Below are 115,343 nucleotides of genomic sequence, written 5' to 3' on the forward strand. Positions count from 1 at the left end.
GCCAGTAATAAACGATACTAAGCGAACCAGGATACCATCCAGTCCCCACAAAATCAGTGACATCACGGCAGTAACCGCGGCAACGATTAACGTGGTGTGTAGCGTTTCCTGGCGAGTAGGCCAAATCACTTTACGCACTTCCGTGCGTGCTTCGCGAGCAAACGCTACTGTGGCTTTGCCTTTAACCGTCATCAGCGCAACAGCACCGGCAACAGCGATAATTACAACAACTGCCAGCGCGCGCAGTGGAAGACTGAAATCTCGGTAATAATAATTGCCAACAATTGCCGCAACCAATAAGACGGCAACAACTAGCCATTTAACCGCTTCCAGGCCGCGCCCGCTCCCTTGAGCCTCGGTATTCGCACTCATAAACCAACCTGTCACTATGATTCAGAACAAACAACTTTGCCTCGCGTAGCGAAGCAAACCAAACCGAAAGATGCTCTAGATTTCCGGCACCATTCAGCACTATCCGCCGTACTGACAGAGCCCATCTCACCAATAATTATGAGTCTAAAACCACTGATGAGATAGGTTCTGGTGTCACAACGTAGAAAAAGGGCATCAAATGATGCCCTTTTACCGCATGTCGCGTCAAATCTTATTCAATAACTTTAGCGACAACGCCAGCACCTACAGTACGACCACCTTCACGGATTGCGAAACGCAGGCCGTCGTCCATAGCGATTGGCGCAATCAGGTTTACAATCATTTGAATGTTATCACCTGGCATTACCATTTCCACGCCTTCTGGCAGTTCAATGGTACCGGTCACGTCAGTAGTACGGAAGTAGAACTGAGGACGGTAACCTTTGAAGAATGGCGTATGACGCCCACCTTCATCTTTGCTCAGAATATAAACTTCTGATTCAAACTTGGTGTGTGGCTTGATAGAACCTGGCTTAGCCAGAACCTGCCCACGCTGTACGTCATCACGTTTAGTACCACGCAGCAGAACGCCAACGTTTTCACCGGCACGGCCTTCGTCCAGCAGCTTGCGGAACATTTCAACGCCGGTGCACGTGGTTTTGATGGTATCGATGATACCAACGATCTCAACTTCTTCACCCACTCTGACGATACCGCGCTCAACACGACCGGTAACAACGGTACCACGGCCAGAAATAGAGAACACATCTTCAATTGGCAGCAGGAACGGCTTATCAATTGCACGCTCAGGCTGTGGAATGTAGCTGTCCAGTGCTTCAGCCAGTTCAATAATTTTGGCTTCCCACTCTGGTTCGCCTTCCAACGCTCTCAGCGCGGAACCACGAATAACCGGAGTGTCATCGCCTGGGAAATCGTATTGAGACAGAAGCTCACGCACTTCCATCTCAACCAATTCCAGCAATTCTTCATCATCAACCATGTCACATTTGTTCAGGAAGACGAGAATGTAAGGAACGCCCACCTGACGACCCAGCAGGATGTGCTCGCGAGTTTGTGGCATTGGGCCATCGGTCGCAGCAACAACCAGAATCGCACCGTCCATCTGAGCAGCACCGGTGATCATGTTTTTCACATAGTCAGCATGGCCTGGGCAATCAACGTGCGCATAATGGCGAGACGGGGTGTCATATTCAACGTGCGAAGTATTGATGGTGATGCCACGCGCCTTTTCTTCTGGCGCGTTATCGATCTGGTCAAACGCACGGGCATTACCACCGTAAGTTTTGGCCAGTACGCTGGTGATTGCAGCAGTCAGGGTAGTTTTACCGTGGTCAACGTGGCCGATAGTACCCACGTTTACGTGCGGTTTTGTACGTTCAAACTTTTCTTTAGACATCGATTGTCCCTCTAAGACACGGAATCGGTGGTTTCACCACATCAACCAAGCAAAATGCTTGCTGAATCCATAGCGCAGAAAGAAGATCAAGGGAGCGAGAGAAAGAAGAAGTGGTGCTGATAGGCAGATTCGAACTGCCGACCTCACCCTTACCAAGGGTGCGCTCTACCAACTGAGCTATATCAGCACATCTTGGAGCGGGCAGCGGGAATCGAACCCGCATCATCAGCTTGGAAGGCTGAGGTAATAGCCATTATACGATGCCCGCATCCTGGAACTCGGCTACCTGACTTATCTGCAGAATCTAAAAGGAAGGGCGTGGCCTCTTCACTCTTGGAAGGTTTTCACCTTCCCTTTACTTGCCAGGCAGGTTTTCATTTTCCTGAATCACCTTGGCACATAAAGTTGAATATGGTGGTGGAATAAGGATTATTCATCACTTCGTTCCTCACCCTTCGGGCCGCCGCTTTGCGTTGTTGTCTTGCTTCGCTCGGCTCGAACTTTGTCGAAGGTTTTCACCTTCCCCTCAAGCGCTTATCTCGATTCATTACTTCGAATCACCTAAGGCTCAAGGTTAAATATGGTGGTGGGGGAAGGATTCGAACCTTCGAAGTCGATGACGGCAGATTTACAGTCTGCTCCCTTTGGCCGCTCGGGAACCCCACCTAATTGTAAGTACTTGAATGGTGCCGGCACCAAGAGTCGAACTCGGGACCTACTGATTACAAGTCAGTTGCTCTACCAACTGAGCTATGCCGGCATCAAGTGCAGCGCATTCTAGGTAGACCAGACTTGCGATGCAACAAAAAAATCGCTTAATTCGCTCTATCGCTCATAAAATAAACAGATTTGCGCGCTGTGACGTATTATCCAGCAATGTACGTTCAAATATTATTCGTAACGGCTTAACTTGTCACCCTTGAATTGCCGATTTTAAAAACAGATCACAACGGACCATTCGCACCAATTTGTGTCACGCAGCCTCATTCAAGTGCATACAAAGTATCAGATTAAAATAAATACCCATAAGCCGCGGTAAGTTCGCATTGGCGTAATTCTTGCTTTCTCAGCATCAATACATTGGTTTTTTCTGTTTATCGTCCAATGCTTACTTACCAATGAGGTATACCCAATGAAAATCGTTTTGTTAAACGCAGCGACTCTACCTATTTATCGCAATGAATTGGCGCTTCTATTGATTGATGCGGTCACCCATGGCGCATCTATTGGTTATAGCTCTCAACATTTACCAGCTGAAGAAGCAGAACAGTATTTTCATAGCTTGCGTCCTGCCATTGCCACCAGAGAGTTAATGCTGTGGATTGCCCGTGATGAATCAGGCGTTATTGGCACTGTCCAACTAAGTTTATGCCAGAAGGACAACGGTCTTAATCGAGCAGAAGTGCAGAAGCTTTTGGTACACAGTCGCTGCCGGCGAGTGGGCATTGGACAAAAATTGATGCATGAGGTTGAAGAAACGGCATACCAACTTCACCGCGGTTTGCTTTATCTAGATACGCAAACAGGTTCATCTGCTGAATCATTTTATAAAGCGCAGGGATACCGTTGCATAGGTGAAATCCCTGACTATGCCTGTACACCAAGCGGTAGCTACCACCCAACGTCGATTTATTACAAGCGGCTATTTGCGGCAAATCAGTCATATAGTTCAATTGTCGGCCAAATTGCGCATCCCAGTGGGGTGAAAAATATCCACGGTGCCATAAACAGTCTTAATTGATCGGAATACCAACATACGTCAAAGAAATCGCTCGCCACGAACAAAAAACTCTACGCCAAAAACCAAGCTGCCTATAATATGCAGCTTGTTTCTTATCTGGAGTTGGCGTCCAGCGCCTTTCCCAACCTGCGTTTACAGGCAGAATTTGGCTTATGACAAAAAGAGAGCAATCTTTAGCGACGCCTTACCTACAGTTCGATCGCACACAGTGGGCGGCCCTACGCGACTCAGTGCCTTTGACGCTGACAGAAGAAGAAATCGTTAATCTTAAAGGGATAAACGAAGACCTCTCATTGGAAGAAGTGGCACAGATCTACCTACCCTTGTCCCGTCTCCTCAATTTCTATATCAGTTCTAATTTGCGTCGTCAGGCGGTATTAGAGCAGTTTTTAGGAACCGATGGGCAACGTATTCCTTATATTATTGGTATCGCAGGTAGCGTTGCCGTCGGCAAAAGCACAACGGCGCGTCTGTTGCAGGCATTGCTAAGCCGTTGGCCAGAGCATCGCAGCGTTGAACTGATCACCACTGATGGTTTCCTTCACCCAAATAAAGTATTAAATGAACGCGGGTTAATGAAGAAGAAAGGTTTCCCGCAATCTTATGATATGCATAATTTGGTGAAATTCGTTTCCGAGGTTAAGTCTGGAGCCAGCGAGGTTACAGCTCCCGTCTATTCTCATCTGATTTATGATGTTGTCCCTGATGGAAATAAAACTATTAAGCAACCTGACATTCTTATTTTAGAAGGTCTGAATGTGTTGCAGAGCGGCATGGATTATCCACACGATCCTCATCATGTATTTGTTTCTGACTTCGTCGATTTCTCAATATATGTCGATGCGCCAGAGGAATTACTGCAAAACTGGTATATAAACCGTTTTCTTAAATTCCGACAAGGTGCATTCTCTAACCCTAATTCTTATTTCCATAACTATGCACAGTTGCCTGAAACCGAGGCTATCAAGATTGCCACTCAGCTTTGGAAAGAGATTAACGGACTGAATTTAAAGCAAAATATACTACCAACGCGTGAGCGCGCCAGTTTAATAATGACTAAAAGCGCTAACCACGCAGTAGAAAGCGTCCGGTTGAGAAAATAAATTTAATAGGGAGGCTAAGTCTCCCTATTTATTATGGATTAACTCCGCGAAGAGATATTTCTCCACCGATGTAAGGCTTCACATCACCGTCTTGTTCCAGCAATAAACCGCCTTGCTGATCTATTCCTCTGGCAATGCCGAATATCTCTTGGTTACCGATAATCAATTTAACTGGCCGGTCTAAATAATTATCCAACTCTCGCCAACGAGAAATAAATGCCCCTAAACCTTCATTTTCGAACTTAATAACCGCGCGACGTAATTCACTCAATAACTCAGCGGTGAGTTTATTGCGATCGATAGAAACGCCGGCCTCTTGTAAATTAATCCAATCCTGGCTAATAACGTTATTCGATGATTCTCGCATCGATAAATTAATTCCGGCGCCAATAACTAACTGGGCAGCGTCCCCGGTTTTTCCTGTTAACTCAACTAATATACCGGCTAATTTTTTATCGTTTAAGTATAAGTCGTTGGGCCATTTGACCTTCACATCCGCCGCACCTAGCTTTCTCAATACTTCGGCCATCACAATGCCGACTACCAGACTTAACCCCATTGCGGCAGCGGGTCCCTGCTCTAGGCGCCAAAACATGGAGAGATAAAGGTTAGCCCCAAATGGTGAAACCCAATGACGCCCACGTCGCCCTCTTCCGGCCTGCTGATATTCGGCCACACAGGCATCGCCTGACTGGAGTTCATTAATTCGATCAAGAAGATATTGGTTTGTCGAATCAACGACCGGCAAAACACTGACTTTCCCTTCGGGTAAATAAGTGGCTATCGCATCTGCATTCAGCAACTGAATAGGTTCAGGCAGGCTGTAACCTTTCCCCGGAACGGTAAATACATCCAAACCCCATTCGCGAATGGTCTGAACATGTTTATTAATTGCGGCGCGGCTCATGCCCAGAGTTTCCCCCAGTTGCTCACCCGAATGGAATGCGCCATCAGCTAACATGCCAATCAGTCTTAAAGGAACGGTAGTATCTTTCACGACAAGCTCTCCACGGCATTAACTTCGCCCGAAGCCGCAATAAAACGCACTTCAGGTTCGAGCCAAACGGCAAATTTAAGCGCAACCTGTTGGCGTACATGGCTGGCGAGATCGACGATATCCTGGCTTGATGCATCATCCAGGTTAATAAGAACCAGAGCTTGCTGCTGATGCACCGCAGCGCCGCCAATTCGGTGTCCTTTCAATGAACATTGGTCAATCAACCAACCGGCAGCAAGTTTTACCGAGTTATCAGCCTGAGGATAATGTGGAGCAGTAGGATAGGTTCGGAGTATTTCCGCGGCCTTTTCTGCGCTGACTATAGGATTTTTGAAGAAACTACCTGCATTACCCGTCACATTAGGATCTGGCAGTTTACTCCGCCGCATTGCGCATACCGAGTCAAAAATCTCACGAGCAGTGACCGTCGACGGATTTAAACGAGTTAAATCACCGTAACCTAGGGTAGGCTTCCAGTCCTTATTCAGCTTGATGCCGACAGCAACAATGGCAAAGCCTTCACCATAGCGATGCTTGAAAATGCTATCTCTATAGCCAAAAGCACAGTCTTCAGCCAAAAGGCGTCGAACTTCGCCAGTATTCAAATCGAGCAAATCGACGTATTCACAGACTTTTTGTAGCTCGACACCGTAAGCACCAATATTTTGAATCGGTGCGGAGCCAACGCATCCCGGAATTAACGCCAGATTTTCTAACCCTGCCATTTGCTGCTGTAATGAATAGCACACAAGTTGATGCCAGTTTTCACCCGCGCCAACGTGCAGATACCATGCGGTATCATCTTCTCTACACTGAATGCCCTTAATCCTATTTAACAGTACCGTACCGGAGAAGTCTTCAATAAACAGTACGTTACTTCCTTTCCCTAATAGCAACACTGGCTGATTTGACGCTTTAGCTTCATTCCAGGCAGCAGTTAGCGCAGAAACAGACTCTACGCTCACCACCTGGGTTGCATATGCGGAAAGAGCAAAGGTATTAAGGTTTTTCAGGGGCGCGGCAGGGGTCAACATAGCTTGTAATACTCACTCTAACTAAACTGTATCTAGTCTAACCGATCGGAATACTCAGGTTGTAACTTGTTTACATCAGAGGGTGAAAAATATATTTATTTAATTAATAGCCTAATAGATAGAGCTGAAAAATGGATGCTTTTCGCCCAATTTGAGTTCTGCGATCTGGTAGCTTTGCTGATTTTACATCCGAAAATACCCATTAATGAGGATGAGTTTCCGATAAAACCGACCTGGTTCGTTGGTTACATGGCTTTTTAATAAAATATAAGCCCGGTGAGTGACTGTATCTGCCTGAAAATGCTGCGAATTTACTGCCTGAAAACGTCAACGGCGGCGCAATTTACCGGATAAGCCGCCCCTTATGGAATGAAAATCGCCATATACGCCTTCAACGCCCGACATTCCCGGGGGTTCCCATGCCCTTAAACGCAAAAAGCCCCCCGCAATCGCAGGAGGCTCGGTTCGAGGGCGGCAATGACTTTTATCCGCCTCGCGTCTGTCTTTTTTCCATAGCAAAAACCCCACGCTTTTGGCATGGGGTCTTGGCTTGATTTGATGCCTGGCAGTGTCCTACTCTCGCATGGGGAGACCCCACACTACCATCGGCGCTACGGCGTTTCACTTCTGAGTTCGGCATGGGATCAGGTGGGACCACCGCGCTATTGCCGCCAGGCAAATTCTGTTTCAATCAACCCGCCACGTGATTTACACCACACAGCCAGTCAATCCAATCTGTTAACAATGCTGAAAATCAAAACGCTCTCTAAAACACCTTCGGTGTTGTAAGGTTAAGCCTCACGGATCATTAGTACTGGTTAGCTCAATGCATCGCTGCACTTACACACCCAGCCTATCAACGTCATAGTCTTTAACGTTCCTTCAGGGGGCATGAAGCCCCAGGGAAGACTCATCTTGAGGCAAGTTTCGCGCTTAGATGCTTTCAGCGCTTATCTTTTCCGCATTTAGCTACCGGGCAATGCCATTGGCATGACAACCCGAACACCAGTGATGCGTCCACTCCGGTCCTCTCGTACTAGGAGCAGCCCCTCTCAATCTTCCAACGCCCACGGCAGATAGGGACCGAACTGTCTCACGACGTTCTAAACCCAGCTCGCGTACCACTTTAAATGGCGAACAGCCATACCCTTGGGACCTACTTCAGCCCCAGGATGTGATGAGCCGACATCGAGGTGCCAAACACCGCCGTCGATATGAACTCTTGGGCGGTATCAGCCTGTTATCCCCGGAGTACCTTTTATCCGTTGAGCGATGGCCCTTCCATTCAGAACCACCGGATCACTAAGACCTACTTTCGTACCTGCTCGAGCCGTCACTCTCGCAGTCAAGCTAGCTTATGCCTTTGCACTAACCTCACGATGTCCGACCGTGATTAGCTAACCTTCGTGCTCCTCCGTTACTCTTTGGGAGGAGACCGCCCCAGTCAAACTACCCACCAGACACTGTCCTCACCCCAGATTATGGGGCCGAGTTAGAACATCAAACATTAAAGGGTGGTATTTCAAGGTTGGCTCCACGCAGACTGGCGTCCACGCTTCGATGCCTCCCACCTATCCTACACATCAAGGCTCAATGTTCAGTGTCAAGCTATAGTAAAGGTTCACGGGGTCTTTCCGTCTTGCCGCGGGTACACTGCATCTTCACAGCGAGTTCAATTTCACTGAGTCTCGGGTGGAGACAGCCTGGCCATCATTACGCCATTCGTGCAGGTCGGAACTTACCCGACAAGGAATTTCGCTACCTTAGGACCGTTATAGTTACGGCCGCCGTTTACTGGGGCTTCGATCAAGAGCTTCGCCTTGCGGCTGACCCCATCAATTAACCTTCCAGCACCGGGCAGGCGTCACACCGTATACGTCCACTTTCGTGTTTGCACAGTGCTGTGTTTTTATTAAACAGTTGCAGCCAGCTGGTATCTGCGACTGGCTTCAGCTCCGAGAGCAAGTCTCTTCACCTAGCGCCAGCGTGCCTTCTCCCGAAGTTACGGCACCATTTTGCCTAGTTCCTTCACCCGAGTTCTCTCAAGCGCCTGAGTATTCTCTACCTGACCACCTGTGTCGGTTTGGGGTACGATTCAATGTTACCTGATGCTTAGAGGCTTTTCCTGGAAGCTTGGCATCAACTACTTCTGCACCGTGGTGCATCGTCATCACGCCTCAGGGTTGATGGTTTTCCGGATTTACCAGGAACACCCCCCTACACGCTTAAACCGGGACAACCGTCGCCCGGCTAGCCTAGCCTTCTCCGTCCCCCCTTCGCAGTAACACCAAGTACAGGAATATTAACCTGTTTCCCATCGACTACGCTTTTCAGCCTCGCCTTAGGGGTCGACTCACCCTGCCCCGATTAACGTTGGACAGGAACCCTTGGTCTTCCGGCGTGCGGGTTTTTCACCCGCATTATCGTTACTTATGTCAGCATTCGCACTTCTGATACCTCCAGCAGTCCTCACAGACTACCTTCAACGGCTTACAGAACGCTCCCCTACCCAACAACACCTAAGTGTCGTTGCCGCAGCTTCGGTGCATGGTTTAGCCCCGTTACATCTTCCGCGCAGGCCGACTCGACCAGTGAGCTATTACGCTTTCTTTAAATGATGGCTGCTTCTAAGCCAACATCCTGGCTGTCTATGCCTTCCCACATCGTTTCCCACTTAACCATGACTTTGGGACCTTAGCTGGCGGTCTGGGTTGTTTCCCTCTTCACGACGGACGTTAGCACCCGCCGTGTGTCTCCCGTGATAACATTCTTCGGTATTCGGAGTTTGCATCGGTTTGGTAATCCGGGATGGACCCCTAGCCGAAACAGTGCTCTACCCCCGAAGATGAGTTCACGAGGCGCTACCTAAATAGCTTTCGGGGAGAACCAGCTATCTCCCGGTTTGATTGGCCTTTCACCCCCAGCCACAAGTCATCCGCTAATTTTTCAACATTAGTCGGTTCGGTCCTCCAGTTAGTGTTACCCAACCTTCAACCTGCCCATGGCTAGATCACCGGGTTTCGGGTCTATACCTTGCAACTAGACGCCCAGTTAAGACTCGGTTTCCCTACGGCTCCCCTATACGGTTAACCTTGCTACAAAATATAAGTCGCTGACCCATTATACAAAAGGTACGCAGTCACACCACGAAGGTGCTCCCACTGCTTGTACGTACACGGTTTCAGGTTCTATTTCACTCCCCTCGCCGGGGTTCTTTTCGCCTTTCCCTCACGGTACTGGTTCACTATCGGTCAGTCAGGAGTATTTAGCCTTGGAGGATGGTCCCCCCATATTCAGACAGGATGTCACGTGTCCCGCCCTACTCATCGAGTTCACAGCATGTGCATTTTTGTGTACGGGACTATCACCCTGTACCGTGCGACTTTCCAGACGCTTCCACTAACACACAAACTGATTCAGACTCTGGGCTCCTCCCCGTTCGCTCGCCGCTACTAGGGGAATCTCGGTTGATTTCTTTTCCTCGGGGTACTTAGATGTTTCAGTTCCCCCGGTTCGCCTCGTTAGACTATGTATTCATCTAACGATAGTGCAACGAATTGCACTGGGTTTCCCCATTCGGGTATCGTCGGTTGTAACGCTTCATATCAGCTTACCGACGCTTTTCGCAGATTAGCACGCCCTTCATCGCCTCTGACTGCCTAGGCATCCACCGTGTACGCTTAGTCGCTTAACCTCACAACCCGAAGGTGTCTTTCGACATCATCGTGCTGCGATTATTGAGAGACTCTACCTGCAGATGACTCCTTGTCTCGGTAAATCTACGGAGAGACAAGTTTTAGCTGCAGTGTTTCAATTTTCAGCTTGTTCCAGATTGTTAAAGAGCAATATCTTAAACACGACTCGTTAAAGTCATCTTTAAGATATTCAGTTGATAATGTCTTTCACTCATTATCGGATGGCGTCCCCAAGGGGATTCGAACCCCTGTTACCGCCGTGAAAGGGCGGTGTCCTAGGCCTCTAGACGATGGGGACACAGGAAATTCCGACTAAATCAAAAACTTAATCGTTTCTCGTGTCATCATGAGTCGAAACTCACGACATCAACAGGTGCTCTTGCTCATTACTATTATCAGACAATCTGTGTGGACACGGCGCAATGCGTATCATTAGGTAAGGAGGTGATCCAACCGCAGGTTCCCCCACGGTTACCTTGTTACGACTTCACCCCAGTCATGAATCACAAAGTGGTAAGCGCCCTCCCGAAGGTTAAGCTACCTACTTCTTTTGCAACCCACTCCCCATGGTGTGACGGGCGGTGTGTACAAGGCCCGGGAACGTATTCACCGTAGCATTCTGATCTACGATTACTAGCGATTCCGACTTCATGGAGTCGAGTTGCAGACTCCAATCCGGACTACGACAGACTTTATGTGGTCCGCTTGCTCTCGCGAGTTCGCTTCACTTTGTATCTGCCATTGTAGCACGTGTGTAGCCCTACTCGTAAGGGCCATGATGACTTGACGTCATCCCCACCTTCCTCCGGTTTATCACCGGCAGTCTCCCTTGAGTTCCCACCATGACGTGCTGGCAACAAAGGATAAGGGTTGCGCTCGTTGCGGGACTTAACCCAACATTTCACAACACGAGCTGACGACAGCCATGCAGCACCTGTCTCACAGTTCCCGAAGGCACCGAAGCATCTCTGCTACGTTCTGTGGATGTCAAGAGTAGGTAAGGTTCTTCGCGTTGCATCGAATTAAACCACATGCTCCACCGCTTGTGCGGGCCCCCGTCAATTCATTTGAGTTTTAACCTTGCGGCCGTACTCCCCAGGCGGTCGACTTAACGCGTTAGCTCCGGAAGCCACGCCTCAAGGGCACAACCTCCAAGTCGACATCGTTTACAGCGTGGACTACCAGGGTATCTAATCCTGTTTGCTCCCCACGCTTTCGCACCTGAGCGTCAGTCTTTGTCCAGGGGGCCGCCTTCGCCACCGGTATTCCTCCAGATCTCTACGCATTTCACCGCTACACCTGGAATTCTACCCCCCTCTACAAGACTCTAGCTTGCCAGTTTCAAATGCAGTTCCCAAGTTAAGCTCGGGGATTTCACATCTGACTTAACAAACCGCCTGCGTGCGCTTTACGCCCAGTAATTCCGATTAACGCTTGCACCCTCCGTATTACCGCGGCTGCTGGCACGGAGTTAGCCGGTGCTTCTTCTGCGAGTAACGTCAATCACTTCACGTATTAGGTGAAATGCCTTCCTCCTCGCTGAAAGTGCTTTACAACCTGAAGGCCTTCTTCACACACGCGGTATGGCTGCATCAGGCTTGCGCCCATTGTGCAATATTCCCCACTGCTGCCTCCCGTAGGAGTCTGGACCGTGTCTCAGTTCCAGTGTGGCTGGTCATCCTCTCAGACCAGCTAGGGATCGTCGCCTAGGTGAGCCATTACCTCACCTACTAGCTAATCCCATCTGGGCACATCCGATGGCGTGAGGCCCTAAGGTCCCCCACTTTGCTCTTGCGAGGTTATGCGGTATTAGCTACCGTTTCCAGTAGTTATCCCCCTCCATCAGGCAGTTTCCCAGACATTACTCACCCGTCCGCCGCTCGCCGGCAAAGTAGCAAGCTACTTTCCGCTGCCGCTCGACTTGCATGTGTTAGGCCTGCCGCCAGCGTTCAATCTGAGCCATGATCAAACTCTTCAATTTAAGATTTGTTTGATTTGCTACCGAAGTAGCGATGCTCAAAGATTACTTTCTGCAAATATGCATTCGAACCGAAGTTCAAATGTTTACTGCTTTGGTCACTCTTCAAGACTTGATATTTCTTCTGCCTGCCGAAACAGGCTTTGATATCGTCTTGCGAGTGCCCACACAGATTGTCTGATAAATTGTTAAAGAGCGTTCGTTACCCGTTCGCTTGTGGCGAATCTTACGGTAACGCGGGAGGCAGATAATACGCTTTCCCGCTGAAGTGTCAAGCTTTTCTTTTCAACTTTCGTTTTAAGAACCGGCGTTTCCGCCTGCTTAACACTTCCTGACCCGGCGAAGTTTGTTTCGTTGTTCCCGGTCAGTGGAGGCGCATTATAGGGAGTTCCTGACAGGCTGCAACCCCTAATTTCAAATAATTTTCCAACCGGCTTTTTTTTCAACGAATTGCGGCGAGAATCATCATTTTTGCTATTTTTTATACTGCATTTGCGAGAATTCACGGGCGAAACTGCTTACCTGCTGCCAATCGGTGTATTCCACTTCTTTACTGGTATCTGTTTCTCCGCCGGTCATGCGCATAATAAGTTGAATCATGACCCGATCAAACCAGCGATAGCGTGGATAACGCAGCGCTCCAGCGAAGACGCCGCAGAGTGTCGGCTGCCAAGGCGAGCTTGCCAGGAACTTACGCACATAAGAATTGGTTTGGGGCGTGCGCTTCTCCGGTTTGCGCGCCGTCAGGTTCACGGCAAAGAAAGCGCTCGGCATAGTATTCAATTGTTCCAGGTGTTGGGTGATGAACTTCGTCAGCACTTTATCGAAGTGCCCATAACGAATAGAAGCTCCGATCATGACCTGTTGGTACTGCCCGAGATCGATATTCCCTACTAATGCCAGATCCTGTACGTCACAATTGACCATCGCGGATAATTCATTAGCCATATAAGAAGAAATAGCCTGAGTTTGCCCATCACGGCTGGAGTAAAGTATCAATGCCTTCATAACTACTTTTTCCTAATTCAAAGTTACTCGCGCCAGAATGTTGGCGTAAACAGTACCAGTAGGGTGAATACTTCCAATCGACCAAACAACATGGTTATCACCAGTATCCATTTAGCTGCGGCATTCATTGAGGTGAAGTTATCTGCTACCACCCCCAAGCCCGGCCCAAGGTTATTCAGCGTCGCAGTGACGGCAGCAAAAGCAGAAAACTCATCCACACCGGTAGCAATGATCGCCAACATACTAATGATGAACACCAGTGCGTAAGCAGAGAAGAATCCCCAGACCGCTTCCAGAATACGTTCCGGTAGCGCACGACGCCCCAGTTTGATGGTGTAAACCGCGTTCGGGTGAACCAACCGCTTTAATTCTCGCGAACCCTGCAGATACAGTAAAAGGATACGAATCACTTTAAGGCCACCGCCGGTTGAACCTGCACAACCGCCGATAAAAGCGGAACATAATAGAAGGATAGGAAGGAATAGCGGCCATTTGGCAATGCTATCGGTAGTAAAGCCCGCGGTCGTGGCCATAGATACCACTTGGAAAAACGCCTGATTCAGAGTTTCCAGACCGGATTTGTACACGCTGTGCTGCCACAAAACCAAAGTACAAACGACTACCAGCGTCAGTTGTACAAAGATAAACATCCGGAATTCGGGATCGCGCCAATACACTTTCAGGCTGCGCCCGCTCAGTACGGCAAAGTGCAGGCCGAAGTTACACCCCGAGATCAGCAAGAAGATGGCAATGATAGTGTTAATCGTTGGGCTGGCGAAATAACCGATACTGGCGTCATGAGTTGAGAAACCGCCAATAGCTATAGTTGAGAAACTATGCGAAATCGCATCGAACACCGACATCCCCGCCCCCCACAGGGAAAGCGCGCAGGCAATGGTGAGGAGCACATAAATAAGCCACAGGGTTTTTGCCGTTTCCGCAATTCGCGGTCGCATTTTATTATCTTTCAACGGCCCCGGCATTTCTGCCCGATACAGCTGCATTCCCCCGACGCCCAATATGGGCAAAATCGCTACGGCCAACACGATGATTCCCATTCCCCCCAGCCATTGCAGCATTTGCCGATAGAACAGAATGGCCTTGGGTAAAGAATCCAACCCGACCAGCGTAGTAGCGCCGGTCGTTGTCAGGCCGGAAAACGATTCGAAAAAGGCATCGGTAACCGAAAGGTTGGGTCGCTCAGAAAAAAGAAACGGCAAAGCCCCGACGCTGCCCAGCACCGTCCAGAACAGAACCACAATCAAAAAGCCCTCGCGAGGCTTCAGTTCATGTTTCTGTTTACGGTTGGGAAGCCAGAGAAACAGGCCAATCACCAGGGCAACAAAGAAGGTTTGACTGAAGGCACGACCGGCACCATCACGATAGATCAACGCCACCAGTCCGGGAATAAACATAGTTCCGGAGAATAAGATGACCAGCAGACCAACAATACGGGTTATGGCACGAAAATGCATTCCGGCACGTTCCTTAGCAATTCATTGGATGGGGATTATTGCGAAATGGGCGTCAATTGCAACGAACCACGACTCAGATCGCGTAATTTCTCCCCGACCTGACTGGCCTGAGTCGCCGGTAAAGAGAGACGGAGATTGACCTGCGCGCCATAATTACCCTGTAAAATCTGACCATCAACCTGTTGTAGCAGTGATTCCACCATCGCCAACTGCGCGTAATCACATAACAAAGTATATTCCACCTGCGGCACTTTATACTTTACTTCGATTTGTTTCAGCGCTTGCTGCACTCCGCTGCCGTAGGCTTTGACCAGCCCGCCGGTGCCCAGTTTTATGCCGCCGTAGTAGCGAACGACCACTGCGGTTATTTCACCGATATGACTCCCCATCAGCTGTGCCAGTATGGGTTTACCCGCGGTTCCCGATGGCTCGCCGTCGTCCGAAAACCCTAGCTGCTGAGAATCTGTCGGTGCGCCAGCGACAAAAGCCCAGCAATGATGCCGGGCCGTTGGGTGCTCTTCTTTTATCTGCTGAATAAATGCTTTGGCTTCATTCACTCCGTTGGTATGTGCCAGCAGAGTGATAAAACGACTTTTCTTGATTTCTTCAGTGACGCTGACGGAAGCCGCCGGAATAAGAAAAGGCTGCATTAAGCCAGATTCAGATCGCGCGTCATATTCTCAACCCGCTTTTCATGGATAACGATATTGTCTTCAATACGGATGCCGCCATAAGGTTTCATCGCATCAATACGTTCCCAATTAAAATGCTTGCTGAACTCGCCGCTACGCCAAGGTGCCAATAGTGACTCAATGAAGTAGATACCCGGCTCGATGGTTAATACCATGCGCGGTTCGAGAATTCGGGTGCAACGCAGATACGGATACTTCGACGGTGCAGCCAGATGGCTACCTGTATCATCCTGCATAAAACCAGCCGAATCATGTACCTGTAGACCTAACGGATGACCCAAGCCGTGTGGCAGGAATGGGCAGGTCAAACCTTGTTCGACCATCGCTTCTTCACTGATATCCACCACTAATTTATGGGTGCGTAACAGTTTGGCCAAACGTTGATGCATTTGCAGATGGTAATCGGTATAGCGCACGCCGCTTTTAATGGTGCCAATCAGCGCCAGTTGTTCGGCATTCAGATCTTTGATTAACGCCGCAAAATCGCTTTTGCCGTTCGCCGCATAGGTTCGGGTCAAATCTGCCGCATAGCCGTTGTATTCCGCGCCAGCATCCATCAAAAAACTGCGCATTTCGGCCGGTGGTTGATGCTGCAATTTGGTGTAATGCAGCACCGCAGCATGCTCGTTCAGCGCAACGATGTTGTCATAAGGGACATCGGTATCGCGATGACCGGTAGCCATCAGATAGGCCAGATTGATATCAAACTCGCTCATGCCAGACAGAAAAGCTTCGTGAGCGGCGCGATGCCCAACTACCGCAGTTTTTTGCGCTTCACGCATACAAGCAAGTTCATAGTCGGTTTTATACGAACGATGATAGTGGAGGTAATCCAACACCGGCTTCGGATTGATATTTTCCATCGAGATACCCAAGCCACGAGCACGCTCCTGCGCATAGCCAATATAGGCAACTCGTTGACGCTGTTGTGGTAATAAACCAGCGATATCATCCGCTTTAGTTAACGGGAATATTTCGATGGATTTGGTCCAGAAGCTATCAGGCAAAGGTTCCACGCAGTGCCAGTAATCCACCGGTGAATAGAACCATAATTTTGGCGTATTAACACCATCGACCCATAACCAGCAGTTCGGTACTTCAGTCACCGGCACCCAAGCTTTAAACTGCGCGTTTGCCTTAAACGGATAATCGCGGTCATCAAGGAAAATGCGCTGCAACTCCCCGGAATGAATCAGTAAAGCATCAAGCTGATTGCGCTCTAATACTTCACGCGTGCGTTGCTGTAGCGTGGATAAATGTTCGTTATATAAAGAAGCCAGCGTTTCCATCAAAGTACCCTTTGCCATTAGAACTTCAGGTTTTTTATCTTATCACAGTCATCGGAGCCGTGTTTTATCTACGCTTAACCGTGGGATTGCCCACTAAATCCTTAATAATCATTACTTATAGCTAGATTCGCGGGGAAAAATCTCGTGGAAATTACGTCATTATATTATCGATGACAGCAGGATATCGTTCAAACTTAGCTGCCAATGAAATAATTAACCAGCATATAAAACAACAATAAATATTATATATATCAATGTATTCACCAAACCTTTGTGATCCTTGCTGCAAAAAAACAAACTCTTATTTGCATTTATTTAACAAAAAAACCACACTTCCTGAATATCTGGTCATACCAGATCACATGCGCTTATTCAGGAGATAGATATGCTCTACCAAAGCGAAACGCTACAGCTGCACTGGCTTGAAAACGGTATTGCCGAGTTGGTGTTCGATGCACCTGGCTCTGTCAATAAACTAGATACCAAAACCGTGGCCAGTTTAGGGGAAGCCCTAGGCGTGCTGGAAAAACAAACTGAACTCAAAGGGTTGCTGCTACGTTCCAATAAAGCAGCCTTTATTGTCGGTGCGGATATCACCGAATTTCTCTCTCTGTTTAATGCCCCGCCGGAAAAACTGCATGAATGGCTGGTTTTTGCCAACAACACCTTTAACCGACTGGAAGACTTGCCGGTTCCGACGCTGTCCGCGATCACAGGCTATGCGTTAGGCGGTGGCTGCGAGTGCGTGTTAGCCACTGATTTTCGTATCGCTTCCCCAGAGGCTCGCATCGGTTTGCCTGAAACCAAACTGGGCATCATGCCTGGCTTTGGAGGCTCCGTGCGTTTACCGCGCCTGTTGGGAGCCGATGGCGCATTAGAAATTATTGCAGCAGGTAAAGATGTTAACGCAGCCGAAGCGTTGAAAATTGGGCTGGTTGATGCCGTAGTCACTCAGGAAAAACTGATTCCGGCCGCATTGAGCATGTTGAATCAGGCAATTGCAGGCAAGTTAGACTGGCAGGCCGCTCGTCGTCCTAAGCTGGAACCGCTGAAACTGAATTCAACCGAAGCCGCCATGTGCTTCACCATCGCCAAAGGCATGGTAATGAAAGTGGCAGGCAAACATTATCCGGCGCCAATTACCGCAGTAAAGACCATTGAAGCCGCAGCCAAATTTGGTCGTGAAGAAGCGCTGAAGCTGGAAACCAACAGCTTTGTGCCACTGGCTGGTTCGGATGTAGCCCGCGCATTGGTGAGTATCTTCCTCAATGACCAATACGTAAAAGGCAAAGCGAAAAAGCTGACTAAAGGCATTACTGCGCCAAAACAGGCTGCGGTATTGGGTGCAGGAATTATGGGCGGCGGCATCGCTTATCAATCTGCGCTAAAAGGCGTGCCGGTCATCATGAAAGATATCAGCGAAAAATCGCTGGATCTGGGAATGAACGAAGCAGCCAAGTTGCTGAATAAACAACTGGAACGCGGCAAGCTAGATGGTTTAAAAATGGCGAAGACGCTCGCAACCATTCACCCAACGCTGGATTATGCCGGTATTGAACGCGCGCAGATTATCGTTGAGGCAGTAGTCGAGAATCCTAAAGTTAAGGCCGCCGTTTTAAGTGAAGTGGAAGGACTTATCGGAGAAGAGACTGTCCTCGCTTCGAATACCTCGACCATTCCTATTAATGAACTGGCTAAATCACTTAAGCGGCCGGAAAACTTCTGCGGTATGCATTTCTTCAACCCGGTTCACCGGATGCCGTTGGTAGAAATTATCCGTGGCGAGAAGACTTCGGAAAAAACTATTGCGACCGTAGTGGCCTATGCCACCCAAATGGGGAAAACCCCGATTGTCGTCAATGATTGCCCAGGTTTCTTCGTTAACCGCGTATTGTTCCCGTATTTATACGGTTTCGGCATGCTGGTACGCGACGGCGTAGATTTCCGTCAGATTGATAAAGTCATGGAGAAACAGTTCGGCTGGCCGATGGGCCCTGCTTATCTTCTTGATGTGGTAGGGATTGATACTGCTCATCATGCTCAAGCCGTTATGGCGCTCGGTTTCCCTGAACGCATGGGCAAAGATTACCGCGATGCCATCGATGTACTGTTTGAAAACCAGCGTTACGGTCAGAAAAACGGTATTGGTTTCTATCGCTACACGCAGGATGCCAAAGGCAAACCGCGTAAAGAAAACGATGATGCTATCGACGGGTTGCTGGCTCCGGTCAGCCAGCCACGCCACACTCTCAGCGACGAAGAGATCATCGCCCGAGCGATGATCCCAATGATTAACGAAGTGGTGCGTTGCCTGGAAGAAGGCATTATTGCCAGCCCGGCCGAAGGGGATATGGCGCTGGTGTACGGCCTTGGTTTCCCTCCGTTCCACGGCGGCGTGTTCCGCTATCTGGACACTCTGGGCACCACTAAATATGTGGAAATGGCGCAGCGTTATGCCGATTTGGGTGCGCTTTACCACGTACCCGCCGGGCTGAGAGCCAAAGCCGAGCGTAACGAAACCTATTATCCCGTAGCGGCAACGCTGCCTGATATCTCCACTGACCAACCGGCATGAGGTCTGAAAAAATGGAAAACGTAGTCATTATTGACGCCGTCCGTACTCCGATGGGTCGCTCCAAGGGCGGCGCATTCCGTAACGTACGCGCCGAAGATCTTTCTGCCCATTTGATGCGCGCAGTGTTAAGCCGCAACCCAGCGCTGAATGCCGGTGAAATCGACGACATTTATTGGGGATGTGTGCAACAAACGCTGGAGCAAGGCTTCAACATCGCTCGTAACGCTTCTTTACTGGCAGAAATTCCACACAATGTGGCCGCAGTTACCGTTAACCGTCTGTGTGGTTCATCCATGCAGGCTCTCCATGACGGCGCGCGCGCTATTATGGTCGGTGATGCGCAAATCTGTCTGATTGGCGGCGTGGAACATATGGGTCACGTTCCAATGAATCACGGCGTTGATTTCCATCCAGGAATGGGTCGTTCAGTGGCTAAAGCAGCCGGAATGATGGGCTTAACCGCTGAAATGCTGGCAAAAATTCACCAGATTAGCCGTGAAGATCAGGATCAATTCGCCGTGCGCTCTCACCAGCGCGCTGAGGCAGCGACGCGCTCTGGCGCATTCGCCAAAGAGATTGTTCCAACCAATGGCCACGATGCCGACGGCGTATTAAAACGTTTTGATTACGATGAAGTGATTCGTCCAGAAACCAATCTCGCCAGTCTGGCTGGCCTACGTCCGGCGTTCGATCCGGTCAATGGTACGGTGACAGCGGGTTCTTCGTCAGCATTATCAGACGGCGCTTCAGCCATGCTGATTATGAGCGAATCACGCGCCAAATCGCTGGGATTAAAGCCACGCGCTCGTATTCGCTCCATGGCCGTTGTCGGCTGCGATCCGTCCATTATGGGTTACGGCCCGGTGCCAGCCAGTCAACTGGCATTGAAACGCGCAGGTTTACGCATTCAGGATATCGATTTGTTTGAACTGAACGAAGCTTTCGCCGCTCAGGCACTGTCCTGCGTGAAGGGGCTGGGTCTACGGGAAAGTATGGATGACAAAGTGAACCTGAACGGTGGCGCAATCGCTCTGGGCCATCCATTGGGCTGCTCGGGTGCAAGAATTTCCACAACCTTACTGAATTTGATGGAACGTCGCGACGCCCAGTTTGGCCTAGCGACTATGTGCATTGGTTTAGGCCAAGGCATTGCGACCGTGATTGAACGCGTTTGATTAAAACAAACTGTAGGACCCGTTAATTCGGGTCCGTACCACCGCTGTACCTGGAGTTTAGTTGCCGTATTTTCCCGCCTGTCAGGGGCGGGCTTTTTTTGTTCCGGCAAAACGGTAACCGGAACACAGCGATAAAACCGTCAGATAAAGGCGAACGCATCGCCGTAAATATGCGCTTCCTGCGCACCGCGCTCTGCACAGAAACGTTCGCGAGCTATTTTGGCCATTTCAAAACGGCCAGCAATGTAAATATCCTGCTCCGCCAATGAACCATAATCCTGCAACACTGCACTTAATACCGTGCCCGTTCTGCCACGCCATTCGTCTTCTGGCTGTTCCACCACGGGAATGACCTTCAACTGAGGGTATTTGATCGAGAGCGCTTCCAGCTCGCTTAAATCATAAAGATGCTTGGATTCACGTCCGCCCCAATAAATCGATACTTCCCGATTTGGTTTTTCAGCCAGCGCCGCCAGCAGAATGGAACGGGCATAAGAGAAACCGGTGCCGCCCGCAATCAGGATCATTGGACGCTCGCTGCCTTCGCGGAACCAAGCTTCGCCGTGTGGAATATCCACATCCAACGTTTTCTCTTTCAGAATGCGATCCATCACCGCCATCGCATACAGATTTAACTCAGATGCGCCAATATGCAGCTCGATATAAGCCTGCTCTAATGGCGTTGACGCCATAGAGAATGGGCGCTTATCACGCTCATCCATCACCACCATCAGGTATTGACCAGCGCGGAAAGAAAACGCCGATTCTGGTACCAGTTGCACTCGGTATACCGTATCGGTAATGGCCTCTACGGAGGTTACTTTACAGCTCAATGTCGTCATGCGTTCCCTCTGTCGGGTCATCAAATGCAAAACTATGGACAAAAATCACGCAATCAGCGCTCAGGCTCTTTGTCACTGAATATGGCAAGCTCATCCCAGATCGCATCTACACGCGTGCGAACCTGCTCATCCATCTTGATAGGACGGCCCCATTCACGAGGGGTTTCTGCTGGCCATTTGTTAGTGGCATCCAGCCCCATTTTCGATCCAAGACCGGAAACCGGCGAGGCGAAATCCAAATAATCTATTGGGGTATTTTCAATTAATACCGTATCGCGCGCTGGGTCCATTCGGGTGGTAATCGCCCAAATCACGTCATTCCAGTCTCTGGCATTAATATCATCATCACAAACAATAACAAATTTGGTGTACATAAACTGTCGTAAAAATGACCACACGCCCATCATTACGCGCTTAGCATGACCCGCGTATTGTTTTTTGATTGTGACAACCGCTAAGCGGTAGGAACAGCCTTCCGGTGGCAAATAGAAATCAACGATTTCCGGAAACTGTTTTTGTAAAATAGGCACAAAAACTTCATTCAGCGCCACGCCCATCACCGCTGGCTCATCCGGCGGACGGCCGGTATAAGTGGAGTGATAAATCGCGTCTCTACGCTGAGTGATATGCGTCACGGTAAACACCGGGAAGCTGTCTATTTCGTTGTAATAACCGGTATGGTCGCCATAAGGACCTTCTGGCGCAATATGACCCTGCTCAATATATCCTTCCAAAACGATTTCTGCACTTGCAGGAACTTCAAGATCGTTGGAAATACATTTAACCACTTCGGTTTTATGCCCGCGTAATAAACCGGCAAAAGCGTATTCGGATAAGGTATCGGGAACGGGAGTTACGGCAGCCAGAATAGTTGCGGGATCGGCACCCAGCGCAACCGAAACCGGGAAACGTTCACCGGGGTGCGCCTCGCACCATTCCTGATAATCCAGCGCACCGCCACGGTGGGATAACCAACGCATAATTAGCTGATTTTTACCTAACACCTGTTGGCGATAAATACCGAGATTTTGCCGTTCTTTATGTGGCCCACGAGTGATCGTTAACCCCCAGGAAACCAAAGGCGCGGCGTCTTCAGGCCAGCAATGCATCACCGGAATGCGGCTGAGATCCACATCATCACCCTGCCAGATTTGCTCCTGACAAGGGGCTGAACTCAGACGCTTGGTCGGCATATTCAGCACTTGTTTGAATTTGGGTAACTTATCGAATAAATCGCGGAATCCCTTCGGCGGATCCGGTTCTTTCAGGAAGGCTAACAGTTTACCAACATCGCGCAATGCGCTGACATCTTCTTGCCCCATGCCCATCGCAACCCGTTTGGCTGTACCAAACAAATTACAAAGCACCGGCATCTCATAGCCTTTAGGGTTCTCGAACAACAACGCGGGGCCGCCAGCACGTAAAGTACGATCGGCGATTTCTGTCATTTCCAGATAAGGGTCAATCGGCTGGGTTATGCGTTTAAGCTCCCCCCTCTGTTCCAGCAACGAGAGGAAGTCGCGTAAGTCACGGTATTTCATGATGATCATTATGGCGGCCACAGGATGGGCCATTATAGGCTGTCTTTATAGCAGTTGCTGTCTTTTTGTTAAAAATGTATACCTGCTCGCTGTAAATGTAGAATCGCCATCCTCCAATAGTATTTTTACACTAGAAATCATGGTTTGCGAGTGGGCAAAGCCATGATTCTAGTCAGGTCTTTATCTGTCACTGACGGCGACTTGTAGATATCAGGTACGCCTCAGCGCGAACAGCCAATGTGGGATCATCACTGACACGAATCCCCTGCGGCAGCACTGTTGGAATAAATACTTTTTTATCGCATTGCTGATCGGTAACTGTCTCGATAAATAACCGCCCCATATTTACCTCACGCCGTTCAGCCGGCCAGGACTGCGTCGGGTCAATCAAATTATCACCTTTCTGCGCTACGATGGCGTACAGGTCGTATTCTATAGGCCCCTTGGCTAGGCGTTGCCGCAATTCCTCTTGCAAGAAATCCGGCGACTTTGCCTTCGCCTGCTCATCGCTTAACCCCTGCCGTCCTTCCACCGGCTCCATACGCCAGCGAACCGCATACTGGGACTGATCTTTATAAGTGATAAAGGTACTCCCGCCCCAATAGGGAATTGTAGCGTAGCTGGCAGGGACGGGCTGTGATGCAACATACTGAGCTTGGCGCAAAGTATGAGGATGGGATTGGTTAAATGTGTTCAATCGCTCTGGATTGGGCTTTCCTGTTTCGGGATCTGGCGTCCTGACCTTTAAAAACTCGATAAATTCCTGCGGGGTTCGAGCAAAAAAGAAAGGGGATGAGATCATAACTAACTGCCAGCGAGAGTGCTTCGTATTAACCAGCTCAAACGCCAGTCCACGCAAGTTTTTGGCGTTATCGGCGGCCTTAGGATTCCCCCCTCCGATTGAAAATCGACCGACAACATCAGACTGCTCGTTTTTACGCAATAAATCAGCCTGTGAAAGTTCAGTCCCTTCACCGCTGGCGATAAACTTACCTGAAAAACAAAAGCCTTTAGCATGGGACGCCCGCTGTTTACTGTGTCGGCCGAATACATCATTTAGAGCGTTAACCATCTGCTCAGCGGTGATTTCTTGGGGAACTGCGCCGGAAACGCTTGGCAAGCAACCAAAAGTAATTAGACATGAGAGCAAGGAAAAACTAACTTTTCGCATCGATTTTCTCCAACCATTTCTATCTTAGCTGTAATGAATCGCGACCATCATTACTGCATATAATTTAGAAAATTCTCTCATTTCAAGCGGGCTATGTTATTTAACTAATCATTAAAAATATTAGTAAAACTTACATCCATTGGTGCTTTCAGATGCGCGATACAAACTTTCCTATTATCCAAACAGGAGCAAACCAATCCGCAGCAAGACATTGCATTCAATTGGAACTGCTCCTGGCTGAAAAAAAATTATTGGCAATAGAATGGAACCCAATCCGCTAGCGGCCGAGTATCGTGATATTCCTGCGGCTCCTCGCCGTGATGGAATACTTTAAAACCCTTATCTAGCACGCTGAAATAGCTTAGCTCGTTGCCGCTAACGTGCAGCAGACTGCCCTCGCGTAAAGCCACGACTCTCTCGCCTGGATTAACCGCGCAAAACTCAGCTAATCGCTCATCTCGCGTTTCTCCCATATGGCCACTGATATGCGCATCAATATAATGTGGATTAATTTGCAGCGGGAATAGCCCCAGCGACGGTAAAACAACGCTATTACGAACCGGCATATCATTAGTGGTGCGAATACTCGGCGTAGCCACGTTACATCCTGCGCTCCAACCGACATAAGGCACATTGCGCTCGCGAACCACTCTCTGGATAGGAACGATCAGCCCTTTCTCATGCAGCATCTGATTTAGCATCCAGGTATTGCCGCCGCTGATTAAAATGCATTCCGCTTCGCCAATAGCCGCTACAGGGTCGGCGGCATGGTGAATACTGGTTACAGTTATGCCTAAGGTTTTTTCCAGTTCCTGAGCGCGTTGATCAAAATCGCTGCGGATCAATGCATAAGGGATAAGAACTGCTGAGGTAATTTTCCGGCTAGTGAGCATCACCCGAATACGATCTTTGGCATAACCAAGCAGTTCTGCGTCACCCGATACCTTGCCGTTACTCAGCAAAAACAACTCCATGACTCTCTCCTTTTACTATTCAACAGGACATATCTACATTAACTCGAGGCGACAATTCAGTTACACCGAGGATTAATAGGTTAGCCTTACTTATATCTGATTTCATATTTCAGGGTTGTGATACCTGCTGGGAAATCTGGTGTGCATGAATTAATTCACCATCACTACAAGGTATTCAATACTATTTTCAGCGGCTATATATCTGTTATCGCATTTGATATGCTGATGGATAGGATCTCGAGGCATATGAAATCATGGAATCTTGGTATTTATTATATTGTAAACGCGGACAAATCTTGCGAGCCAAAGAGCATTTAGAGCGTCAGCAAGTGGTGTGCCAAACGCCTATCGCTGCGGTCGAGAAGATTATTCGGGGCAAGCGTAAAGTGGTAGACGAGCCTTTGTTTCCCAATTATCTGTTCGTAAAATTTGATCCTGAGTGCATCCATACCACGACGATCAGCTCAACGCGGGGAGTCAGTAATTTTGTGCGTTTTGGCGCAGGGCCGGTTGTTGTCTCAGATTCGATTATTCAAGCTCTGCTCAACTATTCTCAGGAAGTGATTATCGATCCTGACACGCCTGCTTCTGGGGACAAAGTCCAGATTACTGAAGGGATTTTCGAAGGGTTACAGGCCATTTACGCAGAGCCAGACGGCGAAACGCGCTCAATGTTGCTTCTCAAAATCCTGAACAAAGAAGTTAGTCAAAGCCTGAGCAACAACCAGTTTGAGAAAATCTGATATCAATCTGAAAACATGACGAGGCAAGCGTGCTATAGCGCCTGCCTCGATATTAATGTCTAGCGCTGCATATGCTCATCATGCAGCCACTGAGCAACCTGCTTAGCGAAATAGGTTAATACCCCATCCGCGCCCGCACGTTTAAAGCATAGCAATGATTCCATTACCGCTGGTTTTTCCTGTAGCCAGCCGTTTTGAATCGCCGCCATATGCATCGCATACTCGCCAGAAACCTGATAAGCAAAGGTCGGAACGCCGAAAGTATCTTTAACACGGCGCACCACGTCCAGATACGGCATACCCGGTTTCACCATCACCATATCTGCGCCTTCCTGCAAGTCCTGCGCAATCTCTTGCAAAGCTTCGTCGCTATTGGCTGGGTCCATTTGATAGGTCTTTTTATTGCCACCTTTCAAATTGCCGCTCGAGCCAATCGCATCGCGGAATGGACCGTAGTAGCAGGAAGCATATTTTGCCGAATACGCCATGATTTGCGTATTAATCAACCCTTGAGCTTCCAGACAATCGCGAATCGCGCCAATCCGGCCATCCATCATATCGCTCGGCGCAACAATTTCAGCCCCCGCTTCCGCATGAGATAGCGCCTGACGCACCAGAATATCTTTGGTTATATCATTGATAACATAGCCATCTTCATCAATGATGCCGTCCTGACCGTGGGTGGTATAAGGGTCTAATGCCACATCGGTCAACAACCCTAGCTCCGGCACTGCGTCTTTTAACGCACGTACCGCTCGCTGCACCAAACCGTCAGGATTATAAGCTTCCTCTGCGTGTAAAGATTTGAAGCTCGACTCAATGACAGGGAACAGAGAAAGCACGGGAACACCAAGTTTCGCGACAGCTTCAGCTTCCTTCACCAGCAGATCGATAGTCATCCGCGAGACGCCCGGCATAGAAGGCACGGCCTCTTGTCGGTTAGTACCTTCCATCACAAACACGGGATAAATCAGGTCATTAACCGTCAGTTGATTCTCGGCAACCAGGCGGCGACTGAAATCGTGGCGACGAACGCGGCGCATACGACGACCTGGAAAAGTACCCGGAAATGCATAGCTCATTTTTCTCTCCTAACTCAAACCAACCGGAAAACCCGGCGAGCGTTTTCAGCAGTTTTCTGTCCTAGCCATTCAGGGTCTTCTTCTCGCCAGGCAGCAACCTGCCGGACGATGTGAGGCAGAAAACAGGGTTCATTGCGACGAGATGCAGGTTTAGGATGAAGATCCCGGGGCAATAAATAAGGGGCATCAGTTTCCAACAATAAACGTTCGGCAGGAATACGTGGCAATAAGGCTCGCAGCTCAAGACCACGGCGTTCATCACATACCCAACCGGTCATACCCACTGACAAACCCAGCGACAGACAATCATCCAACTCCGAAGCCGAGCCGGTAAAGCAGTGCACGACAGCCGCGGGGAGCTTTTCCAGCCAGGGAGACAACAGATGGACAAAGCGATGATGAGCATCGCGGCAATGTAAAAATACTGGCAGTGACAGTTCGGCTGCAAGAGCCAGTTGCGCAGTAAATGCCGTCTCTTGCTCTACAGGTGTAGAAAAGTTGCGGTTAAAATCCAACCCGCACTCCCCTACAGCGACGACAGAAGGTGAAGCCGCTAGAGCATGAATTTGCTGCTCAACCGACGCGTTCCAACTACTGGCATGATGGGGATGAACGCCTGCCGTTGACCAACAGTAATCAGGGTACTGGGCCGCCAATAGTGCAGCTTCATGGCTTTCTTCTGCGCTGGTGCCGGTAATCAATAGACCAGCGACTCCTGCTTCTTTTGCTCTTTCAACCACCTGATGTCTATCTTTAGCAAACTGTGTACTGGTTAAGTTGACGCCAATATCAAACATGGTTATCCCAAAACAGAAGCCGCCCAAAGGGGCGGCTTGACTTGTAAAACTGAAGCTTAAGGTGCTTTAGGTTGGTCTTCCTCGTCCTCATCCTCTTCTTCTGTCACCGGACGACGCTGCTTACCGACATAAAAACGGGCAAAAAAGACGCCAACCTCAAACAGAAGATACATTGGAATCGCGAGTAACGTTTGTGAGAAGACATCGGGCGGGGTCAACAACATCCCCACGACAAAAGCGCCCACGAGTACATAAGGACGTTTTTTCTTCAAATCTTCGGGGCTGGTTACGCCACTCCAACACAATAAGATAATCGCGATTGGCACTTCAAAGGAAATCCCGAAGGCCATAAACAAAGCCATAACAAAGCTGAGGTAATTATTGATGTCTGTCGCAATCATCACGCCTTCCGGCGCCGTTTTCGCAAAGAAACCAAAAGCCAACGGGAAAACGATAAAGTAGGCAAATGCCATTCCCAGATAGAACAGCAGGCTGCTGGAAACCAGCAACGGTGCCATCAAGCGTCGCTCATGCTTATACAGCGCCGGTGCGATAAATGCCCACACCTGATAAAGAATCATTGGCGCGGCAACAAAAACCGACACCATCATGGTGAGTTTTATCGGCGTAAAGAATGGCGATGCGACATCGGTCGCAATCATGCTGGCACCTTGCGGTAGCTGCTTTATCAACGGCGCTGAAACTAACTGGTAGATATCATTGGAAAAATAAACCAATGCTAAAAAAACCACCAATACGGTGATTATGCAATTCAATAACCGCTTACGCAGTTCTATCAGATGACTGATAAGAGGTTGGGTATCATCAACAGCCATGTTTACCGATCGCCGCCTGGTTGGTTAAGACTAGGTTGTTTAGAAGCTGGCTCTGCATGGGATACCGGCGCGGAGTTAACCGAATTCGCCACTACCACATCAGTTTGATCCGCCGCCGCAGCGGGCGCTTTATCTTCCGAATGGCTTTCTACGTGGTGCTTTTCGAGATTAACTGGCGCTTCCGGCGCTTTCACCGGCGCAGAAGCAACTGTCGCTGACTCCGCAGGAGTCACGCCATCATGAATAGCTTCCGGATCGGTCACTAGCGGGTTATGAATGGTATGCTGCTCCAGCGCCGAATCCGGCCGGTAGGAACGCTTCAGCGATTCCGCCGCATCCTTTAACTCATCCATGGAAGCCTTTAGCTCAGGAGTCAGATTTTGCAGGCCCGCCTGTTCGGCTTTTTTCAGGCTATCCTGAAGTTCCTGCAATTTGAGTTCCTGAGACAGCTCATTTTGGACCGTAGCAGCAAGCGAACGCAATGCGCGGATCCAGCCAGCCACGGTTCTTACTGCTACCGGCAGACGTTCAGGGCCAAGTACAACCAGGCCAATGACCATTACCAGCAGCAGTTCACTAAACCCGATGTCAAACACGGTTTATACCTGCTCTTTGTTCTGACTCTTAGACTCTTCAGCTTTTACTTCTGGCTGCTTATCGGTAATAGTCTTCGTTGTAAAATCAGCGTCGTTACTGGTCTTTTCAACGTTTGTCGGAGTCTGGGTATCGTCACCAATCGCTTTTTTAAAGCCTTTGATGGAAGCACCCAAGTCAGAACCTAAAGTCCGCAGCTTGTTAGTACCAAACAGCAGAACAACAATTACGGCAATGATTAACAGTTGCCAAATACTGATACCACCCATTTCAATCACCTCTATTAACAGGGGTTATTCCAAAGATAACCGCATTATACGGCATAGTTTGTCTCTGGATACTGATCTAACTTACTACGTCTTACCTAATCTTTATACGGCAGACATTATTTGTAACGACGAGCTTTTCGAAACTGACCGCTACGAACTTGTTCGTCTCCAGCCGATAACCCACGCCAATGCTCCCGCCACCAGTAACCCGATAGAAATCTCGGTTGCACCAGACAGCTGGAAAATCGTTCCACTCACTAATAGTGTAGCGCCAACGCCGAACAAATACCGTGATTGCCCCTGACGTTGTTGCTGCCCTTGCATCTGCGTTGTGAGCTTATCTACGCTTTGCTGCAATAGTTTATGCTGCTGAAGGCTGTCGTAAACCAGTTCAGGCAACTCAGGGAATTTCTCTGCCCAGAAAGGTGCTTTTTCCTTCAATGCTCGAATAACCGCCGGAATCCCAACCTGATCTCGCAGCCAGCTTTCAAGGAAAGGTTTGGCCGTGGTCCACAGATCTAACTGCGGATAAAGCTGACGGCCTAACCCCTCAACATAGAGCAATGTTTTTTGCAGTAAAACCAACTGTGGCTGCACTTCCATATTGAAGCGGCGAGCAGTATTAAACAGATTGAGTAATACGTGCCCAAACGAGATTTCAGCCAACGGTTTTTCAAAAATGGGTTCGCAAACGGTGCGAATGGCAAATTCAAAGTCTTCGACGTTGGTATCGCGAGGAACCCAACCTGAATCAACGTGTAATTCAGCAACTCTGCGATAATCCCTATTGAAGAAAGCAATGAAATTCTCGGCCAGATAGCGCTTGTCCGCTTTATTCAATGAACCAACAATACCGCAGTCAATACCGATATAACGTGGGTTCTCAGGGTGTTCATAGCTGACAAAAATATTCCCCGGATGCATATCCGCATGGAAAAAACTGTCGCGAAACACTTGAGTGAAGAAGACCTGCACGCCGCGTTCAGCCAGTAATTTCATATTGGTGCCCTGACTTTCAAGAGCCGCAATATCAGAAACGGGAATACCATAGATACGTTCCATCACTAGCACGCTTTCCCGACAATAATCGGAGAAAATCTCTGGAACGTACAGCATCGGGCTATCTTCGAAATTACGGCGCAGCTGGATAGCATTGGCCGCTTCACGTAACAGATTCAGCTCATCCAACAGCGTTTTTTCGTACTCGCGCACCACTTCTCTCGGGCGCAGACGGCGGCCATCAGGCAACAATTTAGGTACCCAACCGGCAAGTCGATACATCAAACGGACATCAGCTTTGATAATCGGCCGTATATCTGGGCGGATCACCTTCAGCACCACTTCCTGACCATTCTCTTTTAAACGAGCCGTATGTACCTGAGCAATAGAGGCCGATGCCAGAGCTTCCTGTTCAAAATCATCAAACCAGGTTTCCAGCGGCCCGCCCATCGCCAACTCAATGTGCTTACGCGCCAGCGCGCCATCAAATGGGGCCACGCGATCCTGTAACAAGGCCAACTGATCGGCAATAACCGGAGGAAACAGATCGCGGCGGGTCGACATCATCTGGCCAAACTTAATCCAGACGGGGCCTAGTTCCTGCAACGCTAAACGCAGACGCTCGCCCAGAGGCTTATCTTTGTGACGATTAGGAATCCAGAAGAACAGATAGCGGCCAATGCGTAATGGCAGCGTTAAACGAATCTTCGGGATTAACTCATCCAGTCCGTAACTCAAAAATACCCGAATAATCAAATACAGGCGCCGAAGTTCTCCTGGCGTCATCGTTTTGCCTCCATCTTGGCCAACCGGGCATCAAAAGCATCCACATCACGCTTAATTGCATCAACTTCTTCGTTAAACCAGACAATCTCCAACGGAGCCGGTGCCAATTTCCACTCTTCAGTTAATACTTCAGCCAGATAAGCCTGCTGCTGCTGAAAACGGCTGACTAAAAACTTACCGCCTTTACGCAATGTCTGCCCTATTGTTTCTGCTGCGATATCACCAATATAGGGCGCTAGCCATTCGGCAGGTTCCCACTCAGCGAGATCTAATAAAGCCACCAATTGTTGAACGACCTGAATGTCACCATCGACGATCAGCTCACCGCTGCGCATTAAAGGTGACAGCTGCTGGCGATCCCGAAGCTTCGATAACACTGCAATTCCGGTTTTTACCGTACAGTCCGCATTGCCTTCCCACGCGCTCACAACGTCAACCTGGGCATCGCTGAACACCAGAACCAGAGGTTGGTTCAGCTCATGCAGCTCAACACGTAATACTTTGGAAGACAAACGAGAGCGAGCCGCTTTCATACCGCGATCGCGGAATAGCAGACTATTGAGTGCAGTTTCCAGAGCCGCCGTTATCAGCGGCGTTAATAAAATCGGCTTCAGCAACATTGGTTTTAACAACATTGGTTTTAACAACATTGGTTTTAACAACATTGGTTTCAACAACATGGGCACATCCATATCAGAACTTAAACCCACGGTGTAATGCGACAATACCGCCGGTCAAGTTTGTATAGGTTACATTTTCAAAGCCGGCATCAACCATCATATCTTTTAGCGTTTCCTGATCCGGATGCATCCGAATGGATTCGGTAAGGTAGCGATAGCTGTCAGCATCATTAACAACCATTCCACCAATTTTTGGCAGAATGTGGAATGAATAGGCATCGTAGACTTTAGTCAGCGGCTCCAGCAGCGGTTTGGAGAACTCCAGAACCAACAGGCGACCACCCGGCTTAAGAACACGGAACATGGATCGCAGCGCTTTTTCTTTTTCGGTGACATTTCTCAAACCGAATGAAATCGTGATGCAATCAAAATAGTTATCAGGGAAAGGTAAAGCTTCAGCATTTGCCTGCACGTAGCTAACGTTGCCAAGAATTCCGCTATCGCGCAGTTTTTCTCGCCCCATTCGCAGCATGGATTCATTGATATCGGCCAGAACGACCAGGCCTTGCTCACCTACCAGTCGAGAGAATTTGGCCGTCAGATCGCCCGTACCACCAGCGAGATCCAGTACTCGCTGACCACGGCGAACGCCGCTACAATCAATGGTAAAACGCTTCCAGATACGATGAATACCGAATGACATCAGATCATTCATCAAATCGTATTTCGCCGCTACGGAATGAAAAACTTCTGCCACCATGCCTTCTTTTTCTTCTTTGGCTATGGTGCGAAAACCGAAATGAGTGGTTTCCTTATCCTGATCTACCATTTTCTCTGCCTGCTTTTCAGTCAATCTTTCGGAGGAGTGTACCAGAACCGAGGTGAAAGCCCCACTTCGCCCAGCGTTAGCCGGTTAGCCTGTCCGCTGATTTTCAGCGCGAACATAGCGAGTGAGACACTGCTAATTCTGATATTTCAGTGAAGTCGAATCATCTTGTAACGACGATTCAGCCTCATCGTTTGAGAGGGCTAAATCCCCCTCTGGATCGTGCTCTGCAATGGCGCGTGCAGCCAATGACGGGCTAATAGGTTTTTTCACTTCAACACCTAAGGCACGAAAACTTTCAACTTGCCCTATCAGGTTACCACGGCCTTGAGCCAGTTTGTTCATTGCCTGACGATAACTTATATGTGCCTTATCGAGGCTTTGGCCTATGGATTCCATGTCATCCACAAACAAACGCAGCTTATCGTAGAGCTTGCCAGCTCGTTCGGCGATATGTTGGGCATTCTGACTCTGGTGCTCGTAACGCCATAAATTCGTAATAGTTCGTAACGCGACCAGTAACGTTGTCGGGCTTACCAGCATGATGTTGTGCTGTAGCGCTTCGGTGATCAACTCCGGCTGCCTATCTATGGCAACCAAAAAAGCAGGCTCTACCGGGATAAACATCAGTACGTAGTCGAGCGTACGTAAACCCGGCAACTGCTGATAATCTTTACGACCCAACTGTTTGATATGGTTACGCAATGATGAAATATGCTCGTTCAAAGCCTGAGTTCGCTCGGTGTCATTATCGCTATTGAAATAGCGCTCATAAGCCACCAGCGACATTTTGGCATCAATCACCACGTCCTTACCCTGCGGTAAACGAACAATCACATCCGGCTGCATCCGGCTATTGCCTTCAAGATTGACGCTAACCTGAGTTTGGTATTCGTAACCGTCCCGAAGTCCCGAGGCTTCCAACACTCTGCCAAGCACAACCTCACCCCAGTTCCCCTGAGTTTTATTATCACCTTTGAGCGCTTTGGTCAGATTGAGGGCTTCCCGTGCCATCTGGGCATTAAGTTGCTGTAGGCTCCGGATTTCGTGAGTCAGCGTATGACGCTCACGGGCTTCCTGACCGAAACTATCCTGAACCTGACGACGGAAACCGTCCAATTGCTCGCGCAAAGGCAGGAGCAACTTATCCAGACTCTGCTTATTCTGTTCATCAGCCCTACGGCCAGTTTGTTCAAAGATGCGATTTGCCAGATTCTCGAACTGAGTGGTCAGGCGTTGTTCACTATTCATCAATAATCGCTGCTTTTCTTCAGCAGCCAGGCGCGTTTCCTCCAGACGAATGGTGACTTCACGCAGTTCGGCCTCCTGCGCACTGTTCACTTCTCTCTGGGCGCGCAGTTCCTGATTAAGTTGCTCACATTCATTACGCCAATGATTAAGCTGCTGTAGCTTCTCACTGCCAGCAGCCAGCTGGCTATGCAGGCTGCGTAATTCCAACGCATTCTCCTGCAATTGTTGCTCTTTACGCCGTTGGGTCTCCTCCTGCTGGACTAAGTCCTGTTGCGACTGTTGCAATGATTGTTCCAACAGCCGTAGTTCAGTTTCTCGCTGTGTATTACGCTGCTGGAAACGCAAACTGGCAATTAACCAGCCCAGCAGGCCCCCCATAACACAGCCACTCAAGCCCCAAAATATACTGGTATCCACGCTGCCTCCGCCTCATTAACCCTCTGCCCGTCAAGGTAAGGGGATACTGTATGGATGTCCAGAGGGTTTTCGCCTTACATCCAAGGATGCGAAACAGTACGCAAAACTATAACTCCATGCAAAATTCGGTATTCTCGCCACCGGTAAATCGGCTAAAACAAAGTGGAACCGAATACAACCTGTAGGGAGGTCAACCCATCCAATGAGTAAGCCATTTAATTCCGAAAGCACCGGGCGCGAGGATGCCAAAGGCCCAAATCAACGCCGAAGTAATATTGGCAAACTGGAAATAACGTTGAGGCATGGCGCATATGCCAGCAACCAAAGGAACGATGGCGCGCAGCGGGCCGAAGAAGCGCCCGATAAAGGCACCAAATACGCCCCAGCGCTCAAAAAACGCGTGACCACGTACCAGTAATTGAGGATTTCGCGAAAGTGGCCACATGGTTGCCACGCGATCCTGATAATGGAAACCAATCCAATAGGAGAGCCAGTCACCGAAGAAAGCACCGGCCGCAGCCGCAGCCCAGATCGGCCAGAAGGGAATTCCGCTTTCACCGATGAGCGCCCCTAGCCCCAATAAGATAACGGTCGCAGGCAATAACAATGACAAAAAAGCCAGCGACTCACCAAAGGCAAGGAAAAAGACGATAGGTGCAGCCCAGATTTCATGTTCACGGACAAAATCCGTTATGTAGGTTATGACGTCATTGAGGGTCACATGCATCTTCCTGTTATTGATGAGATTACGAGCCAACAGCATAACCAATTCACGGCAGCTCTAACTCAACAAAAAATAAACGGCCGGTAAATGCCAGCCGTTTAAACAGGTTAACGTACAGAATTAAATATGTCAGGCATTTGCCGTGACGGAGCGCTTAGACATCTCGGCGGAACGACGAGTCCAAAGCTCACGCCATTTTCTCAAAGCGGCGATGAGGATGATTACGCCTAGCGTCATCATAATGATGGATATGATGCCGTTAAACAGGTTGTAGCCCGAAGCCGCAGAGTTAAAGTACACATGTCTGATCATCCAATAACCGGCATAATTTACGGTAACAAACAGGTAAGCCAGCGGGATAATACAGGTCAGCATATAGATACGTTTGGTAGCCAAACGCAGGATAATGGTTGCACCAATAATCAAGCCAACGGATGCCATTAACTGGTTTGATACGCCGAACAGCGCCCAAACGGAGTTGATATCACCAGAGTTCAGTAAATAGCCCCACAGCGCACAGGCGATAACGCTACAAGCCAGAGTACCCGGTAGCCAATCCGTACGTTTCAGTGGTGCCCAGATATCGCCGAGGAAATCTTGCAGCAGATAGCGTGCAACGCGGGTACCGGAGTCTACGGCGGTCAGGATAAATACGGCTTCAAACATGACAACAAACTGGAAGAAGTAGGCCGCCAGACTGCTGAACCATGGCACGCGGATAAAGATATCTGTCATACCTACGGCAAGAGTAACTGCGCCACCGGTACGACCGTAGAGATCCAGACCGATCTCCTGGCTTAGCGTTGGTAGGTTAACCACATCCATGCCCAACGCGCCCCAAGCTTCCGCAGAGGAGTTAATTGCAAAATAATCAGCGGGATGCAATGAAGTTGCAGCGATCAGCGCCATGACGCCAACCATACACTCGGCCAGCATAGCGCCAAAACCTACCGGTAAAATATCGCTCCACTTATCAATCTGTTTCGGCGTGGTGCCAGAACCGATAAATGCGTGGAAACCAGAGATTGCGCCACAGGCAATGGTAATAGAAATAAACGGCCAGACCGGGCCAGCCAGAACCGGGCCACCGCCGTGGATAAACTGAGTAACGGCAGGGAACTGAATTTCCGGGTTAATGAAAACAACGCCGATTATCAACGCGCCAAATACACCAATCTTCATAAAGCTAGACAGATAACCGCGCGGAGTTAACAGCATCCACACCGGCAAAGCGGTCGCGAAGAAGGCATACAAAGGCAGAATGATACTGACGGTATTGGCTTTCAACGTCAGCCATTCACCCAGCCAGGTTCCTTCGATATAAGGGCCCACGAAAACACAGACCATAATCGCGGCAATACCCACGTAGGAAGCGCCTCTCATGCTGCCGGTCATTCGCTCCCACAAACCTACGCAAATGGCGATAGGAATGGTCATGAATACCGCGAAAGCCCCCCAAGGGTTGCGCTCCAACGCATGCACCACAACCATAGATAAACCGGCCATAGTGATTGTGATGATGAACAACATAGCCAAACCGGTACACCAGCCGGCAATCGGCCCCAGTTCGGATTTTGCGACTTCAGAAAGAGATTTACCCTGATGTTTCATCGAGGCAAACAGCACGACGGTATCGTGGACAGCGCCACCGATGACACAGCCGATTAACAGCCACAGGAAACCCGGTAAGTAACCGTATTGCGCCGCCAGCACGGGGCCAACCAAGGGCCCCGCTGCTGCGATAGCCGCAAAGTGGCTGCCAAAGTTGACCCATTTTTTAGTAGGAACGTAATCTTTACCATCTTCGAAGGTGTGGGAAGGTGTAATTTCAGTATCATCGACCTGCAGTACTTTCCGAACAAAAAAGATACCGTATAAGCGGTAGCAGATCGTCAGAATACATACTGTGGCGATAACAAAGGTAATCGCATGTTGCATGATTATTCTCTCCAGGGAATTTATCAGGCGTTAACATACGCCTGGCCTATAAGAGAAGCGCTGAGGATCTGATTAAGCGGTCGCCAGCATGATTAAGCGGTCACAAAACGCCGCTAAGTGGCGATCGGAAAATTGAAGATATACGAAAGAAGCAAAAAGCTGACGACGGTACCGCCGCCAACAATATGATATTAATCACAAAAAATGAGTTTTATATTTAAGAGTTACTCAAGATAATACGACTGAAGTTGCTCTCTTTCAGCACGACCCAGACCGAACTCCTGCAGTAACCAGTTATCACGATTACCATAGCGGTCATTAATGCTGGTTAATGCGGTATGAAGGAATTCTTCTCTGGCTGAAAGCACGTAAGCGAACTGATTCAACGCATTATCGTGAAGCTTTTTAGCCAGTTCGCTCAACATTAATTCGCGGAACGGCGCGAGCGTCGTTTCAGTTAGCAAGTAATCCTCCAGAACCGTTGCTTCATCGGCTCCCAGCGCAAACAATACCAACCCGGAACCAACGCCAGTGCGGTCTTTTCCTACGGCACAGTGCTGCACTACGCCAGTACCTTCAGAATTACGCAATAAATGAACTAACTGTCGGTAAGCCGAGTTGTTAAAAGGCAAGCGGCGATAAAGCTCCAGCATAAATGAACGAGCATCAAACTCGGCTAGCGTTTCGTTACTGAGCTTATCCAGATTGGCGTTGACGTCGGTACTGAGAGGGTTCGCGGGGAAATGATGGTATGTGGCTCCTTGCCAAAGGATATCGGGTTTAGCCTGAACTTCATCGGCATCACGGTAATCCAGTATATGGCCAACGGCACGCTTATGCAGAAAAGTACGGTCTTTTTCACTCAACCGATCTAATGAACCGGAGCGAAACAGTAATCCTCGCTTAACTCTGCGGCCATCGGCTGCCAGGTAACCGCCAAAATCACGGAAGTTAATACCGCCATCAAGCGGAACCAGTGAGGGATGCTGTGTAAAAGGGGTAGTCATAATATCCTCTTATTATATCGTCCATTATAAGAGGTAAAACCTTACCAGATTATCAGTGGAAGGAAAGAACGGGCCACCAGAGGCAGCCCGACACGCGATTACAACAAGCGACGAGCTGCTTCAACCACGATTTTTACCGCATGACTTTCGGTTTTTTGCATAGTCTCTGCGTTAGGAATTTCTTGCTGGGTACGGTTTACGATAACACCGGCAACCATACCGGCGCGCAGGCCTTGGCTGGCGCACATAGTCAACAGCGTAGCGGATTCCATCTCATAGTTCATCACGCCCATAGCCTGCCATTCTTCCATCGAGCCACGGAAACGGCTCACTACGCGACCAGAGAAAGTATCGTAACGTTCCTGACCCGGATAGAAAGTATCGGACGAGGCGGTGACACCAATATGCGTGGTCGCGCCAATGGATTTAGCCGCTTCAACCAAGGCGGTAGTACAAGCGAAATCAGCAACCGCAGGGAACTCCATCGGTGCGAAATGCAGACTGGCACCGTCCAAACGCACTGCGCCTGTGGTTACCAGAACGTCACCGACGTTGATGTTAGGCTGAATAGCACCGGTAGTGCCGATGCGCAGGAAGGTACGTACGCCCAACTGAGCCAATTCTTCCACGGCGATAGAGGTTGACGGGCCGCCGATACCGGTTGAACAAACGATAACTGCCTTACCGTCCAATTCTGCACGCCATGAGGTAAATTCACGATGAGAAGCCAGATGTACTGGGTTATCCATTAATTTTGCAATTTTCTCAACACGTTGTGGATCACCCGGAACGATGGCCAAAGTAGCCCCTTTCAGATCGTCCTTCGTGAGGCCAAGGTGGAAAACATCGGATTTAGACATGTGAGACTCCTCTTTCATGAGAAATATTGTAGGGAGGAACAAAGAACTACTTTACTCAATATCACCGAATTATTTCGTGATAGCAGTCACTTTGATAGAAGAAATAGAATGTATAAGAACAAATAAAGTGTGACAAAAATCACAAAATAACACCGTTCAGGTTATTTTTTGTGCTTTAAAAGCCCTAAATAAGAGTAACAGCATCCAGATTCACTCAACGGCCGAAAACAGAGTGTGTGTCAGCTCACCTTTTCACCGTTCGAGCACACATTTAATCCGTTACGACATCGCCTTTCCGCCATTAATTGCAAATATTACCTATAGTTAAATCCGGAAAACTCATTCGCTAACTTCAGGGAGACCATTATGAAGACTGACCCACTCATTACTCTCAGGCAAACAGCCGGAAAGTTCACGCCGGCCGTTAATCCGTTGGCCTCCTCCGTTATTCATACCGATAAAAAAGGCATTCAGGCCGGTGATACTACAATCCCGTCGCAGGGTGATTTGCTGCCAGCTTATCTCGCTAAACCGGCACAACATAATGGCCCTTGCCCGGTGGTGATTGTAGTGCATGAAATCTTCGGCGTGCATGAACACATTCGGGATATTTGCCGCCGCTTAGCGAAACAGGGCTATTTGGCCATCGCTCCCGAGCTGTATTTCCGCCAAGGTGATGCCAGCGAATACAATGATATGAGGCCGTTAGTCAGCCAGTTGGTCAATAAGATCCCCGACCGACAAGTATTAGTGGATTTGGATCATACGGTTAACTGGGCCTCCCGCCACGGTGGGGATATCAGTAAGTTAGCGATAACCGGTTTTTGCTGGGGAGGGCGTATCGCCTGGCTTTATGCGGCGCATAATCCTCAGTTGAAAACGGCAGTAGCCTGGTATGGGAAACTTATTGGGGATAAAAGCCTTAATAGCCCGAAACATCCCGTTGATATTGCGATCAACCTTTCCGCTCCAGTACTGGGCCTGTACGGCGGGCAGGATTCAGGAATTTCACAAGATCAGATAGAAACCATGCGTCATGCACTACGTGCCGCCAATGCCGACGCTGAAATTATTGTTTACCCGGAAGCGGGCCACGCCTTTAACGCCGATTATCGGCCTAACTACAATGCGGAAGCCGCTCAGGATGCCTGGCAGCGAATGTTGGACTGGTTTGCTCGCCACGGCGTCAATGCCCATAAACCGGTCGATGATGCCTCTTAAACGTTTCAATCCATATCTTTCACCAACATTCCCACTTCGGCATAAACCTCCCCCAGCAGCAAGATAGGGGGAGGTTTTTATCTATCAGTCGCACAAAATTCTGCACGCATCAATTTGATACTTCTATTCTCCAATAGCGGTTTCACCGTCAGTACCTATCAGCTATAAAAAAGGGCGCTAACAAAGTTGAGAAGCGGAGACATGTGCCGAATGGGTCGGAACAGCGTGAGCCGTCGGCCCCCCTCTCGGTGCAGTCGCCCCACCAGCTTCGGGGTAACTGCATAGGCTTGCCATCAACAGCAAGGCCGCCACTGCGCCTTTGATTCAGTGATAAATAATCAGGCTTGCTCTTCACGCAGCCGCTGGGCCGCCAAGACCATGTTGGCCAGTGACTGACGGGTTTCTGGCCAACCACGAGTTTTCAGGCCACAATCCGGGTTAACCCACAGGCGTTCAGCCGGGATTCGCTGGGCCGCTTTACGTAGCAAGGCTTCAATCCATTCCACGCTAGGCACGTTCGGCGAGTGAATATCATAAACGCCGGGTCCAATCTCATTTGGATAGTCAAAGTCTTCAAATGACTCAAGCAGTTCCATATCTGAGCGGGAGGTTTCGATGGTAATCACATCCGCATCCAACGCAGCGATAGAATCCATGATGTCGTTGAACTCGCAGTAACACATATGGGTATGGATTTGAGTATCATCCTGCGCCACGGCGGCATTCAGCTTGAATGCATCCACTGCCCAGTCCAGATAGGCCTGCCATTCAGCCCGACGCAGGGGTAAACCTTCACGCAGCGCGGGTTCATCAATCTGGATAATACCGATACCGGCTTTTTCCAAATCTTCCACTTCATCACGCAGCGCCAACGCAATTTGCTTGGCGATGGTTTCACGGCTCACATCCTCCCGCGGGAATGACCAGCATAGGATAGTGACCGGCCCGGTTAACATGCCTTTCACCGGCTTGTCAGTCAGGGATTGCGCATATTGGGCCCATTCAACGGTAATCGCTTCTGGGCGGCTGATATCACCGATAATGACCGGCGGTTTTACACAGCGGGAACCGTAGCTCTGTACCCAACCGTTTTGCGTAAAGACGAAGCCATCCAAATGTTCACCAAAGTATTCAACCATGTCGTTGCGTTCAGCTTCACCGTGAACCAACACATCCAGCCCCAGCCGCTCCTGCTCGGCAATCGCCTGTTTGATATGCTCGCTGATACCGGTGCGATAATTTTTGCCATCCAGGCGACCTTGTTTGAAGTCCAGACGCAAGCCACGAATTTCAGTGGTTTGCGGGAAAGACCCTATGGTGGTGGTCGGCCAGGCCGGTAAATTAAAGCGTTTACGCTGCGCTTCGGCACGCTGTGGGTACGGGTTTTGGCGCTCGCTGTCTTTCGGCGTTATAGCCGCCAGACGTTGTTCCACGTGTGGATTATGAACCCGACGAGAGGACTGACGAGCGCGAATTGGAGCGCTGTAATTCGCTAATTTTACTAGTTTTTCTTCGTCTGGCGCATTCAGCGCTTTGGTTAACAGAGACAATTCTGCACATTTTTGCAGCGCAAAAGCAAACCAGTTTTTCACTTCTGCATCCAAACGGGTTTCTTCACTGAGATCGATTGGGCTATGTAATAACGAACAAGAAGTCCCCAGCCATAGTTGACGACTGCCGACCAACGGCTGCAAACGTTCGAACCATGTGCTCAGATCGGCACGCCACACATTACGACCATTAATCACACCGAGCGACAGCAGCCAATCTTTGGGTAGTTTCTCATTCAGCGTAGCGATATCGTCTTTACCAGCCACTACGTCTACATGCAGCCCCTGAACCGGCAGAGCGCGAATAGTATCCAGATTGTGGCCGATGCTATCGAAATAGGTGGTTAGTAATAGTTTAACCTGCCCTTGTAGCGACTGGTAAGCCGGTTGGTAAGCATCCCGCCATTCTTTAGGCAGCTCCAGTACCAGCGCCGGCTCGTCGATTTGTACCCACTCGATGCCACGTTTAGCCAGCTCGGCCAAAACTTGCTGATACACCGGTAAGATATCTTTCAGTAAGGTTAAACGGTCAAATTGCTCACCTTTGACTTTACCCAGCCACAGATAGGTTATCGGGCCAAGCAGTACCGGCTTGATTTTGTGTCCGAGCGCCAGCGCTTCGTCGACTTCATCCAGCAATTGCGTCCAACCAAGCTTGAATTCCTGCCCTTGCTGGAACTCGGGCACCATGTAGTGGTAGTTGGTATTGAACCATTTGGTCATTTCTGCCGCCGCTGCCGGTTTACCGGTTGGCGCACGACCACGACCAATGCGGAATAATGTATCCAGATCGATACTCCCATCAGCATTCTGGTGGCGTGCCGGAACGTTACCCAGCAACAAACTCGTGGTTAACACATGGTCGTACCAGGCGAAATCGCCCACCGGAACCAGATCCACGCCGGCTTGCTGCTGTTGCTGCCAATGACGAGCCCGCAATTCGCGCCCCACATTGAGCAATTCTTCCTGCGTGATGTTGCCTGCCCAGTAACTTTCTTGTGCTTTTTTTAGTTCACGTTTCAGACCAACGCGTGGAAAACCCAGTGTGTGATTTAAAATTGCCATCGTCATACTCTCCATTTAGCCATCCAGATGTTTACACATCCATAATCAGCAGGTACTGTATTAACCACAAGCGCAATTTTTTCACTGTCACTGTGAAGGACTCTCATGATCGAACTGAAACACTTACGCACACTGCAAGCCCTGCGTAATACCGGATCGCTGGCTGCGGCAGCTACACAACTTCATCAAACCCAATCTGCCCTGTCACATCAGTTCAGTGATTTGGAGCAGCGTCTGGGGTTCCGTTTGTTTGTACGTAAAAGCCAGCCTCTGCGTTTCACTACTCAGGGAGAAATTCTCTTGCAGTTGGCCGAGCAAGTCTTGCCGCAAATCAAACAGGCACTGCAAACCTGCAAAGAACCCCATCAAACGGCCCTGCGGATCGCTATTGAATGCCATAGTTGTATTCAGTGGCTAACTCCAGCTTTGGACAATTTTCACCAGAACTGGCCGCAGGTCGCGATGGATTTCAAATCAGGGGTCACTTTTGATCCGCAGCCCGCGCTACAACAAGGTGAACTTGATCTGGTACTGACGTCTGACATTCTGCCCCGCAGCGGTTTGCATTACTCGCCAATGTTTGATTTTGAAGTCCGTCTGGTGCTGTCGCCGGATCATCCGCTGGCAGCGAAAGCACGCATTGAACCAGAAGATTTAACCGATGAAACTCTGATGATTTATCCGGTTCAGCGCCAACGCCTGGATATTTGGCGTCATTTCCTACAGCCAGCAGGCGTTAGCCCCGCGCTAAAAAATGTCGATAACACCTTGTTATTGATCCAAATGGTGTCCGCACGTATGGGTATTGCCGCTTTGCCGCATTGGGTGGTGGAGAGTTTTGAACGTCAGGGTTTAGTCGTAACGAAAACACTGGGGGAAGGTCTATGGAGCCGACTGTACGCCGCTGTCCGTGACGGAGAGCAGCGCCAGCCGGTAACGGAAGCATTTATTCGTTCGGCGCGTCAGCACGCTTGCGCTCATCTACCTTTTGTAAAGAATGCGGAGCGACCCAACGCCGGTGTACCCACAGAGAGGCCATTATCACCGTCCCACCAATAATAAAGCTCGGCCAATGCGGTTTTTCCTGCCAGATAGCCAGGTTGACCAATAGGCCAGCAGGAACATGGACATTATTCATAATGCCGAGGGTGCCCGCATCAACCTGCGTGGCACCGTAGTTCCACATAAAATAACCCAGTGCGGAAGCTCCAACGCCCAGCCAAATCAAAACGCCCCACTGCAACTCGGTGGTTGGGAGTTTATTTGCGTTACCAAAGGCGAACCAAGCGACGACTGCGACCAACAAGGCTCCCAGATAAAACCAGGAAAAAGCGGTGTGCTGCGGAATCGGATGCACTTCCATCAGGCGTTTGTAGCCAACCTGTCCAATAGCAAAACAAACATTCGCCGCCTGAACTAAAGCCAATCCCAGCCAGAAATGCTCGCTCAGATGGTCATAACGAATGATAGCCGCGCCCACTACCGCTAATAAAGCACTGAGTGCATAACCCCAGCGTAGCCGCTGACCGCGGAGAAGATCATAAATCAGAGTGACATACAGCGGCGTCATCACGGTAAACAGCAGGAACTCCGGCACGCTGAGATACAAATAAGCACGGAAGCTGAACAGGTACATAATACCTAACTGAATAGCGCCAACGGCCATATACAGCGCAATCACTCTGCCCTGAATATTCTTCCAGCGAATAAACGGCAGGAAAACCACGGCGGCTAAACCAACGCGCATCAGCACGGAGAACCAGCTATCGACCTGACCCGCCAGATATTCGCCGATTAAGCTGAAAGAAAATGCCCACAAGATAGTGGTAATAACCAATAACAACACGATAGGTTAAGCTCATCGAAGAAATAAAAACCAATTGTATCGGAAGCGAGAGCTGAATTTTGCACCAACATGGTTGACGTATGCATAATTATTGTTCGATTGATTGTCTTTCGCAGATTCTGGCAACCAGAAATAAGGAATTTAAGATGAGACAAATACATTTTCTGCTGGGCGCTCTACTTCTGCCCACCGTAGTATTGGCACAAAACAGCCTGACGCCAACGCCTTTGGAGCAGCAACAGCGCGTATTAAATCAACAAAGTGAACTGCACCAACAGCAGCGAACTTTGATAAATCAACAGCAAGAACAGCGCCGCTTGCAGCAGCAATATCAATATTCGCAGGATCAGCGCCGTTTGTTACAGCCAACACCGGTGGCTCCGATTGCTCCCCCCGCCGATCCTTTCAAGCGAACGACGCCAACGGTACCGAGTATTCAGCCGGTAAAACCTGCCCAATAACGCTCAGATTCTCACGCCCATTAGTGTTAAAATCAGCGGCGTAGTTATTGCAGCCAACGCGGTAGACATCACTAAACTGGCAGCGGCCGGGCCGGTCAATGCGTTAAATTGTCGCGACATCAGATACACGTTGACTCCGGTCGCCATCGAGCCAAGCAATACCACCACCTGAGTTTCCAGCGGTGGTAAGCCCATGGCCCATGCTAGAACCCACACCGCCAATGGCTGAACGATCAGCTTCAGAAAACACATCGCACTGCTGATACGCCAGCCATCGCTGACACGGTATTCCGCCAATCCCATACCCAGTACCACCAATGACAGCGGCGGCGCAACCTGCCCCAACATACTGACCGGCTGATCGATCATCGGCGGCAATTTCCATCCTGTCAGACTGAATAAAGTGCCGGAGATAATGCCAATAATCAGCGGGTTGGTTAAAACACTGCGCGCGGTCTTGGCAAAGCCTTGCACCGTCAGCGAACCGTTACGCGCCCATTCCACCGACACCGTGACTAACGTCCATAAAATCAGACCGTTAAACACTAAAACCAACGCCACCGCTGGAATAGATTCTTCCCCCAGCATCAAAGTGGCTATGGGTAAACCCAGCATCACGTTATTGGAAAATATGCCGCCCAAAGCGAATACCGAGCCGGAAACACCGTCCAACTTGAATACCCGCCGGCCAATGATTCGCCCAAGAATAAACACCAACAGACAACTGCCGAAAAAGGCGATTAGCAGGCGCGCGTCTACCGCAGGCCGATCGGCAAAATTACTCATCATCCGGAATAGCATGGCCGGTAAAGCGAGGGAAAAAACGAAGCGCGTCAGGCCATCGGTAATGTTTGACGTCCATTTTCCGATTCTGACCAACCCATATCCCAGAACCAACAATACAAATAACGGCATAGACAACAAGATCTGATGCCAGAGGGAAAAGATAAAGGCGGGCATGAATAATATTCCTGTCGCGGGTTAGGGTCAGCCCGCCTGATAACGGAGGCTGACCTAATACCAACAGGAGTCTGACGGGTCAGCGTTCGGCAAAATCCACTGCGATCAAATCTATACGGTCGGTGCAGATACAGTCAACGCCCCAATCTAACAATACCCGCGCCCGCTCCGGCTTATTCACCGTATACACCAAAATATGCAATCCGGCGGCTTTCAATAGCGCCACGCGCTCCGCCGTCAGCTGTTTATGATTAATATGCAAAGATACGCAGTTCAGACGCCGCGTCAGCTCAAACCAGTTTTCATCCCATTCGTCCAGTAACAGCCCGCGTGGCAGTTCTGGGGCCGCTTCCTGCGCCGCTTCCTGCGCGGTAACAGAAAAAGAGGAAAGCAACGGAGGAATAGCCTGACCTTCCCACAACAACCGAGCCGCCAGCGCAACGACGCGGCCAGTGTAAGCTTCTACGCCGGTGGTGGGTTTTATTTCGATATTCGCCGCCATACCGTGCTCAGCGCAGCGCGCCGCCACTTCAGACAGCAAAGGCAGCCGCTCATCCTTAAACGCTGAGCTAAACCAATTACCGGCATCGAGTTGAACCAATTTATCCCAGGGCAAATCCCCCGCAACGCCCCAGCCGTTGCTGGTGCGCTCCAGCGTATCGTCATGGAGTAAAAATATCTGGCCGTCCTGAGAAAGTTTGGCGTCAAACTCAATCATTTTGTGGCCATGGCGCGCGCCGACGTCAATGGCCGCCAGCGTATTCTCTGGAGCCAGTGAACCACCGCCGCGATGAGCAACAATGGGAGGATAAGGCCAGTTTATATTCATCATTCCATCCGTAATCCGCTTTCGGTATCAAAAAAATGCAGCGCTTGCGCGGGCAGCGTGACATATAAGGTACTGCCCACATCTGGCATATTCTCATGGGAAAGACGAGCAATCACACCCTGTCCATCCCAGCGTCCATGAGCCAGATTATCCGCCCCTAGCAATTCCAGCGTTAGCAAGTTTAGCGCTACTCCGCCCTGCTCTAACGTACTGAGTTGAATATGCTCTGGTCGGATACCCAAGGTCAACCGCCGATCCGCCCATTCCGGTTTAGCATGCTCAAGCGGGATACAAGTTCCGTCGTTCAGTAAAAACTGCTCGCCGTTGGCGCTAACGCTGCCCGCTAACAAATTCATCGCCGGAGAACCAATAAAACTGGCGACAAACAGGCTGGCCGGCCGCTTATACACTTCGCTCGGCGTACCGATTTGTTCCGCTACGCCTTTATTCATCACAATGACCCGCTCGGCCAACGTCATAGCCTCTACCTGATCGTGAGTGACATATAAACTGGTGGTTTTTAATCGACGATGCAATTGCTGTAGCTCCAGACGCATTTGTACCCGCAGCTTGGCATCCAGATTCGACAATGGCTCATCGAAAAGAAAAACCGCAGGTTCCCGCACGATAGCTCGCCCCATCGCCACGCGCTGGCGCTGTCCGCCGGATAATTCGCGGGGTTTGCGTTGCAACAGCGGTTCCAACTCCAGGATTCGCGCCGCTTCGTCTACCCGCTGGCGTATTTGCTCTTTGCCAAATCCGCGGATTTTCAGGCCGTAAGCCATATTGTCGTAGACGCTCATATGGGGATAAAGAGCATAGTTTTGGAATACCATAGCGATACCGCGATCTTTGGGTTCCAGATTAGTCACCCGACGATTATCAATATAAATATCGCCGCTGGTGGTCGCCTCCAGCCCGGCAACCATTCGTAGCAAAGTGGATTTTCCGCAGCCGGAAGGGCCAACCATCACGATAAATTCGCCGTCGGCGACGTCTAGATCGATGGTTTTGATCACCGGCGTCACACCGTCATAGGATTTACTTACTGCCTGAAGCTTTAAACATGCCATATCAGATCACTTCTCACTGTCTACCAGACCGCGCACAAACCAGCGCTGCATCAGAAGAACCACCGCAACCGGTGGAATTAACGTCAGAATCATGGCCGCCATCACCTGATTCCATTGGGTCGGCGCGCCCGAACTGGAGATCATGCTGCGGATACCGGCTACGGCAGTGCCCATCGAGGCATCGCTGGTAATCAATATCGGCCACAGATACTGATTCCAGCCGTAGATAAAGGTAATAACGAACAGCGCCGCCAGATTGGTTTTTGACAGCGGCAATACGATGTCCCAGAAAAATCGCATCGCACCGGCGCCATCAATGCGCGCCGCTTCCAGCAGTTCATCCGGCAAAGTCATAAAGAATTGGCGAAACAGGAAGGTGGCCGTCGCGGAAGCCATTAGCGGCAGCGTTAATCCGGTGTAACTGTCCAACATATTCAGGTTGGCGATCACCTGAATAGTCGGAAAGATTCGCACTTCCACCGGCAGCATTAGGGTGAGAAAAATCAGCCAGAAAAACAGATTGCGCAGCGGGAAACGGAAATAAACGATGGCGTAGGCGGAGAGAATCGACACCGTAATTTTCCCAACGGTAATGGCAAATGCCATCACAAAACTGTTAAACAGCATCAGCCCAAAGGGAGTGCCGTTGCTGCCCACGCCCCCGTGCCAGATATTGCTGATGTTTTGCCACAAATGAGAGCCAGGAACCAGCGTTATCGGCACCTGAAACACCTGTTGGTCATCCAGAGAAGCGGCAACAAAAGCGACATACAGCGGGAATAAAATCAGCAGCACGCCAATAATCAGCATCACATGGCAGAAAATATCCAGCCCTCGGCGGTTCTCAATCATTGGTAACGCACCTTACGTTCAACAAAGCGGAACTGAATCACCGTTAAACCTATCACCAATAGCATTAACACTACGGATTGAGCGGCGGAGCTGGAGAGATCCAACCCGGCGAAACCTTCGCGATAGATTTTATAAATCAATGTAGTCGTGGACTGCACTGGGCCACCGCCGGTAGCGGCATCAATAACGGGGAATGTATCGAAAAAGGCATATACCAGATTGACCACCAGCAGGAAAAAACTCACAGGGGAAATCAACGGCAGCACAATATTAAAGAAGCGCCTAACCGGCCCTGCGCCATCAATCGCCGCGGCCTCAACCAGTGAACGAGGAATGGACTGTAATGCCGCAAGGAAAAACAAAAAGTTATAGCTGATTTGCTTCCAAACTGAGGCCAGTACCACTAAAAACATCGCCTGACCGCTATTTTGGGCATGATTCCAGCTGTAGCCCAACAGCCCAAGAAAGTGAGTAATCAACCCAAGTCCGGGGCTAAACAGGAAAATCCACAGCACCGCAGCGACCGCAGGAGCAACCGCGTAAGGCAAAATAAGCAGCGTTTGATAAATACGGCTGCCGCGCAGGACGTAATCCACCAAAGCGGCAAAAAACAGCGAAACGGCCAGACCGATTCCAGCCACTAATCCACTGAAAATCAGAGTGGTATAGAAAGAGGCCAGATAGTATTCGTCCTGAAATAGCTGGCTAAAATTGCTTAGCCCGACAAACTCACTGGAAAGTCCGAAAGGATCGAGAGACTGAACCGAATACCACAGCGCTTCTACCGCGGGCCACAGGAAGAAAATGGCGGTAATCAATAACTGCGGCAGTACCAACAAATAAGGTAGCCAACTACAGGAAAAACCGGGGCGGGACGTACTCATAACCGATTAACTCTTTGCAATGTTGAACTCTTCACACCACGCTCGCGGATAACCCTATGCAGCTATCCGCGAGGCGGTGTTCTCCGGTTTATCACCGAAGAATTAAATTACTTATTGGCTTGTTCGAAGCGGCGTAGCAGCACGTCACCGCGTTTTACCGCGTTGTCTAACGCTTCCTGCGGCGTCTTCTTACCTGTCCATACGCTTTCCAGTTCCTCATCAACCAGGGTACGGATTTGCGGCATGTTGCCCAGACGCAGACCTTTGGTATAAGGCAACGGCGGCTTGTTCAACATTTGGCGTGTGGCAACGTCTGCCCCCGAATTCTTATCGTAGAAGCCCTGTTGTCTGGTCAGTTCGTAGGCGGCGGTGGTAATCGGCAGATAGCCGGTTTTCTGATGCCATTCTGCGGCAATTTCCGGCTGTACCAGGAATTGCAGGAATTCGGCTACGCCTTTGTAAGTTTCTGGATTTTTGCCATTCATGACCCACAAACTGGCTCCGCCGATAATGGCGTTCTGCGGCGCATTTTTAGCATCGGCGTCGTAAGGCATCATGCCCACACCGTAATTGAATTTTGCGTAGTGACGAATATCCGCCAGCGAACCGGAGGAGGCAGTAGTCATAGCGCAGTCGCCGTTATAGAACTTGGCGGTAGATTCATCTTTACGGCCAAAATAGGTGAAATCACCTTTCTTATTCATATCAGACAGCAGCTGGATATGTTTGACCTGTAGGGATTTGTTGAACTCAAGAACCGCATCCATGCCGTCAAAACCGTTATTTTTGCTGGCGATCGGCTGACCGTGCCAAGCGCTGAAGTTTTCAATCTGGATCCAGCCTTGCCAGCCGCTGGCGTAACCGCAGGTCATACCGGCTGCGCGTAATTTCTCAGTATCTGCCGCCAGTTCCTGCCAGGTTTTTGGCGGCTGATCCGGGTTCAGACCGGCTTTTTTAAACGCATCTTTGTTGTAATACAGCACCGGCGTTGAGCTGTTAAACGGCTGGGATAATAAGTGGCCGGTTTTAGCGTCAGTGTAATAACCCGCGACCGTAGGAACGAACACCGACTCATCAAAATTCACACCGGACTCTTTAAATACTTCAAAGACCGGTTTTATCGCTTTACTGGCCATCATGGTAGCGGTGCCGACTTCATAAACCTGCAAAATTGCTGGCGCCTTACCCGAACGGTATGCGGCAATCCCCGCGGCAAGATTCTGCTCGTAATTACCTTTATACACAGGGACAATTTTATAGTCGGGATGAGCCTGATTAAAACGCTGGGCTAGAGAATCAACCTCTTTACCTAGCTCCCCTTCCATAGAGTGCCAAAAAGGTATTTCTGTCGCTGCGAGCGCATTGGCACTCAATGCCAAAGTGAGCGCAGCGCCAATAGCGGTTTTACGGAGAGTCTGATAGAACATGTCTAGCCCCTGAATCAATAAGTATGGCCCGCGCGTATAATGAATAAAGGGTCACGCGTGAGCGAAATAAATCAGTTTTTGTTCGAAAGCAAACATGACATCGATTAGTGACAGAAAAATAATATTTTTATGACAATGAAGCGACAAAGAAATGACAAAATAAAAACAATTATCGACAAATAAACAAATTAGCCAACAGTAATATATTTAAATGAAAGTAACGGCACGTCATTAATTGAAAATAATTAAATAATAAAAATCTATGTATAATAAATTCGAAATCAAATCAAAAAATGAAAATAAAAAATAAGATAAAGAAACAATATGTCGCCTTGAGGAAAAGATATTAATTATGCTAGTGTTTGTCCCGCACAGAGTTAACGGCTTTCATTTAAATCATCAATAAAACACCGTTATAAACTCTGCATAAGGAAATTCAATGTTATATTATAATACAAGGAATTAATAATGAAAAAATTAACCCTATCCGCCTTAATGTTTGCTGCTTTAACCAGTTTCACTGCCTATGCCGATTACACTCAACAGAATATAGATATAGATGCAGAAATCACCGATTTCGTGTCTTTAGTTGATTCACGCAATGCAAAGCTGAGTAGCATAACGTTAACTCGCAATCTAAACGACTATAACAACCCCGTTTATTCATCAACTCAAACTGTTCAGCTTAGAAGTGCAAACCCAGCCGATACCGGGGTTAGCATTTATCTGGAAAGCGAGCCAACGTTAATAGCTAACGAGGGTGCCCAAAATGAAAAAAGATTTACAGATCTCAGGGTAAACCTCGATGGTCTTGAATTAGAAGTAGGTGTGGGGCAGGCAACTATATTTAATAAGGATGTCGATCTTGACCTGATCGTTAACGCAACGGTTCCTCAGAATGCTGCAACAGGTGAAAGATATACCGGCGTTATCCCGCTAATGCTGGAATCTGCTGCTTAACCGACGGTTAATTAGTCTCTAGTGTTAATATTAAATAGCGGAGATTTCTTCTCCGCTATTTAAAAATGAAATGGAAATTATCACCATGAATAATGGAATGGAATCCAATGGTATTAATCGCCAGTCGGATATTCAGTGGGATTATTTTATTTAATCTTATGACGATGCCTTTTTATGCTTGTAGCAAAGTGCTGATCGAACATTTACCGCCGCCGGGATTTACAGCTATAGATGAAGATTCATCGAAAAGTTTATTGGGCTTGGTGAATGGGAAACATCTACCTGCGCCGCTTCATTACTCATCTCAATCAAAAGAGATTTCTTTCGATAAAGAAATTTTCTTAAATAACGGTATCAGCCATGAAACCATTTCAGTATTAGATAAATTGCTCCCACAGATTGCCTATAATGAATGTAAATCAGGGTGCGATTATTTATTATCCGGTTATCGGGTTACATTGGATAAAGTAAACAATCTATTAATAATTAGAGATAAATCCCTTGATTATTTGATGCCCTCAACCACTTGGGGAATGGTTCATAACCAATCACTGAATTTACGTGTGGCAGACAATCATTATCGCGCCATATCGGCCAATGGTCAGGGTTATATCGGCCTTCCCTTTCAATCCTTTGGATACCTGAGCTGGTTTTATAATAAAACCGCCAATGTACAACAAATGTGGCATCAGGGTGAAACACACAAAGGGATCGGGCAAAGCTGGTATTTGCAAAAGAATTTCTCTTCGCTGTATTTACGCGCTGGCCGAAAGAATCATCTGGATAACGGTGCGGCCAGAGTCCAAACCCTGATCTCGCCTGGACTCGATCGGTTTGTCACTTTCGGAAGCCAAAGTTATATGGCGGAGAAAACCACTTCCGCAGGAACATTGATTTTGTACGCCGCTCAGCCGGGAGATTTCGATATTTACCGTGACGATCAGTTTATCCGCCGCTTCCCCGCTCAGTTAGGGCGTAATGAAATCAGCTACAACCAATTACCGTCAGGCTATTACAACGCCGATATTCGTTTAATCGATCGTTCTGGCCGCGAAATTAGCCGGGAAACTATGCCGATCGCCAATATCAGTTTTGGTGGTAATAGCGGTTGGTTTGCCACTTTCGGTCAATCTCAACCCACAAAATTTAAAGAAAAAAATCCCCCAACGGCTTATCTGTTACAGCTGGGGCGCAGCTTTCTCACTCCGTGGTTTAATTCTAATCTCAGCTTGTTGATGGATAACGATAAACACTGGGCTGTAGACGGCAATATCTCGCGGCCAATGTTTCTGTGGAGTATGGATATCGCTCCGACGCTAGGCCTGATGAGCGGCGAGCAGGGTTTTGGTGGCTACCTACGGCTGAGCGGTGGTAATAAAACGCTGGGACGCTGGTCAATTTCCCGCTATCAAACACCGGATGTTTCCCGCTATACCTCAATGGGAAGCAGCAGCGCATTTTCTTATGGTCGCCATTTTGGCCCAACGGCTCTGAGCTACAATTTTAATCAATCGGCGAATCGCTCTCAGCATCGCCTGCAAAGTGATTGGCACTGGCAACGACCTCAGTATCGTATTAATTTTTCGATAGGCGCCAAGAAAGAGTGGCGAAATAACCGCGCCAATGACTACGGCCTGTTTTTCAACGCCAGATTAATGCTCCAGCAACATAATATTCGCCTGACCAGTATTTATGCCAATAAGCAGTTAACCAACGGTATTGATTATGATCATTACCGCCAAAATGATGACGGCGGCTCCGGTTTAAGCCTCAATAGTACCCTGAGTGGCAAAAACCATAGTATGAGCAGCACAGTATCCCGGCAGGGCTCCCGAGGTAATTTGTCCATCGATGTGGGAGCGAACAATCAAACCATGTTCGGCGGCCTTCGTTACAGCGGTATGTTCGCGGCCAATACTCAGGGGATTGCTTTGGGGCCAGCCGGCTCCGGTGGCGGAGCCATGCTGGTCACCACGCCGGAAATTGGCGCGCCTTATAGCTTTAGAGTTCAAGGTCAACCGGTCACCGGCGGCAGTACGACCGCTATACCCGTGCCGCTTTATAACCACCAGAGCTTTGCCGACATTCAAACCAGCCGCAGTGATATGGATATGCATATTAATCTGCCGGTCAACATAATGCATGCTCATCCGGGGCAGGTTTTCTCGGCCAAAGCCGATATTCAACTCACTCTGCTATACAACGGTTTCTTTAGAACCCAGGAAAACCAGCCGGTCTCCGGCACCATTGTCGAAACCGGCGATGAGGTTCATCCCAACGGCCTGTTCTCTATTTCTTCTGGAAAAGTATTGAAATACATCAAGGTGAAAAATGAAACCGGCAGTTTTCTGTGTGATTTAAGCCAACAACGTAACCATTACTATCTTTGCCACCCAAACTAGCCATTGGTTTCATAATTATGGCCGGCTTCATGAATAAGGAAATAACGATGCCTCGATATTTATCACTCTCCCTACTCTTGCTTTTATCTGCTAGCAATAATCTGGCCTTTGCTAATCTCATCGCAGACCCAACGCGCGTGACTGTTGAAGGAATACAGAAATCACAGAAGATCCGGGTCTTTAACAGTGGTGATAATCCACTGTTCTTGGAGGTTTCTTTGGTCAAAGTGGAGAACCCCGGCGAGGCTAAAGAAATAAAAACGCCGATTGGGGAAATTAAACATCCAGAGATGATTTTTAATCCAACCCGCGTCACCCTGGCTCCCAATCAGGAACGCGAGGTTTCCATTATCCCGCTCAAGAGCCCTCAGCAGGAAACGCTTTATCGGCTGTATCTCAAACCGGTACACAACCTGAAAGCTGCCAGCCATTCGACAGAGCCAGCAAAAGATATCAGTGCTCCAATGGTTATCAGCGTGGGTTATGGCGTATTGATACACCACGTACCGGAAAAAGCGGCACAGTTGAAGGGGGAGGAGCCTTACATATGCGTTAAGGGTAACGTCCAACTCATAGCAAAAGGCAATATTCACCGCAAATTCACCGACCTAAACGATGCGTCGGCACCAAATGACAGGGGGGCTAAAAAAGAAATCATAAGCAGTAAGAATATCTATCCTGGTGTTCCTTATCTTACTCCAGTGAGAAAACTATCAGGAAAGGTGGATGGCGAGACAATTAACTATGACTGCGAATGACAGCATTCTGACCTTACTATTATCGTCAATATTAATAGCCTTACCGTTCGAAACGATCAGCGCCATTGATTTACGCCCGCACATTGTAAAAGTAGAGGCTGAGGAGACTCACATTGAGGTAATCAATACCGGGGAAAGCACCCAATACGTAGCCATTGAATTATATCGCCTGAATAACCCCGGTGTTCCGCCAGAGCAAGAGTCTTTAACTCCGCTAGGCATGATCGCCCAACCATTATTATTCGCCGCGCCAATGAAATTAACGCTGGGAGCCAATCAGAGCGGAAAAATTACGCTAAAAGCGCTCGGAAAACCGACTAAAGAGCAGGTTTATCGATTGAGCGTCATACCTAAGCAGAATCTGAAAACGCAGGGTGAATCTGGCTCAGTGATTGGCGTGCAAATCGCGTATATGGGGCTGATTCGACACCTGCCCCAAAAGCCAGAATCGCGCTGGCATCACCGCTGCGACGCAGAAGGCGTGACATTGTATAACCGGGGAAATATCCGCCAGCGCTGGCAAAATTTATCGCCCAATACCGATTTTAATCTCTATCCCAACCAACAGCGGCAGCTCAAGGGACGTGAAGTAACGGCAACAGTCGATGGGCAATCCGTTACGCTTCCCTGCAAACGTAGCGGAGAATAGGAGGTTTTATGAAGATTCACCCTGTTCAATTCGCATTATTATTTTTTACAATGTCATTTCCGGCGATAGCTGCCAATTCTATTCCCATTGGGGATATTGATGTCAGCGTGGAAATAACCGAACAACCAAAAATCATTATTGAGAAATGCAACGGGGAGCGGCTCAACAATATAAGTTTAAAGCGCTCTCTGAAGCCGGAAAAAAGAATCTATCACGCGCAAACCTGTGTTGCTGTAAAAGTCCGGCGTGTGAAAGGAGGGGGAGGATTCAGAGTCTGGCAACAGCAGCCACTTATTTTACAGAAATCCCAAAATAAGGACGGTGCAAATAAAGCATTCTCACCGGCAGAAGTTCGCTGGGGCGATTACTCAGCATCCTTACAAATCATTCCCGATGAAAAATCCCCCCCACTTATCTTTTACCCGACCAATAGGTTCGGGGGATGGAATACCGATACTTATACCTTAGATATTTCGGCCAAACCGCCCGTCGGAAGTCATACCGCAGGATTATATCAAGGGGTTTTAAGTTTGATTTTTGAGACGGAATCATAATATTCCTACTAAATATGCATACATCAGACAGGGAAGAATGATGAAAAAAACTGCGAATTATCGAAAATTTTGCTGCTGCGTAGGCGCGCTGGCTTTTACTTCGACAGCGGCTGTGGCTCAAATTGCCACAACAGTAACGCCGCTTTCCCATAGTTATACCAATTGTCGGATGGCGCTCAGTCTAAATAACAGATTTATTAAGATCAGTTTTCACGCCTTTGTTCATGACGTTAAATTAAAAGAAATTCTACGCGACAGGTTTAATCTAAACGAGGACATACCCATCCCAGACCAACCGGAAGCTACGGTACTAAATTTATTTTTTTTCGACGAGGAAGGTCATAAAGACTTAGTGCAATACAACATTTCAGAAAGTAGCTTAAACGGCGAACAACCCACCAGATTTGAAGACCACAACAAACTTGTCTTTACGCACGATGTGCCGTTCCAGCAACAAATGAAGATTACGCTCGAAACCCCCACCAAAGATCTAAAGTATTTGGCCGTTAATGCAACTTTGGGTTACCAGTATTCCGTCGGTGATAAAATCTATCGGTTAATTGATGAGAATGCCGTTACCTTTGGGCGCGATGGAAATACCTGCGACACAGTTAATATCCAAACGGTACAAGCTCCAGCGGCATTATATGTCGATCCTCAGTTCAAGCTGAATTCCGCCGTCTGGCAACTCAAGCCTATTGATTTATATCGGCTCAACTCACATAAAAAAAATGGGCTAACGGCTCAAATGATTTATCCCATAAGAAGTATTCTTTGCCTGAATTATCCGCCATTAGGAATAGATAATCCGAGCTATACCATAACGGCTACCGGCAAAAATCCCACGCAGTCGAATAACCATTTTAGCCTGATGAAAGACTCCGATAAGCAGATCCACTATGCGGTTGAGCTAGAGGATAACACTGGCTCCAGCTTTACACTGCCCGGTTCCTACACCATAAATCTCAAACAACAAACTCCAACGGGAGGCGGCTGGAGGAAAAAAATCTGCTGGTCACCAAGAATCACGCTATTCCCGACTGACAGTACCGAACAGGGCCTTTATTCCGATACATTGTCTTTTACTATTACGCCGCACTCTTGACCGACGAGCGTCTAAACTGAGCGAAAAAGGCTCGATAAAACCGAGCCTTCGAAGGAATTATCCCCCCAGATAAGCCGAACGTACCGCTTCATTGGCTAATAAAGCTGCACCGGTATCTTCCAGTACGATGCGCCCGTTTTCCAACACATAGCCTCTATCCGCCAGCTTTAAAGCCTGATTCGCGTTCTGCTCTACCAGGAAGATAGTCATGCCTTCCTCACGAAGTTGCTGAATAGTATCGAAGATCTGCAAAATAATAATCGGCGCCAATCCCAGAGAAGGTTCATCCAGCAATAACAACTTGGGCTGACTCATTAAGGCGCGCCCGATAGCCAGCATTTGCTGCTCGCCACCGGACATCGTTCCGGAGCGCTGGATTCGCCTTTCGTGCAAGCGCGGAAATAAATCATAAACACGCTCAATACGTTGCTGATACTGCTCACGGTTGGCAAAGAAGCCGCCCATCGCCAAATTTTCCTCCACCGTCATGCGAGAAAATACCCGCCGTCCTTCAGGTACGATAGCGATAGCCTCACGCATTATTCGTGCGGTTTGCCAATCGGTAATCTCCCGGTCGAGGAAATGAATAGTGCCTTCCGTGGCGCGAGGTTCGCCGCACAGCGTGCCCAACAGAGTGGTTTTCCCTGCCCCATTTGCGCCAATCAGCGTGACAATCTCACCCTGTTGAATATGCAGACTTACCTGATGCAAAGCCTGAATTTTGCCGTAGTGGGCTGAAACCTGATTCAATGACAACATATTAAGCCTCACCCACTTTATTCACCCAAATAGGCCCGGATGACATCCGGATTATTGCGAATTTCCGCCGGAGTACCCTGCGCCAACGGCGTTCCCTGATTCACCACGTAAATGCGATCGGAAATGCCCATCACCAGCTTCATATCATGTTCAATCAACAGCACCGAAACCTGATGATGATCCCGCAGTTCCATAATCAGTTGATTGAGCTCGTCAGTTTCTTTTGGATTCAAGCCAGCCGCTGGCTCATCCAGCATTAGCAGTTCCGGCCGCGTGACCATACAGCGAGCAATTTCGAGACGCCGCTGCTGACCATAAGCCAGATTTCCTGCCTGCCGATTAGCGAACGCCAGTAAACCAACTCGTTCCAGCCATGTCGCGGCACGAGACAGCGCGTCTGCTTCCGCCCGACGAAACGCCGGTGTTTTCAGCAATCCGGCAAATACGCCACTTTTTAGGTGCTGATGTTGTGCCACCAGCAGGTTTTCAATCACCGTCATTTCACGGAACAAACGCACGTGCTGGAAGGTACGAATCACCCCCATTCGGGCGATAGCCTGACCCGGTAAACCTTCGAGATGACGATCACGTAGTTGGATGCTGCCACCGGTTGGACGATAAAAACCAGTCAAGCAGTTGAAAATTGTAGTTTTTCCGGCGCCGTTTGGTCCAATCAGCGAAACAATTTCACCTTCATTTAGCGTTAGCCTAACGTTATTGACCGCCAGCAGCCCGCCAAAACGCATCGACAGCCCTTCTACCCTTAACAAAGGTTGCGCATTCATGCCTGCTCCCCCTGTTTTTCTTTCGCATCAGCTACTTTTAATTTCAGCTCTGGGCGTTTCATTGGTAACAATCCCTGTGGACGCCAAATCATCATTAACACCATCAACGCCCCCAGTAACAACATGCTGTAGGCATTCAAATCACGCATTAACTCTCGCGATACCACCAGCAGAATCGCCGCCAGAATGACTGCAAATTGCGAGCCCATACCGCCTAATACCACGATGGCGAGTACAAAAGCCGATTCGACAAAGGTAAAGGACTCTGGACTGACAAAGCCCTGACGAGCGGCAAACAGCGTTCCCGCAAAACCGGCGAAGGCTGCACTGATGGTAAAGGCGGTCAGCTTGATTTTGGTTGGGCTTAAACCCAATGAGCGACAGGCAATTTCATCTTCACGTAGCGCTTCCCACGCCCGCCCTAACGGCATACGTAACAAGCGGTTGATGATAAATAGCGTCAGTATTACCAGCAGCAGCGCTACCAGATACAGGAAAATAATACGGTCACCGGGGTCGTAAGCCAGACCGAAGAAATTATGGAAGGTATCCCAACCGCCATCTTTGGTCGTACGACTGAATTCCAGACCAAACAGAGTCGGTTTAGGGATCTGGCCGATGCCGTTAGGGCCGCCAGTGATTTCAGTATTATTCAACAGCAAAATACGAACGATTTCGCCGAAACCCAACGTGACTATGGCCAGATAATCACCCCGCAGCCGTAATACTGGGAAACCGAGCAAAAAGCCGAACGCGGCCGCCACCAGTCCTGCCAGCGGCAGACTTTCCCAAAATCCCAGACCGTAATAATGATTTAGTAGCGCGTAGGTATATGCGCCAATCGCGTAGAACCCGCCGTACCCCAGCACCAGTAAGCCAGACAAACCAACCACCACGTTCAAACCCAGGCCCAACATGATGTAAATCAGCGTTAGAGTGGCGATATCAACCGTTCCGCGCGATACCAGAAATGGCCAGACCACCGCCGCTACGATAATCAGCGCAGCCAACAGCTTTTGTCTGGTGGTTGTCGCATCAAAGCTCGGTAAAACCCAGCTTGGGCCAGAGATCTTCTTCATGCCTTGTTGCATTAACGGCCGAAATAACTGGAAGAAAAACACCACGGCACAACCAATGGCGATCCACATCCAGCGCACTTCACCCGCGCCGTGCACCACCAAACGCGTGCCGTCCAGCGCCAATTGTAGCCCCATCAGAAACGAGGCCAGCACCAGCATCACGAAAGTAGAGATAATCGCGTTGACGAAGTTAAGTTGCTTCATACTTTCTCAACCTCCGGACGGCCCAGAATTCCTGTCGGCATTACCAGCAATACGGCAATCAGCAGCGCAAATGAAACTGCGTCTTTATATTCTGTACTCAAATAAGCTGAGGTGAGCGCTTCAGCTACGCCGAGGATTAACCCGCCAATCATCGCTCCGGGGATACTCCCAATCCCCCCCAATACCGCCGCAGTAAAGGCCTTCATTCCCGCCATAAAACCGATGTAGGGGTTAATTACGCCGTAGAATTGTCCTAATAACACGCCAGCCACCGCCGCCATCACCGCGCCGATGACAAAGGTCAGGGAGATAACCCTATCGGTATTAATACCCAGCAGGCTGGCCATTTTCAGATCTTCCGCACAGGCTCGACAGGCCCGCCCCATACGGGAATAACGAATAAAAAGCGTCAGCGCCAGCATGGCGAGGAAAGTCACAATCCAGATGGTAAGCTGCATCGTGCTTATCGTTGCAGCAAAACCGTTGCTTTCAGCCAGCGTCCACTGACCAGTGACCAGACTAGGCAGAGCCAAATCTCGCGATCCTTGAGTCAGGCTGACATAGTTTTGCAAAAAGATAGACATCCCGATTGCCGAGATCAGAGCGATCAAGCGCTTAGAGCTGCGTACCGGCTTGTAGGCTACCCGTTCAATGCTCCAGCCATAGGCGCTGGCGATCACAATGGCCACAACAAAAGCCGAACCGATCAACAGCCAACTGGCGTCAATCCCAACCATCATTAGGGCGGCTATAACGATAAAAGAGACGTAACTACCGATCATATACACTTCGCCGTGGGCAAAGTTGATCATGCCGATAATGCCGTACACCATGGTGTAACCAATCGCGATCAGCGCATAAGTGCTGCCCAAGGTGACACCGTTAAACATCTGCTGCAAAAAGTAGAGAAACTGTTCTGACATAGCCTAACCCTTAATTCTCTTGCCTGGCCGCCCTTCCCACCCGCTCCATACCAATGATGGCAGGAAACATCCCCCGGAGACGGGGGATACATTGCGGGTAAAGGGGCCTGATTGCCATCACAGGCAACCTCACTGCTGAATATTTCGTGAGTGGTTATTTGACGGCGGTAGAAGAACCGTCGGCATGCCATTCAAAAATGCCGAATTCGAAACCTTTCAGGTCGCCTTTTTCATCCCAGCTTAGCGGCCCCATCACGGTTTCAACCGGCTTACCGGTTTTCAGATCTTTCACCAAATCGGCTGGCTCCTGGCTACCGCTACGTTCCATTGCTGTGGTTAGCGATTGCAATGCCGCGTAGGTAGTCCAGACGAATGGGCCGGTTGAGTCCAGTTTCTTGGCTTTCAGCGCATCGACGATAGGTTGGTTGGCAGGAACCTGATCGTAACGTTTAGGCAGCGTTACCAACATGCCTTCAGAGGCGGCGCCAGCGATATTGGAAAGCGAGGAGTTACCTACGCCTTCTGGCCCCATAAAGCGGGTGGCCAGGTTAGCCTGCTTGGCCTGACGTAAAATTTGCCCCATTTCCGGGTAGTAACCGCCGAAGTAAACGAAGTCGACGTTTTCTTTCTTCAAGCGAGCCACCAGCGTTGAGAAATCCTTATCACCCGCGGTCACGCCTTCAAACAGCACGACGTCAGTGCCCTGTTTTTTCAGGCTGTCGCGAACTGAGCGTGCCAAACCTTCACCGTATTGCTGTTTGTCATGTACTACGGCAATACGTTTTGGCTTAATAGTTTCGAGGATGTATTTCGCAGCGGTTGGCCCTTGGTCAGAATCCAGACCGGTGGTACGCAGAACCATTTTATAACCACGGGTGGTCAAATCTGCGTTAGTAGCCGCTGGGGTGATCATAATCACGCCTTCATCTTCATAAATATCTGAAGCAGGCTGTGTGGAAGAAGAACAAAGGTGGCCGATAACATAGCGAATACCATCGTTAATCACTTTGTTTGCCACGGCGACCGCTTGTTTCGGGTCACAGGCATCATCATATTCTACGCCAACCAGCTTATCGCCGTTGATCCCACCTTTGGCATTAATATCCGCAATAGCCTGACGAGCACCGGTAAATTCCATATCGCCATATTGTGCCACCGGGCCAGACATCGCACCGACGATAGCCACCTTAATATCCTTCGCTAACACCGAATGGCTCATTGCCATAACCATACAGCCCGCCAGCAACGCCTTACTTTTTGTCAATTTCATCCGCGCATTCCCCATCTGTCATTGTGAACGTACTGTTGTGTTTGCCGGGCCAATTCATCGCTACTTTTAGTTTTTATCCATAAGTAATAATGATTTAGTCTTTTATATGGCAATATTTTCTAATAAGACTTTATTTTTCAGACCATTAAACAGGAGTTTTATGCTGCAAATCAACTCAGACAAGCAGAAACAAGCGGTGCAAACAAGATAAAATAAGGTGCTATTTGTAGGGTATTTGCACAATCGATAGTGGGTTGTGCTGGTTATCATTCCATTTACTAATTTTTAACTCGGAAAATGCGCGGCGTGAAAAACATTTTCCGCCGTTCACGTACAGAAAAACTTACACATGCGCTTCCTCTCAGATCCAGTACACTATCCCTCTACTTTTTATTCGGAATATCCCCGATGAAATTGACCATTGAGCGCTTAACTCAGCTATCACATCAAGATCTTATCGATCTGGCAAAAATCTGGCCAAAACAGCAACCCGCCGACTGGCAGAGCTGGATTGATGCAGATCGGCCGCTATTTGCCGCACGTTTTAACCAAAGATTGCTGGGAGCAGTGAAAGTCCGGCTGAGTGCAGAGCGGGCGGAGCTAGAAGATTTACTGGTACGGGAAGTGACCCGTCGTCGCGGCGTGGGATTGTATCTGGTAGAAGAAACCCTGCGTCAACTGCCAGCCGTTCAGCACTGGCAGTTGAGTTATGGCGAGGTCCCTGGTGTTGGACGCTCTGAAATGGAACAATTTATGCTCGCCTGTGGTTTTCATTCTGGCGAGCAGGGCTGGCAGCGTTAAAGCCGCTGGCCCATCCGCCATACGGCGGCCACGTTGCGTGCAGTAACGCGCAGATTTTCCTGCGCTTCCGCTAACGCCTCGGGTAAAGTCACAATACGGTTTACCACGGAGAATACCGCATCTAAACCGTATTGATGTACTACCTGATAGTCCTGAGTCATACCTCCCGCCAGAGCAATAGTCGGAATTCCTAGCGCTTTGGCGGTCCGAGCCACGCCAATTGGCGTTTTACCGTGAATTGTCTGGCTATCAATCCGGCCTTCCCCGGTAATCACCAGATCGGCACCATTCATGGCCTCTGCTAACCCTAATGCCTGAATAACAATCTCAATACCGGGTTTAAGCTGTGCGTTGAGCAAACCAAACAAAGCCGCGCCCATACCACCTGCGGCACCGGCTCCTGCCGTTTCGATCACTGAACGTCCCGTCAATGCGTCAATGTGCTCACCGTAGTGGCGCAACGCGCCGTCCAGCGTGCTGACCATCTCAGGCGTTGCCCCTTTCTGGGGGCCAAATACAGCAGAAGCGCCCTTCGCTCCACACAGCGGGTTATCGACATCACAGGCTACGATGATCTCGGTCTGAGCCAACCGCTCATCCAACGCCGATAAATCAATATGATGCAATCGACTTAGCGCCGCGCCGCCGCCGGGCAGCGCTTCGCCCTGAGCATCGAGAAAATACGCGCCCAGCGCCTGCATCATGCCAGCGCCACCATCGTTGGTTGCACTGCCGCCAATTCCCAGAATGATTTTACGCGCGCCTTTATCTAACGCAGACAGAATGAGCTGGCCGGTGCCAAAACTACTGGTGTGCAGCGGATTGCGCTGTTCCTGCCGCACCAGATGCAAACCGGAGGCCGCCGCCATTTCAATCACCGCCGTTTCACCGTCGCCCAGCCAGCCGTAAAAAGCCTGCACCGGCTGACTCAGCGGCCCGCTGACTTCAACCTGAATAATATCGCCACCGGTCGCCGCGACCATTGATTCAACGGTGCCTTCTCCACCGTCGGCCATGGGTAATTTAACGTAATCTGCCTGCGGGTAAATCTCGCGAAAACCTTGTTCGATAGCTTCAGCAACCTGCATTGCCGTCAGGCTTTCTTTAAATGAATCGGGCGCAATAACAATTTTCATCAAATACCTCGTTAACCCGCCAAGTTAAATACGCCGAACATCAGCGTGGAAACCAGTGCAATGGTGAAGCCCACCAACGTTTCGTATGGCAACAGTTTCAAACGCTCATGCACCTGCATATTGACGCTGCCGCCGGTTGCATGGAAGAAACTGCCGTGTGGCATGTGATCCAGTACCGTCGCGCCAGCATGTACCATGGCTGCGCCAGCCAGTGCCGTTACGCCAAGATCCAACAATGTTGAACTGAATACCGCCGAAGCCACCGCGGTGCCCGCCGTGGTTGACGCCGTTGCCATCGACATCAGCGCCCCGGAAATCGGCGCTAACAGATAAGCAGGCATACCTGATGCCGTTAATCCTTCGATCAGTACGTCTTTTAGGCCGGAATGAGCAATAATGCCCGCCAAAGTACCGGTTCCCAGCAGCATAATGGCAACCGGTGCCATGCGACTCAAACCGGAAATCATATAGCGGTTCGATTCGCGCCAGCGCCCCATGATCACCGCGCCAACCAAACCACCCAGAGGCAAAGCCAGCAACGGATCGATGGTAACACCCGCAATTGGGCGCAAAGCCAACAGCGCGATAGCCACTAATGGAGCCGAAATCGCAGCGGTAAAGGACGGAAGCTGGTTGGTTTCATGCACAATCAGCTCATCGGCGTTAACCTTGCTGCCTTTGTGTTTCAGATGCTTAGCTAAATAATAGGCCACAACCAGGCCAAACAAACCGGGGATAATGCCGGCGGCCATCAGAGAGGTCAGTGGCACATGGAAACTGTCTGCGGCCGCAATGGTATTTGGGTTCGGAGACATCACGTTACCCGCCTTACCGCCGCCAATCATCGCCAGCAGAATAGCCATTTTGGAAATATCGGCTCGATGAGCAATCGCCAGAGCAATAGGCGCAACGGTAATCACCGCTACATCAATAAATACGCCTACGGCGGTTAACAGCATAGTCGCTACCGCCAAAGCCAACAGCGCGCGCTTCTCACCCACTTTGCGCACAATTGTTTCTGCGATGGTATTTGCCGCGCCGGATTCAATTAACACTCCGGCAAGCACACCGGCCGCCAAAATACGCAGCACCGCATTGGTAATGCCCTGAGCGCCGCTGATCATCAGGCTGACGGTTTGAATCAGATCCGCACCACCGACTAACCCACCGGCGAGCGCGCCAGCCATCATGCCGTAAACCGGCGGAACTTTACGTAATATCAGCACGATGGAGACAATAAGTGCCACCAGCGCGCCTAAAGCTGAAACCGTTGTCATGTTCTGCTCCCAGTGTACTTTCTAATTTTATTTTTCAGGGTAAGGAGCCGGCATTATGTAAACTTCACCGGAGAAAGGCATGGTAGGATTGACCAGAAAATAACTAGGATAAACGAGATGTAATTGTAGAAAGCCACAAATCAGCCGTAGATTTGCAGACCGATATACAAGCGCAACAAAGAAGGTAACTGATTGATTTTTAAACCCGTTATTTCTTCTATTTTTTGCAGGCGATAGCGTAGGGTATTCACATGAATATGTAGCAGCCGGGCTGATTGAGACAGATCACAATTCTGATCAAAATACTGTTGCAGCGTCTGTCTTAGTACACCTTTACCATCCGCAGCGCAAAGCTGCGCCCAACTGGTGCCCAATTCCTCTGCCTGCCAAGTCCCCGCAAACTCCCCTAACAACGCCGGTAAAGAGTAATCGTTGTAATACAGCGTCTTATGCCTTAACCCCAGCCGTTCAGCCATTCCCTGCGCCGCACGAGCGGTGAGATAAGAGCGACGAATACCTTCAACGCCGGGGAATTGGCCACCGACAAAAATGCGCACATCGAAACGCGCCTGAAGCTGAGTCACAAAGGGCTGAAGCTGCTTATTTAAAGGACGCGACGGCTTATCTCCAGCAGCCAACGCCAGCGGTTTGAGCATCACTAATTGGTTAAAACCATTCATGCTAACCAGATGATCACGACCAGTCGCATCCAGCACATCAATAAGCTGGCGCAGAGATTCATGATCTGGCTGATTCAGTTGGATAATCAGAGCGATGCGCGGCAAGGTTAAATTCAGCCCCAAATAGGCCGCCATTGAACCTATTGATGTGTCTTGCTGATACTCAGCCAATAATTGGCTGACTAACTCTTCCCGATAGCGTTTTTCCCACTGGGTTTGTTCCAGCAAGGCGGCCTGTTCCAGAATCAGCTCTGCAGCCATTCGCACTAACTCGGCATAAGCGCGAACCTGCGCCGGTTCACCAGAAATGCCAATGACGCCCACCAACTGCTGGTGAAAAATAATCGGCAGGTTAATTCCGGGTTTGACTCCCTTCAACTTGGCAGCAGTAGCACAATCAATTTCTACCACTCGATTTTCCATTAAAGCCAGCACCGCCCCCTCATGGCGCTGATTAAGGCGCAGCGGATCTCCAGAGGCAATAATAATTCCCTTATCATTCATGACATTAACCGAGTACTGGATGATACTCATGGCTCGCTGAACAATCTGCCGGGCGGTGGTTTCTTCAAGATGGTTTTGACGCATGGGCTTCCTGTCTGGAAACGCTGGAGAATTAAGGGAAAACAAGTATTACGATAGTGTACGGAAATCCAAACGCCGTTACCGATAGGCGTCTCAAAAAACCGAATATTGAAATGAACGGATGGCAGTTAAAAGCTAATTCGGAAGAAAATCATATAAAAAATATTGATGAAAACCAGAAAAGCAAAAGGGCGATAAATAATTATCGCCCTTTTCTGTCTTTACGCGGATGTTGCTCTTAGGCTTCGATAGCCATGCGTAACTTTTTCATCGCGTTCTTTTCAAGCTGACGAACGCGTTCTGCAGAAACGCCGTACTTATCGGCCAACTCCTGCAAAGTAGATTTGTTGTCATCATCCAGCCAACGGGCACGAATAATATGCTGGCTACGCTCGTCCAGACCTTCCAACGCATAGGTCAGTTTGTCCGCTGCGTGGCTTTCCCAGTTATCTTCTTCAATACCATCGGCAAAATCAGAAGTTTTATCCTGCAAATACAGAACGGGAGCCATAGACTGACCGTCGCGTACTTCATCGTCCGGAGTTGGGTCAAAAGTCATATCCTGCGCGGACATGCGAGATTCCATTTCACGAACGTCTTTGCTGGTCACACCCAGCTCTTTGGCAACCATTTCAACTTCTTCCTGATTAAACCAACCTAAACGCTGTTTGGTTTTACGCAGGTTAAAGAACAGCTTACGCTGTGCTTTGGTGGTTGCGACTTTGACAATACGCCAGTTGCGCAGAACATATTCATGAATTTCTGCTTTGATCCAGTGTACCGCGAAGGACACCAGACGCACCCCAACTTCCGGGTTGAACCGACGAACTGCTTTCATCAAGCCAATATTACCTTCCTGAATCAGGTCAGCCTGTGGCAGACCGTAGCCAGAATAGTTACGGGCAACATGAGCAACAAAGCGCAGGTGAGACAGGATTAGCTGTTTAGCCGCCTCCAGATCGCCCTGGTAATGCAGCCGTTCAGCCAACTCACGCTCTTCCTCTGCTGTCAGCATAGGATAGGTATTGGCAGCCCGAATATAGGCTTCCAGACTACCTTGCGGTACTAAGGCTAAAGTTTGCATTTCTTTGGTCATTTAAACCCTCTCATAGCATGTGCAGATCGTGCATAAACTCTCGGCGCGCATATTTTAGCATCCGGATAACCAGATTCAAGCACCGGGCACCTTATCATTTCACTGTGCTCTTCGACCGACTAACGCCACAAAAGTTCAATATAGATCACAGTTTCAACGCTGGATCCTAGCCGATAACCTGTGGATCTTACCAGTAGTTATTGCCTGGAAATTTGTAGAAATGGCGGTAGTCACGATGATTATGCTTCCCCTGCTTAATCGGAAACCGCAGGGGAAGAGTATAGCAAAAATTGCTTATTGCGGTGTAAATCGGCGTAAATGTTGAACAGTTGCCAGCCAGGCGGCGATCCAGCCGATCATGGCAGAAATCAGCACCAGCAGCAGGGATTCATCCCAGCTCAGTCCGTGCAGAGAGAAACTGGTACCGAATACCGTCGCTACCTGCGCCACTACCGAACCCAACTTCCACACCAGTGCTTCCGACAGAATTAGCGATAGAACTGCACCACCCAGACCTAGCATCGCGCCACCGTTCAGGAATGGCCGCAGAATAAAGCCATCTGTGGCACCAATCAGTTTCATCACATTGATAGTGTCGCGACGACTGAAAATGCTCAATCGCACGCTGTTACCGATAACCAGGAACACCGCAACGACCATCAACACGCCGATCATCGCCGCCACTTGCCCAACCAGGCCGGTCAACGCCGCCAGTCTTGCAAACCAGCTATCGTCCATACGAACTTCTGCCACACCTTCAACCTTGGTGACACGATCCCGCAGGGTATCCAGCGTTTCAGAGCTTTGGAAACTCATTTGCGGCGTGATGATCGCCACCGCTGGCAGCGGATTCTCTTCCAGCATATCCAGCGCACCGCCGAAACCTGACCAGTTGCGGAACTCACCCATCGCTTCTTCCCGCGACAGATAATTCACTTTTTCCACGCCGGCTTCTGCTTTCAATGCGGTTACCACATTTTCCGCAGCGTTATCGTCAAGAGACTTATCCAGATACACCGTAAGCTGTGGCGTCGGGTACCACTGTTCAGCGGCGGTGCTGACGTTCTTCCAAACGATATAGCATACACTCGGCAACGTCAGAGAAATGGCGATCACCATGACCGTCAGCAGGGTAGCCAGAGGCTGGCGCATCATATCGGCCAACGCATTGACCCATGAATAACGCCACTGTTCGCGCCAGCCGCCTTTCAACGCTTTGGTTTTTGCTTTCTTTGCATTATTCGCCATGACGCGCTCCTGACATTCTTCCCTGACTGAGCGTTAGAATCGGGTAACGACGCCGCGCAATCAGCGAAGTATCGTGGGTGGCCATCAAAACGGTCACGCCAACACGGTTAAACTCTTCAAACAGGCGCAAAATACCTTCCGACAGGGCTTCATCGAGGTTACCGGTAGGCTCATCCGCCAGCAATACCGCCGGCTTATTCACTACCGCACGGGCAATACCAACCCGCTGCTGTTCCCCGCCAGAAAGCTGGATCGGGAAGTTTTTCGCTTTATCCAATAAGCCGACTTTATCCAACGCCGCCGATACCCGACGACGGATATCTTCGGTACTGGCACCGGCAATAATCAACGGCATCGCGACATTGTCATACACGGTTCGATCCAGCAGCAAATGGTGATCCTGAAAGATCATCCCGATCTGGCGACGCAGAAAAGGAACCTCGCGGTTTTTCAACCGGCTGATATCGTGGCCGCCAAACCAAATGTGGCCGGCACTAGGCCGTTCGATGCCACAAATCAGTTTGAGCAGCGTACTTTTCCCAGCGCCGGAGTGGCCGGTCAAAAACGCCATTTCCGCCGGGCGTAGATGAAAATCTACCCCTTGCAGCGCTTGTCGGCCGCCCAGATAAGCTTTACTGACCTGTTCAAAGCGAATCATCCGTATTAATCCTCTCGGGCAAAAAGAGCCTCAATAAAATCGTCAGCCTTAAATGGCCGCAAATCTTCAATACCTTCTCCAACGCCGATATAGCGGATCGGAATACCAAACTGATCGGCAATGGCGAAAATCACCCCGCCCTTGGCGGTACCATCCAGTTTAGTCAGGGTTATCCCCGTCAGGCCAACCGCTTCGTTAAACAGTTTGGCCTGGCTTACCGCATTTTGTCCGGTGCTGGCATCCAGCGTCAGCATAACCTCATGAGGGGCATCGCCGTCCAGCTTTTTCATTACCCGGACAATCTTCTTCAGCTCTTCCATCAGGTGAGCTTTATTCTGCAAACGCCCGGCGGTGTCCGCCAATAGCACATCGACGCCACGGGCTTTAGCTGCTTGAATCGCATCAAAAATAACTGAGGCGGAATCCGCGCCGGTATGCTGAGCGACCACGGCAATTTTGTTGCGCTCGCCCCAAACCTGTAGCTGCTCAACGGCGGCAGCGCGGAAAGTGTCCCCAGCGGCCAGCATGACTGATTTGCCTTCGGCCTGGAACTGACGTGCCAGTTTACCGATAGTGGTTGTTTTACCTACGCCGTTCACCCCAACCATCAGAATTACGTACGGGTTCTTACCGCTGACATCCAAAGGTTTGTCGACTTTAGCCAGAATTTCGGACATTTCCTCCTTCATCTTGCCGTAGAGTGCTTCGGCGTCTTTCAACTGCTTACGACTGGCGTGAGCGGTTAAGGATTCGATGATTTTACGCGTAGTTTCGACGCCAACGTCGGCGATCAGGAGCTGTTCTTCCAATTCTTCAAACAGATCGTCGTCGATTTTCTTACCGCTGAATAACCCCATAAAACCAGAACCCAGGTTTTGTTTGGTTTTCAGCAAGCTACGTTTTAAGCGAGCAAAGAAGCCTTCTTTCGTTGGCCTTTCCTGTTCTTGAGCCACAGGTGCCACTACAGGTTCAAGCTCGATTTCGTCCACCAATTCAGACTCAGCAAGCGCAGTAGTCACTTCTGGCTCTGGCTCTGGCTCTGGCTCTGGCTCTGGCTCTGGCTCTGGCTCTGGCTCTGGCTCTGGCTCTGGCTCTGGCTCTGGCTCTGGCTCTGGCTCTGGCTCTGGCTCTGGCAGAATAACTTCAATATCTTCCACCGTTTCGACAGAAATATCAGCCTCTGCTTCAACCAGAGCAGACTCAGGCTCGAATACCTGCGGTTGATGCTGCTCCGTCAAGAACTGAGCCACAGCTTCAGCAACCAGCGGCTCTGCTGCCGGTATCACTTCTTCTGCCAATATCTCTACGGATTCCGGTTGTTCGGTCACCGCAGCGCTAACCGGTTCGATAACCGCCGTCGTCTCGATCTCGTTGAATTCAGCCGGCTCTACGTATTGAGTGGGAACAATCTCAGGCTCAATTGGCGTTTCTTCCACCAACGGCACTACATCGATAGCCGGGGCTATTTCTGCCGCCGCTTCCGCGTTGATTTCGCTGTCCCATTCCCCCACCTCCGTTGGAACAACGGATTCCGCTGCCGGAGTAGGTTCGTCAGCCGTTACAAGCTCATGCTCAGAAGCCGCGGGCAGGCTTTCATCAACCACTGGCTCAGCGACTGGCTGCTCAATTTTTTGTTCTTCTTTCTGTTCTTCACTCTGACGGCCAAGACCCAGCCAGGAAAAAAACCCACGTTTTTTTTCTTTTGCCATTTGCGACTACACTCCTCGCGGTTAAATCATGGCTTACATAAATAAGATAATAGCTCGCCAGTCTATCACTTTCCCCCGAGCAGCAACACGCGCACGATGCTGCTTTCCGTTGTGAATTCAATCAACAAAGCATTAACGTTTCCCCTCACTGCGCACATCGGTAGAATAGCGGCTATATCTTCTATTCAGCGCCGTCAAAATGGCCACATTTCAAGCAGCGAGCTATGGCAAAAAAACCACAACAACAATCCTTCGGGCAGATTCGTATTATTGGCGGAAAGTGGCGTGGCCGGAAGTTACCGGTTCCCGATAGCCCAGGCTTACGACCAACGACCGATCGAGTGCGGGAAACCCTGTTTAACTGGCTGGCACCGATGATTCAGGGCGCTCGCTGCCTAGATTGTTTTGCCGGCAGCGGCGCTCTTGGTCTGGAAGCGCTGTCTCGCTATGCTGGAGAAACCGTGTTGCTGGAATACGAGCGCAATGTGGCACGCCAGCTCACTAGTAATCTGGCTTTGCTAAACGCAGAAAATGGGCAAGTGGTGAATACCAACGCCCTGCAATGGTTGGCGCAACCGGGTAAACCTTTCGATTTGGTGTTTCTCGATCCGCCGTTCCGTAAAGGTTTGCTGGCAGAAACCGTCAACCTGCTAGAGCAGCAAGGCTGGCTGACCGATGAAGCCTGGATTTACGTAGAGGCCGAAGCGGAAAGCGCGGCCGCAGACGTACCGGCCAATTGGCAATTACACCGTGAAAAGGTCGCGGGGCAAGTCGCCTATCGCCTGTATATTCGTCACCATGCTGCGTCTGACGCAGCGCAGGAGCCAGAGAATGTTGATTAATTTCGGTCGTTTACTGATGCTGGGCGTATGGGCTTTTCTGATCCTGAACCTGATCCAGCCATTCCCTAGTCCGTTGAAATATTTTGTGAATGTCGCGATGATTTTTATGGTGCTGATGCATGGTTTACAGCTCACGCTGCTGAAATCAACTCAGCCTAAGGATCAACCGATTAGCGGCTGGCAGCAGGTCAAAATCTTTATCTTTGGTGTTTTTGAACTGTTGGCGTGGCAGAAAAAACAGCCGCCAATGCCGAAAAAGTAATTTCCATCCCTACGTACTTTTCCAAGCCAAAGCTATTTGGCTGGCTGAACGGCGGTAAAATCAATATAGCGGGTGCCTTGTAAACGCAGGGTGCCCTGCATACCGATATTAATTTGTTGATATTCCTGACGAGGCAAAACAATATTAATTTCACTGCCGCTCAGGAGCGGGCGAAAAGTCACTTCATAGCGTTTATCTTCCGCCACAATTTCTTCCCGCTGACGTGAACGACGATTCGGCGCTAAAACCTCACGTTTATTACTAACCTCAACCTGCAGGCTGCGCATTGGAGCTTTATCATTCTCTGCATCCAGCCGGCGTTTTTGCCAATACTGGCGCGTGGCTAAAATAACAATCAGTGCCACAACCACAATAAAAATCAGCGGTGGTTTGCTCATGAATTACACCTAATAAATAAAGCTGTCGCCGTTATCAGATTCAGGGCTTATTGCCCGGTAAATAAGGGAAGTTCATCACGTTGGCTCCCAAATCAGAGATACGCGCGCTACCTTTTTCGGTCACGACATCAATACGGATGACGGAATGAAGTGGAATATAGCTACGGTTGACGCCAGAAAATTCGGTTTTCAGTTTTTCTGTCGACGGATCAACCAATAACGCCGATTGGCTATCAAATACAAAATCAGCAATCTCGATAAACCCGAACAAAGAGCTGGGCGTTATTTCACGGACATAGAGTTGATAATTCTTACCATTGTTCATGAACTGAATGCGGTAAAGAGTTTGATCGTTCGCCATGGTGTTACCTATCGCTATCCTTCGATAATCAAGCTTTCAGGGGAAGAGAACCGGTTATTAACATACCATGAAGGGCTTAAAGACGCATCCGTGCGGTTAGCGGGTTTATTCTGTCGTTCGACTGTAAATCAGGCTTGCCAGCGATTGCTTAGCCCTCCACCGGTTTACACCATTCACCGTGATCCATCCAATCTTCATCAGAGTCCCCTTTAATCCACACTTCATTGCCATACTGATGAATTAATAACGCCGGCTTATTTTGATCGATATTCTTCAGGTATTTATTATAGACGGGATGGCGGTTATTTAAGATATCGGCTTTGCCGTAATGTATCTTGCCGGGATATTTTCGATTATCGACAAAAGTGACATAGAAATTATCATTGCGCAGCTCAATTATGGCCCGCCCATTCTTGACCAACTTGCAATTATAAGTAAAACCGGGAAATTCCGCACTATAGGCAGCAGAACAGACTGAAAGAGTCATTACCATGATAAGTAACAATTTTTCTTTTTTCATTTTTAATTTCTGGCAAATAGCGTTCATATTAAAGTGGCAGAAATAAACTGACAGCTATGGCAGAGTATTATTATTCTCTACCGCTTATATAAGCTCATAAGCCTGCGCCAATTCTCGTATATTACCGGGTTCAATACTGTTACCCATTAAACACGGGGAATATTAATAGCATCTGCTCAGGCTATTTTCTATACTTTTATTAACGAAAGGTTACTTTGATGTAACAATAAATGCTTTAATTAAGTTAATATATTTATTTAAAATAATTATCACGCTTACTTTAGCGTCTGTTTTTCACACACTCAAGTACGAATTTTGACCTACGAATTCACGCCGTTGCATCACATATAAAATCGCATGCAAAAATCATTAGTAATCGAATAGCCCCTGTTGTTCATCCTGACGATCCCCTACACTGAAAAGAGACATTGGCTGATAATTATCGTTACCGAGCGGCTATTTTTTGCAGAAACTTTAGAGAAGAAGGATAAAAAATGAGTTGGCCATTCCTCGCTGTATTTTTTTCTGGTTGGTTGTTTGTTGATGCCAGCTACCGTGGGCCACGCTGGCAACGGTGGGTCTTCAAACCCGTAACCCTGTTACTGCTGGTTCTACTCGCCTGGCAAGCTCCGGTACTTGGGCCAGCCGGCTATCTGATCGTTCTCGGGCTGCTAGCCACCATGGCTGCCGACGCTTTGCTATTGCTACCCAGTGAGCGCTTACTTTATGCCATTGGCGCATTCTTCCTTTCTCACCTGCTGTATACCATCAGTTTCGCGACACAGATGACAGTCAGTATTTTCTGGCCGCTGCCGTTGGTGCTGATCATCATAGGTGCACTGTTACTGGCAACAATCTGGACCCGGTTGGAAGAAATGCGCTGGCCGATCGCAACCTATGTCGCCATGACGCTATTGATGGTGTGGGTTGCCGGTGAACAATACTTCTTACGGAGCACCGATTTTGGCTTTTCGCTGCTGATCGGCACTTCTTTGCTGCTGTTAGCCAATATTATCTGGCTGATCAATCGCTACCGTTTTTCTTTCAAAGCCGCTGATGCACTGGTCGCAGGCTGCTATTTTGTTGGTCACTTCCTGATTGTCCGCTCGCTCTATCTGTAAATATCTACGCCCCACGGACGGGGCGTACTGGTTTCTTCTTTCTCCTTTCTGCACAAATTCACCCGCGCAGCAAGTCCCCGTGGTTAATAAATCGAACTCTATTTAGCAATAATTCTCATCCTTCTATTGACTCTGGAGTTAGCTCCAAGGTGTAGAGTCCTCTCATCAACGGGGAATTAACTGTTCCGGGGGCACTATGCATTCACATCGCGACCACCAACATTCAGATGAAGTTCATGACCACAACAACGAAGGTCACGCACATATTCATACAGCCGATACACATTGCTGTAGTGCAACAAATACAGCGGTCGAAGAGGTATCTCAAGCTAGTAAACACTCACATTCTTCCAACTGTTGCAGCAGTGCCAAGCCTGATACGTCAGGGAATGATAGCGAATTAGAAGGGCTACCCAGCACGGGCGGTCAGCGTTATAGCTGGCATATAAAGGGGATGGATTGCCCAAGTTGCGCGCGTAAGATTGAAAATGCCGTAGGCGGTATCTCCGGCGTGGAACAAGCCAAGGTGCTGTTTGCTACGGAAAAGCTGGTGGTAGATGCCAAAACTGACGTCAGCCAACAGGTACAAAACGCCGTCGCCAAAGCGGGATTTAGCCTGCTGGACAGCCCCAAATCAGGGCAAAAAATGGCGGCCAATGAAAATAAGTTTCGCGAATATTTACCAATAATCGTACTGACGCTTTTGATGTTAGCCAGTTGGGGAATTTCATTAGTTAGCGAAGAAAGTGGCCGCATCGCCTTTATCGTCACAACCGTGGTGGGATTAATTCCTATCGCCGGTAAGGCACTGAAACTGATTCGTTCCGGCACGCCTTTTGCCATTGAAACCTTGATGAGCGTGGCAGCCATTGGCGCGTTATTTATCGGCGCAACGGCAGAGGCCGCCATGGTATTGCTGTTGTTTATGTTAGGCGAACTATTAGAGTCTTACGCCGCCAATCGTGCACGACGAGGCGTTTCAGCCCTGATGGCGCTAGTACCGGAAGACGCTTTGCTACTCAAAAATGGGCAACGGAGTCTGGTTCCTGTCAGCAGTTTACGGCCAGGAGACGTAATTGAAATCGCGCCAGGAGCGCGTCTGCCAGCCGATGCAGAGCTGGTTACACCTTTTGCCAGCTTTGATGAGAGTGCTTTAACCGGCGAGTCGATTCCGGTTGAACGACAACAAGGTGAAAAAGTGGCGGCAGGCAGCCTTTCCATCGACAGATCCGCCGAAATGCGCGTAATTTCCGAGCCGGGTAATAACGCCATTGACCGCATTTTACAGTTAATTGAAGAAGCGGAAGAACGCCGCGCGCCGATTGAACGCTTTATCGATCGCTTTAGCCGCATTTACACTCCATTAATTATGCTGCTGTCCGTTTTGGTGATTTTGATTCCACCTATGTTCTACGGCCAGCCTTGGGAACCTTGGATTTATCGAGGTCTAACCCTGCTATTAATCGGCTGCCCTTGTGCTTTGGTTATCTCCACGCCTGCGGCCATTACTTCCGCACTGGCGGCGGCAACTCGTCGCGGCGCGTTGATTAAAGGCGGAGCAGCATTGGAGCAACTTGGCATCATTCAAACCGTTGCCTTCGATAAAACCGGCACGCTGACCGAAGGTAAGCCTCAGGTGACCGACGTACTGCCGGTCAATGGCGTGACTGAAAATCGCCTGTTAACGCTAACCGCCGCCGTAGAAGCCGGTTCCCACCATCCTTTAGCTACGGCAATTTTACAGCGCGCCGCGCAGGAATCGACTTCGCTACCTCCCGCAGAGGAACGTCGGGCGTTGGCAGGTATTGGCGTCGAAGGGGTCGTTAACGGCATAAAAATATTGGTGAGTTCTCCGGGCAAACTGGCTCCACAATCGCTAGATAACCACTGGCAAACACAATTGGATCAGTTGGAAAGCAGCGGCAAAACCGCAGTTGCGGTGCTGGAAGAGGGGCGCTTTATTGGTCTGCTGGCGCTGCGGGATACTCTGCGCACAGATGCAAAACAGGCGATTAATGCGTTGAAAAATCTGGGTATTCAGGGCGTGATGCTGACCGGTGACAATCCGAGAGCCGCAGCGGCAATTGCCAATGAACTAGGCATCGACTATCGAGCTGGATTATTACCCGCGGATAAAGTAGAGGCGATCACCGCGCTGAATAAGGCTAAACCCACGGTCATGGTCGGTGATGGCATAAACGACGCGCCCGCGATGAAGGCCGCCAGTATTGGCGTCGCTATGGGGAGCGGAACCGATGTGGCGCTGGAAACCGCCGATGCAGCGTTGACCCACAACCGGCTGACCGGATTAGCGGAAATCATCGTGCTATCACGTGCCGCTCGCGCCAATATTCGGCAAAACATCGCTATTGCGCTGGGATTGAAGGGAATTTTCCTGATTACTACTTTGCTGGGATTAACCGGTCTGTGGCTGGCAGTGTTGGCCGATTCGGGCGCAACGGCTCTCGTTACCGCCAACGCCTTGAGATTACTGAGAAAACGCGAAATTTAACCGGGTAGAATTTTATCCGAATATTGTTCACTCCCAAGGCTCTGCACGAGCCTTGGTTTTTTTCCTGACTAAGCCTTAATGCCCTTACGCACCAGATAACGATAAGGGGCAGTCTCCACTTCCTGTGCCACCAGTTCATGATCCATAAAGCGGCAAAATCCGGGAATATCGCGGGTTGTGGCAGGATCGTCGGCGATAATCAACAAAGTCTGTCCTTCTTCCATATGGCGAACCGTTTTCCGCACCATCATTACCGGTTCCGGGCAACGTAGGCCCAGCGTATCAAGGGTTTTATCCGGATGGGCAAAAAGATCTGTCATTGGTTTTCTCTTATCAGCGATTGAGCAAATTTTAATCTCGGCGGGAAGTGCCCGATGAAGGGCAGCTAGTTTACTCCGCCCATTTTGCGGTGCAAGCTACGCTAACGTTTGCGCTAAAATTAACCATTGCATTCGTTGCGCAAACAAGTATTATGCCGCCGCGCCGTAGAAACTGCGGGCACATTTTGTTTGGGTTCCCTCACCCCAATAACCAAAAAGGTCACATCTATGTTTTCGTTTACGCCCCAACAGCGGATGACCGCTTTGGTATGGCTTTCGCTATTCCATATTGTCATCATCACATCCAGTAACTATCTGGTGCAATTACCGATCGCTATCTTCGGTTTTCACACCACATGGGGAGCTTTTACCTTTCCCTTTATCTTTTTAGCTACCGATCTGACCGTGAGGATTTTTGGTGCGCCTTTAGCTCGCCGCATTATTCTCTCAGTGATGTTACCTGCATTGGTAATTTCCTATCTGGTTTCAGCCCTGTTCTTTCAGGGAAGCTGGCAGGGATTCCCCGCGCTCACTAGCTTTAACGTGATGGTAGCCCGTATCGCCGTAGCCAGCTTTATGGCCTACGTATTAGGGCAGATTCTGGATGTACAGGTATTTAACCGCCTGCGTCAGCGCAGCGCCTGGTGGGTTGCACCTACGGCAGCGATGTTCTTCGGCAATATCAGCGATACGCTGGCCTTCTTCTTTATTGCCTTCTATAAGAGCAGCGATCCCTTTATGGCGGCCAATTGGGTCGAAATCGCCTTGGTAGATTATACCTTTAAGCTACTGATCTGCCTCCTATTCTTTCTTCCTGCCTATGGTGTAATGCTGAATATGCTGCTGAAATATTTCGCCAGTAGAACGGCGTCGCAGCCAGCGGTACAAATCGGCTAATCTACCACCTGCCGGTTAATGGCGGCCCGCCTACGGCCGCCAGATTCTTCTGGAATTCCGTGTAATACCTGCCTACTCACAATTCTTTACCGAGGAGCCTGTTGCTTTTATCCGCTGAATAAGGTGCGATACGGGTCATTCAGTCAAGGTTAAAGACTCTCATCCAGAAGGAATTCCCATGAATAAGATGACCAAACTTTTCGCCGTTGGTTTATTGGTTACCGGGCTAAGCGCCTGCGATGTCAAAAACGACAACAACGTTGGCCAGCCGGTGAGTTTATTGGAGGGTAATATCGCCCTGGTTCTGCCCACCGAATTTACCGATCAAAGCGATAAAATCAGCAGCCCTTCCAGTAATAAACGCGTTTATGCGACCAAAAACGGTGAAAAAGCCGTAGTGATCATTTTGAATGAAAAAGACACCGCCGGTTTGGATGTATTGGCTCAGCGTTTGATCGAACAGCAAAAAGGTCGCGATGCCAATCTGCAAATCGTCACCAATAAAACCATTCAGGTTGACGGCAAGCCGTTGCAGCAACTGGATAGCATTATCACCAGCGGCGGCCAGAAGGCTTATTCATCGGTCGTTATGGGTAACGTCGATAACAACAGCATGACGCTGCAAATTACCGTTCCAGCCGAAAATCAACAGCAGGCGCAGACCGAAACTGAATCCATTATCAGCACCCTGAAGCTGAAATGAATGCAGATAATCCCGCAGCGGAGTTGTAACGCTCCCTGCGGGGTTTTCTCACCAAATTTGAGCGCCACTGCGGCGCTCTGATTGTTTACGCTAACGCGCGAGCCAGTAGCGTAATCGGATGCTCACATTTCTTGCTGGTCGACATTTCAATCTGCCATTTACAGGTTTCACAATCCGTAATCACCAAATCTACCCCGCTCTCCTCAATCTGACGAAATAACGAAGCGCCAATGCCTTGCGAAGTGGCGTAATTCTCAGATTTAAACCCATAAGTACCGGCAATTCCACAGCATTGAGAATCCAGCGTAATCAGTTCGACGCCGGGAATTCGACGCAGCAACGCCAGTGTATAAGCAGTCCAGCCCATTTTCTCCATATGACACGGCGTATGGTAAGCAATGCGCAGCGGCAGGCGTTTCAGCGGTAATTCCCGCCCCTGATCCAGTAAACGGTAAAGATAACGAGTTGCCAGTTCAACGCGATCGCGCACCGGCGTGGTATCCACATCCAATAAATGAGGATATTCATCTCGTAGAGTAAAAGTACAGCTGGAAGAAGTGGCAACCACCGGAATATCCCGCGTGATGACCGCATCTGTCAGCGATTCCAGATTAACTTTAGCCTGCTTTTTAGCCTGATCGATAAAGCCGTTGGCAATCAAAGGGACGCCGCAGCACTTTTCTCGTTTGAGCAACTGCACGCCGATATTCATTGCATTGAAAACGCTGATTAAATCTTTCCCCAGCTGCGGATGATTGTAATTAACAAAGCAGCCGTGGAAAAACGCCACCTGTTCGGCATATTGTTGCTGTTTAGCCGCCTGCTGACGATACCAGCGGCGGAAAGTACCAAAAGAGTATTTAGGCAATTCACGGCGATGATCGATTTTCAGGGCTTTATCCAGCAAGTGACGCACTGGTTTTAATCCAGTGATAGCATTCACTACCGGTGCAAATGGCGTCGACAAAGAGCCCATTAAATCGGTATGGCTTAAAATAGCGTCACGCAGTTTTGGTTTATTACTGCTGTAACTGGCTTTAGCACGTTGAATAATGTCGCCGATTTTAACGTCGGAAGGACAAGCCACTTCACAACGTTTACAGTTGGTACAATATTTCAGCGCTTCGTCATACAGCATCGGATCTTTTAATCGCAGACGTTCGCCATCAGGCCCTGCCTGCTTTGGCCCCGGATAAAGCGGATTGACCTTGGCTACCGGGCAATAAGTGGTGCATACCGTACATTTAATGCAGCTTTCGAAGCTGTTATCCCGCGGCAAACTCATAGTTTAACCTCCGTGGCATCGGTAATCTGCTGAGCAGCGAACAAAGCACTGGTTAATGACACACCGGCACCGCAGCCTTGCTGTAGGGGGTCATAGCCGCCCAACACCGCTCCAATCGCATAAAGATTTTCCAAAGGCTCGCCGCCGCGCATAGCGCGTAACTGCTTATCGGTCTGCACGCCGAACTGTAGGTAAGGCTGAGCATCAAACATGTCGCTGCGACTCCAGTCCGCCCGATTACTCAGAGAAAGCATATCCAGCCCTAAAATGGGTTCGTAAACCCGATCGAATCCGGCAATCAATCCGTTGCTAAAGAAACTGCCGCTCGCCAGTACGACATGAGGCGCTCGTAGCGGAATATCTCCGTGGTTACGGCTATACAAGCCGGTGACACGATTACCCTCGAGTTCAGCTCGTAGTACCGAATCTCCCGGCATGACTAACCCACCAAGATGTTGAAAACGTTGGCGTAATTCCTGGTGCAGACGCATACCCAATAACGATGGAGGCAGAGTCGGCAATAGCATAATCGGCTTGCCGACCGCCAGTCGCAGGGCTTCCAACTGTACCGGATTATCCAGACCGATACAGGCGGGCAATAAAATCGCCTGAGCGTGCGTAGACAAGCGGCTCAATTCTTCAGCCAAGGGAGGCAGGCTTTCCGCCAAATCCAAAACGCGGGCGATATTCACCGCGCGAAATTCACTAGGATTATCACGCAGCCGATCTAATGCCGGCAAATGCATATAGCTGGACGTCGCCGCGACGCCCTGCGCCTGTAAGGAATCCGCCACCATCTGCGGCTGAAAATCGAGGAATCCTTCAATACCGATAACGGCAATTCGCTCCCAAGGTAAAGTTCCGTTCAACGGTGTAGTGGGAATTTCTGCAGGACTGAGCCACGTTGGGCGTTGACTGCCCAGCGGCGTAATGCGCATGTGGTTTTCCGCCGCACTACCGACAAAAGAAAGGTGGCAACGCTCCAGTAATTTCTGCGCTTCATCCACCAGTTCGATGACCACCGCCCCCATTTTGCTGTAAGGATGCTCAGGTGCCTGTGCCGCCAAGGCTTCTAATGCCGTAAGAGGCTGGCGCACTTCGCTGCCATCAGGCAACTGAGCCAAAAGATCGAGAGAACCGGATGAAAAATGCAGCGCACTTTGCCCGGCGCTGACGATGGCGCAAGACTTTCCCTGCTCCGCCAGACGAATACCGCAGGTTAGCCCCGCCAGCCCGCCGCCAATGATAATGGCATCAAATTTCATCGCTTTTCTCCTGCGCCGATGGAATCGCGGCAGTCTGGTGACCCAGCCCGCACAGTCCTTGATATACCCAACTGGTAAATTCACTTTCCCGCAGCGCATCGCCCCAGGCAATTGGACGGACGCCTTTCCAGCGCTCGTTGAGGAATTGGGTCAGTTGCTCGCGAGATTGCTGTGGCGTGGTGACATTAAAACGATTTAGTAAGCCAGCGGCACGACAGGCGCAGAGTTCACCCTGACAGGTTCCCATCCCGACGCGAGTGCGTCTTCGTAAATCCAATAAATTGTTTACCGTGAGCGATTCGACGGCATAACGCACTTCACCTGCGGTCACAGCTTCGCATTCGCATACCAGGCTATTATCCAGCCGATTACCGTCCAATAATTGAGTGGCTCTATCTCCGTGACGATAAACCGCAGAGCCGCGAATACTGGCTGGCAGAGAAACAACCTTACGTAAAGTCTGTTCTGCGGACTGGCGAGAACCGGGCAGCGGCTCTTGTGCCGTGGTGCAACTGGCCTGATGCCCCAGTTTTTCACACACTTTATCCGTCGCCCATTCTGCCATTAACCGGTAAGTCATTAATTTGCCACCAGTAATGGTGATAAAACCCTCCAGCCCATCGCGGCTGGCGTGATCCAGCAAAACAATACCGCGGCTAACGTTACGGCCGCTCGGATCGTCGTCGCTGGCGACCAGAGGACGAACGCCAGCATAGGCGCGTAAAATGCGGGTTGCCGCCAGTTTCGGCGACAGTTTCGATCCTTCCCGAATCAAAATATCCACTTCCTGTGGCGTGACGATCATGTTGTCTATCTGGTCATAATCAATATGCGTTGAGGTCGTACCGATCAGTGAAATAGTGTCTCCCGGCACTAAAATATCGGCGTCGGCCGGTTTGCGGCAACGGTTAATCACCATGTTATTAATGCGGTGCCCCAAAATCAGTAACGCGCCTTTCGCAGGGAACATTCGCACTCGCAGATCGGCATACTCGGCAATGTGTTGCCCCCAAATGCCTGCGGCGTTAACCACGATTCGGGCATGAATTTTATACTGGCGCTGGTTTTTGTGATCGAAAACGCTCACGCCGGTCACTCGGTCACCCTGACGGATAAGACCAATAACTTCATGATATGTCAGTACATTAGCGCCATGTTCGCGAGCGTCCAGCATATTGGCGGCGGTGAGACGGAAAGGGTCAACGGTGCCGTCAGGTACTTTAACTGCACCAATCATGGCCGGATTGGCCGCCGGTTCCATTCGCAGCGCCAACGCCGGATCGATCGCTTCCGCGTCAATACCCGCCAACTGGCAGCGGGTGATAAATTGCTGCTGATATTCGAGAGAATCTTCTGGCAGCGTGATAAACAAGCCATTGGTTGGTTCAATACAGTGGCGGGCAATACGTTTGAGGATACGATTCTCTTCAATACATTCTTTGGCTGATTCGCCGTCGGTTACCGCATAGCGCGCGCCGCTGTGCAGCAAGCCGTGATTCCTGCCAGTCGCACCGGTAGCGATGTCGTGTCGCTCCAGTAAAATACAGCCTAACCCACGGCGGGCGCAGTCTCTAGCTATGCCCGCACCGGTGGCGCCGCCGCCAATGATGATGACATCCGTTTCGCTGTAAGGAGAACTGTTCGTCATGAAAGACCCCACTCTATAGACAACCGCCTGGCGGTCAATTTTACATCTATTGAGACACAATAATTAGGGTCATTGTTTGATAAGGAACAAAAACGAACCAAAAACGAAAACCAAATGATGGATAAAAACCATGATTGTGATCAAAGTCACACAGGAGCACCCACTTTTTATTTCAAATCGTTAACCAATCGCTCAAAATCGCACCCGCTTACATAAAACTGTAACAATTGCGCCATCCCTCACAGATAAACAACGCGTTTTTATCTAGCATTGCGCTCGTTATAGAACATAAACGATAACCAGGTTGGCAGTTCAACCACCCGCTAGACACCAGGCTATGCTGGGATCAAAAAGTACGTATAACGCCATTGGAGGCACTCATGTTGAGTATATTTAAGCCTGCGGCTCACCAAGCCCGGCTGTCAGAAGATCGGATTGATCCGACTTATCGCCGATTACGCTGGCAAATATTTATGGGCATCTTCTTCGGTTACGCTGCCTATTATTTGGTTCGCAAAAACTTTACATTGGCCATGCCGTATTTGATCGAGCAGGGCTTCTCCCGTGGGGATTTGGGTTTTGCCTTATCCGGTATTTCCATTGCTTACGGTTTCTCTAAATTTATCATGGGTTCGGTTTCCGACCGCTCAAACCCACGCGTGTTTCTCTCCGCCGGTTTGATTCTGGCCGCCGCCGTGATGCTGTTTATGGGCTTTGTCCCTTGGGCTACCTCCAGCATTGCCGTGATGTTCGTTCTACTCTTCCTGTGCGGTTGGTTCCAGGGAATGGGCTGGCCTCCGTGCGGTCGAACCATGGTTCACTGGTGGTCGAAGAAAGAGCGTGGCAGCATCGTATCCGTTTGGAACTGCGCCCATAACGTCGGTGGTGGTCTGCCGCCATTGCTGTTCCTGCTGGGGATGGCCTGGTTTAACGACTGGAAAGCCGCGTTATATATGCCTGCTTTCGGTGCCATTTTAGTGGCGTTGATCGTTTTCGGTCTGATGCGCGATACCCCTCAATCCTGCGGTTTACCACCGATTGAAGAGTACAAAAACGACTATCCAGACGATTACTCGAAAGAAGCAGAAGAAGAACTGACGGCTAAACAGATCTTCATGCAATACATTCTGCCGAATAAATTGCTGTGGTATATCGCCATTGCCAACGTATTCGTATACCTGCTGCGTTACGGCATTCTGGACTGGTCACCAACCTACCTGAAAGAAGTGAAACACTTCGCTCTGGATAAATCCTCATGGGCCTATTTCTTGTATGAATATGCCGGGATTCCAGGAACGCTGCTGTGCGGCTGGATGTCCGATAAAGTGTTTAAAGGTAACCGCGGTGCAACCGGCGTGTTCTTTATGATACTGGTCACTATTGCCACCATCATTTACTGGCTGAACCCGGTCGGCAACCCAGGCATTGATATGGCCTGTATGATCACCATCGGCTTCCTGATTTATGGCCCAGTAATGCTGATTGGTCTGCATGCGCTGGAACTGGCACCGAAGAAAGCGGCAGGCACTGCGGCGGGCTTCACCGGTCTGTTCGGTTATCTGGGCGGATCGGTTGCAGCTAGCGCCATCGTTGGTTATACCGTTGACTTCTTCGGTTGGGACGGCGGCTTTATGGTGATGATTGGCGGCAGCATTCTGGCGGTTCTATTACTGATCGTCGTTATGTTCAGCGAGAAAAAACATCACGAAGAGATGGCAAAAAACCGCGCTAACTAAGGCTCGGTAGTCAATCTCAGCGTTTCAGGCCGTGCCGTTATCTTTGGCGACACGGCCTTTTTTGTACCCTAAAACCAAAAGTGGAGTAGGTAAACCATGCAAACTCACGTTAAAGCCTTGGTAGCTGGCATTATTCTGGCCTCATCAATGGCCGGAGTAGCTCAGGCCGCAGAGAAAATTGTCATCGCACATCGCGGTGCCAGCGGCTATTTGCCAGAACATACCTTACCGTCGAAAGCGATGGCTTATGCTCAGGGAGCCGATTACTTAGAACAAGATTTAGTGATGACTAAAGATAATGAGTTGGTGGTTTTACACGACCATTATCTGGATCGAGTTACCGATGTTGCGGAGCGCTTCCCAGATCGGGCGCGTAAAGATGGACGTTACTACGCCATTGATTTTACTCTGCCAGAAATCAAATCCCTGAAATTCACCGAAGGTTTTGATATCAAAGACGGCAAAAAGGTACAAAGCTACCCGGGCCGGTTCCCAATGGGTAAATCCGATTTCCGTGTGCATACCTTCCAGGAAGAGATCGAGTTCATTCAAGGATTGAATCACTCAACCGGTAAGAATATCGGTATCTATCCAGAAATTAAGGCGCCGTGGTTCCACCGTCAGGAAGGAAAAGATATCTCTGCCAAGGTGCTGGACGTGCTAAAAGAGTACGGTTACACCACCAAAGGAGACAAAGTTTATCTGCAATGCTTTGATGCCAATGAACTAAAGCGAATTAAGAACGAGCTGGAACCGCAAAAAGGCATGGATTTGAAACTGATTCAGTTGGTGGCCTATACGGATTGGAATGAAACCTATGAACAACAGCCAAACGGTAAGTGGGTAAATTATAGCTATGATTGGATGTTCAAACCGGGCGCGATGAAGCAGGTCGCACAGTACGCTGACGGTATTGGGCCGGATTATCATATGCTAGTGGCAGCCGAATCTACGCCGGGCAAGATTGTGCTAACTGAGATGGTTAAGGATGCCCACGCCAGCAATATGATGGTGCATCCATACACGATTCGCGCCGATGCGTTGCCGAAATATGCCACCGACGTCAATCAGCTGTACGACATTATCTACAATCAGGCGCAGGTTGACGGTGTGTTTACTGATTTCCCAGATAAAGGCGTTCAGTTCCTGCAAAAGCAGGGGCAGCATAAGTAACCAAAATATCAGGGCGCATTTTTATGCGCCCTGTCCATCAAAAATAAGCCACTTGCTCTTTTGCTTGAAAGATCTGAGCTAAATAGCCCTTAAACTGTTCGGTAATCTGTTCTGCCGCATCATTCATATCTATATAGGTGGTTGCCAGCACTAGCCCATCAGCGACAGAAAATATCACTTTATTGCCGTAGTTATAGGACAAAAGTTGTAGCAAACAATCGTATTGCTGAGGCACTGGAGCAAACGGGCAAATCAATTCTGCGTTATCATCCTCAGTATCAATATAAACAATAAATTCGTCATTTATATTAATATAATTATCTTCTCCATGAGGAGTGGTGGCAAAATATTGAAGTAGTAATTGCGAGCTTTCATCCATGACTGTACCTATTTATTATAAGGAGCTAATCCACGAAGTTGCTTAACCAGGTCTGTATCATCGACCCGTTTTACGGCAACATTTTTGATTTTATCAAAAGCTTTACTCCCTTCGGTATGCATATTAGCGGCTTGAATTTGAAGGTTACTGCTATTTAATGCGACCATTTTATAAAGTGCTTTCCCATCAACCGATAATTCCCTACTAGGAGAGAGCGAATGGTTAAAATGTAATGATGCCAACTCACGCTTAACTTCTATATCAAGTAAAGCCGTGCGATCTTTACCACTTTTACAATTCCAACAAGGCGTCACACCAATAGCATTGGAAAGTAACACTATTCGCCTGACAAATTTATAGGGATCAATTTTATTAGAGTAAGATTTATCATGCCACATTTCCATTAACTGCCTCGACAGTTCTCTAACCAATTTTATATTATTATCATCCGGTTTATTTTTCGTATTAATAAGATAATCGCCCACCCAGCCGCCTGGTTTAGAGATGTCCAGCTCATCACCTAGCATTAATTTTATAGAGGGTTCATTGTATTGATTTGAAACCTCCCAAGACTTATTCTTTGGAATACCAAATCCATTAGGGAATATAGGTAGAAAGGCCATTGAATTAACGCCAAAGTTAAATGCGGCCAACTGTAAATTCATTTTAATTTCTTGTTGCTTCCCACTCGCGTCGCGTATATATAAAACTAATGGCTTGGATTCTGACAATGTTTTCCAAGCGCCCATCTGTATCGTTAACTGAGTCCCTTCCGTGTCCTTCAAAAAATCCTGCGCCGTCAGTAAGCTAGTAGAAGTTAACCGCAAATCAATCGTCTCTCCATTCAGAGCCTTTTGCAGCTTTTCTGGATGCTGGAACAATGCGGCAAGAACGACTTCGCGTCCGCGTTCAAGCGCTATCGATTGACTGTCTTCCTTGCTAATTTTCACGCTATGCGGACCAAGAGAGGCATGTCGAATCCCCTCGAGCAAAATCTCTGGCCGCCCGTTCTTCTGTAACGAAAACTTAGACACCCACAAATTAACTGCGTGCTGAGAATTACCGCTATCAGCAGAACAAACGCCACCATTTTTATAACTAGTGGGGAATATGTCATCCTCTCCCTGCTCAAGTTTCAATTGACCGGCAGGTATTGACTCACTAATAAATTTGCATCCCAAATAGTCAAACTGAGACTTTTGTATATTCCACTCTGCCGTATTCAATAATCTGATACTGGCTTGTTTAAATTCCCGCTTAGCATTCTCTTTGGCTAACTTAGCGTTCATTCCTTGTTCTTTATAAAATTGAGTGAGAACATCCATAACTTCTTTCTTACAGTGTTTAATACTGTCGTATTCAGCATTGCTAATGGGCTGGTTTTCTAATGACGTAGGATTTTTTAAATTATTCTTTTTAAATTCCAAATCCATTGTGGCTTCTAACTTTCCATAAAAACCATTGGAATCATCATCTTTCAAAACATCCAGAGCCACTTTGATATAATCTAATTTTAATTGGCGAGTGTCTTTAGCATAATTCAATATATGATCTGAAAATGAACTTTCTTTTGATTTATCTCTGGCATGTTTTTTTATCGTCATGCTTTTTTGTTCAAATTTATCTATCGCTTTATCTTTCGCCTGTAGGTCACCCTCACCGTTTCTTATATAATGTTGACAAAGAATATCCACAATTTCATTCTCGTGCTGTGTAACACTAATATCATTAGTAATATCAGTCGATAGTTCGAACGATGGTTCTATATCTCCTAATTCTTTTGAAATGGTATTTATCTTTTTGATAAAAGGCATTTTTTCGAGAGAATAGCCAGTGGCGGATTTATCATTATCCGGGATCAACACCTCAAGAGCTATATCCGCATATCTCAACTTTAGCTGTCTGATTGAACTCCTTATTGTATCAACCGACTCTGATTTCTTCTGATGGATATAGCTAACACCAGCAATATTTTCTGGCTTACGCGGAGGTGAAGAACCAAACCCTAATATTTTCTTGTTCTCACTCTTTTCAACTTTATCATATGAATGATTAGATTTAGTTACATTATTATTTATCGCAAAGTCGTTTGACATAGGACCTCCACACATCAATAAATGCAAAACAAACTATATTGCAGTTAATAATGTTTTTTTGGTTCGAGTGGAGGATATAACAAAACAATTTTATAAGTACTGAGAAGGGAAAGAAATTCAGGGCGATAGAACATCGCCCCGTTTGAGCGTTAGGCTAAAAACATTTTACGCAGATAGTGCGGTACTGCGTCGTCAGCGTTTGAACCTATCACTTCCAGATCCGGTAAAATATCTTTCAGACGTTGGTGAGCATCACGCATGATGCAACCCTTACCGGCCATCGACAGCATTTCCAAATCATTCATTCCATCACCAAAAGCGATGCATTCTTTCAGTGAATAACCGATAATTTTGGATACCTGCTCCAATGCATGGCCTTTAGACACACCGCCGCCCATCACTTCCAGACAGGTTGGGAAGGAAAAACTGACGTTCACGCGATCGCCCCAACGAGCATTGATGGCTTCCTCCAAAATCAGCAGCTTATCGTGATCTTCGCAGGTGAAATACACCTTGCACACGCCTTCGGTCGGCAGTAATGCAGGTTCGAATAGCTGATAGGTGAACACCGATTCACGGAAAAACTCTTCCTGCTCCGGACTTTCGCGATTCATATACCAATCGTCGTTTAAATAAACGTTGGTCAGAATATCCGGATTATCGTGCTCCATGCTGTATAGATCGCGGGCGATATCACCATCCAGATTATGGCTAAAAATCAGCTCTCCGGCGGTGTTATGTACGCGCGCACCGTTAGAGGTAATCATAAAGGCACTGATCTCCAGACTATCGCGAATCTGTGACACATCAATATGATGGCGACCTGTAGCAAACACGAAATGCACGTCACGTTCGGTCAGTAGCTTCAATGTCTCTTTAGCGTAAGGAGTCAAAATGTGGTCAGGGGACAGCAGGGTGCCGTCTAAATCGGAAGCGACAACATGATACATAGCGGTATGTTCTAACCTCTGGTGGAGTTGGCGTCAGCGTCGACGCTCAGTTGATGATGTTGCGCAAAAAAACGCAATATGGCGCTTAACGCCTCTACACGCAGCTTGTCCCGCTCGAACAGGATCTCATGGCGTGCTCCTTTGATGACTCTGGGAGCGCCCCCGTCACAGGGATGCCCAGCCTGAGCCATTACCTGACAAAAAGCGTCCTGAGCCGGGTTTGATACCACCCGATCTTCACTGGCCTGCAACAATAATATTGGCGTGGTGATTTTATCTGCCTCGGCGATTATCTGCTCGCTGGCACGCAGGCTTTCCCTCACCCAGTGATAGGTAGGGCCGCCAACGCGTATTTCTGGCGTATCCGCGTAGTGACGTAGGCAGCGGCGATAGCGCTCGCGACTGTGGGTCAGCATATTCACTACATAAGGCAATGGCCGCCACTGACCGGTGCCAATCGCGTAGTAATCCCGCATGTTCTGGCGCTTTTCGGCCCAATCGACAATGCGGTGCGCCAGCCATTTCGGCATAGGTAGATGAATACCCAACATCGGTGCACAAAGCGCCGCAGCATCAAACGCCGTCGGTTCCCGGGCCAGATAGCGTAGCAGAATCGCACTGCCCATCGAGTGAGCCAGCGCAAAACGTTCTAGATAATGGCTATTACTGATTTCCCGCTCGACCCACTGAGCAAAATCTTCCACATAGTCATCAAAATTAACGACGTGGCCACGATTAGGATCTTCTAGCATTCGGCCAGAACGCCCTTGACCACGATGATCCAGCACCATGACGTCATAACCTTGCTGAAACAGATCGTAGGCAACTTCCGGATATTTTACGTAGCTTTCAATGCGACCCGGAACCAACATCACCACTTTGTTGTGATGAGGGGAACGGAAGCGAACATAGCGGATAGGTACATTATCGACGCCAGAAAACTCGTCTTCTTCCCGCTGCTGCCAGAAATCCAGCAAAGGCCCGTTAGCAAAGGCGGCAAATCGCGCTTCACGGGTTAACCAGTTTTCAGTTTTTTTCTCTAACGGCATAGGGTTGTTAATTGCATCCTTAAACCGGCGTCCTGTGGTTTTTCCGAGCTATAGCAGATCTAAAAACAATAGCGTATTGTGGCATAAATTTACTCATTCAGGGAATTTTGCCGATGACCTTCGACTGGTGGCTAACCTATCTGGTGACAACCTTTATCCTCAGCCTGTCGCCGGGTTCTGGTGCCATTAACACCATGAGCACCACCATCAGCCACGGTAAACGCGGTGTTGTCGCATCCATTGCCGGCTTGCAGCTTGGCCTGGCGCTGCATATCGTTTTGGTCGGCATTGGTCTGGGCGCTCTCATTTCCCAATCCCTGCTGGCTTTCGAAATACTGAAATGGCTGGGAGCGGCCTATCTGATTTGGCTGGGTATTGTACAGTGGCGAGCGGCTGGCGCTGTGGATCTTCATGCGCTTGCCACTAGTCTGCCTCGGAGAAAACTGTTCAAAAGAGCGATTTTCGTCAATCTGACCAACCCGAAGAGCATTGTTTTTCTGGCCGCGCTGTTTCCACAGTTTGTATTGCCTCATCAGCCGCAGGCGGCACAATATCTGATTCTGGGCGCGACTACGTTGATAGTGGATATCATCGTGATGATTGGCTACGCCGCGCTGGCTACGCGAATTGCTGGTTGGATTAAGGCCCCGCACCAGATGAAGTTGCTTAACCGTATTTTCGGCGGTTTATTTATGCTGATAGGCGCATTGTTGGCGACAGCCAAAAAAGTGTAGCCGAGAAGTGAATATCTGGCCGGAATACTAGTGATCCGGCCAGTAAGGGTTATTTCGAAAATATCAGATGCAATCCGAAACCAACAAATAATACGCCCGCCAAACCATCAATCCATTTCGACAAACGCTGGTAACCGCGGCGCATCACCGGCAGGGCAAATACACAGGCAACAACGCTGAACCAGATAAAGGTTTCTGCAACGATCAGGATAAACAATCCCCAACGTGCGCCAGCGCTGACGTCATCTCCGACAAACAGCGAGAATACGCTGCCAAAATAGATCACCGCTTTCGGGTTAGATAAGTTGGTCAGAAAGCCGCGCAGGAAAGTACGGCCGCGGACTGGCAGCGTCATTTCTACCTCGCCTTCCCCCAGCTCGCCTTTGGCCCTGGCTGATTTCAGCAATTGCCAGCCCATCCAGCACAGATAAAGCCCACCGCCGACCATAATAACCTGATGCAGCCACGCCATTTTTTGCAGAATTAAATGCAGCCCCATCAAGGCCACGCCTGCCCAAACCACAATTCCCAGAGATATTCCTACCACGCCCATCATTGCTTCGCGACGGGAACGGCTGGCGGCAGTTTGAGAAACGAAAAAGAAGTCAGGGCCGGGGCTCATCAAGGCAATAAGGTGAACCAACGCCACGGTAAGAAAAAGCATCAACATGAAGATAATCCGACAGGAAATGAGAGAAGAAAAACCACTGTATCACGAGGACGGCAGCCCAACCAGACTGCCGTTTATGCTTTATATTCAACGCTGGCAGGCGCTATTCATCGTTATCCACATGATCGCGAATCATCGCCATAAATGGCGCGCCGAAACGTTCCAGTTTACGCTGCCCTACGCCGTTGACGCTGAGCAATTCGCTGGCCTTAATCGGCATCTGCTCCGCCATTTCCAGCAGCGTCGCATCGTTAAAGACGACATAAGGCGGAATGTTTTCTTCGTCAGCAATGGACTTACGCAGTTTGCGCAATTTGGCAAACAGTTTGCGATCGTAATTGCCGCCGTAGGACTTCTGATTAGCGCTGCTGCGCGGTTTCAGGCTTTGAATGCGCGGCACCGCCAGTTGCAGCGGAATTTCGGCACGCAAAATAGGTCTGGCGGCCTCGGTTAATTGCAGGGCGGAAAACTGCGCGATATTCTGGCTGAGTAAGCCTAAATGGATTAACTGGCGCAGAACGCTCACCCAATGCTCATGGGTTTGATCCCGGCCAATGCCGTACACCGAAAGTTTATCGTGCCCCATTTCGCGAATACGCTGATTATTCGCTCCACGCAGCACTTCCACGATATAGCCCAAACCAAAGCGTTGCCCAACGCGATACACGCAGGATAAGGCTTTTTGAGCGTCACCCAGCGCGTCATAACGTTTCGGCGGGTCAAGGCAGATATCACAGTTGCCGCAGGCCTGTTGTTTCCCTTCGCCAAAATAATTTAGCAATACCAAACGGCGGCAGGTTTGCGCTTCGGCAAAAGCCCCCATGGCATTCAGTTTATGACGTTCGACGTCCTGCTGAGCACCGGCAGGCTTTTCTTCCAGACAGCGGCGCAACCACGCCATATCCGCCGGATCATAAAGTAAAATCGCTTCCGCAGGCAGGCCATCACGCCCGGCGCGCCCCGTTTCCTGATAATAAGATTCGATAGTCCGCGGAATATCAAAATGCACCACAAAACGGACGTTTGGCTTGTTGATACCCATCCCAAAAGCCACGGTGGCAACCACCACCTGTAAATCATCGCGCTGAAACGCTTCCTGAACCTGGGCCCGTCGTTCGTTATCCAGACCGGCGTGATACGCGGCCACGCTCAGGCCGCGGCTTTGTAGACGCGCAGTGGTATCTTCAACTTTAGCCCGACTATTGCAGTAAATAATGCCGCTTTTACCACGTTGATCCTGCACAAAGCGCCAGAGCTGATCCAGCGGCTTGAACTTCTCAACCAAGGTATAGCGAATATTGGGCCGATCGAAACTGCTGACCTGAATCAGCGGCTGATTAAGATCCAGCAACCGAACAATATCGCCGCGCGTGGCTTCATCCGCCGTGGCGGTGAGAGCAATAACTGGCAACGCGGGAAAACGACGTTTGAGCTGACCCAGAGCGCGATATTCCGGGCGGAAATCGTGTCCCCATTGGGAAATACAGTGAGCCTCATCAACCGCCAGCAGCGCCGGACGCCAATGCTCAAGCTGTTCGAGGAAGTTTTCCATCACTAAGCGCTCGGGAGCGATATACAGCAGTTTAATCTGACCACTGCGGCAACCTTCCATCACGGCCAGTTGCTGCTCGCGAGTTTGTGATGAATTGAGACAACCCGCGGCGACGCCGTAGGCCTGAAGTTGGTCAACCTGATCTTTCATCAGTGAAATCAGCGGAGAAACCACCAGCGTCAAGCCATCCATCACCAGCGCCGGGATCTGATAACACAAGGATTTTCCGCCGCCCGTCGGCATCACCACCAGACAGTCCTGCCCGGCGAGCGTTGCATTGATGATTTCTTGTTGCCCTGGTCGGAATTGTTGGTAGCCGAAAGTCTCTCGCAAGACCTGCGCTGCCAGCTGTTCCTTATTTATCACTGCCGCGGTAGACACTCGTTTCCCCAACTCTTGGATCTGAACAGGCCGGTTAACCGGCCTGTATGTGATTCTGCACTCACGCCAAACGGCGTTACATGACGTCGTTCAACATGATACCCACACCGACACGGGTTTGCCTAAAGTTATAGTCAATCATTGACTCACCGTAGCCGCTGAACACCTGTGTGTAGAAGCGAACATGCTTGGTGATGGGGTAACTCCAGCCCATTTCAGCCGCGCCGTAGCCGGAATTCCAGTTATAGCGCCCTTCCATGCTAAATACACTATCGCCCCAGGCATAACCGACTTTCAGGCGGTAGTAACCCAAATATTTAGTGATATCTGGATTATCATCTTTTGCATCATTTTCCGAGAAGCGATACCAAGGTTTCAGATCTATCTCCCAATCTCCGCGCTGCGCCATCACGCGCGCATAGGCGCGATCCCAGCTACGAGAAGTTGGGTCTGCTTTACCGTTAGATTGGTGGTTCAAACCCACTTCTATTTCGCGGAAAGTCCAGCCCGCAAAGTCATAATCCGTTGCCCAGGCCAGGAATACCTGCGGCTCATAGTTAGTTTCGCGGAATGGCGAAGATTCCCCGCTGTTCGAAGCCTGCCACCACGAACGCTGAGTGTAGGATGCGCCCAACAGAGAGTTTTCCCCGGCAATGCCACGCCAGATAGGGAACCCTAAGCTCAGTTGGAATTTAATCTCATCTTTACGGGCATTTTCGGCCCAATCATAGGAACTAATGGCTTCTTTATTGATATTGCTGGAGTAGGTATAAAGCAGGTAATTGGTTTCGTACGGATATAGCAGGAAAGGATTATCGTGGTCTTGCAGCATGGCGGCAATAATACTTCCACGAATCGCAGGCGCATCATGAATCTTTTCTACCTTGGCTTCCTCAGCCTGTGCTAAAACCGGCACAAATAACAATACCATCAATATTCGCCAAAAGTGTCCCATCATTACTCTCATCGCCTCATAGATTATTCGTAATTTTAATGAAAAGCAGCTCATTCTACACACAAATGGCAGTCTGGCTTAGCGTTGTTTATTTTTATGAATCCGTCACTAGCGCGCAACAAGTTATGGGCATAAAATAAACATTTAGTTAACAGCCGCCGTATTATTATCGGCTACGAAAGTGAGAATCAAGCCACATGTCTGGAACCATATTAACCCTTGAAGAAGCGCGCCGCTTGATTGGCGAAGTTTTTGTCTACCACATGCCGTTTAATCGTGAGCTAGGTCTGGAATTACGCCGCTTTGAACAAGATTATGCAGAGTTAGCCTTTAGTCATCAGGATAGATTAGTCGGAAATATCGCTCAGCGCATCCTGCATGGCGGTGTTATTGCTTCCGTACTGGACGTCGCCGCCGGTCTGGTCTGCGTTGGTAACAGCCTGACACGTTACGAACCCTTGATTAAAGAGCAGTTACAGCAACAGCTATCTAAAATGGGCACCATCGATTTGCGCGTGGATTATTTGCGCCCCGGCCGCGGCGAGCATTTCACCGCCAGCAGCAGCATTCTGCGCAGCGGTAATAAAGTCGCTGTCGCTCGCGTTGAATTACATAATCAGGATGCGGTTCATATCGCCAGCGCCACTGCGACTTATTTAGTCGGGTAATTGTCTTTTTTCAGTGAGTAAACGCCAATGATGCTTAGCTACAACAAGTTAAGTACACTCACCGTATCCCTTTTTTGTTCAGAGCTATTCCATGGATAAGCAACAAACGCGTCAGGGCATTTTCTTTGCTCTGGCGGCCTATTTTATTTGGGGTCTTGCCCCGGCCTATTTCAAATTAATCCAGCAGGTTCCGGCAGATGAAATTCTGACCCATAGGATTATCTGGTCATTCTTTTTTATGCTGATTCTGCTCACGCTGAGTCGCAATTGGCCACAGGTACGCCAAGCCTGTCGGAATAAAAAACGCCTGTTATTACTGGCGGTCACTGCACTGCTGATTGCCAGCAACTGGCTGCTGTTTATTTGGGCGGTCAACAACCACCACATGCTGGAAGCCAGCCTGGGCTACTTCATTAACCCCTTGGTTAACGTATTGTTCGGTATGCTATTTCTAGGCGAGCGTTTTCGACGGATGCAATGGGTCGCGGTCGCGCTGGCGTTTGGCGGCGTGCTTATTCAACTGTGGCAGTTTGGCTCGTTACCGGTGATTGGGCTGGGGCTGGCGATAAGCTTCGCGCTTTACGGCTTATTACGTAAGAAAATGGGCATAGACGCGCAGACCGGCATGCTGGTAGAAACGCTGTGGCTGTTACCTATTGCCGCAGTATATTTATTCTTCTTTGCCGATAGCCCAACCAGTCATTTGAGCGCTAACGCCTGGTCGCTCAATCTGCTGCTGGCCGCTGCCGGTGTGATTACCACCATTCCGTTGCTGCTGTTTACCGCCGCTGCCGGCCGGTTGCGCCTCTCTACGCTGGGCTTTTTCCAATACCTCGGCCCAACGCTGATGTTTGTCCTAGCCGTCACTTTCTACGGTGAAACCATCAGTAACGACAAGATGGTGACCTTCGGGTTTATCTGGGCGGCGCTGCTAATATTCACGCTGGATGCGCTCTATACCCAACGTAAGTTACGCAAATAGGCTGCGACGCCCGATGTAGCCTCATCGGGCGCTCACACAGTTTGGGCCTTACAGCCAGTTTTTACGTTTGAAGTACAGATAAGGGGCTAAACCGGCGACGATCATCAGACCAATAGCCCCCGGATAGCCGAATGACCAACGCAGTTCCGGCATAAATTCAAAGTTCATACCGTAGCTCGAAGCCACCAGCGTCGGCGGCAGGAAGACCACGGAGACCACCGAGAAGATTTTGATAATCCGGTTTTGTTCGATGTTGATAAAGCCCATCGCCGCCTGCATCAGGAAGTTAACCTTTTGGAACAGGGATTCGTTGTGCGGCAGCAGGGATTCGATATCTCGCAGCACTTCCCGCGCCTGCTCTAGCTGACCAGTAGGCAAACGCGCTTTACGCACCAGGAAATTCAGGGCGCGCTGAGTATCCATCAGACACAAACGCACCTTCCAGCCGATATCTTCCTGCTCCGCCAACGTGGACAGCGCGGCATCGTACTCATCTCCCTGATGCCCTTCCATAATCACGCGGCTAAGCGCTTCCAGATCGCTGTAAATATTCTCTATTTCGTCAGCCAACTGCTCGATTTTGGTTTCAAACAAGTCCAGCAGCAGCTCATAGGCGTTACCGTCGACCAACGTCTGGTTGCGGGCGCGCATCCGATACAGGCGGAAAGCGGGTAACTCGCGCTCACGCAGGGTATACAGGCGGCCATCCCGAATGGTAAATGCGACGGTGGAGTTACCAGCGTGATCTTCGGCGTCTTCAAAATAGAAGAATGAGTGAATGTGCAAACCGTCTTCGTCTTCAAAGAAACGAGCGGAAGCCTCGATATCATCCAGTTCTGGCCGGGTCGCCAAACTCTGCCCTAACTCACATTGAACACGCTCACGCTCACCTTCTTCTGGCTCCACCAGATCCACCCACAGCGAGGTAGTCAGATCTTCGGATTCATCCAGCTCCAGACGGGATAAGCGATTGTTCTCTAATTTAAATGCGCTCAGCATGTGCCATAACTCCCTTGGGGAATGGATAGAGATTACGCATTGAAGCACAGAAACAAGGGGATGTCGTTACATCAGCAAGTTTCAGACCATAAGGAGATCTGACTCACAGCGACGGTCAAACGAGGTCGCTGACAACCACGAAGGCTATCAGCAAAAGAGGATAGCCTTAGAAGTTGCACCATATGAACAGGTTATTGAGCCAGCATCTACTGGGTGTGTCCAAGGCGAATGTCCTCATTAAGAATAGTGCGCGCATGTTACGCTGAGAAGAAAAAGGCTGTCAACCGCTACGCCGCAGTTAGTCGCAGCCTGAGATTCATCCTATTTCCTGGCAAATATTGTTGTCAGCGTAAACAGATGATAAACGGCAGACTTAGGCTAATCACTCTGGCTTATATCTGCCTTCCGCTTCGGCTACATTGGGCGCTACGCCTCAACTGGAATAACGGTAAATGAAACAAATCACTCGACCTATGCTGGCACAAATGAGCGAACAGGCTAGACAACTCAGCCGTTTGCGCACTCATCATAATTTTCACCCGGAACTGAGCGATTCCGTCCAGCGTCTGGCAATAGCCATGGAGCCACTAACCTACGTGCGCCCACATCGTCATCCACATACCTGGGAAGTACTAACTGCCCTTTCCGGACATTTTGTGGTGCTGTTATTCAACGATAATGGCGAAGTGACAGAGCGGGTAGTACTGGGAAAAGAAGCGACCATTCTGGAGATTCCTGCCAATACTTGGCACGCGGTGCTGTCGATGGAAGAAAATGCAGTGATTTTTGAGGTGAAACTCGGCCCCTATCAGCCAGTCAACGCGGAAGATTTCGCGCCTTGGTCACCGGCAGAGAGTGAACCAGAAGTCGCCAATATGCTGGCATGGTATCAAACGACTACGGTCGGCGAGCGTTATTCCGCTTAACTATTTGATTTAAAAATGATGAAAAAAACCGGAGTTATCATTAGCTCCGGTTTTTTTATGCTGCAACGGCGAATGATGGCTTATACCGCTTCCAGTCTCGCATAGGCTGCAACCAGCCATTTAATCCCTTCGCCTGGAAAAGCAATTTGCAGGCGGCTGTGCTCGCCGCTGCCTTCCAGATTCACCACCGTACCTTCACCGAATTTAGGATGACGAACTCGCTGACCCAGAGTGAAACCGCTGTCGTTTTCATTCATTGGCGTCCCCATACGGCGATGATTTACCGGACGAGAAACGCTGGCGCGTAGTCTGACTTCTTCGATACACTCCTGCGGCAGCTCACCGATAAAGCGGGATGGGCGATGATTGACTTCTTTACCGTACAGTCTGCGGCTTTCCGCATAGCATAAGGTCAGTTTTTGCATCGCACGGGTTAAGCCTACGTAGGCCAGCCGCCGCTCTTCTTCTAAGCGTCCACCTTCATCCAGCGACATTTGGCTCGGGAACATGCCCTCTTCCATACCTACTATGAATACCTGCGGGAATTCCAACCCTTTAGCTGAATGTAGCGTCATTAACTGTACCGCATCCTGATAGGCGTCCGCCTGCCCTTCCCCAGCTTCCAGCGCGGCGTGGGACAAGAACGCCTGCAACGGCATCAGATCTTCATCCTCGTCCTGATAACTGTACTGACGCGTGGCGTTGACCAGTTCCTCAAGGTTTTCGATACGAGCCTGACCTTTTTCGCCTTTTTCCTGCTCATACAGGGTCCACAGGCCGGAATCGCGAATCACGCGGTCGGTTTGCACGTGCAGCGGCATATCTGCTGTTTCGTGAGCCAGTGAATCCACCAGTTCCACAAAACGCTGTAAAGCAGAGGCAGCGCGCCCCGCCAGCACTTTTTCCTGCAATAACGCTCGAGTAGATTGCCACAGCGTAAGCTGGCGATCCCGCGCAGTCTGGCGCACTACATCTAGAGTACGATCGCCGATACCACGGGTTGGCGTATTGACCACTCGCTCAAAGGCCGCGTCATCGTTACGATTGGAAATTAAGCGCAGATAAGCCAATGAGTCTTTGATTTCCTGACGTTCGAAGAAGCGCTGACCACCATAAATGCGGTACGGCATCGCCGTTTGCAGTAAAGCCTCTTCCAATACGCGAGATTGGGCGTTGCTACGGTACAAAATAGCGCAGTCGTTTAACGCACCGCCGTTGTCTTGCCAGGCTTTAATCCGGTTCACCACAAAGCGCGCTTCGTCTAATTCGTTGAAAGCGCAATAGATCGAAATCGGATCGCCTTCCACGCCGTCGGTCCACAGGTTTTTCCCCATTCGGCCATCATTGTTGGCAATCAGGGTATTCGCCGCTTTCAGAATATTACTGGTAGAACGGTAATTCTGCTCCAGACGGATGGTTTCCGCGCCGGGGAAATCCTTCAGGAAGCGTTGAATATTCTCAACCTGCGCACCACGCCAGCCGTAAATCGATTGATCGTCATCGCCGACGATCATTACGTTGGAACGATCGCCCGCCAGCAGGCGAATCCATGCATATTGGATGCTGTTGGTGTCCTGAAACTCATCCACCAGAATATTGGTAAAACGTTCACGATAATGATTCAGAATATGCGGTTTATTCAGCCACAGTTCATGAGCACGCAGTAATAACTCGGCAAAATCGACCAGACCGGCGCGATCACAGGCTTCCTGATAGGCCTGATAAATACGCAGCCAGGTGGCTTCTACCGGATTACCGTAGCTTTCTACGTGCTGCGGCCGTAAACCTTCGTCTTTCTTACCGTTGATGTACCACATTGCCTGACGCGGCGGCCACTGTTTTTCGTCTAAATTCAATGCCTTAACGATGCGTTTCAGTAGCCGATGCTGATCGTCGCTGTCGAGGATCTGAAAGTCCTGCGGCAGATTGGCGTCCAAATGGTGTGCCCGCAATAAACGGTGCGCCAACCCGTGGAAAGTCCCAATCCACATACCGCCCTGGCTGGTACCAATCAAATGTTCGATACGGTGACGCATCTCCGCCGCCGCTTTATTGGTAAAGGTCACGGCAATAATGGAATAGGGTGAAGCATTCTCAACGGAGAGCAGCCAGGCAATTCGATGCACCAGCACCCGGGTTTTACCACTGCCCGCACCGGCCAGTACCAACAGGTTGCAGCGCGGCGCGGCCACGGCTTCACGTTGTTTTTCATTCAGGCTGTCGAGCAGATCAGAAACGTCCATAGGCACCGTTTATCGGGTAAGGGAAAACCGCGCTGTCGCCCGGTTTGACCGGACGACCATCAGCATTCCACTGGGAATTTATACAGAGTAATTGATAGGATTATAACAATGCTGTGAGAGATGCCAACTGCGAAATCTCAATATGTGGCAGTAAACGGGCATCATTGACCGCCATGATATTTTTCTGCCGATCGTTAATCCAGCAGGCCTGCATGCCGCAACGCAGGGAACCAGCGACGTCGGTGGTGAGATCGTCACCCACGTGCAAAATGCTTTCCAGCGGCAAATCCAGCTTATTGGCCGCCTTTTGGTACATATCACGATAAGGTTTGGCACGGCCATTGGGGCCAGAGCGCAGCACAAACTGGAAATAGCGGCTTAAACCGCAGGCGGCAGGATCGGCGTTACCGTTTGTGATAGCCACCAGCGGGAAGCGTTCTGACAAGGTCTCCAGCGTATCGTGAGTCGCCGCAGGCACATGAATACGGCTACGCCACAGGGCGAAATTCTCCATCGCCGCGTCAGCACCTTTACGGGCTTCATCTTTGGTCAGGCCGTGGCGAATAAGACCTAACTCCAACGCCTGCCAACGCCACTGGGTAACATCGTGATAAATATCCGGATCGCTGGCCAGCAGTTCAATGCGAAAACGATGAAAATCCGCCACCTCAAGCTGGCGTAAATTCGGATGATACTGTTGCAGAAACGCCACCGATTCCTGTTCGGTACGGGAAATCACCGGGCGGTTGTCGTACAGAGTATCGTCCAAATCGAAGGTTATAGCCGCAATCGGCTGTAATGGTCGGTAAAAATGCATCAGGATTTGCCTCGTTTGGCTCGCGGATGGGCGGCATCATACACCGTTGCCAAATGTTGAAAGTCGAGATGGGTATAAATTTGTGTGGTCGTTAGATTGGCGTGGCCGAGTAATTCCTGCACCGCACGCAGATCGCCGCTGGATTCCAGCATATGAGTGGCGAAAGAGTGGCGCAGTTTATGGGGATGAATATGGCTGCTAACGCCTTGTTTTATACCCCATTCGGCAAAGCGTTTTTGCACATTGCGCGCAGAAATACGCTTACCGGTATTGGCGAGGAAAATGGCGTCATCGGCGGGTTCAAACAACTCCCGTAGCGCTAGCCAATGCTGTAACCAAGTCACCGCCGTAGCGCCCATCGGTACTTTACGTTCTTTGCTGCCCTTGCCCATCACCCAGATTTCGCCACTGGCCAAATCCACATGTTTGCAATCCATTCCCACCAGTTCGGCTAAACGTAAACCCGCGCCGTACATGACTTCCAGCATCGCCCGATCCCGCACCGCCAAAGGATCGTTAAGATCGATGTCCAACAGTCGACTGACTTCATCCACATCAATATTTTTTGGCAGATGGCGCCCCGTCCTCGGCGTACTGACGCCTTTGGCCGGATTGGCGTGTAACACGCCCTGGCTGACCAACCAATCGAGAAAACTGCGTAATGCCGACAGGCGCAGCGCCAGGCTAGAAGACTGTAATCCAGCACGCTTGCTGCGGGAAACCAGCGAACGTACCTGCGCCGCATCCAAACTCTCCCACTGGCTCAGCCCCATTTGACCCGCCAGTTCCATCACCGCCTGTAGCTGTCGAGAATAACTGGTTATGGTTAAGGGACTCAGTTGCCGTTCAACCTTCAGATAACGCAAAAAGGCTTCAACGGACGGAGAGAGCGTAGCGGGGATTTCACTCATACTCGTTCGATCCAGCGCTCCAACAAGGTAGGCAACATCAGCGCTAACTGATGCAGCATCACCGTACCCATACCCTGCTGATAATGTTGTGTATCACGGCTACTAAAGATAACCACGCCCAAATCGCCATTCGCGCCCATCAGGGACATCGCAACCGAGCCGACCTGTTTAGCCTGAGGCAACAGCAACAAAAGCTCTGGCCCATTTAGGCTGCCGAGGTAATGACGCTCATCCCCCAAACGCTGAATGCGCATCGGTTCAAAAGCGTGGCGTGCTAAACCCAGATGAGTGAAATCGGAAGGCGCGCCAATATGCCAGCGGTCGTTAAACAGGCGCACATTGGCTCCTGCCAATCCAAAATCCCGCGCCCAGCGCTGTAGGCGATTCAGCATATCTTGCAGGCTTTCGGCGGAGGTCAGATTAGTTTGTAACTGTAACAGACGGTTAAACAGCAGCTCATTCAGACCGGCCTGCTCCATCAACAGGGTAATTTCTTCTTCCAGTTGATGAATCTGATTACGTTGACGAGCCAGTTGCCACTCGACCAGAGACACGCTGCCTCTGACCGGATGGGGAATTTGCATCTGTTCAACCAAACGGGCATTACGGATAAAGAAGTCGGGATTTTGCAATAAATACTGCATGACAGCGTCGTCGTCTAACTCAATGCCAGCCAGCGCCTGTTCCTCATAATTCTTCATTCTTCAACACCCATCATAAATGAATAAAACCGTCGTAGACGTGGGTCGCAGGCCCGGTCATATACAACGGGTGACCCGGTCCTTTCCAGCTGATATCCAGGCTGCCACCCGGTAGCTCGACGTGAACCTCTTCACTCAGCAATGCCTGCTGAATACCGACTGCCACAGCCGCACAGGCTCCGCTGCCGCAGGCTTGTGTTTCTCCTGCGCCGCGTTCGTAGACCCGTAAACGAATGTGTTCCCGACTGACAACCTGCATAAAGCCAATGTTGGCGCGCTCAGGAAAACGCTCATGATTTTCCAATACTGGACCCAGCAACTCAACGTTGGCAACCGAAACATCGTCCACTTGCAGTACACAATGGGGATTTCCCATCGAAACCACCCCGCACAGCACCGTGTGCTCTGCCGCGCGCAAAATGTAGGTTTTTTCAGCTTTTATCGCTTTAAACGGAATCGCCTGCGGCTCAAAATTAGGTTCACCCATATTGACGCACACCAGCTCATCCTCCGTCACGCTAAGCACCATACGCCCAGTTTGCGTACTGACACGAATATCACGCTTGTTGGTCAGCCCCTTAATCCGCACGAAACGAGCGAAACAGCGGGCACCGTTACCACATTGAGAGACTTCGCTGCCATCCGCATTAAAAATGCGATAGTGGAAATCCAGCTCAGGATCGTAAGGCGGTTCAACCACCAGCATCTGATCAAAGCCCACGCCAGTGTGCCGGTCAGCCAGTCGTCGGATAAGCTCCGGCGAAAAATAAACATTCTGTGTGACGGCATCGACAACCATAAAGTCGTTGCCAAGACCGTGCATTTTGGAGAACTGCATATCATGCTCCACTGACTACTGGCTAAATCCGGACGCGATAAAGCGATTTATCGCAGTAAGCATCTGGCCTCCAACAGCAGGAGGCCAACGTCAAACTGCGGGGAGAATCTGGGTTACTGTAAGCCGCCGATAGACTGAGTCTGCTGCGAGCCAACATTATCTTCTTGGTTTTTCTGCACTTTGCCTGAATCTGGCGGTACAGTTTCTGTCTTTGAATTTTCCGCAGGAGGGAAATAAAGTGGCCCTTTTAAGCCACATCCGGATAGCCCCACCAACATCATGGCGACCAGCGGCCAGCGTAGTTCTCTTTTCATTGCATTAATGCCTGTAATTCATGCGTCCAAGGTCTCTATAATCGCAGGTGGATCATGAAAAGCAATAGGAATTGAATATGAACGACAGCGAGTTCCACCAGTTAGCCGATCAATTGATGTCAAACATTGAAAATGCAGTGGATAATTTTGATGGCGACAGCGATATAGACTGTGAAACTAACGGGGGCGTTTTGACCCTGACTTTCGAGAACGGCAGCAAAATTGTGATTAACCGCCAGGAACCCTTTCATCAGGTTTGGCTGGCAACCAAAACCGGTGGTTACCATTTTAACTATCGGGAAAATGAATGGCACTGCGACCGCAGCGGGAAAACTTTCTATACGCTGCTTTCTGAAGCCGCCACGGCTCAAGCCGGTGAAGAGGTTAGCTTCGACTAACCTTTATTCCAGCGCCGGCCAGTAAGAATCGGTAAAAGGACACAAAACAGCGTGTCCTGATTTCCGGTTTACCAATGACGTTTAACGATAACTAGTGCAGCTGAAACTGTTGCGGCGGCGTGGAAGACTCTTTTTCCGTCGCGTTATGACACAGATGAGAAAGCGTAGTGCTGCGGAACGGAATCACCTGAGTGCGCCCGTCTAACTGCACAATCTGATAGAACTGCGGCAGGTTAAAGTTAATAAAGCTGGAGCCATAGGTGAAACGATCGTGAGACGATGAGTAGAAGCGGCTGACATCGCGCACCAACTCTTCTTTACTGCCTTCGCAATGATGGTAAACCTCAACTCTATTGCTCTCGTCGAGAATGTAGATATTGAAGCCTTTCCCATCGCTAGTGCCTTCAAAGAAGAACTGAATAATTCCTTCACTAGCGAATCCGTCGACAACCGGCGGTAAATGAATCTGATCGGTTTCTACCTGAATCGACAGGCCATGCAGCTTGTTATTGGAAATGGCACCGTAGAATTCCACCGCATTTTCCAGTTTCTGCACCGATACACTAAGACGCTCGAAGAACAGCCCCCAGGTCTGCCCGGCGACTCGAACCGCTTTAAAGCGACCCGGTTCTTGACGAGTGCTGGAAAGGCGCAGCTCGATGCATTCGGATACCAATTGTTGAATGCGGGTGCGAATCAGCCCGCGTAAATGCTGGCTGTAGCAGAATACATCAACGGATTCCGGCGGCGCGGCGTCCTGATGCATTTTGCCTAAAATGGTTTTCAATGCCTCCAATACCGCCTGTTCGCCGCTGAAATGCAGGGTTCGCACTTCGTTCCACGAGTTGCGATACAGTAAATCGATACTGCCCACCAGACACTGCTGTTGCTCACCGAAACTGAATACGTCCAGTTTTCGGAAATCAAAATGCACAATCTGGTTGCGGAAAGCGGCCGTCGGATCGTTTTCCAGATTGACGATGATCGCCAGATGGCGGATTTCGCACGGGCTGTACAGCGCTTTCGGCGTCGGCGCAGGCAAACGCAATGGGAAATGGTGAGAAACATCCGTCACCAGTTCTTGCAATTTTACCGTATCGCACAAATTGGCGCTTTTAATATGTAAATGCGTTTTTGACGTCAGTAAGCCGTTGAAATAAGCCCAAGCCACCAGTTTGTTCAGATAGCGGTTATATTCCAGCGGCTGATGGCTCACTATGGCATCCATAGACGGAGCCTGATTATACAAATACCAACCGGGCCGGTTAGCGCGTCCTGCCGGTACGTGAATAAAGGTCAAATGTTCTTCGGACAGATCCGGCGAGATTTGTGGGTTAACTAAAGTAACTTTACCCGGTAGCGCCTCAAAGGCCGCATAGAGTTTACGGGTCAATACCCCGATATCCTGCGGACTGGCACTAACGCTCAGATTATTACGACGCGCGAAACGGATCAGATTGCGATAACTCTGCATCATCGCATCCAACAGCTCGTTATGCGCTTCACGCACCCGCTCAATTTTCCAGTTGGCGCGATTGTCCAGCATTTCCAGACGCTCTTCGCTCCAGCCCCACTCACTAACCAGTTGGCTCAGTATCTCCCGACGCCAACCGCTGCTGGCCGGCGTTTTAGACAGTTTTTCGCAAACTTTCAGATAGAAACAGCGGCGGACTAAATCCAGACGAGTAGTATCTTCGATTTGCGTCAGATAACGCGTGACGCGATCCAGCATCATGCAGTAGCCATCCAGACCGAATGACACAATCTCGCCTTTATGCAGACGCTGCTTGATTTCCATCGCCAGCAGCTGAGAATTCGGGTATTCCCACGAATACGCTTCCAACAGCAGCGTTTTCAAGACGGCTTTGTAGGGTGAATCAATACTCTTATAGAGCTGCCACAGGCTGGCTCCGAAATACTCTTCAGCCGATAGGGTACTCAAGCCACCGAGATCCAGCCATTCATTTGGCGTCAGCGCACCTTGGGCATATAAAGAAAGCACGTAATCGTCGTAATGGCCTTCTTCTTCTATCGGCACCATATTCCACAGAATACGTTTCCCCGCCAGGCGCACTGCGCTGCGGTAGAACTCGTCTAATAACAGAATATGTTGCGTAGAACCGCAGTCTTCACCGCCCAAACTGCCGCTGGCATTGTGGCGGAAACGGTTTTCGTCGATCAGGAAAAAGCTGACTTCGACGCCCATAGAGGCCGCCCATTTCTCCAATTGGCTGCATTTTTGTTGTAGCTGATTGCGTTCTTCGTTATCCAGCCAGGCTTGGTGGCACACCCAAATGTCCAGATCCGAAGTGCTGCTTTGCCCAATAGAAGAGGTACTGCCCATGGTGTAAACGCCGGTGATCGGCAGTTCGCCTTCCCGCGCTAATTGCAGCGGTTCACCCCATTTGCTTTCAACTTCAGTAATATACTGTTGTTGGGTTTCCGTAGGCGTGAAGAAACAGACGCCGTGGGGAACGTTACCATCAAGGTAACCTGGCATCAGTGGGTGATGATAATGTAATAAGGTTGGCAGCAGACTGTAGACCTTTTGGAAGGCTGGCCCCATGGCCGCCAAGGCGCGATCGACTCGTAATTGGTTGATCGCATCCAGTCGCTGTTTCAGTGTCTCGATGTAGAGGTACAAGACGTCTCGCCTGATTGTTCCAGTGCCTAGAAAAAAACCCGTGTTCCCGATTCGCCTTTAGTTTAGAAGAATATTTAACGAATTATTGCTGGAAACGTGATCAATCTAACACCTTGCCGATTGACCGTAAAGAAAGTAAAGCTATATGCGCCATTCTAATACTTACCCAGCCACCCTATCCAGCCGTCCATTTGTTACCATAGCGTCTTTCTTGCACGGTTATCCGCCTGAATCCTGTGGCTTCTACACTGACAGTTTTCCCTTCTCGGTGTTAGGATGGTTAGCTAAATATAAAAACGGTAATGAGCATGTTAGACAAAATTATTCGAATTGCCACGCGACAAAGCCCATTGGCATTGTGGCAAGCACATTATGTACAGCAGCTGCTGCAAGCCTGTCATCCGGGGCTACAGGTGGAGCTGGTTCCGATGGTGACCCGCGGAGACATTATCCTTGATACGCCTTTGGCCAAAGTGGGTGGCAAAGGCCTGTTTGTAAAAGAGCTGGAGCTGGCGTTGCTGGAAGGCCGAGCCGATGTCGCCGTGCATTCTATGAAAGACGTGCCGATCGCCTTCCCCGAAGGATTGGGGCTGGTCACTATTTGTGAACGTGACGATCCGCGAGATGCTTTTGTTTCGAATAATTACCAGCATATGGATGAATTACCGGCGGGCAGCGTGGTGGGTACTTCTAGCCTGCGCCGTCAGTGTCAGCTACGCCAACGCCGCCCGGATCTGATCGTCAAAGATTTGCGCGGCAACGTAGGCACTCGTTTGTCGAAACTGGATCAGGGCGACTACGATGCCATTATTCTGGCCGTCGCCGGTTTAAACCGCCTTGGTTTGAAAGAACGTATCCGCTACGCCATGAGTCCGGAAGAATCCTTGCCAGCAGTCGGCCAGGGCGCTGTCGGTATCGAATGCCGTCTGGATGATACTCTCACCCGCGAACTGCTTGCGCCACTCAATCACCGCCAGACTGAGCTGCGCGTGTGCGCCGAACGCGCCATGAATACCCGCCTTGAAGGCGGCTGTCAGGTGCCAATTGGTAGCTACGCGGTGCTAGAAGATGACACTCTGTGGCTGCGCGCGTTGGTCGGCGCGCCGGACGGTAGCCAAATGATCTGCGGTGAACGCCGCGGCCCATCTGCCAATGCAGAACAAATGGGCATCGAGCTGGCCGATGAGCTGCTCTCTCGCGGTGCCAAAGAAATTCTGGCGCTGGTTTATCAGGATAATCCGCCACTATGACTATTCTGGTCACTCGCCCTTCTCCTGCCGGTGAACAGTTAGTCAGCCGCCTACGAGCACTAGGTCGGGTTGCCTATCATGCGCCTTTAATCGATTTCTCTCCGGGCCGAGATTTACCTCGTCTACCGGAAATGTTGGCAGAAATGCAGGCAGGCGATCTGGTTTTTGCGCTGTCGCAGAACGCCATTCGCTATGCCAACCCGCTGTTAAACAGAAATAAACTGTTCTGGCCTGCCGAGCTATCTTATTATGCTATAGGTCGCTCGACGGCATTGGCGCTGCACACGGTGAGTCGCCTACCGGTCACTTTTCCGCCGATGGGTGAAACCAGCGAAATGCTGCTCTTACTGCCTGACTTGCAGGAATTACAGGGTAAAAAAGCCCTGTTGCTGCGTGGTAACGGTGGTCGGGAGCTATTAGGTGAAAGCCTCGCAGCACGCGGCGCCGAGGTCACATTTTGCGAATGTTATCAACGTAGCCCGATCTATTACGATGGCAGTGAGCAAAGCGCCCACTGGCAGCGAGCCGGCGTTGATATCCTGGTGGTAACCAGCGGCGAAATGTTACAGCAGATCTATACTTTAATTCCTGATTACTATCGTTCTTCCTGGCTGCTGCGCTGCCGCCTGATAGTGGTGAGCGATCGTTTGGCCGCCCTTGCCAGTCAACTAGGCTGGAATGACATTCGAGTGGCTGAGAATGCCGATAATGACGCGCTGATCCGCGCGCTACAATAAACCTGACTATGGGATGCCCAATATGACGGAACACACTACCCCATCCGCCCCAGTGGAAGAGACAACCACAGCGGTTGAGCGGCCCCAACAGCCAGAGGCTGAAACACCAAAAGACAAGCGTAGCGGGCCCATTCTCGGCGCTGTTGCTATCGCCATTGCAATTATTCTGAGTGCCGGCCTTTATTATCAGGGCCATCAACAGAAACAACAGTTGGTCGCCGCCAATCAAGCGTTACAAGACCAACTGGCTGCGTTAAAAACCAGCCAAACGCAGGAAAAACAGCGGCTTGAAGCTTTGTTACAGCAACAAGGTAAAGCGCTAGACACCGCTGACCGCCAGCAAGCGTCTTTGGCTCGCCAACTCAATGAACTGCAAGGGAAAGTCGCCACCATTTCCGGCAGTGATGCTAAAGCCTGGCTGCTGGCTCAGGCTGATTTTCTGGTGAAAATGGCAGGACGTAAACTGTGGAGCGATCAGGATGTCCTCAGCGCCGCAACCTTATTAAAAAGCGCCGATGCGAGTCTGGCGGATATGAATGATCCGAGCCTGATTGAGGTACGCCGCGCCATTACCGAAGATATCAGCGCACTGTCTGCCCTAAGCCAAATCGATTTTGACGGGATCATTCTCAAGCTAAATCAGCTTTCTAATCAGGTCGATAATCTGCGCATGGCGGATAACGTGACTGATGATGCGCCGATGGATGAAGACAGCACCGAACTGTCCAGCTCCCTTTCCGATTGGAAACAGAATTTATCCAAAAGCTGGCACAGTTTCCTCTCCGATTTCGTGACTATTCGCCGCCGCGATAGCAGCGCCGAGCCGCTGTTAGCACCGAATCAGGATATTTATCTACGGGAAAATATTCGTTCTCGCCTGTTGGTAGCCGCTCAGGCGGTTCCGCGCCATCAGGACGAAGTGTACAAACAGTCGCTGGAAACCATTTCAACATGGGTTCGGGCTTATTTCGACGTTAACGACCCGAGCACCAAGGCTTTCCTCGATGAACTGGAAAGCCTGAGCCAACAATCGATCTCAATGGACGTGCCGGATCAGCTAAAAAGCCAGCCGCTACTGGAAAAGTTGATGCAAACTCGTGTCCGTAACCTGCTGGCGCAAACGCCTGTGGTCAATCAGGAGGGATAAGTATGATTCGAGTCTTACTGCTATTTCTGCTGCTGATCGCCGGGATCATTCTTGGCCCGATGCTCGCCGGTCATCAAGGCTATGTATTGATTCAAACTGATGATTACAATATTGAAACCAGCATCACTAAATTGACCATTATGCTGGTTGGATTGATTTTCGTGCTGTATCTCATCGAATCTGTATTACGTCGAATGTTCCGCACCGGGGCTCGCACCAGAGGCTGGTTTATCGGTCGCAAACGCAGCCGCGCTCGCAAGCAAACCAAAGCCGCGCTGATCAAACTGGCCGAAGGCGATTTTAAGCAGGTTGAACATTTGCTTACCCGCAACGCCGAGCACGCCGAACAGCCAATGGTTAACTATTTGCTGGCAGCCGAGGCGGCTCAGCAATGCGGCGACGAGTTCCGAACCAATCAATATCTGGAGCGAGCTGCCGAAGTGGCAGATACCGACCAATTACCGGTAGATATCACTCGGGTACGTATTCAACTGGCTCAGGGGCAGATCCACGCCGCTCGCCACGGGGTTGATCGCCTGCTGGAACTGGCGCCGCGTCACCCGGAAGTATTAAGGCTGGCGGAGCAGGCTTATCTACGCACCGGGGCTTTCAGCTCATTGCTGGAAATTTTACCGGCGATGCAGAAAATACAGTTGCATACCGCGGCTGAAATCAGCGCGCTGGAACAGCAAGCTTATATTGGCATCATGAATCAGTGCATGGCCGAAGAAGGCAGCGATGGATTGAAGCGCTGGTGGCACGATCAAAACCGCAAAATCCGCCATAATGTGGCGCTGCAGGTAGCTCTAGCTGAACACCTGATTGAGTGTAACGATCACGAAGTGGCGCAACAGGTGATTCTAGATGGGCTAAAACGTCAATATGACGAAAGACTGATCTTACTGATCCCGCGCCTTAAATCAGGTAATCCCGATCCTTTGGAAAAAGCATTACGTCAGCAAATCAAGCAGCACGGCGCGACGCCATTGCTAAATAGTACGCTGGGGCAATTGATGCTGAAGCACGGCGAGTGGGAACAGGCTAGCGAAGCCTTCCGCGCTGCGCTGCAACAGCGTCCCGACGGCTACGATTACGCCTGGCTGGCCGATGCTTATGACAAACTGCACCGTCCAGAAGATGCGGCTCAGGTACGTCGTGAAGGGTTAATGCTAACGCTGAAACAAAACGGCGAGTAAAATCTTTTACTGTGATTGAGACAGGCTCCTGCGGGAGCCTTTCTTTTATCTGCCGAACCGCAAACTTTCCTACCGGCAAAAAAAAACACTTGCCGATTAAGCAAGTGTCATAAAATATCAGGTCTACAGTCAACAGATTGGTGCCTCACTCAACGTTACGCCCGGTATGTGATGAAGGAGGGGATTGGTTACCGCTCAACATCGTTTACGTGGACAATAGGCACCCTAAAATTGGCTCTGCATCATCCCTGGGTTTATGAAGACTAAGCTGTCATAAGAAGTGGGATGAGCATCTACAAGATAGATATTGCACTTCCCGTGCCAACTTATTTAATCTCTTGAACGTTACTGTAAATAAAGCCAAAAAAGTGACTTAACATTATGAAATAAATCAATTTTTAATATTTTTAGACCAAGACCGATTTATTCCTCTTCAGGCTCTGAGTTTCATCACGTTTGGATTTGATCTGTCGCTACAAAACGACGTAAAAACCGATTCCTATTTTTATTCATATTTATCATTATGTTATATGTCTCCATTGAGAGACATTACCGATATCTAGTGTCGCAAAAACCCAACACCGATAAATCGCAATAGCTTTGGCTTTGGCTTTGGCTTTGGCTTTGGCTTTGGCTTTGGCTTTGGCTTTGGCTTTGGCTTTGGCTTTGGCTTTGGCTTTGGCTTTGGCTTTGGCTTTGGCTTTGGCTTTGGCTTTGGCAGGGGAACTGAATCCATTTAGCTGAGAAAACGCTACCTGATGAATCCTTTAATTGAAGTATTGCTCTTTGAATGATGCACAAGAGAATTAAAGCAGCGGAATATTGATAAAGCAGAATGCCAGCGGCATCCTCTTCTCAGCGATAAGCAGAAAGGGTTAACGCTGAGAGACAAATTCAAGACGAAAAAAAACCCCGCATTGCGGGGTTTTCTTCGGAATGTGGTCGGCGAGAGAGGATTCGAACCTCCGACCCACTGGTCCCAAACCAGTTGCGCTACCAAGCTGCGCTACTCGCCGATTTCTTACTGCCTACTCTACATAGTCTTTCGACTTATGTCTATGTAAATATTAATAAAATCTACATAGTTTGTGTGGTGCGAAGGGAGGGACTTGAACCCTCACGTCCGTAAGGACACTAACACCTGAAGCTAGCGCGTCTACCAATTCCGCCACCATCGCATGTTCCACAAAAATTTGGGGTGGCTAATGGGACTCGAACCCACGACAACTGGAATCACAATCCAGGGCTCTACCAACTGAGCTATAGCCACCATAACTTCTTTACTGCTCACAACCGTCGTACGCGGCAATATTACCACCGCAGCTCTTGCACACAAAATTAATGGTGCGCCCGACAGGATTCGAACCTGAGACCTCTGCCTCCGGAGGGCAGCGCTCTATCCAGCTGAGCTACGGGCGCTTAGCGCCGTTGCGGGTGAGGATACTACGGTTTTAATGCCTAACTGTCTAGTGCTTTTTTAGAAGAAATAGTGCGTTTGATTACGCTTTGCTCTCTCTGCCGCAAAAGACAGCTATTTAGTCCCCTCACCCTACCTTTATCGCTGGTTTTATAGACGTTTCGTCATCACACGCGTTTCTTATGCATCCCTAAGGCGAAATAGCACAGTGACACTAACGCCAGGAAAATCGCTCCCACTAATAAAGATAAGCGCGTATCCGGATTAATCCCCATACCAACCAGCACACAAATCAGGAAGGCGATGGTCAGATAGTTCACATAGGGGAACATAATGGATTTAAACGGATGTTGCTTAATCGCTTCTTTATGTACCTGACGGAAACGCAGCTGGCTAATCAGCACCACAAACCACGGTACCATACCTGGCAACACGCTGGCGCTGTAGACATACACAAACACCTGCTGAGGATTAGGAATGATGTAGTTGAGGCTGGAACCGATCAGCAAACACAGAATAGTGACTGCGATACAGTAAACCGGCACGCCGCTGGCAGAGACTTTCGTCAAAATAGCGGGCAACTGGCGATTCATCGCCAAGGCATACAACATACGCCCGCCGCTGTACATACCGCTGTTACAGCCGGACAGCGCAGCGGTCAGCACCACAAAGTTGATAATCCCAGCCGCTGCGGTAATACCAATCTTGGCAAATGTCAGTACGAACGGGCTACCGGTAGAACCAATTTCATTCCACGGGAAGATAGTGACGATCACGAAAATCGCACCGACGTAGAAAATCAGAATCCGCCACAGAATATTGTTAATCGCGCGTTTTAAGGTGACTTGGGGGTTTTTCGCTTCACCGGCGGTGATACCAACCAGTTCCACACCCTGATAGGACGCTACGACAATACACAGTGCAAACAGGAAACCTTTCCAACCACCAGCAAAGAAGCCACCGTGCTGCGTCAGGTTATCGAAACCAATCGCCTGGCCCTGATTGCCGAAACCAAAGAAGATCACGCCGATACCAACCACTATCATCACAATAATAGTGGTGACTTTGATCATCGCGAACCAAAATTCCATTTCACCGTACAGCCGCACCGCTGCGAGATTCGCCAACGCGACAATGACTACGCCGGCGATCGCCGGTATCCACTGTGGCAATTCGGGGAACCAGAAGCTGACGTATAGGCCAATGGCGGTTATCTCCGATATACCCACGGCTATCCACATAAACCAATAGCCCCAGGCCGTCAGATAGCCAAAATACGGGCTGAGATACTTATGGGCGTAAACCGCAAAAGAACCGGCCACCGGCTCCAGATAGAGCATTTCGCCCATGGCACGCATAATGAAAAATACGAACAACCCGGCAATGATGTATGCCAGTAACACTGATGGCCCTGCCCATTTCAGCGTACTGGCTGCGCCCATAAATAACCCGACGCCAATGGTGCCACCTAGCGCTATCAGTTCGATATGCCGGGCTTCCAGCCCACGGTGTAATCCTTTTTTATCTTCGTTGTCTGCCATAAATCCTCTGTAGACTTAATTTTGTTGTGTTCAATCCCCCGGATAACCCCGGTTGTTATAATTATCAGGAAAAGAGAAAAGCGACTGAGTTCACGCCGAACACCTGCGAAAGGAAGCGCTAAAACTGCTGGTCTGCTGCAATCAGGTTAGAAAAATGCATGCCGAGCTAAC

The 115,343-nt window shown here is 49.6% G+C and carries 103 protein-coding genes, 9 tRNA genes, 3 rRNA genes and 1 other RNA gene (1 of these 116 running past the window's edge); 34 read left to right on the forward strand and 82 right to left on the reverse strand.

The features are described 5' to 3' along the window. From secE to PL78_RS06970, 7 genes are all read right to left on the reverse strand, one after another. A protein-coding gene (gene secE, locus PL78_RS06940; protein ID WP_049602148.1) for a preprotein translocase subunit SecE crosses the window boundary here: on the reverse strand, positions 1-372 show its 5' portion. The gene continues 12 nt to the left of window position 1, outside the view; 372 of the gene's 384 nt are visible here — the first part of the coding sequence; its start codon is at positions 370-372; its stop codon lies beyond the left edge, outside the window. A 232-nt stretch (positions 373-604) separates the two neighbouring features. Then, positions 605-1,789: an elongation factor Tu gene (gene tuf, locus PL78_RS06945; RefSeq protein ID WP_064514258.1), complete on the reverse strand. Its 1,185-nt coding sequence runs from the start codon at positions 1,787-1,789 to the stop codon at positions 605-607. 111 nt (positions 1,790-1,900) lie between these two features. Continuing rightward, positions 1,901-1,976 (reverse strand) — tRNA-Thr (locus PL78_RS06950). A gap of 6 nt (positions 1,977-1,982) precedes the next feature. After that, positions 1,983-2,057, reverse strand: a tRNA-Gly gene (locus tag PL78_RS06955). 144 nt (positions 2,058-2,201) lie between these two features. Continuing rightward, positions 2,202-2,328: non-coding RNA, RtT sRNA (locus PL78_RS06960), on the reverse strand. A 42-nt stretch (positions 2,329-2,370) separates the two neighbouring features. Continuing rightward, positions 2,371-2,455: transfer RNA gene (locus PL78_RS06965), tRNA-Tyr, on the reverse strand. Positions 2,456-2,473: 18 nt separating this feature from the next. Continuing rightward, a tRNA-Thr gene (locus tag PL78_RS06970) sits at positions 2,474-2,549 on the reverse strand. Between the two features lie 372 nt (positions 2,550-2,921). On the opposite strand from PL78_RS06970, the gene PL78_RS06975 reads away from it, so the two are divergent. Both PL78_RS06975 and coaA read left to right on the forward strand, forming a co-directional pair. After that, positions 2,922-3,530: a GNAT family N-acetyltransferase gene (locus tag PL78_RS06975; protein WP_084414302.1), complete on the forward strand. Its 609-nt coding sequence runs from the start codon at positions 2,922-2,924 to the stop codon at positions 3,528-3,530. Between the two features lie 152 nt (positions 3,531-3,682). Next, positions 3,683-4,633, forward strand: a complete 951-nt coding sequence (gene coaA / locus PL78_RS06980) for a type I pantothenate kinase (RefSeq protein WP_064514260.1) — start codon at positions 3,683-3,685, stop codon at positions 4,631-4,633. A 31-nt stretch (positions 4,634-4,664) separates the two neighbouring features. Here coaA and birA read toward each other — a convergent pair whose 3' ends face one another. From birA to pepQ, 11 genes are all read right to left on the reverse strand, one after another. Then, positions 4,665-5,630: a bifunctional biotin--[acetyl-CoA-carboxylase] ligase/biotin operon repressor BirA gene (birA, locus tag PL78_RS06985; RefSeq protein WP_064514262.1), complete on the reverse strand. Its 966-nt coding sequence runs from the start codon at positions 5,628-5,630 to the stop codon at positions 4,665-4,667. Further along, positions 5,627-6,664 (reverse strand): UDP-N-acetylmuramate dehydrogenase, encoded by a 1,038-nt coding sequence (gene murB / locus PL78_RS06990; protein ID WP_064514264.1) that lies wholly within the window; start codon positions 6,662-6,664, stop codon positions 5,627-5,629. Before murB ends, birA begins: the two co-directional genes overlap by 4 nt. A 560-nt stretch (positions 6,665-7,224) precedes the next feature. Continuing rightward, positions 7,225-7,340 (reverse strand): 5S ribosomal RNA (gene rrf / locus PL78_RS06995). A 111-nt stretch (positions 7,341-7,451) separates the two neighbouring features. Continuing rightward, positions 7,452-10,358: ribosomal RNA gene (locus PL78_RS07000) — 23S ribosomal RNA — on the reverse strand. Between the two features lie 223 nt (positions 10,359-10,581). Continuing rightward, positions 10,582-10,657 (reverse strand) — tRNA-Glu (locus tag PL78_RS07005). Between the two features lie 139 nt (positions 10,658-10,796). Beyond that, positions 10,797-12,340 (reverse strand): 16S ribosomal RNA (locus tag PL78_RS07010). Together the 16S, 23S and 5S rRNA genes with 1 tRNA gene alongside form the textbook arrangement of a ribosomal RNA operon. A gap of 185 nt (positions 12,341-12,525) precedes the next feature. Continuing rightward, positions 12,526-12,843: a hypothetical protein gene (locus PL78_RS20200; RefSeq protein WP_145933959.1), complete on the reverse strand. Its 318-nt coding sequence runs from the start codon at positions 12,841-12,843 to the stop codon at positions 12,526-12,528. Further along, positions 12,812-13,345, reverse strand: coding sequence for a menaquinone-dependent protoporphyrinogen IX dehydrogenase (gene hemG, locus PL78_RS07015; protein ID WP_064514266.1), 534 nt, complete (start codon positions 13,343-13,345; stop codon positions 12,812-12,814). Before hemG ends, PL78_RS20200 begins: the two co-directional genes overlap by 32 nt. A gap of 23 nt (positions 13,346-13,368) precedes the next feature. Continuing rightward, positions 13,369-14,820 (reverse strand): Trk system potassium transporter TrkH, encoded by a 1,452-nt coding sequence (gene trkH, locus PL78_RS07020; RefSeq protein ID WP_064514267.1) that lies wholly within the window; start codon positions 14,818-14,820, stop codon positions 13,369-13,371. Between the two features lie 35 nt (positions 14,821-14,855). Then, complete coding sequence (locus tag PL78_RS07025; RefSeq protein WP_064514269.1) at positions 14,856-15,470, reverse strand: IMPACT family protein; 615 nt, start codon at positions 15,468-15,470, stop codon at positions 14,856-14,858. Continuing rightward, positions 15,470-16,801, reverse strand: a complete 1,332-nt coding sequence (gene pepQ, locus PL78_RS07030; protein ID WP_064514271.1) for a Xaa-Pro dipeptidase — start codon at positions 16,799-16,801, stop codon at positions 15,470-15,472. The genes PL78_RS07025 and pepQ overlap by 1 nt, the downstream gene beginning before the upstream one ends. Positions 16,802-17,186: 385 nt before the next feature. Here pepQ and fadB point away from each other — a divergent pair, with 385 nt between their 5' ends. Next, positions 17,187-19,376: a fatty acid oxidation complex subunit alpha FadB gene (gene fadB, locus PL78_RS07035; RefSeq protein WP_064514273.1), complete on the forward strand. Its 2,190-nt coding sequence runs from the start codon at positions 17,187-17,189 to the stop codon at positions 19,374-19,376. Between the two features lie 11 nt (positions 19,377-19,387). After that, entirely contained in the window at positions 19,388-20,551 is a 1,164-nt protein-coding gene (gene fadA / locus PL78_RS07040; RefSeq protein ID WP_064514275.1) for an acetyl-CoA C-acyltransferase FadA, read from the forward strand. 140 nt (positions 20,552-20,691) lie between these two features. Here the strand turns inward: fadA and fre are convergent, their stop codons facing one another. The 4 genes from fre to pepE form a co-directional block, all read right to left on the reverse strand. After that, positions 20,692-21,393: an NAD(P)H-flavin reductase gene (fre, locus tag PL78_RS07045; protein WP_064514277.1), complete on the reverse strand. Its 702-nt coding sequence runs from the start codon at positions 21,391-21,393 to the stop codon at positions 20,692-20,694. Between the two features lie 53 nt (positions 21,394-21,446). After that, a complete protein-coding gene (gene ubiD, locus PL78_RS07050; RefSeq protein ID WP_064518312.1) occupies positions 21,447-22,943 on the reverse strand; it encodes a 4-hydroxy-3-polyprenylbenzoate decarboxylase in 1,497 nt (498 codons plus the stop codon). Positions 22,944-23,121: 178 nt separating this feature from the next. Further along, positions 23,122-24,105 carry a catalase family peroxidase gene (locus PL78_RS07055; RefSeq protein WP_064514279.1) on the reverse strand — a complete coding sequence of 328 codons (984 nt, stop codon included), beginning with the start codon at positions 24,103-24,105 and terminating at the stop codon, positions 23,122-23,124. Positions 24,106-24,353: 248 nt separating this feature from the next. Next, positions 24,354-25,079, reverse strand: coding sequence for a dipeptidase PepE (pepE, locus tag PL78_RS07060; RefSeq protein WP_064514281.1), 726 nt, complete (start codon positions 25,077-25,079; stop codon positions 24,354-24,356). Positions 25,080-25,333: 254 nt separating this feature from the next. Here pepE and rfaH point away from each other — a divergent pair, with 254 nt between their 5' ends. Next, entirely contained in the window at positions 25,334-25,822 is a 489-nt protein-coding gene (gene rfaH / locus PL78_RS07065) for a transcription/translation regulatory transformer protein RfaH (RefSeq protein WP_064514283.1), read from the forward strand. Positions 25,823-25,881: 59 nt separating this feature from the next. Here rfaH and hemB read toward each other — a convergent pair whose 3' ends face one another. From hemB to udp, 13 genes are all read right to left on the reverse strand, one after another. Then, complete coding sequence (hemB, locus tag PL78_RS07070; RefSeq protein ID WP_064514285.1) at positions 25,882-26,904, reverse strand: porphobilinogen synthase; 1,023 nt, start codon at positions 26,902-26,904, stop codon at positions 25,882-25,884. Between the two features lie 14 nt (positions 26,905-26,918). After that, positions 26,919-27,701 (reverse strand): 3'-5' ssDNA/RNA exonuclease TatD, encoded by a 783-nt coding sequence (gene tatD / locus PL78_RS07075; RefSeq protein ID WP_064514287.1) that lies wholly within the window; start codon positions 27,699-27,701, stop codon positions 26,919-26,921. 56 nt (positions 27,702-27,757) lie between these two features. Next, positions 27,758-28,537: a Sec-independent protein translocase subunit TatC gene (tatC, locus tag PL78_RS07080; protein ID WP_064514289.1), complete on the reverse strand. Its 780-nt coding sequence runs from the start codon at positions 28,535-28,537 to the stop codon at positions 27,758-27,760. A 2-nt stretch (positions 28,538-28,539) separates the two neighbouring features. Beyond that, on the reverse strand, positions 28,540-29,133 hold the full coding sequence (tatB, locus tag PL78_RS07085; RefSeq protein ID WP_064514291.1) for a Sec-independent protein translocase protein TatB: 594 nt from the start codon (positions 29,131-29,133) through the stop codon (positions 28,540-28,542). A gap of 3 nt (positions 29,134-29,136) precedes the next feature. Next, on the reverse strand, positions 29,137-29,400 hold the full coding sequence (gene tatA / locus PL78_RS07090; protein ID WP_049601001.1) for a Sec-independent protein translocase subunit TatA: 264 nt from the start codon (positions 29,398-29,400) through the stop codon (positions 29,137-29,139). Between the two features lie 150 nt (positions 29,401-29,550). Continuing rightward, positions 29,551-31,185: a ubiquinone biosynthesis regulatory protein kinase UbiB gene (gene ubiB / locus PL78_RS07095; RefSeq protein ID WP_064514293.1), complete on the reverse strand. Its 1,635-nt coding sequence runs from the start codon at positions 31,183-31,185 to the stop codon at positions 29,551-29,553. After that, positions 31,182-31,835: a ubiquinone biosynthesis protein UbiJ gene (ubiJ, locus tag PL78_RS07100; protein WP_064518314.1), complete on the reverse strand. Its 654-nt coding sequence runs from the start codon at positions 31,833-31,835 to the stop codon at positions 31,182-31,184. The genes ubiB and ubiJ overlap by 4 nt, the downstream gene beginning before the upstream one ends. Positions 31,836-31,878: 43 nt before the next feature. After that, entirely contained in the window at positions 31,879-32,634 is a 756-nt protein-coding gene (gene ubiE / locus PL78_RS07105; protein ID WP_064514294.1) for a bifunctional demethylmenaquinone methyltransferase/2-methoxy-6-polyprenyl-1,4-benzoquinol methylase UbiE, read from the reverse strand. A gap of 132 nt (positions 32,635-32,766) precedes the next feature. After that, a complete protein-coding gene (gene rmuC / locus PL78_RS07110; RefSeq protein WP_064514296.1) occupies positions 32,767-34,299 on the reverse strand; it encodes a DNA recombination protein RmuC in 1,533 nt (510 codons plus the stop codon). A gap of 190 nt (positions 34,300-34,489) precedes the next feature. Then, positions 34,490-35,020, reverse strand: a complete 531-nt coding sequence (locus tag PL78_RS07115) for a DedA family protein (protein ID WP_064514298.1) — start codon at positions 35,018-35,020, stop codon at positions 34,490-34,492. Between the two features lie 132 nt (positions 35,021-35,152). Then, the gene (locus PL78_RS07120; protein ID WP_064514300.1) at positions 35,153-36,961 is read right to left on the reverse strand and encodes a carbon starvation CstA family protein; all 1,809 of its coding nucleotides are present in this window, start codon (positions 36,959-36,961) and stop codon (positions 35,153-35,155) included. 224 nt (positions 36,962-37,185) lie between these two features. Further along, the gene (locus PL78_RS07125) at positions 37,186-37,968 is read right to left on the reverse strand and encodes a tyrosine-protein phosphatase (protein WP_064514302.1); all 783 of its coding nucleotides are present in this window, start codon (positions 37,966-37,968) and stop codon (positions 37,186-37,188) included. Positions 37,969-38,066: 98 nt separating this feature from the next. After that, positions 38,067-38,828 carry a uridine phosphorylase gene (gene udp / locus PL78_RS07130; RefSeq protein WP_049600980.1) on the reverse strand — a complete coding sequence of 254 codons (762 nt, stop codon included), beginning with the start codon at positions 38,826-38,828 and terminating at the stop codon, positions 38,067-38,069. 366 nt (positions 38,829-39,194) lie between these two features. On the opposite strand from udp, the gene PL78_RS07135 reads away from it, so the two are divergent. Further along, complete coding sequence (locus tag PL78_RS07135; RefSeq protein ID WP_064514304.1) at positions 39,195-40,049, forward strand: dienelactone hydrolase family protein; 855 nt, start codon at positions 39,195-39,197, stop codon at positions 40,047-40,049. Positions 40,050-40,387: 338 nt separating this feature from the next. Here the strand turns inward: PL78_RS07135 and metE are convergent, their stop codons facing one another. Further along, a complete protein-coding gene (gene metE, locus PL78_RS07140; protein ID WP_120806492.1) occupies positions 40,388-42,664 on the reverse strand; it encodes a 5-methyltetrahydropteroyltriglutamate--homocysteine S-methyltransferase in 2,277 nt (758 codons plus the stop codon). Between the two features lie 105 nt (positions 42,665-42,769). Here metE and metR point away from each other — a divergent pair, with 105 nt between their 5' ends. Further along, positions 42,770-43,723: an HTH-type transcriptional regulator MetR gene (metR, locus tag PL78_RS19540; RefSeq protein ID WP_071889777.1), complete on the forward strand. Its 954-nt coding sequence runs from the start codon at positions 42,770-42,772 to the stop codon at positions 43,721-43,723. Here the strand turns inward: metR and PL78_RS07155 are convergent. Next, positions 43,611-44,510 (reverse strand): carboxylate/amino acid/amine transporter, encoded by a 900-nt coding sequence (locus tag PL78_RS07155; RefSeq protein ID WP_064514310.1) that lies wholly within the window; start codon positions 44,508-44,510, stop codon positions 43,611-43,613. The genes metR and PL78_RS07155 overlap by 113 nt on opposite strands. Positions 44,511-44,656: 146 nt before the next feature. Between PL78_RS07155 and PL78_RS07160 the strand changes: the two genes are divergently transcribed. Beyond that, a complete protein-coding gene (locus PL78_RS07160) occupies positions 44,657-44,971 on the forward strand; it encodes a hypothetical protein (RefSeq protein ID WP_064514312.1) in 315 nt (104 codons plus the stop codon). A 3-nt stretch (positions 44,972-44,974) separates the two neighbouring features. Here PL78_RS07160 and PL78_RS07165 read toward each other — a convergent pair whose 3' ends face one another. From PL78_RS07165 to ugpB, 6 genes are all read right to left on the reverse strand, one after another. Beyond that, on the reverse strand, positions 44,975-45,931 hold the full coding sequence (locus PL78_RS07165) for an AEC family transporter (protein WP_064514314.1): 957 nt from the start codon (positions 45,929-45,931) through the stop codon (positions 44,975-44,977). 79 nt (positions 45,932-46,010) lie between these two features. After that, positions 46,011-46,760 (reverse strand): glycerophosphodiester phosphodiesterase, encoded by a 750-nt coding sequence (gene ugpQ / locus PL78_RS07170; RefSeq protein WP_064514316.1) that lies wholly within the window; start codon positions 46,758-46,760, stop codon positions 46,011-46,013. Beyond that, positions 46,760-47,833: a sn-glycerol-3-phosphate import ATP-binding protein UgpC gene (locus PL78_RS07175; protein ID WP_064514318.1), complete on the reverse strand. Its 1,074-nt coding sequence runs from the start codon at positions 47,831-47,833 to the stop codon at positions 46,760-46,762. The genes ugpQ and PL78_RS07175 overlap by 1 nt, the downstream gene beginning before the upstream one ends. A gap of 6 nt (positions 47,834-47,839) precedes the next feature. Next, positions 47,840-48,685, reverse strand: a complete 846-nt coding sequence (gene ugpE / locus PL78_RS07180; RefSeq protein WP_064514319.1) for a sn-glycerol-3-phosphate ABC transporter permease UgpE — start codon at positions 48,683-48,685, stop codon at positions 47,840-47,842. Further along, positions 48,682-49,569: a sn-glycerol-3-phosphate ABC transporter permease UgpA gene (gene ugpA, locus PL78_RS07185; RefSeq protein WP_064514321.1), complete on the reverse strand. Its 888-nt coding sequence runs from the start codon at positions 49,567-49,569 to the stop codon at positions 48,682-48,684. Before ugpA ends, ugpE begins: the two co-directional genes overlap by 4 nt. Before the next feature lie 107 nt (positions 49,570-49,676). Continuing rightward, positions 49,677-50,996, reverse strand: a complete 1,320-nt coding sequence (gene ugpB / locus PL78_RS07190) for a sn-glycerol-3-phosphate ABC transporter substrate-binding protein UgpB (RefSeq protein ID WP_064514323.1) — start codon at positions 50,994-50,996, stop codon at positions 49,677-49,679. Positions 50,997-51,464: 468 nt separating this feature from the next. Between ugpB and PL78_RS07195 the strand changes: the two genes are divergently transcribed. From PL78_RS07195 to PL78_RS07220, 6 genes are all read left to right on the forward strand, one after another. Then, positions 51,465-51,956 (forward strand): CS1 type fimbrial major subunit, encoded by a 492-nt coding sequence (locus tag PL78_RS07195; RefSeq protein WP_064514325.1) that lies wholly within the window; start codon positions 51,465-51,467, stop codon positions 51,954-51,956. Positions 51,957-52,063: 107 nt separating this feature from the next. After that, positions 52,064-54,358 carry a TcfC E-set like domain-containing protein gene (locus PL78_RS07200; protein WP_235601014.1) on the forward strand — a complete coding sequence of 765 codons (2,295 nt, stop codon included), beginning with the start codon at positions 52,064-52,066 and terminating at the stop codon, positions 54,356-54,358. A gap of 47 nt (positions 54,359-54,405) precedes the next feature. Beyond that, positions 54,406-55,116 carry a fimbria/pilus periplasmic chaperone gene (locus PL78_RS07205; protein ID WP_064514329.1) on the forward strand — a complete coding sequence of 237 codons (711 nt, stop codon included), beginning with the start codon at positions 54,406-54,408 and terminating at the stop codon, positions 55,114-55,116. Then, positions 55,085-55,765, forward strand: a complete 681-nt coding sequence (locus tag PL78_RS07210) for a hypothetical protein (RefSeq protein WP_235601015.1) — start codon at positions 55,085-55,087, stop codon at positions 55,763-55,765. The genes PL78_RS07205 and PL78_RS07210 overlap by 32 nt, the downstream gene beginning before the upstream one ends. Before the next feature lie 8 nt (positions 55,766-55,773). Then, on the forward strand, positions 55,774-56,319 hold the full coding sequence (locus PL78_RS07215; RefSeq protein ID WP_084414303.1) for a hypothetical protein: 546 nt from the start codon (positions 55,774-55,776) through the stop codon (positions 56,317-56,319). 37 nt (positions 56,320-56,356) lie between these two features. Continuing rightward, positions 56,357-57,424 (forward strand): hypothetical protein, encoded by a 1,068-nt coding sequence (locus tag PL78_RS07220; RefSeq protein WP_128821856.1) that lies wholly within the window; start codon positions 56,357-56,359, stop codon positions 57,422-57,424. Between the two features lie 57 nt (positions 57,425-57,481). On the opposite strand, the gene livF is transcribed toward PL78_RS07220, so the two are convergent. The 5 genes from livF to PL78_RS07245 form a co-directional block, all read right to left on the reverse strand. After that, complete coding sequence (livF, locus tag PL78_RS07225) at positions 57,482-58,183, reverse strand: high-affinity branched-chain amino acid ABC transporter ATP-binding protein LivF (protein ID WP_064514333.1); 702 nt, start codon at positions 58,181-58,183, stop codon at positions 57,482-57,484. Positions 58,184-58,200: 17 nt separating this feature from the next. Further along, the gene (livG, locus tag PL78_RS07230; protein WP_064514336.1) at positions 58,201-58,968 is read right to left on the reverse strand and encodes a high-affinity branched-chain amino acid ABC transporter ATP-binding protein LivG; all 768 of its coding nucleotides are present in this window, start codon (positions 58,966-58,968) and stop codon (positions 58,201-58,203) included. Further along, positions 58,965-60,251 carry a high-affinity branched-chain amino acid ABC transporter permease LivM gene (locus tag PL78_RS07235; RefSeq protein WP_064514337.1) on the reverse strand — a complete coding sequence of 429 codons (1,287 nt, stop codon included), beginning with the start codon at positions 60,249-60,251 and terminating at the stop codon, positions 58,965-58,967. Before PL78_RS07235 ends, livG begins: the two co-directional genes overlap by 4 nt. After that, positions 60,248-61,174 (reverse strand): high-affinity branched-chain amino acid ABC transporter permease LivH, encoded by a 927-nt coding sequence (livH, locus tag PL78_RS07240; RefSeq protein ID WP_049600927.1) that lies wholly within the window; start codon positions 61,172-61,174, stop codon positions 60,248-60,250. The genes PL78_RS07235 and livH overlap by 4 nt, the downstream gene beginning before the upstream one ends. A gap of 154 nt (positions 61,175-61,328) precedes the next feature. Further along, on the reverse strand, positions 61,329-62,444 hold the full coding sequence (locus tag PL78_RS07245) for a branched-chain amino acid ABC transporter substrate-binding protein (RefSeq protein ID WP_064514339.1): 1,116 nt from the start codon (positions 62,442-62,444) through the stop codon (positions 61,329-61,331). A 408-nt stretch (positions 62,445-62,852) separates the two neighbouring features. On the opposite strand from PL78_RS07245, the gene panM reads away from it, so the two are divergent. Continuing rightward, complete coding sequence (gene panM / locus PL78_RS07250; RefSeq protein ID WP_064514341.1) at positions 62,853-63,245, forward strand: aspartate 1-decarboxylase autocleavage activator PanM; 393 nt, start codon at positions 62,853-62,855, stop codon at positions 63,243-63,245. Here the strand turns inward: panM and PL78_RS07255 are convergent. From PL78_RS07255 to ftsY, 7 genes are all read right to left on the reverse strand, one after another. Further along, positions 63,242-64,381 (reverse strand): glycerate kinase, encoded by a 1,140-nt coding sequence (locus PL78_RS07255; protein WP_064514343.1) that lies wholly within the window; start codon positions 64,379-64,381, stop codon positions 63,242-63,244. The two genes, panM and PL78_RS07255, sit on opposite strands and share 4 nt — an antisense overlap. A gap of 11 nt (positions 64,382-64,392) precedes the next feature. After that, entirely contained in the window at positions 64,393-65,658 is a 1,266-nt protein-coding gene (locus tag PL78_RS07260) for a GntP family permease (protein ID WP_064514345.1), read from the reverse strand. A 140-nt stretch (positions 65,659-65,798) separates the two neighbouring features. Continuing rightward, a complete protein-coding gene (locus PL78_RS07265; protein WP_064514347.1) occupies positions 65,799-66,926 on the reverse strand; it encodes a sugar diacid recognition domain-containing protein in 1,128 nt (375 codons plus the stop codon). Between the two features lie 235 nt (positions 66,927-67,161). Further along, positions 67,162-68,019: an RNA polymerase sigma factor RpoH gene (gene rpoH, locus PL78_RS07275; RefSeq protein ID WP_064514351.1), complete on the reverse strand. Its 858-nt coding sequence runs from the start codon at positions 68,017-68,019 to the stop codon at positions 67,162-67,164. A gap of 294 nt (positions 68,020-68,313) precedes the next feature. Further along, positions 68,314-69,267 carry a permease-like cell division protein FtsX gene (gene ftsX, locus PL78_RS07280; protein ID WP_064514353.1) on the reverse strand — a complete coding sequence of 318 codons (954 nt, stop codon included), beginning with the start codon at positions 69,265-69,267 and terminating at the stop codon, positions 68,314-68,316. Next, a complete protein-coding gene (gene ftsE, locus PL78_RS07285; protein ID WP_049600906.1) occupies positions 69,257-69,925 on the reverse strand; it encodes a cell division ATP-binding protein FtsE in 669 nt (222 codons plus the stop codon). Before ftsE ends, ftsX begins: the two co-directional genes overlap by 11 nt. A gap of 5 nt (positions 69,926-69,930) precedes the next feature. Continuing rightward, entirely contained in the window at positions 69,931-71,634 is a 1,704-nt protein-coding gene (gene ftsY / locus PL78_RS07290; RefSeq protein WP_064514355.1) for a signal recognition particle-docking protein FtsY, read from the reverse strand. Positions 71,635-71,858: 224 nt separating this feature from the next. Here ftsY and rsmD point away from each other — a divergent pair, with 224 nt between their 5' ends. Together rsmD and PL78_RS07300 are read left to right on the forward strand one after the other, a co-directional pair. Next, complete coding sequence (rsmD, locus tag PL78_RS07295; protein ID WP_064514356.1) at positions 71,859-72,476, forward strand: 16S rRNA (guanine(966)-N(2))-methyltransferase; 618 nt, start codon at positions 71,859-71,861, stop codon at positions 72,474-72,476. Then, positions 72,466-72,738 carry a DUF1145 family protein gene (locus PL78_RS07300; protein WP_064514358.1) on the forward strand — a complete coding sequence of 91 codons (273 nt, stop codon included), beginning with the start codon at positions 72,466-72,468 and terminating at the stop codon, positions 72,736-72,738. Before rsmD ends, PL78_RS07300 begins: the two co-directional genes overlap by 11 nt. Positions 72,739-72,770: 32 nt before the next feature. Here the strand turns inward: PL78_RS07300 and PL78_RS07305 are convergent, their stop codons facing one another. The 3 genes from PL78_RS07305 to PL78_RS07315 form a co-directional block, all read right to left on the reverse strand. Continuing rightward, complete coding sequence (locus PL78_RS07305) at positions 72,771-73,136, reverse strand: DUF2500 domain-containing protein (RefSeq protein ID WP_064514360.1); 366 nt, start codon at positions 73,134-73,136, stop codon at positions 72,771-72,773. Positions 73,137-73,176: 40 nt separating this feature from the next. Beyond that, positions 73,177-73,497 carry a DUF1820 family protein gene (locus PL78_RS07310; protein WP_064514362.1) on the reverse strand — a complete coding sequence of 107 codons (321 nt, stop codon included), beginning with the start codon at positions 73,495-73,497 and terminating at the stop codon, positions 73,177-73,179. Positions 73,498-73,645: 148 nt separating this feature from the next. Further along, a complete protein-coding gene (locus tag PL78_RS07315) occupies positions 73,646-74,017 on the reverse strand; it encodes a hypothetical protein (RefSeq protein WP_064514364.1) in 372 nt (123 codons plus the stop codon). 494 nt (positions 74,018-74,511) lie between these two features. Here PL78_RS07315 and PL78_RS07320 point away from each other — a divergent pair, with 494 nt between their 5' ends. Beyond that, positions 74,512-75,138 (forward strand): lysoplasmalogenase, encoded by a 627-nt coding sequence (locus PL78_RS07320; RefSeq protein WP_064514366.1) that lies wholly within the window; start codon positions 74,512-74,514, stop codon positions 75,136-75,138. A 196-nt stretch (positions 75,139-75,334) separates the two neighbouring features. Then, a complete protein-coding gene (locus PL78_RS07325; RefSeq protein ID WP_064514368.1) occupies positions 75,335-77,650 on the forward strand; it encodes a zinc/cadmium/mercury/lead-transporting ATPase in 2,316 nt (771 codons plus the stop codon). Between the two features lie 68 nt (positions 77,651-77,718). On the opposite strand, the gene tusA is transcribed toward PL78_RS07325, so the two are convergent. Continuing rightward, positions 77,719-77,970, reverse strand: a complete 252-nt coding sequence (gene tusA / locus PL78_RS07330) for a sulfurtransferase TusA (protein WP_064514370.1) — start codon at positions 77,968-77,970, stop codon at positions 77,719-77,721. Positions 77,971-78,198: 228 nt separating this feature from the next. Here tusA and PL78_RS07335 point away from each other — a divergent pair, with 228 nt between their 5' ends. Beyond that, complete coding sequence (locus PL78_RS07335; protein ID WP_064514372.1) at positions 78,199-78,867, forward strand: 7-cyano-7-deazaguanine/7-aminomethyl-7-deazaguanine transporter; 669 nt, start codon at positions 78,199-78,201, stop codon at positions 78,865-78,867. Between the two features lie 178 nt (positions 78,868-79,045). Further along, the gene (locus PL78_RS07340) at positions 79,046-79,570 is read left to right on the forward strand and encodes a DcrB family lipoprotein (RefSeq protein WP_064514374.1); all 525 of its coding nucleotides are present in this window, start codon (positions 79,046-79,048) and stop codon (positions 79,568-79,570) included. 85 nt (positions 79,571-79,655) lie between these two features. Here the strand turns inward: PL78_RS07340 and glpC are convergent, their stop codons facing one another. Genes glpC through glpA form a run of 3 tightly spaced genes read right to left on the reverse strand, consistent with a single transcriptional unit; the run spans position 79,656 to position 83,768 of the window. After that, the gene (glpC, locus tag PL78_RS07345) at positions 79,656-80,855 is read right to left on the reverse strand and encodes an anaerobic glycerol-3-phosphate dehydrogenase subunit GlpC (RefSeq protein ID WP_064514376.1); all 1,200 of its coding nucleotides are present in this window, start codon (positions 80,853-80,855) and stop codon (positions 79,656-79,658) included. Then, entirely contained in the window at positions 80,852-82,120 is a 1,269-nt protein-coding gene (gene glpB, locus PL78_RS07350) for a glycerol-3-phosphate dehydrogenase subunit GlpB (RefSeq protein WP_064514377.1), read from the reverse strand. Before glpB ends, glpC begins: the two co-directional genes overlap by 4 nt. Next, on the reverse strand, positions 82,110-83,768 hold the full coding sequence (gene glpA, locus PL78_RS07355; RefSeq protein ID WP_064514379.1) for an anaerobic glycerol-3-phosphate dehydrogenase subunit A: 1,659 nt from the start codon (positions 83,766-83,768) through the stop codon (positions 82,110-82,112). The genes glpB and glpA overlap by 11 nt, the downstream gene beginning before the upstream one ends. 380 nt (positions 83,769-84,148) lie before the next feature. Here glpA and glpT point away from each other — a divergent pair, with 380 nt between their 5' ends. Next, entirely contained in the window at positions 84,149-85,504 is a 1,356-nt protein-coding gene (gene glpT / locus PL78_RS07360; RefSeq protein ID WP_064514381.1) for a glycerol-3-phosphate transporter, read from the forward strand. 96 nt (positions 85,505-85,600) lie between these two features. After that, positions 85,601-86,677: a glycerophosphodiester phosphodiesterase gene (gene glpQ / locus PL78_RS07365; RefSeq protein ID WP_064514383.1), complete on the forward strand. Its 1,077-nt coding sequence runs from the start codon at positions 85,601-85,603 to the stop codon at positions 86,675-86,677. A 37-nt stretch (positions 86,678-86,714) separates the two neighbouring features. Here glpQ and PL78_RS07370 read toward each other — a convergent pair whose 3' ends face one another. From PL78_RS07370 to pldB, 4 genes are all read right to left on the reverse strand, one after another. Then, positions 86,715-87,056 carry a type III secretion system chaperone family protein gene (locus PL78_RS07370; RefSeq protein WP_064514386.1) on the reverse strand — a complete coding sequence of 114 codons (342 nt, stop codon included), beginning with the start codon at positions 87,054-87,056 and terminating at the stop codon, positions 86,715-86,717. Between the two features lie 8 nt (positions 87,057-87,064). Then, positions 87,065-89,152 carry an inositol phosphate phosphatase SopB gene (locus tag PL78_RS07375; protein WP_064514388.1) on the reverse strand — a complete coding sequence of 696 codons (2,088 nt, stop codon included), beginning with the start codon at positions 89,150-89,152 and terminating at the stop codon, positions 87,065-87,067. A gap of 149 nt (positions 89,153-89,301) precedes the next feature. Next, positions 89,302-90,102, reverse strand: a complete 801-nt coding sequence (gene yigL, locus PL78_RS07380; RefSeq protein ID WP_064514390.1) for a sugar/pyridoxal phosphate phosphatase YigL — start codon at positions 90,100-90,102, stop codon at positions 89,302-89,304. An 11-nt stretch (positions 90,103-90,113) separates the two neighbouring features. Continuing rightward, positions 90,114-91,151: a lysophospholipase L2 gene (gene pldB / locus PL78_RS07385; protein WP_064514393.1), complete on the reverse strand. Its 1,038-nt coding sequence runs from the start codon at positions 91,149-91,151 to the stop codon at positions 90,114-90,116. A gap of 113 nt (positions 91,152-91,264) precedes the next feature. On the opposite strand from pldB, the gene rhtB reads away from it, so the two are divergent. Next, entirely contained in the window at positions 91,265-91,885 is a 621-nt protein-coding gene (gene rhtB, locus PL78_RS07390) for a homoserine/homoserine lactone efflux protein (RefSeq protein WP_064514395.1), read from the forward strand. Positions 91,886-91,934: 49 nt separating this feature from the next. Here rhtB and rhtC read toward each other — a convergent pair whose 3' ends face one another. The 3 genes from rhtC to pldA form a co-directional block, all read right to left on the reverse strand. Then, positions 91,935-92,555 (reverse strand): threonine export protein RhtC, encoded by a 621-nt coding sequence (gene rhtC / locus PL78_RS07395; protein ID WP_064514397.1) that lies wholly within the window; start codon positions 92,553-92,555, stop codon positions 91,935-91,937. 103 nt (positions 92,556-92,658) lie between these two features. Then, a complete protein-coding gene (recQ, locus tag PL78_RS07400; protein WP_064514399.1) occupies positions 92,659-94,488 on the reverse strand; it encodes an ATP-dependent DNA helicase RecQ in 1,830 nt (609 codons plus the stop codon). 76 nt (positions 94,489-94,564) lie between these two features. Continuing rightward, entirely contained in the window at positions 94,565-95,443 is an 879-nt protein-coding gene (gene pldA / locus PL78_RS07405; RefSeq protein ID WP_071889780.1) for a phospholipase A, read from the reverse strand. Positions 95,444-95,640: 197 nt separating this feature from the next. On the opposite strand from pldA, the gene PL78_RS07410 reads away from it, so the two are divergent. After that, positions 95,641-96,111, forward strand: a complete 471-nt coding sequence (locus tag PL78_RS07410; RefSeq protein ID WP_064514403.1) for a thioesterase family protein — start codon at positions 95,641-95,643, stop codon at positions 96,109-96,111. A gap of 91 nt (positions 96,112-96,202) precedes the next feature. Further along, positions 96,203-97,093, forward strand: a complete 891-nt coding sequence (rarD, locus tag PL78_RS07415) for an EamA family transporter RarD (RefSeq protein WP_064514405.1) — start codon at positions 96,203-96,205, stop codon at positions 97,091-97,093. Between the two features lie 48 nt (positions 97,094-97,141). Here rarD and corA read toward each other — a convergent pair whose 3' ends face one another. Continuing rightward, entirely contained in the window at positions 97,142-98,092 is a 951-nt protein-coding gene (corA, locus tag PL78_RS07420; protein ID WP_064514406.1) for a magnesium/cobalt transporter CorA, read from the reverse strand. Between the two features lie 452 nt (positions 98,093-98,544). On the opposite strand from corA, the gene PL78_RS07425 reads away from it, so the two are divergent. Continuing rightward, on the forward strand, positions 98,545-99,018 hold the full coding sequence (locus PL78_RS07425; RefSeq protein WP_064514408.1) for a WbuC family cupin fold metalloprotein: 474 nt from the start codon (positions 98,545-98,547) through the stop codon (positions 99,016-99,018). Positions 99,019-99,098: 80 nt separating this feature from the next. On the opposite strand, the gene uvrD is transcribed toward PL78_RS07425, so the two are convergent. From uvrD to lptM, 6 genes are all read right to left on the reverse strand, one after another. Then, a complete protein-coding gene (gene uvrD / locus PL78_RS07430) occupies positions 99,099-101,261 on the reverse strand; it encodes a DNA helicase II (RefSeq protein ID WP_064514410.1) in 2,163 nt (720 codons plus the stop codon). Between the two features lie 100 nt (positions 101,262-101,361). After that, positions 101,362-102,078, reverse strand: coding sequence for a 5-amino-6-(5-phospho-D-ribitylamino)uracil phosphatase YigB (gene yigB / locus PL78_RS07435; RefSeq protein ID WP_064514411.1), 717 nt, complete (start codon positions 102,076-102,078; stop codon positions 101,362-101,364). Continuing rightward, entirely contained in the window at positions 102,078-102,989 is a 912-nt protein-coding gene (gene xerC, locus PL78_RS07440) for a tyrosine recombinase XerC (RefSeq protein WP_064514413.1), read from the reverse strand. The genes yigB and xerC overlap by 1 nt, the downstream gene beginning before the upstream one ends. Further along, the gene (locus PL78_RS07445) at positions 102,986-103,690 is read right to left on the reverse strand and encodes a DUF484 domain-containing protein (protein WP_064514415.1); all 705 of its coding nucleotides are present in this window, start codon (positions 103,688-103,690) and stop codon (positions 102,986-102,988) included. The genes xerC and PL78_RS07445 overlap by 4 nt, the downstream gene beginning before the upstream one ends. A 13-nt stretch (positions 103,691-103,703) precedes the next feature. Continuing rightward, positions 103,704-104,528 (reverse strand): diaminopimelate epimerase, encoded by an 825-nt coding sequence (gene dapF / locus PL78_RS07450; protein WP_049600810.1) that lies wholly within the window; start codon positions 104,526-104,528, stop codon positions 103,704-103,706. 113 nt (positions 104,529-104,641) lie between these two features. Continuing rightward, the gene (lptM, locus tag PL78_RS07455) at positions 104,642-104,842 is read right to left on the reverse strand and encodes an LPS translocon maturation chaperone LptM (protein ID WP_064514417.1); all 201 of its coding nucleotides are present in this window, start codon (positions 104,840-104,842) and stop codon (positions 104,642-104,644) included. Positions 104,843-104,919: 77 nt separating this feature from the next. On the opposite strand from lptM, the gene cyaY reads away from it, so the two are divergent. Beyond that, a complete protein-coding gene (cyaY, locus tag PL78_RS07460; protein WP_064514419.1) occupies positions 104,920-105,240 on the forward strand; it encodes an iron donor protein CyaY in 321 nt (106 codons plus the stop codon). Positions 105,241-105,331: 91 nt separating this feature from the next. On the opposite strand, the gene PL78_RS07465 is transcribed toward cyaY, so the two are convergent. Continuing rightward, positions 105,332-107,884 carry a class I adenylate cyclase gene (locus PL78_RS07465; protein WP_064514421.1) on the reverse strand — a complete coding sequence of 851 codons (2,553 nt, stop codon included), beginning with the start codon at positions 107,882-107,884 and terminating at the stop codon, positions 105,332-105,334. Positions 107,885-107,898: 14 nt separating this feature from the next. Between PL78_RS07465 and PL78_RS21070 the strand changes: the two genes are divergently transcribed. The 6 genes from PL78_RS21070 (at position 107,899) to PL78_RS20210 (ending at position 112,958) form a co-directional block, all read left to right on the forward strand. Further along, positions 107,899-108,087, forward strand: coding sequence for a hypothetical protein (locus PL78_RS21070; RefSeq protein ID WP_071889783.1), 189 nt, complete (start codon positions 107,899-107,901; stop codon positions 108,085-108,087). A gap of 105 nt (positions 108,088-108,192) precedes the next feature. Beyond that, positions 108,193-109,134 (forward strand): hydroxymethylbilane synthase, encoded by a 942-nt coding sequence (gene hemC, locus PL78_RS07470; RefSeq protein ID WP_064514423.1) that lies wholly within the window; start codon positions 108,193-108,195, stop codon positions 109,132-109,134. After that, positions 109,131-109,871: a uroporphyrinogen-III synthase gene (gene hemD / locus PL78_RS07475; protein ID WP_064514426.1), complete on the forward strand. Its 741-nt coding sequence runs from the start codon at positions 109,131-109,133 to the stop codon at positions 109,869-109,871. Before hemC ends, hemD begins: the two co-directional genes overlap by 4 nt. A 22-nt stretch (positions 109,872-109,893) precedes the next feature. After that, entirely contained in the window at positions 109,894-111,018 is a 1,125-nt protein-coding gene (gene hemX, locus PL78_RS07480) for a uroporphyrinogen-III C-methyltransferase (RefSeq protein ID WP_064514427.1), read from the forward strand. Positions 111,019-111,020: 2 nt separating this feature from the next. Further along, positions 111,021-112,214: a protoheme IX biogenesis protein HemY gene (gene hemY, locus PL78_RS07485; RefSeq protein ID WP_064514430.1), complete on the forward strand. Its 1,194-nt coding sequence runs from the start codon at positions 111,021-111,023 to the stop codon at positions 112,212-112,214. 600 nt (positions 112,215-112,814) lie between these two features. Beyond that, positions 112,815-112,958: a hypothetical protein gene (locus PL78_RS20210; protein WP_162493036.1), complete on the forward strand. Its 144-nt coding sequence runs from the start codon at positions 112,815-112,817 to the stop codon at positions 112,956-112,958. Between the two features lie 195 nt (positions 112,959-113,153). Here PL78_RS20210 and PL78_RS07490 read toward each other — a convergent pair. The 5 genes from PL78_RS07490 to thrP form a co-directional block, all read right to left on the reverse strand. After that, positions 113,154-113,230 (reverse strand) — tRNA-Pro (locus PL78_RS07490). A 75-nt stretch (positions 113,231-113,305) separates the two neighbouring features. Next, positions 113,306-113,392: transfer RNA gene (locus tag PL78_RS07495), tRNA-Leu, on the reverse strand. Between the two features lie 16 nt (positions 113,393-113,408). Next, positions 113,409-113,484 (reverse strand) — tRNA-His (locus PL78_RS07500). A 72-nt stretch (positions 113,485-113,556) separates the two neighbouring features. Further along, a tRNA-Arg gene (locus PL78_RS07505) sits at positions 113,557-113,633 on the reverse strand. A gap of 165 nt (positions 113,634-113,798) precedes the next feature. Next, positions 113,799-115,172, reverse strand: coding sequence for a bifunctional threonine/serine APC transporter ThrP (gene thrP / locus PL78_RS07510; protein ID WP_064514433.1), 1,374 nt, complete (start codon positions 115,170-115,172; stop codon positions 113,799-113,801). Between the last annotated feature and the right edge of the window lie 171 nt (positions 115,173-115,343).

Source organism: Yersinia entomophaga, assembly GCF_001656035.1.
GTDB lineage: Bacteria > Pseudomonadota > Gammaproteobacteria > Enterobacterales > Enterobacteriaceae > Yersinia > Yersinia entomophaga.

Coding starts and splice junctions, on each gene's coding strand:
- tuf (WP_064514258.1), bottom strand. CDS start 1,789: ATGTCTAAAGAAAAGTTTGAACGTACAAAACCGCACGTAAACGTGGGT.
- PL78_RS06975 (WP_084414302.1), top strand. CDS start 2,922: ATGAAAATCGTTTTGTTAAACGCAGCGACTCTACCTATTTATCGCAAT.
- coaA (WP_064514260.1), top strand. CDS start 3,683: ATGACAAAAAGAGAGCAATCTTTAGCGACGCCTTACCTACAGTTCGAT.
- murB (WP_064514264.1), bottom strand. CDS start 6,664: ATGTTGACCCCTGCCGCGCCCCTGAAAAACCTTAATACCTTTGCTCTT.
- hemG (WP_064514266.1), bottom strand. CDS start 13,345: ATGAAGGCATTGATACTTTACTCCAGCCGTGATGGGCAAACTCAGGCT.
- trkH (WP_064514267.1), bottom strand. CDS start 14,820: ATGCATTTTCGTGCCATAACCCGTATTGTTGGTCTGCTGGTCATCTTA.
- PL78_RS07025 (WP_064514269.1), bottom strand. CDS start 15,470: ATGCAGCCTTTTCTTATTCCGGCGGCTTCCGTCAGCGTCACTGAAGAA.
- pepQ (WP_064514271.1), bottom strand. CDS start 16,801: ATGGAAACGCTGGCTTCTTTATATAACGAACATTTATCCACGCTACAG.
- fadB (WP_064514273.1), top strand. CDS start 17,187: ATGCTCTACCAAAGCGAAACGCTACAGCTGCACTGGCTTGAAAACGGT.
- fadA (WP_064514275.1), top strand. CDS start 19,388: ATGGAAAACGTAGTCATTATTGACGCCGTCCGTACTCCGATGGGTCGC.
- fre (WP_064514277.1), bottom strand. CDS start 21,393: ATGACGACATTGAGCTGTAAAGTAACCTCCGTAGAGGCCATTACCGAT.
- ubiD (WP_064518312.1), bottom strand. CDS start 22,943: ATGATCATCATGAAATACCGTGACTTACGCGACTTCCTCTCGTTGCTG.
- PL78_RS07055 (WP_064514279.1), bottom strand. CDS start 24,105: ATGCGAAAAGTTAGTTTTTCCTTGCTCTCATGTCTAATTACTTTTGGT.
- pepE (WP_064514281.1), bottom strand. CDS start 25,079: ATGGAGTTGTTTTTGCTGAGTAACGGCAAGGTATCGGGTGACGCAGAA.
- rfaH (WP_064514283.1), top strand. CDS start 25,334: ATGGAATCTTGGTATTTATTATATTGTAAACGCGGACAAATCTTGCGA.
- hemB (WP_064514285.1), bottom strand. CDS start 26,904: ATGAGCTATGCATTTCCGGGTACTTTTCCAGGTCGTCGTATGCGCCGC.
- tatD (WP_064514287.1), bottom strand. CDS start 27,701: ATGTTTGATATTGGCGTCAACTTAACCAGTACACAGTTTGCTAAAGAT.
- tatC (WP_064514289.1), bottom strand. CDS start 28,537: ATGGCTGTTGATGATACCCAACCTCTTATCAGTCATCTGATAGAACTG.
- tatA (WP_049601001.1), bottom strand. CDS start 29,400: ATGGGTGGTATCAGTATTTGGCAACTGTTAATCATTGCCGTAATTGTT.
- ubiB (WP_064514293.1), bottom strand. CDS start 31,185: ATGACGCCAGGAGAACTTCGGCGCCTGTATTTGATTATTCGGGTATTT.
- ubiJ (WP_064518314.1), bottom strand. CDS start 31,835: ATGTTGTTAAAACCAATGTTGTTAAAACCAATGTTGCTGAAGCCGATT.
- ubiE (WP_064514294.1), bottom strand. CDS start 32,634: ATGGTAGATCAGGATAAGGAAACCACTCATTTCGGTTTTCGCACCATA.
- PL78_RS07120 (WP_064514300.1), bottom strand. CDS start 36,961: ATGCAACATGCGATTACCTTTGTTATCGCCACAGTATGTATTCTGACG.
- PL78_RS07125 (WP_064514302.1), bottom strand. CDS start 37,968: ATGACTACCCCTTTTACACAGCATCCCTCACTGGTTCCGCTTGATGGC.
- udp (WP_049600980.1), bottom strand. CDS start 38,828: ATGTCTAAATCCGATGTTTTCCACCTTGGCCTCACGAAGGACGATCTG.
- PL78_RS07135 (WP_064514304.1), top strand. CDS start 39,195: ATGAAGACTGACCCACTCATTACTCTCAGGCAAACAGCCGGAAAGTTC.
- metE (WP_120806492.1), bottom strand. CDS start 42,664: ATGGCAATTTTAAATCACACACTGGGTTTTCCACGCGTTGGTCTGAAA.
- metR (WP_071889777.1), top strand. CDS start 42,770: ATGATCGAACTGAAACACTTACGCACACTGCAAGCCCTGCGTAATACC.
- PL78_RS07160 (WP_064514312.1), top strand. CDS start 44,657: ATGAGACAAATACATTTTCTGCTGGGCGCTCTACTTCTGCCCACCGTA.
- PL78_RS07165 (WP_064514314.1), bottom strand. CDS start 45,931: ATGCCCGCCTTTATCTTTTCCCTCTGGCATCAGATCTTGTTGTCTATG.
- ugpQ (WP_064514316.1), bottom strand. CDS start 46,760: ATGAATATAAACTGGCCTTATCCTCCCATTGTTGCTCATCGCGGCGGT.
- PL78_RS07175 (WP_064514318.1), bottom strand. CDS start 47,833: ATGGCATGTTTAAAGCTTCAGGCAGTAAGTAAATCCTATGACGGTGTG.
- ugpE (WP_064514319.1), bottom strand. CDS start 48,685: ATGATTGAGAACCGCCGAGGGCTGGATATTTTCTGCCATGTGATGCTG.
- ugpA (WP_064514321.1), bottom strand. CDS start 49,569: ATGAGTACGTCCCGCCCCGGTTTTTCCTGTAGTTGGCTACCTTATTTG.
- ugpB (WP_064514323.1), bottom strand. CDS start 50,996: ATGTTCTATCAGACTCTCCGTAAAACCGCTATTGGCGCTGCGCTCACT.
- PL78_RS07195 (WP_064514325.1), top strand. CDS start 51,465: ATGAAAAAATTAACCCTATCCGCCTTAATGTTTGCTGCTTTAACCAGT.
- PL78_RS07200 (WP_235601014.1), top strand. CDS start 52,064: ATGGTATTAATCGCCAGTCGGATATTCAGTGGGATTATTTTATTTAAT.
- PL78_RS07205 (WP_064514329.1), top strand. CDS start 54,406: ATGCCTCGATATTTATCACTCTCCCTACTCTTGCTTTTATCTGCTAGC.
- PL78_RS07210 (WP_235601015.1), top strand. CDS start 55,085: ATGGCGAGACAATTAACTATGACTGCGAATGACAGCATTCTGACCTTA.
- PL78_RS07215 (WP_084414303.1), top strand. CDS start 55,774: ATGAAGATTCACCCTGTTCAATTCGCATTATTATTTTTTACAATGTCA.
- PL78_RS07220 (WP_128821856.1), top strand. CDS start 56,357: ATGATGAAAAAAACTGCGAATTATCGAAAATTTTGCTGCTGCGTAGGC.
- livF (WP_064514333.1), bottom strand. CDS start 58,183: ATGTTGTCATTGAATCAGGTTTCAGCCCACTACGGCAAAATTCAGGCT.
- livG (WP_064514336.1), bottom strand. CDS start 58,968: ATGAATGCGCAACCTTTGTTAAGGGTAGAAGGGCTGTCGATGCGTTTT.
- PL78_RS07235 (WP_064514337.1), bottom strand. CDS start 60,251: ATGAAGCAACTTAACTTCGTCAACGCGATTATCTCTACTTTCGTGATG.
- livH (WP_049600927.1), bottom strand. CDS start 61,174: ATGTCAGAACAGTTTCTCTACTTTTTGCAGCAGATGTTTAACGGTGTC.
- PL78_RS07245 (WP_064514339.1), bottom strand. CDS start 62,444: ATGAAATTGACAAAAAGTAAGGCGTTGCTGGCGGGCTGTATGGTTATG.
- panM (WP_064514341.1), top strand. CDS start 62,853: ATGAAATTGACCATTGAGCGCTTAACTCAGCTATCACATCAAGATCTT.
- PL78_RS07255 (WP_064514343.1), bottom strand. CDS start 64,381: ATGAAAATTGTTATTGCGCCCGATTCATTTAAAGAAAGCCTGACGGCA.
- PL78_RS07260 (WP_064514345.1), bottom strand. CDS start 65,658: ATGACAACGGTTTCAGCTTTAGGCGCGCTGGTGGCACTTATTGTCTCC.
- PL78_RS07265 (WP_064514347.1), bottom strand. CDS start 66,926: ATGCGTCAAAACCATCTTGAAGAAACCACCGCCCGGCAGATTGTTCAG.
- rpoH (WP_064514351.1), bottom strand. CDS start 68,019: ATGACCAAAGAAATGCAAACTTTAGCCTTAGTACCGCAAGGTAGTCTG.
- ftsX (WP_064514353.1), bottom strand. CDS start 69,267: ATGGCGAATAATGCAAAGAAAGCAAAAACCAAAGCGTTGAAAGGCGGC.
- ftsE (WP_049600906.1), bottom strand. CDS start 69,925: ATGATTCGCTTTGAACAGGTCAGTAAAGCTTATCTGGGCGGCCGACAA.
- ftsY (WP_064514355.1), bottom strand. CDS start 71,634: ATGGCAAAAGAAAAAAAACGTGGGTTTTTTTCCTGGCTGGGTCTTGGC.
- rsmD (WP_064514356.1), top strand. CDS start 71,859: ATGGCAAAAAAACCACAACAACAATCCTTCGGGCAGATTCGTATTATT.
- PL78_RS07300 (WP_064514358.1), top strand. CDS start 72,466: ATGTTGATTAATTTCGGTCGTTTACTGATGCTGGGCGTATGGGCTTTT.
- PL78_RS07305 (WP_064514360.1), bottom strand. CDS start 73,136: ATGAGCAAACCACCGCTGATTTTTATTGTGGTTGTGGCACTGATTGTT.
- PL78_RS07310 (WP_064514362.1), bottom strand. CDS start 73,497: ATGGCGAACGATCAAACTCTTTACCGCATTCAGTTCATGAACAATGGT.
- PL78_RS07315 (WP_064514364.1), bottom strand. CDS start 74,017: ATGAAAAAAGAAAAATTGTTACTTATCATGGTAATGACTCTTTCAGTC.
- PL78_RS07320 (WP_064514366.1), top strand. CDS start 74,512: ATGAGTTGGCCATTCCTCGCTGTATTTTTTTCTGGTTGGTTGTTTGTT.
- PL78_RS07325 (WP_064514368.1), top strand. CDS start 75,335: ATGCATTCACATCGCGACCACCAACATTCAGATGAAGTTCATGACCAC.
- tusA (WP_064514370.1), bottom strand. CDS start 77,970: ATGACAGATCTTTTTGCCCATCCGGATAAAACCCTTGATACGCTGGGC.
- PL78_RS07335 (WP_064514372.1), top strand. CDS start 78,199: ATGTTTTCGTTTACGCCCCAACAGCGGATGACCGCTTTGGTATGGCTT.
- PL78_RS07340 (WP_064514374.1), top strand. CDS start 79,046: ATGAATAAGATGACCAAACTTTTCGCCGTTGGTTTATTGGTTACCGGG.
- glpC (WP_064514376.1), bottom strand. CDS start 80,855: ATGAGTTTGCCGCGGGATAACAGCTTCGAAAGCTGCATTAAATGTACG.
- glpB (WP_064514377.1), bottom strand. CDS start 82,120: ATGAAATTTGATGCCATTATCATTGGCGGCGGGCTGGCGGGGCTAACC.
- glpA (WP_064514379.1), bottom strand. CDS start 83,768: ATGACGAACAGTTCTCCTTACAGCGAAACGGATGTCATCATCATTGGC.
- glpT (WP_064514381.1), top strand. CDS start 84,149: ATGTTGAGTATATTTAAGCCTGCGGCTCACCAAGCCCGGCTGTCAGAA.
- glpQ (WP_064514383.1), top strand. CDS start 85,601: ATGCAAACTCACGTTAAAGCCTTGGTAGCTGGCATTATTCTGGCCTCA.
- PL78_RS07370 (WP_064514386.1), bottom strand. CDS start 87,056: ATGGATGAAAGCTCGCAATTACTACTTCAATATTTTGCCACCACTCCT.
- PL78_RS07375 (WP_064514388.1), bottom strand. CDS start 89,152: ATGTCAAACGACTTTGCGATAAATAATAATGTAACTAAATCTAATCAT.
- yigL (WP_064514390.1), bottom strand. CDS start 90,102: ATGTATCATGTTGTCGCTTCCGATTTAGACGGCACCCTGCTGTCCCCT.
- pldB (WP_064514393.1), bottom strand. CDS start 91,151: ATGCCGTTAGAGAAAAAAACTGAAAACTGGTTAACCCGTGAAGCGCGA.
- rhtB (WP_064514395.1), top strand. CDS start 91,265: ATGACCTTCGACTGGTGGCTAACCTATCTGGTGACAACCTTTATCCTC.
- rhtC (WP_064514397.1), bottom strand. CDS start 92,555: ATGTTGATGCTTTTTCTTACCGTGGCGTTGGTTCACCTTATTGCCTTG.
- pldA (WP_071889780.1), bottom strand. CDS start 95,443: ATGGGACACTTTTGGCGAATATTGATGGTATTGTTATTTGTGCCGGTT.
- PL78_RS07410 (WP_064514403.1), top strand. CDS start 95,641: ATGTCTGGAACCATATTAACCCTTGAAGAAGCGCGCCGCTTGATTGGC.
- rarD (WP_064514405.1), top strand. CDS start 96,203: ATGGATAAGCAACAAACGCGTCAGGGCATTTTCTTTGCTCTGGCGGCC.
- corA (WP_064514406.1), bottom strand. CDS start 98,092: ATGCTGAGCGCATTTAAATTAGAGAACAATCGCTTATCCCGTCTGGAG.
- PL78_RS07425 (WP_064514408.1), top strand. CDS start 98,545: ATGAAACAAATCACTCGACCTATGCTGGCACAAATGAGCGAACAGGCT.
- uvrD (WP_064514410.1), bottom strand. CDS start 101,261: ATGGACGTTTCTGATCTGCTCGACAGCCTGAATGAAAAACAACGTGAA.
- yigB (WP_064514411.1), bottom strand. CDS start 102,078: ATGCATTTTTACCGACCATTACAGCCGATTGCGGCTATAACCTTCGAT.
- xerC (WP_064514413.1), bottom strand. CDS start 102,989: ATGAGTGAAATCCCCGCTACGCTCTCTCCGTCCGTTGAAGCCTTTTTG.
- PL78_RS07445 (WP_064514415.1), bottom strand. CDS start 103,690: ATGAAGAATTATGAGGAACAGGCGCTGGCTGGCATTGAGTTAGACGAC.
- dapF (WP_049600810.1), bottom strand. CDS start 104,528: ATGCAGTTCTCCAAAATGCACGGTCTTGGCAACGACTTTATGGTTGTC.
- lptM (WP_064514417.1), bottom strand. CDS start 104,842: ATGAAAAGAGAACTACGCTGGCCGCTGGTCGCCATGATGTTGGTGGGG.
- cyaY (WP_064514419.1), top strand. CDS start 104,920: ATGAACGACAGCGAGTTCCACCAGTTAGCCGATCAATTGATGTCAAAC.
- hemC (WP_064514423.1), top strand. CDS start 108,193: ATGTTAGACAAAATTATTCGAATTGCCACGCGACAAAGCCCATTGGCA.
- hemD (WP_064514426.1), top strand. CDS start 109,131: ATGACTATTCTGGTCACTCGCCCTTCTCCTGCCGGTGAACAGTTAGTC.
- hemX (WP_064514427.1), top strand. CDS start 109,894: ATGACGGAACACACTACCCCATCCGCCCCAGTGGAAGAGACAACCACA.
- hemY (WP_064514430.1), top strand. CDS start 111,021: ATGATTCGAGTCTTACTGCTATTTCTGCTGCTGATCGCCGGGATCATT.
- thrP (WP_064514433.1), bottom strand. CDS start 115,172: ATGGCAGACAACGAAGATAAAAAAGGATTACACCGTGGGCTGGAAGCC.